104 protein-coding genes and 1 pseudogene are annotated in these 115,343 nt (G+C 57.6%); 47 read left to right on the forward strand and 58 right to left on the reverse strand.

Features of this window, described 5'->3' with window-relative positions; all coding sequences use genetic code 11:
- Positions 1-91: 91 nt before the first annotated feature.
- Complete coding sequence (uspA, locus tag UTO39_RS16795; RefSeq protein ID WP_003861223.1) at positions 92-529, reverse strand: universal stress protein UspA; 438 nt, start codon at positions 527-529, stop codon at positions 92-94.
- A 283-nt stretch (positions 530-812) separates the two neighbouring features.
- Between uspA and uspB the strand changes: the two genes are divergently transcribed.
- Positions 813-1,148 (forward strand): universal stress protein UspB, encoded by a 336-nt coding sequence (gene uspB / locus UTO39_RS16800; RefSeq protein ID WP_003861224.1) that lies wholly within the window; start codon positions 813-815, stop codon positions 1,146-1,148.
- Between the two features lie 43 nt (positions 1,149-1,191).
- On the opposite strand, the gene UTO39_RS16805 is transcribed toward uspB, so the two are convergent.
- The 3 genes from UTO39_RS16805 to pitA form a co-directional block, all read right to left on the reverse strand.
- Positions 1,192-1,599 carry a hypothetical protein gene (locus tag UTO39_RS16805; protein WP_151412416.1) on the reverse strand — a complete coding sequence of 136 codons (408 nt, stop codon included), beginning with the start codon at positions 1,597-1,599 and terminating at the stop codon, positions 1,192-1,194.
- Entirely contained in the window at positions 1,577-1,954 is a 378-nt protein-coding gene (locus UTO39_RS16810) for a polymorphic toxin type 44 domain-containing protein (protein ID WP_320727620.1), read from the reverse strand. Before UTO39_RS16810 ends, UTO39_RS16805 begins: the two co-directional genes overlap by 23 nt.
- A 174-nt stretch (positions 1,955-2,128) precedes the next feature.
- A complete protein-coding gene (gene pitA / locus UTO39_RS16815) occupies positions 2,129-3,628 on the reverse strand; it encodes an inorganic phosphate transporter PitA (protein ID WP_061096814.1) in 1,500 nt (499 codons plus the stop codon).
- 228 nt (positions 3,629-3,856) lie between these two features.
- On the opposite strand from pitA, the gene UTO39_RS16820 reads away from it, so the two are divergent.
- Positions 3,857-5,053 carry an NAD(P)/FAD-dependent oxidoreductase gene (locus tag UTO39_RS16820; RefSeq protein ID WP_320727621.1) on the forward strand — a complete coding sequence of 399 codons (1,197 nt, stop codon included), beginning with the start codon at positions 3,857-3,859 and terminating at the stop codon, positions 5,051-5,053.
- 54 nt (positions 5,054-5,107) lie between these two features.
- Here the strand turns inward: UTO39_RS16820 and UTO39_RS16825 are convergent, their stop codons facing one another.
- The 5 genes from UTO39_RS16825 to UTO39_RS16845 all read right to left on the reverse strand — a co-directional run bounded on the left by UTO39_RS16825 (position 5,108) and on the right by UTO39_RS16845 (position 11,922).
- The gene (locus tag UTO39_RS16825) at positions 5,108-6,928 is read right to left on the reverse strand and encodes an integrin alpha (protein ID WP_320727622.1); all 1,821 of its coding nucleotides are present in this window, start codon (positions 6,926-6,928) and stop codon (positions 5,108-5,110) included.
- A gap of 107 nt (positions 6,929-7,035) precedes the next feature.
- Positions 7,036-8,067, reverse strand: coding sequence for a fimbrial protein (locus tag UTO39_RS16830; protein WP_320727623.1), 1,032 nt, complete (start codon positions 8,065-8,067; stop codon positions 7,036-7,038).
- Positions 8,067-10,583 carry a fimbria/pilus outer membrane usher protein gene (locus UTO39_RS16835; RefSeq protein ID WP_320727624.1) on the reverse strand — a complete coding sequence of 839 codons (2,517 nt, stop codon included), beginning with the start codon at positions 10,581-10,583 and terminating at the stop codon, positions 8,067-8,069. Before UTO39_RS16835 ends, UTO39_RS16830 begins: the two co-directional genes overlap by 1 nt.
- A 36-nt stretch (positions 10,584-10,619) precedes the next feature.
- On the reverse strand, positions 10,620-11,303 hold the full coding sequence (locus UTO39_RS16840; RefSeq protein WP_320727625.1) for a molecular chaperone: 684 nt from the start codon (positions 11,301-11,303) through the stop codon (positions 10,620-10,622).
- Positions 11,304-11,358: 55 nt separating this feature from the next.
- Positions 11,359-11,922 carry a fimbrial protein gene (locus UTO39_RS16845; protein ID WP_320727626.1) on the reverse strand — a complete coding sequence of 188 codons (564 nt, stop codon included), beginning with the start codon at positions 11,920-11,922 and terminating at the stop codon, positions 11,359-11,361.
- A 616-nt stretch (positions 11,923-12,538) separates the two neighbouring features.
- On the opposite strand from UTO39_RS16845, the gene UTO39_RS16850 reads away from it, so the two are divergent.
- Positions 12,539-13,564, forward strand: a complete 1,026-nt coding sequence (locus UTO39_RS16850; RefSeq protein WP_266179768.1) for a TerC/Alx family metal homeostasis membrane protein — start codon at positions 12,539-12,541, stop codon at positions 13,562-13,564.
- Between the two features lie 475 nt (positions 13,565-14,039).
- Here the strand turns inward: UTO39_RS16850 and UTO39_RS16855 are convergent, their stop codons facing one another.
- Positions 14,040-14,702: an HAD family hydrolase gene (locus tag UTO39_RS16855; RefSeq protein ID WP_080441982.1), complete on the reverse strand. Its 663-nt coding sequence runs from the start codon at positions 14,700-14,702 to the stop codon at positions 14,040-14,042.
- A 240-nt stretch (positions 14,703-14,942) separates the two neighbouring features.
- On the opposite strand from UTO39_RS16855, the gene UTO39_RS16860 reads away from it, so the two are divergent.
- Positions 14,943-15,470 carry an NlpC/P60 family protein gene (locus UTO39_RS16860; protein ID WP_320727627.1) on the forward strand — a complete coding sequence of 176 codons (528 nt, stop codon included), beginning with the start codon at positions 14,943-14,945 and terminating at the stop codon, positions 15,468-15,470.
- 5 nt (positions 15,471-15,475) lie between these two features.
- On the opposite strand, the gene UTO39_RS16865 is transcribed toward UTO39_RS16860, so the two are convergent.
- Together UTO39_RS16865 and UTO39_RS16870 are read right to left on the reverse strand one after the other, a co-directional pair.
- A complete protein-coding gene (locus UTO39_RS16865) occupies positions 15,476-16,270 on the reverse strand; it encodes an SDR family NAD(P)-dependent oxidoreductase (RefSeq protein ID WP_253543519.1) in 795 nt (264 codons plus the stop codon).
- A gap of 32 nt (positions 16,271-16,302) precedes the next feature.
- Positions 16,303-17,184: a LysR family transcriptional regulator gene (locus UTO39_RS16870; protein WP_151412424.1), complete on the reverse strand. Its 882-nt coding sequence runs from the start codon at positions 17,182-17,184 to the stop codon at positions 16,303-16,305.
- Positions 17,185-17,283: 99 nt separating this feature from the next.
- Between UTO39_RS16870 and UTO39_RS16875 the strand changes: the two genes are divergently transcribed.
- The 8 genes from UTO39_RS16875 (at position 17,284) to arnF (ending at position 25,480) form a co-directional block, all read left to right on the forward strand.
- A complete protein-coding gene (locus tag UTO39_RS16875; protein ID WP_061096823.1) occupies positions 17,284-17,790 on the forward strand; it encodes a phenolic acid decarboxylase in 507 nt (168 codons plus the stop codon).
- A gap of 323 nt (positions 17,791-18,113) precedes the next feature.
- The gene (gene arnB / locus UTO39_RS16880; RefSeq protein WP_320727670.1) at positions 18,114-19,253 is read left to right on the forward strand and encodes a UDP-4-amino-4-deoxy-L-arabinose aminotransferase; all 1,140 of its coding nucleotides are present in this window, start codon (positions 18,114-18,116) and stop codon (positions 19,251-19,253) included.
- Between the two features lies 1 nt (position 19,254).
- The gene (arnC, locus tag UTO39_RS16885; protein WP_061096825.1) at positions 19,255-20,238 is read left to right on the forward strand and encodes an undecaprenyl-phosphate 4-deoxy-4-formamido-L-arabinose transferase; all 984 of its coding nucleotides are present in this window, start codon (positions 19,255-19,257) and stop codon (positions 20,236-20,238) included.
- Complete coding sequence (arnA, locus tag UTO39_RS16890) at positions 20,235-22,217, forward strand: bifunctional UDP-4-amino-4-deoxy-L-arabinose formyltransferase/UDP-glucuronic acid oxidase ArnA (RefSeq protein ID WP_320727628.1); 1,983 nt, start codon at positions 20,235-20,237, stop codon at positions 22,215-22,217. Before arnC ends, arnA begins: the two co-directional genes overlap by 4 nt.
- Positions 22,214-23,116: a 4-deoxy-4-formamido-L-arabinose-phosphoundecaprenol deformylase gene (gene arnD, locus UTO39_RS16895; protein WP_320727629.1), complete on the forward strand. Its 903-nt coding sequence runs from the start codon at positions 22,214-22,216 to the stop codon at positions 23,114-23,116. The genes arnA and arnD overlap by 4 nt, the downstream gene beginning before the upstream one ends.
- A complete protein-coding gene (gene arnT / locus UTO39_RS16900; RefSeq protein ID WP_320727630.1) occupies positions 23,113-24,768 on the forward strand; it encodes a lipid IV(A) 4-amino-4-deoxy-L-arabinosyltransferase in 1,656 nt (551 codons plus the stop codon). Before arnD ends, arnT begins: the two co-directional genes overlap by 4 nt.
- A complete protein-coding gene (arnE, locus tag UTO39_RS16905) occupies positions 24,768-25,103 on the forward strand; it encodes a 4-amino-4-deoxy-L-arabinose-phosphoundecaprenol flippase subunit ArnE (protein ID WP_320727671.1) in 336 nt (111 codons plus the stop codon). Before arnT ends, arnE begins: the two co-directional genes overlap by 1 nt.
- Positions 25,100-25,480, forward strand: a complete 381-nt coding sequence (arnF, locus tag UTO39_RS16910; protein ID WP_061096830.1) for a 4-amino-4-deoxy-L-arabinose-phosphoundecaprenol flippase subunit ArnF — start codon at positions 25,100-25,102, stop codon at positions 25,478-25,480. Before arnE ends, arnF begins: the two co-directional genes overlap by 4 nt.
- On the opposite strand, the gene acpT is transcribed toward arnF, so the two are convergent.
- The 20 genes from acpT to UTO39_RS17010 form a co-directional block, all read right to left on the reverse strand.
- Positions 25,437-26,045 carry a 4'-phosphopantetheinyl transferase AcpT gene (gene acpT, locus UTO39_RS16915; RefSeq protein WP_320727631.1) on the reverse strand — a complete coding sequence of 203 codons (609 nt, stop codon included), beginning with the start codon at positions 26,043-26,045 and terminating at the stop codon, positions 25,437-25,439. The two genes, arnF and acpT, sit on opposite strands and share 44 nt — an antisense overlap.
- Before the next feature lie 2 nt (positions 26,046-26,047).
- On the reverse strand, positions 26,048-27,277 hold the full coding sequence (locus UTO39_RS16920; RefSeq protein WP_320727632.1) for a beta-ketoacyl-ACP synthase: 1,230 nt from the start codon (positions 27,275-27,277) through the stop codon (positions 26,048-26,050).
- Positions 27,274-28,005: a 3-ketoacyl-ACP reductase FabG2 gene (locus tag UTO39_RS16925; RefSeq protein ID WP_028014712.1), complete on the reverse strand. Its 732-nt coding sequence runs from the start codon at positions 28,003-28,005 to the stop codon at positions 27,274-27,276. The genes UTO39_RS16920 and UTO39_RS16925 overlap by 4 nt, the downstream gene beginning before the upstream one ends.
- Positions 28,002-28,475, reverse strand: coding sequence for a 3-hydroxy-fatty acyl-ACP dehydratase (locus UTO39_RS16930; protein WP_266179761.1), 474 nt, complete (start codon positions 28,473-28,475; stop codon positions 28,002-28,004). The genes UTO39_RS16925 and UTO39_RS16930 overlap by 4 nt, the downstream gene beginning before the upstream one ends.
- Complete coding sequence (locus UTO39_RS16935; protein ID WP_320727633.1) at positions 28,472-29,641, reverse strand: beta-ketoacyl-[acyl-carrier-protein] synthase family protein; 1,170 nt, start codon at positions 29,639-29,641, stop codon at positions 28,472-28,474. The genes UTO39_RS16930 and UTO39_RS16935 overlap by 4 nt, the downstream gene beginning before the upstream one ends.
- A gap of 1 nt (position 29,642) precedes the next feature.
- Complete coding sequence (locus tag UTO39_RS16940; RefSeq protein ID WP_218727741.1) at positions 29,643-30,221, reverse strand: DUF3261 domain-containing protein; 579 nt, start codon at positions 30,219-30,221, stop codon at positions 29,643-29,645.
- Complete coding sequence (locus UTO39_RS16945; RefSeq protein WP_320727634.1) at positions 30,218-32,542, reverse strand: MMPL family transporter; 2,325 nt, start codon at positions 32,540-32,542, stop codon at positions 30,218-30,220. The genes UTO39_RS16940 and UTO39_RS16945 overlap by 4 nt, the downstream gene beginning before the upstream one ends.
- Positions 32,511-33,116 carry an outer membrane lipoprotein carrier protein LolA gene (locus UTO39_RS16950; protein WP_320727635.1) on the reverse strand — a complete coding sequence of 202 codons (606 nt, stop codon included), beginning with the start codon at positions 33,114-33,116 and terminating at the stop codon, positions 32,511-32,513. The genes UTO39_RS16945 and UTO39_RS16950 overlap by 32 nt, the downstream gene beginning before the upstream one ends.
- Complete coding sequence (locus tag UTO39_RS16955; protein WP_061096838.1) at positions 33,113-33,535, reverse strand: thioesterase family protein; 423 nt, start codon at positions 33,533-33,535, stop codon at positions 33,113-33,115. Before UTO39_RS16955 ends, UTO39_RS16950 begins: the two co-directional genes overlap by 4 nt.
- A 3-nt stretch (positions 33,536-33,538) precedes the next feature.
- Positions 33,539-35,230 (reverse strand): glycosyltransferase, encoded by a 1,692-nt coding sequence (locus tag UTO39_RS16960; protein ID WP_320727636.1) that lies wholly within the window; start codon positions 35,228-35,230, stop codon positions 33,539-33,541.
- A complete protein-coding gene (locus UTO39_RS16965) occupies positions 35,221-35,574 on the reverse strand; it encodes a hydroxymyristoyl-ACP dehydratase (protein WP_320727637.1) in 354 nt (117 codons plus the stop codon). The genes UTO39_RS16960 and UTO39_RS16965 overlap by 10 nt, the downstream gene beginning before the upstream one ends.
- A complete protein-coding gene (locus UTO39_RS16970) occupies positions 35,561-36,922 on the reverse strand; it encodes an AMP-dependent synthetase (RefSeq protein ID WP_320727638.1) in 1,362 nt (453 codons plus the stop codon). The genes UTO39_RS16965 and UTO39_RS16970 overlap by 14 nt, the downstream gene beginning before the upstream one ends.
- A complete protein-coding gene (locus UTO39_RS16975; RefSeq protein WP_407065109.1) occupies positions 36,915-37,454 on the reverse strand; it encodes a hypothetical protein in 540 nt (179 codons plus the stop codon). The genes UTO39_RS16970 and UTO39_RS16975 overlap by 8 nt, the downstream gene beginning before the upstream one ends.
- Positions 37,455-37,508: 54 nt before the next feature.
- Positions 37,509-37,760: an acyl carrier protein gene (locus UTO39_RS16980; RefSeq protein ID WP_024908875.1), complete on the reverse strand. Its 252-nt coding sequence runs from the start codon at positions 37,758-37,760 to the stop codon at positions 37,509-37,511.
- 10 nt (positions 37,761-37,770) lie between these two features.
- On the reverse strand, positions 37,771-38,028 hold the full coding sequence (locus UTO39_RS16985; protein ID WP_028014701.1) for a phosphopantetheine-binding protein: 258 nt from the start codon (positions 38,026-38,028) through the stop codon (positions 37,771-37,773).
- On the reverse strand, positions 38,009-38,824 hold the full coding sequence (locus tag UTO39_RS16990; protein ID WP_061099613.1) for a 1-acyl-sn-glycerol-3-phosphate acyltransferase: 816 nt from the start codon (positions 38,822-38,824) through the stop codon (positions 38,009-38,011). The genes UTO39_RS16985 and UTO39_RS16990 overlap by 20 nt, the downstream gene beginning before the upstream one ends.
- Entirely contained in the window at positions 38,821-39,543 is a 723-nt protein-coding gene (locus tag UTO39_RS16995; protein WP_320727640.1) for a beta-ketoacyl synthase chain length factor, read from the reverse strand. The genes UTO39_RS16990 and UTO39_RS16995 overlap by 4 nt, the downstream gene beginning before the upstream one ends.
- A gap of 65 nt (positions 39,544-39,608) precedes the next feature.
- The gene (locus tag UTO39_RS17000; RefSeq protein ID WP_126327239.1) at positions 39,609-40,673 is read right to left on the reverse strand and encodes a class I SAM-dependent methyltransferase; all 1,065 of its coding nucleotides are present in this window, start codon (positions 40,671-40,673) and stop codon (positions 39,609-39,611) included.
- Between the two features lie 68 nt (positions 40,674-40,741).
- The gene (locus UTO39_RS17005) at positions 40,742-41,131 is read right to left on the reverse strand and encodes a hypothetical protein (RefSeq protein ID WP_320727641.1); all 390 of its coding nucleotides are present in this window, start codon (positions 41,129-41,131) and stop codon (positions 40,742-40,744) included.
- Between the two features lie 321 nt (positions 41,132-41,452).
- Positions 41,453-42,502, reverse strand: a complete 1,050-nt coding sequence (locus UTO39_RS17010) for an AI-2E family transporter (RefSeq protein ID WP_041911893.1) — start codon at positions 42,500-42,502, stop codon at positions 41,453-41,455.
- A 109-nt stretch (positions 42,503-42,611) separates the two neighbouring features.
- Between UTO39_RS17010 and UTO39_RS17015 the strand changes: the two are divergent.
- Positions 42,612-43,864 (forward strand): annotated as a pseudogene (locus UTO39_RS17015) (MFS transporter).
- A gap of 4 nt (positions 43,865-43,868) precedes the next feature.
- On the opposite strand, the gene UTO39_RS17020 reads toward UTO39_RS17015, so the two are convergent.
- A complete protein-coding gene (locus UTO39_RS17020) occupies positions 43,869-44,426 on the reverse strand; it encodes a DcrB family lipoprotein (RefSeq protein ID WP_028014694.1) in 558 nt (185 codons plus the stop codon).
- Positions 44,427-44,498: 72 nt separating this feature from the next.
- On the reverse strand, positions 44,499-45,164 hold the full coding sequence (locus tag UTO39_RS17025; protein WP_028014693.1) for a 7-cyano-7-deazaguanine/7-aminomethyl-7-deazaguanine transporter: 666 nt from the start codon (positions 45,162-45,164) through the stop codon (positions 44,499-44,501).
- 167 nt (positions 45,165-45,331) lie between these two features.
- On the opposite strand from UTO39_RS17025, the gene tusA reads away from it, so the two are divergent.
- Positions 45,332-45,574, forward strand: a complete 243-nt coding sequence (gene tusA / locus UTO39_RS17030) for a sulfurtransferase TusA (protein ID WP_008503071.1) — start codon at positions 45,332-45,334, stop codon at positions 45,572-45,574.
- 104 nt (positions 45,575-45,678) lie between these two features.
- Here the strand turns inward: tusA and yhgN are convergent, their stop codons facing one another.
- A complete protein-coding gene (gene yhgN, locus UTO39_RS17035; protein WP_003861574.1) occupies positions 45,679-46,272 on the reverse strand; it encodes an NAAT family transporter YhgN in 594 nt (197 codons plus the stop codon).
- Between the two features lie 177 nt (positions 46,273-46,449).
- Between yhgN and asd the strand changes: the two genes are divergently transcribed.
- From asd to glgP, 6 genes are all read left to right on the forward strand, one after another.
- Positions 46,450-47,553: an aspartate-semialdehyde dehydrogenase gene (gene asd, locus UTO39_RS17040; RefSeq protein WP_061096847.1), complete on the forward strand. Its 1,104-nt coding sequence runs from the start codon at positions 46,450-46,452 to the stop codon at positions 47,551-47,553.
- A gap of 231 nt (positions 47,554-47,784) precedes the next feature.
- Positions 47,785-49,971 (forward strand): 1,4-alpha-glucan branching enzyme, encoded by a 2,187-nt coding sequence (gene glgB, locus UTO39_RS17045; protein ID WP_320727643.1) that lies wholly within the window; start codon positions 47,785-47,787, stop codon positions 49,969-49,971.
- Positions 49,968-51,941 (forward strand): glycogen debranching protein GlgX, encoded by a 1,974-nt coding sequence (gene glgX / locus UTO39_RS17050; protein ID WP_320727644.1) that lies wholly within the window; start codon positions 49,968-49,970, stop codon positions 51,939-51,941. Before glgB ends, glgX begins: the two co-directional genes overlap by 4 nt.
- Before the next feature lie 17 nt (positions 51,942-51,958).
- On the forward strand, positions 51,959-53,254 hold the full coding sequence (gene glgC, locus UTO39_RS17055; protein ID WP_028014690.1) for a glucose-1-phosphate adenylyltransferase: 1,296 nt from the start codon (positions 51,959-51,961) through the stop codon (positions 53,252-53,254).
- Positions 53,254-54,687 carry a glycogen synthase GlgA gene (glgA, locus tag UTO39_RS17060; RefSeq protein WP_061096850.1) on the forward strand — a complete coding sequence of 478 codons (1,434 nt, stop codon included), beginning with the start codon at positions 53,254-53,256 and terminating at the stop codon, positions 54,685-54,687. Before glgC ends, glgA begins: the two co-directional genes overlap by 1 nt.
- Before the next feature lie 18 nt (positions 54,688-54,705).
- A complete protein-coding gene (glgP, locus tag UTO39_RS17065; protein WP_061096851.1) occupies positions 54,706-57,153 on the forward strand; it encodes a glycogen phosphorylase in 2,448 nt (815 codons plus the stop codon).
- 110 nt (positions 57,154-57,263) lie between these two features.
- Here the strand turns inward: glgP and glpD are convergent, their stop codons facing one another.
- Positions 57,264-58,772 (reverse strand): glycerol-3-phosphate dehydrogenase, encoded by a 1,509-nt coding sequence (gene glpD, locus UTO39_RS17070; protein WP_048957380.1) that lies wholly within the window; start codon positions 58,770-58,772, stop codon positions 57,264-57,266.
- A gap of 188 nt (positions 58,773-58,960) precedes the next feature.
- On the opposite strand from glpD, the gene glpE reads away from it, so the two are divergent.
- From glpE to UTO39_RS17085, 3 genes are read left to right on the forward strand one after another with little or no spacing between them, the layout of a single operon-like run.
- On the forward strand, positions 58,961-59,293 hold the full coding sequence (gene glpE / locus UTO39_RS17075) for a thiosulfate sulfurtransferase GlpE (protein ID WP_028014686.1): 333 nt from the start codon (positions 58,961-58,963) through the stop codon (positions 59,291-59,293).
- 47 nt (positions 59,294-59,340) lie between these two features.
- The gene (gene glpG / locus UTO39_RS17080; protein ID WP_045259371.1) at positions 59,341-60,171 is read left to right on the forward strand and encodes a rhomboid family intramembrane serine protease GlpG; all 831 of its coding nucleotides are present in this window, start codon (positions 59,341-59,343) and stop codon (positions 60,169-60,171) included.
- A gap of 16 nt (positions 60,172-60,187) precedes the next feature.
- A complete protein-coding gene (locus UTO39_RS17085; protein ID WP_061096854.1) occupies positions 60,188-60,946 on the forward strand; it encodes a DeoR/GlpR family transcriptional regulator in 759 nt (252 codons plus the stop codon).
- 61 nt (positions 60,947-61,007) lie between these two features.
- Here UTO39_RS17085 and malT read toward each other — a convergent pair whose 3' ends face one another.
- Positions 61,008-63,713, reverse strand: coding sequence for an HTH-type transcriptional regulator MalT (malT, locus tag UTO39_RS17090; protein WP_061096855.1), 2,706 nt, complete (start codon positions 63,711-63,713; stop codon positions 61,008-61,010).
- Positions 63,714-64,298: 585 nt separating this feature from the next.
- On the opposite strand from malT, the gene malP reads away from it, so the two are divergent.
- Positions 64,299-66,692 (forward strand): maltodextrin phosphorylase, encoded by a 2,394-nt coding sequence (malP, locus tag UTO39_RS17095; protein WP_320727645.1) that lies wholly within the window; start codon positions 64,299-64,301, stop codon positions 66,690-66,692.
- Between the two features lie 9 nt (positions 66,693-66,701).
- Positions 66,702-68,783 (forward strand): 4-alpha-glucanotransferase, encoded by a 2,082-nt coding sequence (gene malQ / locus UTO39_RS17100; RefSeq protein ID WP_320727646.1) that lies wholly within the window; start codon positions 66,702-66,704, stop codon positions 68,781-68,783.
- Positions 68,784-68,848: 65 nt separating this feature from the next.
- Here malQ and gntT read toward each other — a convergent pair whose 3' ends face one another.
- The 3 genes from gntT to gntX all read right to left on the reverse strand — a co-directional run bounded on the left by gntT (position 68,849) and on the right by gntX (position 71,793).
- The gene (gene gntT / locus UTO39_RS17105) at positions 68,849-70,165 is read right to left on the reverse strand and encodes a gluconate transporter (RefSeq protein WP_151412432.1); all 1,317 of its coding nucleotides are present in this window, start codon (positions 70,163-70,165) and stop codon (positions 68,849-68,851) included.
- 307 nt (positions 70,166-70,472) lie between these two features.
- Positions 70,473-71,048, reverse strand: coding sequence for a Fe-S biogenesis protein NfuA (gene nfuA / locus UTO39_RS17110; RefSeq protein WP_003861601.1), 576 nt, complete (start codon positions 71,046-71,048; stop codon positions 70,473-70,475).
- A 61-nt stretch (positions 71,049-71,109) separates the two neighbouring features.
- A complete protein-coding gene (gene gntX / locus UTO39_RS17115) occupies positions 71,110-71,793 on the reverse strand; it encodes a DNA utilization protein GntX (RefSeq protein WP_320727647.1) in 684 nt (227 codons plus the stop codon).
- A gap of 36 nt (positions 71,794-71,829) precedes the next feature.
- Here gntX and bioH point away from each other — a divergent pair, with 36 nt between their 5' ends.
- Positions 71,830-72,603, forward strand: coding sequence for a pimeloyl-ACP methyl ester esterase BioH (bioH, locus tag UTO39_RS17120; protein WP_061096860.1), 774 nt, complete (start codon positions 71,830-71,832; stop codon positions 72,601-72,603).
- Between the two features lie 112 nt (positions 72,604-72,715).
- Complete coding sequence (locus UTO39_RS17125; RefSeq protein WP_061096861.1) at positions 72,716-72,985, forward strand: YdgH/BhsA/McbA-like domain containing protein; 270 nt, start codon at positions 72,716-72,718, stop codon at positions 72,983-72,985.
- A 33-nt stretch (positions 72,986-73,018) separates the two neighbouring features.
- Here UTO39_RS17125 and feoC read toward each other — a convergent pair whose 3' ends face one another.
- From feoC to greB, 5 genes are all read right to left on the reverse strand, one after another.
- Positions 73,019-73,255, reverse strand: a complete 237-nt coding sequence (gene feoC / locus UTO39_RS17130; protein ID WP_041911908.1) for a [Fe-S]-dependent transcriptional repressor FeoC — start codon at positions 73,253-73,255, stop codon at positions 73,019-73,021.
- A gap of 11 nt (positions 73,256-73,266) precedes the next feature.
- Positions 73,267-75,585, reverse strand: a complete 2,319-nt coding sequence (feoB, locus tag UTO39_RS17135) for a Fe(2+) transporter permease subunit FeoB (RefSeq protein WP_320727648.1) — start codon at positions 75,583-75,585, stop codon at positions 73,267-73,269.
- Between the two features lie 30 nt (positions 75,586-75,615).
- Positions 75,616-75,843, reverse strand: coding sequence for a ferrous iron transporter A (gene feoA / locus UTO39_RS17140; protein WP_006177893.1), 228 nt, complete (start codon positions 75,841-75,843; stop codon positions 75,616-75,618).
- A gap of 336 nt (positions 75,844-76,179) precedes the next feature.
- Positions 76,180-78,510 (reverse strand): Tex family protein, encoded by a 2,331-nt coding sequence (locus UTO39_RS17145; RefSeq protein ID WP_320727649.1) that lies wholly within the window; start codon positions 78,508-78,510, stop codon positions 76,180-76,182.
- A gap of 86 nt (positions 78,511-78,596) precedes the next feature.
- The gene (gene greB / locus UTO39_RS17150) at positions 78,597-79,070 is read right to left on the reverse strand and encodes a transcription elongation factor GreB (protein WP_014885539.1); all 474 of its coding nucleotides are present in this window, start codon (positions 79,068-79,070) and stop codon (positions 78,597-78,599) included.
- A 229-nt stretch (positions 79,071-79,299) separates the two neighbouring features.
- Here greB and ompR point away from each other — a divergent pair, with 229 nt between their 5' ends.
- Together ompR and envZ are read left to right on the forward strand one after the other, a co-directional pair.
- A complete protein-coding gene (gene ompR / locus UTO39_RS17155; protein WP_001157751.1) occupies positions 79,300-80,019 on the forward strand; it encodes a two-component system response regulator OmpR in 720 nt (239 codons plus the stop codon).
- Entirely contained in the window at positions 80,016-81,362 is a 1,347-nt protein-coding gene (gene envZ, locus UTO39_RS17160; RefSeq protein WP_045259360.1) for a two-component system sensor histidine kinase EnvZ, read from the forward strand. The genes ompR and envZ overlap by 4 nt, the downstream gene beginning before the upstream one ends.
- 95 nt (positions 81,363-81,457) lie before the next feature.
- Here envZ and pckA read toward each other — a convergent pair whose 3' ends face one another.
- The 5 genes from pckA to UTO39_RS17185 form a co-directional block, all read right to left on the reverse strand.
- On the reverse strand, positions 81,458-83,077 hold the full coding sequence (pckA, locus tag UTO39_RS17165; RefSeq protein WP_045259359.1) for a phosphoenolpyruvate carboxykinase (ATP): 1,620 nt from the start codon (positions 83,075-83,077) through the stop codon (positions 81,458-81,460).
- Between the two features lie 388 nt (positions 83,078-83,465).
- On the reverse strand, positions 83,466-84,350 hold the full coding sequence (gene hslO, locus UTO39_RS17170) for an Hsp33 family molecular chaperone HslO (protein WP_161495995.1): 885 nt from the start codon (positions 84,348-84,350) through the stop codon (positions 83,466-83,468).
- An 18-nt stretch (positions 84,351-84,368) separates the two neighbouring features.
- On the reverse strand, positions 84,369-84,770 hold the full coding sequence (hslR, locus tag UTO39_RS17175) for a ribosome-associated heat shock protein Hsp15 (RefSeq protein WP_320727650.1): 402 nt from the start codon (positions 84,768-84,770) through the stop codon (positions 84,369-84,371).
- Positions 84,767-85,450 (reverse strand): GMP/IMP nucleotidase, encoded by a 684-nt coding sequence (gene yrfG / locus UTO39_RS17180; protein ID WP_028014668.1) that lies wholly within the window; start codon positions 85,448-85,450, stop codon positions 84,767-84,769. Before yrfG ends, hslR begins: the two co-directional genes overlap by 4 nt.
- Positions 85,451-85,517: 67 nt before the next feature.
- A complete protein-coding gene (locus UTO39_RS17185) occupies positions 85,518-87,653 on the reverse strand; it encodes an intracellular growth attenuator family protein (RefSeq protein WP_266179741.1) in 2,136 nt (711 codons plus the stop codon).
- Positions 87,654-87,975: 322 nt separating this feature from the next.
- On the opposite strand from UTO39_RS17185, the gene nudE reads away from it, so the two are divergent.
- Entirely contained in the window at positions 87,976-88,536 is a 561-nt protein-coding gene (gene nudE, locus UTO39_RS17190) for an ADP compounds hydrolase NudE (RefSeq protein WP_061096866.1), read from the forward strand.
- Between the two features lie 79 nt (positions 88,537-88,615).
- Here nudE and mrcA read toward each other — a convergent pair whose 3' ends face one another.
- Positions 88,616-91,168, reverse strand: a complete 2,553-nt coding sequence (gene mrcA, locus UTO39_RS17195) for a peptidoglycan glycosyltransferase/peptidoglycan DD-transpeptidase MrcA (protein ID WP_061096867.1) — start codon at positions 91,166-91,168, stop codon at positions 88,616-88,618.
- A 120-nt stretch (positions 91,169-91,288) separates the two neighbouring features.
- Between mrcA and UTO39_RS17200 the strand changes: the two genes are divergently transcribed.
- The 12 genes from UTO39_RS17200 (at position 91,289) to trpS (ending at position 101,248) form a co-directional block, all read left to right on the forward strand.
- On the forward strand, positions 91,289-92,065 hold the full coding sequence (locus tag UTO39_RS17200) for a DNA utilization protein HofM (RefSeq protein ID WP_320727651.1): 777 nt from the start codon (positions 91,289-91,291) through the stop codon (positions 92,063-92,065).
- Positions 92,062-92,556, forward strand: coding sequence for a PilN domain-containing protein (locus UTO39_RS17205; RefSeq protein ID WP_320727652.1), 495 nt, complete (start codon positions 92,062-92,064; stop codon positions 92,554-92,556). The genes UTO39_RS17200 and UTO39_RS17205 overlap by 4 nt, the downstream gene beginning before the upstream one ends.
- A 3-nt stretch (positions 92,557-92,559) precedes the next feature.
- Complete coding sequence (locus tag UTO39_RS17210; protein WP_320727653.1) at positions 92,560-93,015, forward strand: HofO; 456 nt, start codon at positions 92,560-92,562, stop codon at positions 93,013-93,015.
- Positions 93,005-93,409 (forward strand): HofP DNA utilization family protein, encoded by a 405-nt coding sequence (locus UTO39_RS17215; RefSeq protein ID WP_253543383.1) that lies wholly within the window; start codon positions 93,005-93,007, stop codon positions 93,407-93,409. Before UTO39_RS17210 ends, UTO39_RS17215 begins: the two co-directional genes overlap by 11 nt.
- Positions 93,321-94,559, forward strand: coding sequence for a DNA uptake porin HofQ (hofQ, locus tag UTO39_RS17220; RefSeq protein WP_320727654.1), 1,239 nt, complete (start codon positions 93,321-93,323; stop codon positions 94,557-94,559). Before UTO39_RS17215 ends, hofQ begins: the two co-directional genes overlap by 89 nt.
- Before the next feature lie 286 nt (positions 94,560-94,845).
- Positions 94,846-95,367: a shikimate kinase AroK gene (gene aroK / locus UTO39_RS17225; protein WP_003861630.1), complete on the forward strand. Its 522-nt coding sequence runs from the start codon at positions 94,846-94,848 to the stop codon at positions 95,365-95,367.
- Positions 95,368-95,424: 57 nt separating this feature from the next.
- On the forward strand, positions 95,425-96,513 hold the full coding sequence (gene aroB / locus UTO39_RS17230) for a 3-dehydroquinate synthase (RefSeq protein ID WP_061096873.1): 1,089 nt from the start codon (positions 95,425-95,427) through the stop codon (positions 96,511-96,513).
- 92 nt (positions 96,514-96,605) lie between these two features.
- Positions 96,606-97,898 carry a cell division protein DamX gene (damX, locus tag UTO39_RS17235; protein WP_320727655.1) on the forward strand — a complete coding sequence of 431 codons (1,293 nt, stop codon included), beginning with the start codon at positions 96,606-96,608 and terminating at the stop codon, positions 97,896-97,898.
- Between the two features lie 67 nt (positions 97,899-97,965).
- Positions 97,966-98,778 (forward strand): adenine-specific DNA-methyltransferase, encoded by an 813-nt coding sequence (gene dam, locus UTO39_RS17240; RefSeq protein ID WP_061096875.1) that lies wholly within the window; start codon positions 97,966-97,968, stop codon positions 98,776-98,778.
- Positions 98,779-98,819: 41 nt separating this feature from the next.
- Complete coding sequence (rpe, locus tag UTO39_RS17245; RefSeq protein ID WP_023333698.1) at positions 98,820-99,497, forward strand: ribulose-phosphate 3-epimerase; 678 nt, start codon at positions 98,820-98,822, stop codon at positions 99,495-99,497.
- Complete coding sequence (gph, locus tag UTO39_RS17250; RefSeq protein ID WP_061096876.1) at positions 99,490-100,251, forward strand: phosphoglycolate phosphatase; 762 nt, start codon at positions 99,490-99,492, stop codon at positions 100,249-100,251. The genes rpe and gph overlap by 8 nt, the downstream gene beginning before the upstream one ends.
- On the forward strand, positions 100,244-101,248 hold the full coding sequence (gene trpS, locus UTO39_RS17255; RefSeq protein WP_266179733.1) for a tryptophan--tRNA ligase: 1,005 nt from the start codon (positions 100,244-100,246) through the stop codon (positions 101,246-101,248). Before gph ends, trpS begins: the two co-directional genes overlap by 8 nt.
- Before the next feature lie 143 nt (positions 101,249-101,391).
- On the opposite strand, the gene UTO39_RS17260 is transcribed toward trpS, so the two are convergent.
- The 4 genes from UTO39_RS17260 to nirB form a co-directional block, all read right to left on the reverse strand.
- A complete protein-coding gene (locus UTO39_RS17260; RefSeq protein ID WP_008503029.1) occupies positions 101,392-101,562 on the reverse strand; it encodes a YhfL family protein in 171 nt (56 codons plus the stop codon).
- 146 nt (positions 101,563-101,708) lie between these two features.
- Positions 101,709-103,082 (reverse strand): siroheme synthase CysG, encoded by a 1,374-nt coding sequence (cysG, locus tag UTO39_RS17265; RefSeq protein ID WP_320727656.1) that lies wholly within the window; start codon positions 103,080-103,082, stop codon positions 101,709-101,711.
- A 135-nt stretch (positions 103,083-103,217) separates the two neighbouring features.
- Positions 103,218-103,544, reverse strand: coding sequence for a nitrite reductase small subunit NirD (gene nirD / locus UTO39_RS17270; RefSeq protein ID WP_080329027.1), 327 nt, complete (start codon positions 103,542-103,544; stop codon positions 103,218-103,220).
- On the reverse strand, positions 103,541-106,084 hold the full coding sequence (nirB, locus tag UTO39_RS17275) for a nitrite reductase large subunit NirB (protein WP_320727657.1): 2,544 nt from the start codon (positions 106,082-106,084) through the stop codon (positions 103,541-103,543). Before nirB ends, nirD begins: the two co-directional genes overlap by 4 nt.
- Before the next feature lie 239 nt (positions 106,085-106,323).
- Between nirB and UTO39_RS17280 the strand changes: the two genes are divergently transcribed.
- Positions 106,324-107,640 (forward strand): cytosine deaminase, encoded by a 1,317-nt coding sequence (locus UTO39_RS17280; protein ID WP_320727658.1) that lies wholly within the window; start codon positions 106,324-106,326, stop codon positions 107,638-107,640.
- A 3-nt stretch (positions 107,641-107,643) separates the two neighbouring features.
- Here UTO39_RS17280 and tsgA read toward each other — a convergent pair whose 3' ends face one another.
- Positions 107,644-108,828 (reverse strand): MFS transporter TsgA, encoded by a 1,185-nt coding sequence (gene tsgA, locus UTO39_RS17285; RefSeq protein WP_061096882.1) that lies wholly within the window; start codon positions 108,826-108,828, stop codon positions 107,644-107,646.
- A 278-nt stretch (positions 108,829-109,106) separates the two neighbouring features.
- Between tsgA and ppiA the strand changes: the two genes are divergently transcribed.
- The 4 genes from ppiA (at position 109,107) to UTO39_RS17305 (ending at position 112,270) form a co-directional block, all read left to right on the forward strand.
- Positions 109,107-109,679: a peptidylprolyl isomerase A gene (gene ppiA, locus UTO39_RS17290; protein WP_320727659.1), complete on the forward strand. Its 573-nt coding sequence runs from the start codon at positions 109,107-109,109 to the stop codon at positions 109,677-109,679.
- Between the two features lie 105 nt (positions 109,680-109,784).
- Positions 109,785-110,369 (forward strand): putative adenosine monophosphate-protein transferase Fic, encoded by a 585-nt coding sequence (locus UTO39_RS17295; RefSeq protein WP_320727660.1) that lies wholly within the window; start codon positions 109,785-109,787, stop codon positions 110,367-110,369.
- Positions 110,370-110,399: 30 nt separating this feature from the next.
- Positions 110,400-110,963: an aminodeoxychorismate synthase component 2 gene (pabA, locus tag UTO39_RS17300; RefSeq protein WP_320727661.1), complete on the forward strand. Its 564-nt coding sequence runs from the start codon at positions 110,400-110,402 to the stop codon at positions 110,961-110,963.
- Between the two features lie 86 nt (positions 110,964-111,049).
- The gene (locus UTO39_RS17305; RefSeq protein WP_320727662.1) at positions 111,050-112,270 is read left to right on the forward strand and encodes an aspartate aminotransferase family protein; all 1,221 of its coding nucleotides are present in this window, start codon (positions 111,050-111,052) and stop codon (positions 112,268-112,270) included.
- Here the strand turns inward: UTO39_RS17305 and UTO39_RS17310 are convergent.
- Entirely contained in the window at positions 112,267-114,360 is a 2,094-nt protein-coding gene (locus UTO39_RS17310) for a YccS/YhfK family putative transporter (RefSeq protein WP_320727672.1), read from the reverse strand. The two genes, UTO39_RS17305 and UTO39_RS17310, sit on opposite strands and share 4 nt — an antisense overlap.
- Before the next feature lie 57 nt (positions 114,361-114,417).
- A complete protein-coding gene (gene crp / locus UTO39_RS17315) occupies positions 114,418-115,050 on the reverse strand; it encodes a cAMP-activated global transcriptional regulator CRP (protein WP_000242758.1) in 633 nt (210 codons plus the stop codon).
- Positions 115,051-115,343: the final 293 nt, after the last annotated feature.

Consider the following 115,343-nt stretch of genomic DNA (forward strand, 5'->3'; position numbering starts at 1 on the left):
CACCCCAACCCCTCTCCCCATAGGGGTGAGGGGCTCGATCGTTCCCTCTCCCCTTTGGGGAGAGGGCTAGGGTGAGGGGAATTTAATGCACTTACTCGTCTTCTTCGTCGCGCAGCGGAACAATCAGCATGTCCACGTGAACGGTGTTAATCAGCTGGCGCGCTGAAGACATCAGCTTGCTCCAGAAGTCCTGATGGTGACCGCATACCACCAGGTCCATATCGTATTTCTTAATCGCATCAACCAGCACCTGGCCCAGGTCGCCGCTGCCGCTCAGGGTTTCGGTGATCGGATAGCCCGCGTTGGTGGAGAGCTCGCTCAGCGCGTGATGCGTCTCTTCGGAGATGCGTTTCTGCATATCGCCCAGATTAACGTCGATCAGACCGGTGTAGAGGTCGGAGTAATTCACATCAACGTGAATCAGGGAGACTTTCGCGTTGTAGGGACGTGCCATGGATACCGCTTTATCAACCAGCACTTTGCTCTCCGGGGAGAGATCTACCGCGATGAGAATGTGTTTGTAAGCCATAGTGTTACTCCTTCCTTAAGTTATCGATGACTAAATGGGAAAGCCGTCGTCTGATGCTTTCATTACGGCCCAGTTAAACATATTTTTCAAGCTTTGGTGTTGATAACGATTAACCTTGTGGCAAAAAAATTAACGGATCTCCTACACTATTTAATGAGCCGTTCGGATATTAAAACGCGAACCGGATCGACTTTTGGTCATTCTTTCACTGAACTGTCTGTCAGGGCATTGGGGTGCGGTAGCTCAGGAGCCTTGCTTCGTGGGCGGACGCCGGGGAGGATGTATGATTAGCACCGTCGCATTGTTTTGGGCGTTATGCGTAGTTTGCATAGTGAATATGGCGCGCTACTTCTCATCGTTACGTGCGCTGTTAGTGGTACTTCGTGGTTGCGATCCGTTGCTGTATCAGTATGTGGACGGTGGAGGGTTCTTCACCTCGCATGGACAGCCCAGCAAGCAGATGCGTCTGGTGGGGTATATCTACTACCAGCGCTACCGCGATCATCACGATGAAGAATTTATCCGTCGCTGCGAGCGTCTGCGTCGTCAGTTCATTTTGACCAGCGCCCTGTGCGGGCTGGTCGTGGTCAGTATGATTGCATTGATGATTTGGCACTGAGCATGACAGCAGGCGGGGTAAGCCCCGCCTTGTTTCATCTGGCTCAGGGCTTAACTGAGAACTGGAGATTTGAAACAGTGTCCTCAATCGAGATGACCTTCCCGCTATAGGTAATTTTCACTTCTCCGTTTGCATCAATGCTGGCAGAGGTAATTGTGCCTGTACCTTCAATGACCGGATGCTTCATTGCGAGCTGTTGGATAATGTCAGTATCTTCCCCTGCTATCTCTTGCGAGAGATAGTAGCGGTAGATTGTTGGCACGGTTGCGCCGCCTTGGTTGTTCACGGTCATATAGAGCCAGACGCGGTCAGATAATTGATAAACGCGTTGAAGTTCATCACTCGCTTGCCGGTTGGGCTGGTGGTTGAGCCAAAAAAATCCAATGACAAGAGCTAAAAGCGATAATGTCACAAGGCGATGAATCCATTTAGTAGCCGTTTTGAATGGCATACTCTATTCCTTCTCTGATATTGCGTTGGTCCGTCGGGTCGTCCCCGTAAGGTGGTTTTTCGTGCCATTTTTTTGAGGTGCCAGCACGGCTTTGAGCCCAGCCTGCGCCCATAAGAAGGATATTTGCGGGGATGCCCGCAGCAGTTCCGGCGGCGCCGAAATTGAAGTTACCAAATGCTGCAAAGTATGGGTCGAATTTTTTATAATCCCAGGGACCACCATTGCGGACTTTTTGGTAGAACCAATAATACGTTGAGGGTGTGGCCATATTACGCGACATACCGTGAAGGCGTGCTTCACGCATGTTGTTCGCTATAACTATTGAACCTGGTCCTGCAATAGGGACAGAAGCCATACATTCTCCTTTGTCTGGTTTTTCTTCTGGGCGCCATGATAGATTTTTCTTTGATATAGGGTTGGACAAAAAATGTTCAGAAAATCCTTGCGTTATAAAACGTCCGACTACAAATAACAGCCATAAAAAAAGCGGGTCAGTTTCCTGACCCGCTTTTTTGTCGCCTTCAACCGATTAAATCAGCTTCAGCGAAATCCAGTACAGACCGCCAGACAGCAGGATGGACGCCGGAAGGGTGAACACCCAGGCCATCAGAATGTTGGTCACGGTTTTGCGCTGCAAACCGCCGCCGTCAACAATCATGGTACCTGCCACGGACGAGGAGAGTACGTGGGTGGTGGATACCGGCATACCGGTGTAGCTTGCCAGACCGATAGATACCGCAGCCGTCATCTGCGCGGACATACCCTGCGCATAGGTCATGCCTTTCTTACCGATCTTCTCGCCGATGGTGGTCGCCACACGACGCCAGCCAATCATTGTACCGATACCCAGTGCCAGCGCGACGGCCATGATGATCCAGATTGGCGCGTACTCGATGGTGTTGAGCATGTCGCTTTTCAGTTTCTTCAGCAGACGTTTGTCGTCTGAATTCACCTCTGGCAGCTTCGCGACTTTATCGGTCACGTCAGAAATGCAGAGCATGATACGACGCAGCTGACCACGCTGTTCAACGGCCAGTTTGTCGTAGCTTTCGATATTGCCCAGCATGCCTTTGGCACGTTCCAGCGCGTTAATCGCGTTAGCCGGATGGCAGTGGAATTCGCCCGGTGCCGTCGTTGCACCTGATTCCGGGGAAGGGATCAGCTGATCAACGCCGGTCGCTTTTTTCAGCAGCTCAGGGTGCTGCTGGAAATAGGTCTCAACGTTGTTGACCGCATCACGGGTACGGGTAATTTCGTAACCAGACGCGTTCATATTCACCACGAAGCCCGCCGGAGCGACGCCAATCAGAACCAGCATCACCAGACCAATGCCTTTCTGCCCGTCGTTCGCGCCATGAGAGAAGGCCACGCCGATAGCGGAAATGATCAGGGCGATACGCGTCCAGAACGGCGGCTTTTTCTTGCCGTCTTTCTTCTCACGCTCTGCTGGCGTGAGGTGGATTCGCGCGCGTTTCTTCGTGTTGCTCCAGTAGCGACGCAGGATGAAAATCAATCCACCCGCTACCACCAGACCCACGATAGGGGAGATGATCAGAGAGCCGAAAATGCCCAGTACTTTAGGCAGGTTCAGCGCATCAACAACCGATGTCCCGGTCATCAGGGCGTTAGTTAACCCGATACCGATAATCGCGCCGATGAGAGTGTGAGAGCTGGATGCAGGCAGGCCAAAATACCAGGTACCGAGGTTCCAGATAATGGCAGCAAGCAGCATTGAGAACACCATGGCAAGGCCATGACCGGAACTCACGTTAAGCAGCAGATCCGTTGGCAGCATATGCACGATCGCATACGCAACGCTCAGTCCGCCCAGGAGGACACCAAAAAAGTTAAATACCGCCGCCATAACAACCGCAAGCTGCGATCGCATTGCGCGAGTGTAGATAACCGTTGCTACTGCGTTTGCAGTGTCGTGGAAGCCGTTGATCGCTTCGTAAAACAGTACAAAAACCAGAGCAAGCAATAGTAAAAGCCCGGTATGTAAATCCAGGCCGGCAAACAAATGTAGCATAGGACGTTACGCCATTTTGAGGACATGAACGCGGCGCATTATCCAGGACAAATGCGCAACGGGCAAAGTGAAATATAGACTTTTTTTGACATACCACCTGATTTGAGAAAAGTGCCTGAAAGGATAATCGTTAAATTTCAATGGAATGGCTTTGTAATATCTTTTTACGCTGGTGTGACCACAGAGGAAACTTTACAATCCGCGGCAGTTAACGAAGAGGGTTTTGACGTGGAAAGGTTTGATGCCGTGGTAATTGGCGCCGGTGCGGCGGGTATGTTTTGTGCGGCGATGGCCGGACAGGCGGGTCGTCGCGTACTGTTGCTGGACAACGGAAAAAAGCCAGGCCGCAAGATCCTGATGTCGGGCGGCGGGCGCTGCAATTTCACCAATCTTTATGTCGAACCCGCGGCCTATTTGAGCCAGAACCGTCATTTTTGTAAATCTGCGCTGGCGCGTTACACCCAGTGGGACTTTATCGACCTGGTGGGTAAGCACGGCATCGCGTGGCATGAAAAGACCCTGGGACAGCTGTTCTGCGACGACTCCGCGCAGCAGATTGTCGATATGCTGGTAGCCGAGTGTGAGAAGGGCGGCGTGGTTATGCGCCTGCGCACGGAAGTGCTTGAGGTCGCCCGCGACGAGCAGGGCTACACGCTGCAGCTCAATGGTGACACCGTCAGCGCCGAAAATCTGGTCATCGCCAGCGGCGGCCTCTCGATGCCGGGACTGGGCGCCTCACCGTTCGGCTACAAAATCGCCGAGCAGTTTGGCCTGAAGGTGCTGCCAACCCGCGCCGGGCTGGTGCCGTTTACGCTGCATAAGCCGCTGCTGGAGCAGCTTCAGACGCTTTCCGGCGTCTCTGTTCCCTCCGTTATTACTGCCGAAGACGGGACGGTGTTCCGCGAAAATCTGCTCTTTACCCACCGCGGCCTCTCCGGTCCGGCGGTTTTGCAAATCTCCAGCTACTGGCAGCCGGGCGAATTTGTCACGGTCAATCTGGTGCCGGACTGCGATCTGGACGCGTTCATCAACGAGCAGCGCGCAGCACACCCGAATCAGAGCCTGAAAAATACCCTGGCGATGCAGCTGCCGAAGCGTCTGGTAGAGTGTTTGCAGGGGCTGGGGCAGATCCCGGATGTGTCGCTCAAGCAGCTTAACAGCCGCGAACAAGAGATGCTGGTTGAAACTCTGACGAACTGGCGCGTTCAGCCAAACGGCACCGAGGGGTATCGCACGGCGGAAGTGACGCTGGGCGGCGTTGATACGAATGAGCTTTCTTCACGCACGATGGAAGCGCGTAACGTACCGGGGCTCTACTTTATCGGCGAGGTGATGGACGTGACCGGCTGGCTCGGCGGGTACAACTTCCAGTGGGCATGGTCGAGCGCCTGGGCGTGCGCGCAGGCGCTGCAAAATGCGCAATAAATTGCCGGGGAGTCTCCTCCCCGGCGGTGTTGCCCCATTCAGATGACGTAAGAATTAATCCGGGATGATGTAATCCGCAATGCGGAAGGTGACTTTACCCGTCCAGCTGTTATCACGGTAAGAACCAATGGCGAGACTATCCTGGGTGAAGCCATTGAAGCTGCCGGCCGCAACGGAGGCACCGAATTTTTCATACTGATTTTTACCCCAGTAGACTTTCGCAACGCCTTCACTCACCAGCGTATTAATATTGATCATGCCCTCATCGTCAGCGTAATCATCCAGGCTTTTACCGCCGTTGATCACATACACGGCGCCCACCTGAGTGCCGCTGGAGTTCAGCGCATTCGGATCGCCAATCACCAGATCCTTCTTGCCGTCACCGTTCAGATCCACGTTTCCGAGAATGCTATTCCCGAACCCTGCCAGCTTGCTGCCAGGCCTGTCGGCGTAAATGGCATAGCCATCTCGTACGCTAAAGTTTTTGTTGAAGTTCAGCCGGGTGTGCGCCGCATCAAGGAACAGGGAGGATGGCAGCTTAGTGCCGTCGGTCTTACCTTTGATAATCCAGACCAGCCCGGAACGCTTTTTGTCGATGCCCATGTCGGCGGGGGCGCTGATCGCAAAAGCGTTATAGTGCGTACTCAGGAAGTTACCTAACGGCGTGATGGTGCCGTTATTGGGTTTATCCTGAGTATAGGCGCTATGATCGTTACTCCCTTCACCTCCCCCAGACTGACCGCCAAGGAAAGCCGCCCCCATACCGTGAAGACGGGTCGCTTGCGTCGCGTTTAGCGAGGCGATGTCGAGATTCCCCTGGTTGAAACTGCTGCCGTAGACAAGATACGCCGTGCCGCGTCCATCAGCGCCGCTGTTTTCTGATTTACGGCCTTCATTGACGGATTCCGGGTCGACGATCAGATAATCACTGAAGCCGTCGCCGTTAATATCTCCGACATCGCCGATCTGCTGCCCGAGGTTGTAGTTAAGCGGTTTCTCCGGACCGTTGGTGGCGGTCATCTGCGGACGAATATAGGCGCCGGTCGCGGCAGGGATCTCCCAGTCGCCCAGGCTGTTGCGCTTAATATCAATGTTCTGCCACTGGTCGCCAGGCTTCTGGGCGCCGTAGATAATGACCGCGCCGCCGCGTCCGCCAGTGCCTTCGATATCGCCGATAGCGAGATCGACCATCTTGTTGGCCACAGCAGAATTTTTATATTTAATTGGGCCTACCGCGGCGCCAAACCAGCCACCGGTATTAGCATTGCCTGAAGAATTCACCGTACGGATGCGAATACCCAGGCGAGCATCGCCGTTGTCGATATCATTGAGGTCTATCTGATTAGAAAGCCGCGCGCCTGTGCGGTGATGCGGCCCGCCCCAGATAATATAGACCTGATCATGCCAGTGGGAGGCGATGACTAAATCGTCATATCCATCGCCGTTAATATCACCAATTTTGCGTACCGCGACGCCCATCCATTTTGTCGTCACTGAGCCAGGCTTATTCGCTTTATTGCTGTGGAAGATTTTAAGCGCGTTTTGCGGATCGAATTCACCTACGTTGTTCACTTCCTGCATGGTTTTACCGCCGGAAGTACCGAAAATAACGTACGCGAGCCCTTTCGCGCTATCCCCCCAGGGGGCCGTAATCACAATATCTTCGCCCGCGATATGTGAGCCATTGTCCTTATCGGAAAACTTACCGATCGTGGCCATTGTCATACCGAAATAGTCTTTACTCTTTTCTCCCTTGATGGAGAAAGGCGCTGAGTAGGGCTCAATATCGCTGGCGATGGCCTGAGAGGCCGTCATGCCTGCACCTAATATGGCCGCAACGCAAAGTGCTACGCGCGTTTTACTTTTCAGTTTCATGTTATATATCCTTATACAAATCCATTTAAGTTACCCGGCAACTCATTTCTATAGTGCTATGAGTTGCAGTGAAATAAGATGTATCTTTAGTGGATTAAGTTTTTTCTTTATTTAAACTCGAAATCCAGCGTTGAGGTGGCTTCAAATTTTCCCGGTTCTGGAGATTTTTCTCCTTGTTGCACGGGCGTAGCTACAATAGTGACATTACCCCCCTGTGTCGGAATGGCCGAACTGCTGCCATCAATTTTATTACCGTTGTGTTCAAGTTTTATTCCTAAATCGTTGCGATCTCCTCCTTCTTTATTACGGGTTCTGATAAAACCAGCGTCATTAAAGTCGGAGGTGCGGAATTTAATCTCCGCCCTTCTGACATCCGCTTCGTCATCACAGGTTACGTTGAGCGGAATGCTTTTTTGCTTACTGTTGGCTTCAGGCGTAAATTCATTTGCTGTAATATCACCAAACGGGATGTTAATGGGTTCTCCGCCATTAATCGTACAATTTGGCGGAATAGTAATAATCATTTCAAAATTGAGTTTCACAAACGGTTTAGTGGGATCGAAATCACCTGATTTTTTTCGGGCGTAAACTGTAAGTAGCTCTTGTGCAGGGTATACATGTTGGCCTGTGATCTTCTTGGTTAACTCTACTGAAACCGTCCCGCTAGAACCCGTTTTAAACGGATGTTCTTCATTAACATCGTCACAATCTAAATTCGTTATGTTTTGATTATCTACCCCTGAACTATTTTGCAAATCAACAGTCGCTTGATTTTGGATAGTACCACCAATGTCTATCTTAAAGCCGATATTAATACCTTTCTCTTCATCGAATGGATAGTAAATAAACTCGCCATTACGTTTACCACTTCCCGATTTCAGCACGTCACTGGTAAATTTAAAGAAGACACTTTCTTTATCGGACGAGTTTATACAGAAGCATATGCCCGAAAAGTTTCGATTATTATCCCATCCCTCCTGTACAGACCCTGGTATATGTTCGGCAGTGAGATTTTTGCTAATCGGAAAAACGGTTGCTCCGCCAATTGGCCAGCAACTGCCCGGAATAGCAGCAAAGGCAGGCGATCCCATCAATCCGCCTGCTGCCAGGCACACGAGTAACGCTAATTTTTTCATCATCAATTCCTTAAATCATTAACGGTTTTTTTGCAGGTCTGCGTTAACTGCACAATTCCGCTAATCGTGGGTTCCTGGCCAGAAAGCTGATAGTTAACCTGGCAACGCTGATTGGGTTTCTTACCCCAGCTCACGTCTAACGTTCCTTTTTCTGCCATACCGGTAAGGAATACGCTGCCTTCATCACCCACAATGCTGCTGGTGGTGTTTTGAGAAACAACGGCGCCGAACGGAACGGGTTTACCCTGCGCATCTTTCAGCGTCATCATCAGGCGTTTACCCACCGCGGTGGTAAAACGTGCCCGAACGATGGCTCCCCGGGTGGGAACGACTTTATGGCTATTGCTTTCCAGCTCAACATCATCTGGCAGCGTGTCGGGTCTCAGCTGGATTGTGCTCTCCTGATAAGGGGCCAGGTACGGCACCACGGCATATCCCCGGGAGTCGGTACGCACGCCAGCGTGGTTACGGACGCTGACACCCGCTGCATCCGGCGCTTCAACCAGAGCGACCGTTTCACCCAGCGACTGCGCCAGCGTGACGCCATGCGGGTGAACCAGCACGCCGCCTCGCAGGTTATAATTCAGCCGCTGTGCGTCCCGGCTATAGCCATACCCGGCGCCAACCTGCGCATAGCGTCCGCTATAGCTAAGCGATACATCACTGCTGTTTGCCTGGCTGCCTGGGTTGATGTTCTGCTGTACGCTCCAGTTCAGGTTATTGTCCTCAAGGGCGCTGCCGCTCAGGGAAACGCTGTGGCCAGGCGAGCGGTTATCTGCTGCGGAAAATGAGTAACCGGCACGTGCAGAGCGGAGCCATTTGTCCAGAGGAACGCTTACGCTCAGGCTGAACAGATTGTCCTGGTTATAGCGACGCTGGTTATCCTCTTTTGTTACGTTCAGATAGTGGCTGTAGTTCAGGCTATAGCTAATACCGTTCCAGCTATTGCCATAGCCCAGCGTGGCGGAGGTCGTGCGTTTTTTGCTGGTGTGGTAATCCTCGCTGACCAGCATGGAGGAGAGGTAGCCGAGGTTGTCTCCCAGATTTTGGTTCAGCGTCAGTTCCGTACGGCTGCGACGTCGCTCCGGGATAGAGTGCTCCGAGTGGTAGCTGCTCAGCGTTTCGCCCAGCGTGTAGTAATCGGACGTTGAGTAGCGATAGCCCGCAATCGCAACGTTAGTGCCGGTAGAGAGCAGGTTTTTGTTATAGCGAAGGCGTAGCGACTGCCCCCGGTTTTTCTCTGCATGCTTGGTGGTTGCCCAGGCCTGGGTAATATCAAATGAGAGTGCGCCAAAATCCCCCATGTTTTTTCCCATGCCAAAGAGCAGGGACTGGTATTGACTGGCGGCCTGCATGCCACCGTATATCGAGGTTTCCCATGGAAGACCGTAAATCAGGCTCCCTTGCGAAAACGGCGCATTCTCAGCATCGCTGCTGCTGGAACGATAGGTGCCGCTAATGACTTCATATTTATATTGTCCTTCCCGCTGCATAACCGCTAACGACGCGTAGGGGACTAAAGAGACTTGCTCGCTGCCATCCGCCTCTTTCACAACCACTTTCAGCTCGCCGCTGCTGCCGAGGTAAAGATCGTTGATGACAAATTCGCCGGGCGGGACATAGCTTTGATAAATGCTGTAGCCATTCTGATAAATGGTGATCTGGGCATTAGTACGGGCGATACCGCGGATTACGGGGGCATAGCCCCGCATGCTTCCCGGAAGCATCTGTTCGTCGGAGTAGAGCTGCACGCCGCGAAATGGGGTGCTGTCAAAGACGTCAGAGGTAGAACTATTATCCCCGACAATCAGCTGGCTATTCAGGGCGCTGATATCGCGCTGTAAATAGGTATAGACCGATTCCCAGCGACCGGCTTGCCCCTGGCTATTGCTCCAGGTCGAAAAATTGCGTAAACGCCATGGGCCAACGTTCAGACCCGGACGCAGACTAAGGTACTGGCTATCGGTTCCCGTCCCGTTATTCGAGGTCCAGCTGGCGCCGCTGTAGTTGTAGCTGAGCGACAGGCCCGGAATTCCCTGCTCCCGACGCGCGGGATCGATGTAGCCGTGAGCCTGGCTGTCCAGCGCCGCCTGGGGAATGCTAAGTCTTAACGCCTGCTCGCTGAAGTCAAACTCGCTGCTCGCGTGTGGGATTGCCGCCAGTTTCGCGCAGCCCTGGGTATCATCCTGCAGCAGCGGGAAGGCCGCTGTTTTTACGCCAAACGACTGAAGCGTCTCCTTGCTAAGGCACGGAGCGAGAATATTTTTATGCTGTGCGTTCTCTTCGAGCCTAAACGTGATATCGCGCGTGTCGATCATTTTCTTGTTAAGAAAGAGGTCAACACGATAAACGCCGGGTGTCTGGCTATCTTTATTCTCAAAGAGAGAAAGATCGACTGCGGTACGCGGCGCGCCGCCTGTTTCCAGAAACGCCGGGTCGAAATAATCACTGGCGTATAGTGCGCTGGGTAATATCCAGGCAAAGCAAAGTGCTGGACGAATGCCCCAAAATATAGTCATGAAAAATATCCCTGAGAGGTTATTATTTTAAAGTCGTTATTCTATTTTTTGTGTGATTAACGGGCTGTTGCCGCCATAATCATTGATATATTTCCATTGTACGGTCGCGTTGTTTTTTAATTGCGCGTTATTCTCAGTAATTTTTTTACTGCTTTTAGGTGCCAGCATATCAATCTCTGACCATTTTTTGTTATTGATCTTCACCTCCGCAAATGAAATGTAATAAGACGATTTATTGCTTACGATGAGTTCATTGTTTTTAACAGACCACTGAACATTCTTGCCAATGTCCCTCGGTTCATCTGCCAGATTCGCCGGGCGATAAAATAATTTGATCCGGGTGTTTACCGCTATCTGCAGTTTGTTGACATCCTCTCTTGAAGAGGACGGGATCGATTTTACGTTGAGCCAGAAAAGCGACTCACGATCCAGAGGCAACGCGGCGCCGTTATAGATAATACGTAGTGCGTTGGCTTTACCTCCATCAAGACGAAATAGCGGTGGCGTCACAATAAACGGGGCTTTGGTACCCTGTGTATCATTGCCCTGTACCCAGCTTTGTACCAGGAAAGGGTTGGCAGTATTGTTTCTGACATTAATATTGCTCTCTTTCTTGTCGGCATTATATACCACTCGCGTATTGGATAAGGTCACACTGGCGTGTGACAAACAAGAGCCAAAGAGCAAGGCCAGCAGCGTCAGGTAGCGTTTCCTTAACATAAAACATCCTTGTGTTCCGGGCTATTATTCATTGCCCGGAACTGAGTCGAGTAATTTATTTATAGATAATGGTGTAATCCGCAACAGCGTCTGCTTTACCAGCGACCACACTATCAAGGGTTGATTTATAACGGGCTGAATACAGCAGGGTGGCTTTCCCCGTGGTGCCATCACCGGTAATAGGAATAAACTTATTTGGGTTATCACCCAGTCTCAGGGATGTTGCATCTTCATTAAGGAATTCAATCCCCAAACCCTTTGCGGTGTCGTCGCCGGTTTTAAGCGCGAGCAGATTGTTATCGATAGGATCATAAGCACCGCCAAATCGTGCTCCGGCTTCTTTAAGAACGTTGGTATCGCAGTTGGACAGGTCTATCTGGATGCGGTGAATACCTGCAACGTCACCTTTTGCTTTAAATGCAGAAGACGAGATGGTACCCATTTCAATCGTTGGGTTACCACCCTGACCGTTAATATCGACATCACAGGTGCTCTCGGTAATAGTGCCCGTGAAATTGATTTGCCCTGCACCCTTACCAGGAACTGCATCTGCCGCATGGCTGGAAGGGCTGGCAGCGGCAGCCAATAATAATCCCATGGCAATGACGGATTTATTCATCTTTAAACTATTCCTTAGTGTGTAAATGTTAGAACATTATTATTTCAGAGTTGTAACTCAACAGAGTTATTGCGTCCGCGACATGCGGATATTCCGTTAATGCGAAAAGTTAACGCGGGTATTCATCATTGCTTACCAGTACGTATGAACAATTTCCATCGCCAGAAGTCTGAATATATGTCGTAATCAGGTTAACAAGAGCTTAAAAAAAATAAAGTGAGAACGCTGTGATTTGTCTTTTGTTCATTTAAAATCAGTAAGTTACGATTTTCTTATCAGAGTTTAATCAGCATTTCTTTCTGAGAATTTTACGGCTTGTTTACTACTCGCTGAATATCGGGTGACGCTCTGCTGATAAAACTCTCAGAATAATGAAAGAATAATTGGCCTTTATGAGATGTATGAAAGGGATGCATGTTAATGCAGGACATTATGCCGTCGCGTTACGCGTTTTTAACCTCTTCTCCCTCAGGCAATTTTAACATCACATTTACATTTCCGGGCTGGCGCGAAGAAGTGTTATTATTATTCTCTTGCCCGGTGATACGGGCGTTTTCATCTTTTTGTTGCAAACGTTGTCTCTGCCAGCGCGCAGATGAATGTTAAGGATAGATTCATGGCTTCTGCTCATCTCGGTTTCCCGACTGAAACCGTTGTTGTCTTTGTGGTGATGGCCGTTGGGGCGATGTTTATCGACCTCTTCATGCACCGTCACGATAAACCTGTTTCGCTGAAAAGTGCGGCCATGTGGTCCGTTTTCTGGTTCTCGATGGCGATGGCCTTCGCCGGGTTTCTGTACATCCACCACGGCGCCGAGATGGCGAGCCTGTTCCTCACCGGTTACGCGCTGGAAGAGGTGCTCTCCATCGATAACCTGTTTGTGATGATGGCGATTTTCGCCTGGTTCGGCGTGCCGGATAAGTACCGTCACCGCGTGCTCTACTGGGGCGTGCTGGGGGCGATTGTTTTCCGCGGGATTTTCGTGGCGATCGGCACCAGCCTGCTGAGCCTGGGGCCGTACGTTGAGGTGATTTTCGCGCTGGTCGTCGGCTGGACGGCAGTGATGATGCTCAGACGCAATGAAGAGAGCGACGAAGTGGAAGATTACTCGGGTCACCTTGCCTATCGCCTGGTGAAACGCTTTTACCCCGTCTGGCCGAAAATCAGCAGCCACGCGTTTATCCTGACGCAGAAAGAGGTGGATGCGGAGCTTGAGAAGCCGGAAAACCAGGACGTAACGGTTGGCCGCGTGAAGAAGGCGAAACGCTATGCAACGCCGCTGCTGCTCTGCGTGGCGGTGGTGGAACTCTCTGACGTGATGTTCGCGTTTGACTCCGTACCGGCCATCATCGCGGTGAGCCGCGAGCCGCTGATTATCTACAGCGCCATGATGTTCGCCATTCTCGGCCTGCGTACGCTTTACTTCGTGCTGGAGGCGCTGAAGCAGTATCTGGTGCACCTGGAGAAAGCGGTGGTGCTGCTGCTGTTCTTCGTGGCGTTCAAGCTGGGTCTGAATGCGACCGATCACTTCTGGCACCACGGTTATAGCATTGGCGCGACGGCCAGCCTGTTTGTGGTCTTGGGCGTGCTGGCGCTGGGGATTATTGCGAGCGTGATGTTCCCGGGGAAACGTGAGGCCTGATGTACCGTTTTTCTCCCTCTCCCTGTGGATTGAGGAATCCCCAGTAATTTATAAGCAGAAGCAATAACGTTGTTTCAGAACGAGTTAAGACTTTCAGCGATGCCCTGGTCCGGCTGTAAATCGCCGAAGCGTTTCCGTAAGGCCGGGGCGAGGCGCACGGATGCGCCGAGAGGGCGTGGCCTGCAGGGATGCAGGCTCATGCCCGACCCGATAGCCTGAAGGAATAAGCTGAGGGTACCGCGAAGCGGCGATTTACCGCGGGGAGCCCGGGTCGCCAGGGCGGTGGCGATTGAGCCGCCCTGGCACGTTCACCGGTCATGTCCTTACAGAGTAGCAAGGAACGTGAAGTGAACGGAATGACCACCAGAGCTGTATGTTCCCCCTCACCCTAACCCTCTCCCCAAAGGGGCGAGGGGATTGTTCACTGCTCGCATTAATTTGTGGGGATCCCTCAGCCCTGTGGGAGGGGCCGCACTTAACCCTTAATCGGTGAATTCCGGCGCTTGCGCGGATGATGGAAGTGCCGCCAGTGCGGATCCTGCGCCGCGGCCAGCAGTTCGTGGTCGCCGCGGGTGTCTCCCCAGGCGCGCAGGTGATAGTCGTTCAGATCGCCATACACCTTCTCCAGCCTCGCCACTTTCTGGGCGCAGCGGCAGTTATTGCCCGTAATGCGTCCCGTCAGCTTGCCGTCCTTCACTTCCAGCTGCGTGCCAATCAGCTTAATGCCGAGCTTGTCCGCCCACGGCTGGAGCACCAGCGCCGGCGACGCAGAGCAGATAGTCACTTCCGCTCCGGAATTCACCTCAGCCGCCACCGCCAAAACCCCTTCGGGGCGCATCAGCTTGTTCCAGTATTTTTCGCAAAAGGCTTCCGCCTGCTGGCGTAGCCAGCGTTCGTCCACGCCCGTCAGGAACGTTTTAATCAGCACTTCCTTCAGCTCATCACGCGTCAGCTTGCGGCGCACGCAGTGGAGCGTGGGCAGCGCCATGCGCACCAGACGACCGGCAAAATAGCGTTTCCCAAAGGCAAAACGCAGGAAAGGGATAAAGCTGTCGTGGTGCGTGAGCGTCCCGTCAAAGTCAAAGACAGAGAGCACGCTGGATTTAGCCACCGTCTCGTCGGCAATCATATTGGTCATAAATACGTCTTAGCTGAATTACACATTCTGTCGATCAGTTTACCTGCTTTATCTGAACAGTCCTTACATCACCACCCTTTTTTTTCTCAATCTTGCGATCTGAAAGTGAGTCCAATTTTGGCCTCAATAAGGGTTGGTGAAAAAATGAGCTGTCTATATTATCGCCACATCGAAAGATATTTCGGGGGAACGTTGGCCCCCACAGGTAAGGAAAAATTCACTCTTAGCTCCTGTTTAGATATGACATTCAGATCGCTTATTTCAATCCTCACGTTAAGTTTTGCTTCGTTTTCCGCGCTGAGTTTTCAGCTGCCCGCCTCCATGATCTCGGTGAGGAGTGGCTTTGCGGAATCGCCGGTAAAGTCGGCCCTGCTTCACCAGGAGACGGGCCCACTCCGCTCCCGGATACTGGATCAATACCAGAAATGGAATGGGACTCACTATCAGTGGGGCGGCACCACGCACCGCGGAGTGGATTGCTCCGCGCTCATGCAGCATCTGTTCAGCGATGCGGCGCACCTTCACTTACCGCGCACGACGAGCGAGCAGATCCATCGCGGCGTTCGGGTGGCGCAATACCGTCTGAAGGCGGGAGATTTGGTCTTCTTCCAGACGGGCCCGAACCGCAAGCACGTCGGCGTTTATATTGGTAACAGCCAGTTTATTCACGCCTCCAGCAGCCAGGGCGTGACGGTCTCAACCCTGACTGATGACTACTGGCAGGATCGTTACATTACCGCCCGTCGTGTCGCGGGCAGCGCCGCCTGACGACGTTAAATAATGTCATCCACCACGCCACCATCGACGCGCAATGCCGCGCCCGAGGTGGCGGAGGCCTGCGCTGAACAGACATAAATCACCATATTAGCCACCTCTTCAACCGTGGCGGCGCGCTGGATAACCGAGCTGGGGCGGTTGGCCATGACAAATTCTTTCGCCAGCTGCTCCAGCGATTTACCGGTTCTCTCGATCTCATCTTTCATCATTTCAGCGAAACCGTCCGACATCGTCGGGCCCGGCAGCACGCTGTTCACCGTCACGCCGCTTCCCGCCACGAACTTCGCCAGCCCGCGCGCCAGCGAGAGCTGGGCCGTTTTGGTCACCCCGTAGTGGATCATGTCTGCCGGGATATTGCAGGCTGACTCGGAGGAGATAAACACCACGCGGCCCCAGCCTTTTTTCACCATGCCCGGCAGCAGGGCGCGGGAGAGGCGCACGCCGGACATCACGTTGGTCTGCCAGTAGCGCTCCCAGGTTTCATCGTCGGTGCCATAGAAATCCTGCGGGCCGTAAATCCCGGCGTTGTTCACCAGAATATCGACGTCGCTCGCGACCTTCAGCAGCGATTCAACCCCTTCCGCGGTGCTGAGATCGGCAATGGCGGCACGCACCTGCACGCCAGGCACAACCTGCTGCAGCTGCTGAATACCTTTGTTCACCGAGTCGGTGCTGCGGCCATTAACGATCACTTCCGCGCCGCTTTCTGCCAGGCCTCTGGCAATGGCGAACCCGATCCCGCCGGTTGAGGCGGTGACCAGGGCCACTTTCCCCGCAAAGTCGATTTTCATCATCAGCTCCTTATCGTTTTAACGTTCGGACCTTAAAGCGTAGCAGGTGATGATGACGGCTCCTGGCTAAAAAGGGCCAGCAGGGTTTCAACCTGCTCATCCAGCGGGGCGAGGGTGCGTTTCACGATCAGATGCAGCGGCGTGGCCCGACGCACGCCGTGGCTCAGCGGGAGGATTTTCAGTACGCCTTGCTCCAGCTGGGGCTGAATGCGTTCCTCCGGCAGCCAGCCGTAGCCGACCTGCGAGACGACCGCCTCTATGGCAGCGTCGATGGTCGAGAACGTCCACGACTCGCCGACCGCCCGCGCGGCGTTCTGGCTGTCCGCAATCTGGATAAGCGGCCACGGGCGCAGCATCTCATCATTCAGCGGCGCGTCGAGGCTAAAGAGGGGATGCTGGTGATGCGCCACGGCGACAAAGTCGATATTCATCAGCCATTCGCCGAGCCCGGTAATGTCCTGGCGGCGGGTTAAAACCATCACATCGGCCTCGTTGTTCATGGCATCGGCGCGGGTATTTTCCAGCACCTCCGTGAGGCGGACCTGAGTTTGCGGATACTGCTGCTGGAACTGACGCAGAATGGCGAACAGGCGGCGGCGCGGGAAAATCGAGTCCACCACCAGGTCCAGCCGCGTGCGCATCCCGTTACGTAGGGTCGCCGCGCGCGTCTCGACGTACGAAAATGCTTTCAGCAGCGGTTTCACCTGGCCGAGAAGCTGTTCTCCAGCCGGGGTCAATACCGCCCGTCGCCCCTCCGGCGCCAGCAGCGCCACGCCCAGCCGCTCCTGCAGCAGCGACAGGTTATAGCTCACCGAGGACTGGCTGCGGTGGGTTTCTTCCGCGGCTTTGGCAAAGCTGCCCGCGTCAACCACTTTTTCCAGTAAAGCCCACTGTTCCAGCGTCGTCTTGTGCATAATTTATCTAAAATTTGGATGAATTTGATTAAAACATAGCGTTATTCATTCATTTTTTGAAGGCTTAAGATCGTCTCATCAAAACGAAGGAGACATCTTATGAACACATTCGACAAACACGACCTAAGCGGCTTCGTTGGTAAACATCTGGTATATACCTACGATAACGGCTGGAATTACGAAATTTACATCAAAAATGAAAACACCATTGACTACCGTATTCATAGCGGCCTGGTGGGCAATCGCTGGGTGAAAGATCAGCGGGTGTATATCGTTCGCGTCGGTGAAAGCATCTATAAAATTTCCTGGACCGAGCCAACCGGCACCGACGTCAGCCTGATTGCGAACCTGGGTGACCGACTGTTCCACGGCACCATCTTCTTCCCACGTTGGGTCATGAATAACCCGGAAAAAACCGTCTGCTTCCAGAACGATCATATTCCGCTGATGAATAGCTATCGCGACGCTGGCCCGACCTATCCAACGGAAGTGATTGATGAATTCGCAACAATCACCTTTGTACGCGACTGTGGTGCCAACGATGAAAGCGTGATTGCCTGCGCGGCCAGCGAGTTACCGGAAAACTTTCCAGATAACTTAAAATAAGCGCGACAATTAACTAAAAAGAAAAGTTCCCGGTTATTTCTTCTTTTTCAGAAATAACCGGGATTTTTTTTTGTTTGTTTATGTTTGGTTTAAAATAATGACGAAGAAAATTGAATTAGATCACGAAATAAATAATTCATAATTAGTTAAGTATTTGTTTATAAATGAATTGATATTGATTTCGTTACATCTGGAATACGCATCTTAATTTTTCCCTAAGAAATGAACGATACCTTGATATGAGTTTATGGTTCGTTGAAATAAACGAACAGGCAATTGGTTAATATCAAGCGCGTGCCATTCTTATTGCAAGGAAATTAATGATGAGTGATTTTTTGCCTTTTTCCCGCCCGTCGATGGGTAATGAGGAATTAGCGGCGTTGCAGGAGGTTTTAACCTCCGGCTGGATCACCACCGGGCCTAAAAATCAGGAACTTGAAGCGGCATTTTGTCAGCTGACGGGGAACCAGCACGCGATTGCCGTCTGCTCGGCAACGGCGGGCATGCACGTCACGCTGATGGCGCTGGGTATTGGCCCGGGCGATGAGGTCATTACCCCCTCCCAGACCTGGGTCTCCACGCTGAATATGATCGTGCTGCTGGGCGCCACGCCGGTCATGATCGATGTGGACAAAGAGACATTGATGGTGACGCCGGAAGCGGTTGAAGCCGCCATTACCCCGCGTACTAAAGCGATTATTCCCGTGCATTACGCCGGCGCGCCGTGTGATATCGACGCCATTCATGCCGTCGGCGAGCGTCACGGTATTCCGGTGATTGAAGACGCGGCCCATGCCGCCGGAACGTACTACAAGAACCGTCACGTGGGCTGGAAAGGCACGGCGATTTTTTCCTTCCACGCCATTAAAAACATGACCTGCGCGGAAGGCGGTTTAGTCATCACGGATAACGCCCGGCTTGCTGCGCGGATCCGCAGCCTGAAGTTCCACGGCCTGGGCGTGGATGCCTATGACCGCCAGACGCACGGCCGTGCGCCGCAGGCCGAAGTGATCTCCCCGGGCTTTAAGTACAACCTGGCGGATATCAACGCCGCGCTGGCGCTCGTGCAGCTGGGCAAGCTGAAAGAGGCCAACACGCGCCGCCAGGAGATTGCGCAGCGCTACCTGCGCGAACTTGCCGATACGCCGTTCCAGCCGCTGAGCATTCCGGCATGGCCGCACGTTCACGCCTGGCACCTGTTTATTATTCGCGTTGATGAAGCTCGCTGCGGGATCTCACGAGACGGCCTGATGGCGGCGCTGAAGGAGCAAGGCATCGGTACCGGCCTGCATTTCCGCGCCGCACACACCCAAAAATACTACCGCGAGCGTTTTCCTGATGTATCGCTCCCGAATTCGGAATGGAATAGCGCGCGTATTTGTTCTCTCCCACTTTTCCCGGACATGACCCATGACGACACAACCCGCGTCATTACCGCGCTCCATCAGCTTGCAGGACATTGATATGTTCAGCGCACCGCCTGTACAAAAAGTTTCCGTGGTGATCCCTGTTTATAACGAGCAGGAGAGCCTGCCCGAGCTGATCCGCCGCACCACGGCCGCCTGCGACACGCTGGGCAAAGCCTATGAAATTCTGCTGGTGGACGACGGCAGCAGCGATGATTCCGCGCTGATGTTGACCGAAGCCGCCCAGGCCGAAGGCAGCCATATTGTCGCCGTGCTGCTCAACCGTAACTACGGCCAGCACTCCGCCATTATGGCCGGGTTCAGCCACGTGACGGGCGATCTGATTATCACCCTGGACGCGGATCTGCAAAACCCGCCTGAGGAGATCCCGCGCCTGGTCGCCAAAGCCGATGAAGGCTATGACGTGGTCGGCACCGTTCGCCAGAACCGTCAGGACAGCCTGTTCCGCAAGCTGGCCTCGCGCACCATCAACCGTCTTATTCAGCGCACCACCGGCAAAGCGATGGGCGATTACGGCTGCATGCTGCGCGCCTACCGCCGCCATATTGTCGACGCCATGCTGCACTGCCATGAGCGCAGCACCTTTATTCCTATCCTCGCCAACACCTTTGCCCGCAAGGCAACGGAAATTCCGGTCCTGCACGCCGAGCGCGAGCACGGGGAATCGAAGTACAGCTTTATGCGTCTCATCAACCTGATGTACGACCTCGTCACCTGCCTGACCACCACGCCGCTGCGCCTGCTGAGCGTGTTCGGCAGCGTCATCGCCCTGGCCGGTTTTACGCTGTCCGTCCTGCTGGTGGTGCTGCGGCTGGTCTTTGGCCCGCAGTGGGCGGCGGAAGGGGTCTTCATGCTGTTTGCCGTGCTGTTTATGTTCATCGGCGCCCAGTTCGTCGGAATGGGCCTGCTCGGTGAATACATTGGCCGTATCTATAACGATGTTCGCGCACGTCCGCGCTACTTTATTCAACGTGTTGTCCGTCAGGAACACAAAGCATCTCAAGAGGAAAACCACCCATGAAAGCCGTTGTATTTGCCTATCACGATATGGGGTGCGCGGGCACGCTGGCCCTGCTGGACGCGGGCTATGACATTGCTGCAATCTTTACCCATCCGGACGCGGCAGGAGAAAATCACTTCTTCGGCTCCGTGGCGCGTATCGCCGCCGAGCGCGGTATTCCGGTTTATGCCCCGGACGACGTCAACCACCCGCTGTGGGTGGATCGCATCCGCGCGCTGACGCCTGATGTCATCTTCTCGTTCTACTATCGCAACCTGATCTGCGACGAGATCTTAGGCCTGGCCGCCAAAGGAGCCTTTAACCTTCACGGCTCTCTGCTGCCCGCCTACCGTGGCCGCGCGCCGCTGAACTGGGTGCTGGTCAACGGCGAAACGGAAACGGGCGTGACGCTGCACCGCATGGTGCGCCGCGCGGATGCCGGAGCCATCGTCGCCCAGCAGCGCGTGGCAATCGACGCGGATGAAACCGCGCTTGAGCTGCATCATAAACTCTGCACCGCGGCGCAAAGCCTGCTGCGTGACGCGCTGCCAGCCATCCTCAACGGTACCTTCAGCGAGACCGAGCAGGACGAAAGCAAGGCCAGCTGCTTTGGCCGCCGCGCGCCGGAAGATGGTCGCCTGGACTGGAATAAACCCGCCCGCCAGCTGCACAACTTGGTGCGCGCCGTGACCGACCCGTGGCCGGGCGCTTACAGCTTTGCGGGCGTCAGCAAATTTATCGTCTGGAAATCCCGCGTGCGTGACGATATCCCGGCCGCTAAGCCGGGCACCGTCGTCTCCGTCTCCCCGCTGGTGGTGAGCTGCGGCGAGCAGGCGCTGGAGATCGTCACCGGGCAGACCGACAACGGCCTGTATGTTCAGGGCACGCAGCTGGCGCAGTCTCTGGGGCTGGTGGCCGGGGCGCTGATCACCAGCGCCCCGGTGGTGGCCATCAAGCGCCGCACCCGCGTGCTGATCCTCGGCGTGAACGGCTTTATCGGGAACCACCTGACCGAACGTCTGCTCAAAGACGATAACTACGAGATTTACGGTCTGGATATCGGCTCTGATGCCATCAGCCGTTTCCTCAACAACCCGCGCTTCCACTTTGTGGAAGGGGACATCAGCATTCACTCCGAGTGGATCGAATATCACATTAAAAAATGCGACGTGGTGCTGCCGCTGGTCGCCATCGCCACGCCAATCGAGTACACCCGTAACCCGCTGCGCGTGTTCGAGCTGGATTTCGAAGAGAACCTGAAGATCATCCGCGACTGCGTGAAATACGACAAGCGCATCATCTTCCCGTCCACCTCTGAAGTGTACGGCATGTGTACCGACAAAAACTTCGATGAAGATGCCTCCAGCCTGGTGGTCGGGCCGATCAACAAGCAGCGCTGGATCTACTCTGTCTCCAAGCAGCTGCTGGACCGCGTGATTTGGGCCTACGGCGAGAAGGAAGGTCTGCGCTTTACCCTGTTCCGTCCGTTCAACTGGATGGGCCCGCGTCTGGATAACCTGAACGCGGCGCGTATCGGCAGCTCCCGCGCGATCACCCAGCTGATCCTGAACCTGGTGGAAGGCTCGCCTATCAAGCTGATTGAAGGGGGAAGCCAGAAACGCTGCTTTACGGATATCAGCGACGGTATCGAGGCCCTGTTCCGCATCATCGAGAACAAAGATAACCGCTGCAACGGTGAGATCATCAACATCGGTAACCCGGAAAACGAGGCGAGCATTCGCGAGCTGGCAGAGATGCTGCTGGCAAGCTTTGAGCGCCACCCGCTGCGCGATCGCTTCCCGCCGTTCGCCGGTTTCCGCGAAGTGGAAAGCAGCAGCTACTATGGTAAGGGCTACCAGGACGTCGAGCACCGTAAGCCAAGCATCCGCAACGCGAAGCGCTGCCTGAACTGGACGCCGACGGTGAAGATGGAGCAGACCATTGATGAGACGCTCGACTTCTTCCTGCGCACCGTGGAGCTGTCGGAACAGGCCTCATGAAAAAAGTCGGTTTACGCATTGATGTCGACACCTTCAGGGGAACGCGTGACGGCGTGCCCAGGCTGCTGAAACTGCTGAGCAGGCACGGCGTGCGCGCCAGCATTTTCTTCAGCGTGGGGCCTGACAACATGGGGCGCCATTTGTGGCGTCTGGTTAAACCGGCATTTCTGTTCAAAATGCTGCGCTCGCGCGCGGCATCCCTCTACGGCTGGGATATTTTGCTGGCCGGCACCGCCTGGCCCGGCAGACGCATCGGCGCGGGTAATGAAGACATTATCCGCGCGGCGGCGCAGCATCATGAGATTGGCCTGCACGCCTGGGACCACCATGCCTGGCAGGCCTGGGCGGGCGTCTGGGATATCCCGCGCCTGTCCCGTGAGGTTGAACGTGGAATGCTGGAGCTTGAGGCCATCATCGGCCAGCCCGTGCGCTGCTCCGCCGTGGCGGGATGGCGTGCCGACCAGCGGGTGATCAAAGCCAAAGAGCATTTCGCGTTTCGCTACAACAGCGACTGTCGCGGAACCGGGCCGTTTTTGCCGCTGTTGGGCGAAAATCGCTACGGTACGGTGCAAATTCCGGTCACGCTTCCCACGTGGGATGAGGTGGTGGGGCGCGAGGTGAAGGCGGAAGCATTTAATCGCTACATTCTGGACCGCATCCATCGTGACGCCGGAACGCCGGTCTATACCATCCATGCAGAAGTGGAAGGGATTGCGTACCAGCATGATTTCGATGCGCTGCTGACGATGGCCGCTCAGGAGGGCATTGCGTTCTGCCCGTTGAGCGAGCTGTTGCCGGACGACCTCAGCACCCTGCCCGTGGGCAAAGTTGTCCGTAGTGAACTGGCTGGCCGGGAAGGCTGGCTTGGCTATCAACAAACCGTGAGTTCGGTCCCATGAAAACAGCCCGTTATGGCGTAGCGCTTTTCGCACTGTTTATCGTTTATTACTTCATTCCGGTCGATATCCGCCTGCTGTGGCAGCCTGATGAAACGCGCTATGCGGAAATCAGCCGCGAAATGCTGGCATCGGGGGACTGGGTTGTCCCGCATTTCCTGGGGCTGCGCTACTTTGAAAAGCCGATCGCCGGCTACTGGATCAACACTATCGGACAATGGCTGTTCGGGCACACGAACTTTGCCGTACGCGCCGGGTCGATCTTCTCCACCGGGCTGGCGGCGCTGCTGGTTATCTGGATGGCCTGGCGTCTCTGGCGGGATAAGCGTACGGCCATTTTCTCCGGCCTTATCTTCCTGACCCTGTTCCTGGTGTATGGCATCGGCACCTATGCGGTGCTGGATCCCATCGTCACCCTGTGGCTGGTGGCGGCGATGTGCAGCTTCTGGCTCGCCTCACAGGCGCACACCGTGGCCGGAAAAGCGGGCGGCTATGTGCTGCTTGGGCTGGCCTGCGGCATGGGGGTAATGACCAAAGGCTTTCTGGCGCTGGCGGTACCGGTGATTGGCGTGCTGCCGTGGGTCATCGCCCAGAAGCGCTGGAAAGAGGTGCTGATTTTTGGCTGGCTCGCGGTCCTGAGCTGCGTGCTGATTGTTCTGCCGTGGGGGCTGGCCATTGCGCACCGCGAGCCTGATTTCTGGCGCTATTTCTTCTGGGTTGAGCATATTCAGCGTTTTGCCCAGAGTGACGCGCAGCACAAGGCACCGTTCTGGTATTACCTGCCGTTCCTGCTCGCGGGCAGCCTGCCGTGGCTGGCGCTGCTGCCAGGCGCGCTGCGTCTCGGCTGGAATGACAGACAAAACGCGGGCGGCGGGTTCTACCTGCTGGGATGGGTGGTAATGCCGCTGCTGTTCTTCAGCATCGCCAAAGGCAAGCTGCCGACCTATATCCTGCCCTGTTTTGCCCCGCTGGCTATCCTGATGGCGCGCTATGCCTGCCTCGCGGCGGAAAAAGGGGCCAAAGCGTTGCGCATTAACGGCGGGATTAACCTGGCGTTTGGTGCTATCGGCGTGGTGGCGGCGCTGGCGGTCTCGCCGTGGGGGCTGGCTAAGCATCCGGTCTGGACGTCGGTTGAACTGTATAAAGTCTTCTGTGCGGTGGTGGCGTTCCTCATCTGGGGTGCGGTAGGCTGGTTTACGCTGCGGCAGAGCCAGCGGCGCTGGTGGCTGGCGGCGCTGTGTCCTGCGGGCCTGGCGTTGCTGATTGGTTTTGCCATTCCGAACCTGGTGGTGGATTCCAAACAGCCGCAGTCGCTGGTGGATACCGTGCGCGAGCCGCTTCAGGGCAGCCGCTTTGTGCTGACCAATAACGTTGGCGTGGCCGCGGGCCTGGCGTGGGAGCTGAAGCGCAGCGACATCACGCTGTTTGCTCAGAGCGGCGAGCTGCGCTACGGGCTGAATTATCCCGATGCGAAAGATCGCTTTGTCAGTGAAGACGACTTCGCGCAGTGGCTGGCAACGCATCGTAAGCAGGGAAGCGTGTCGCTGGTGATGCTGCTGTCTAAACGTGACGATATTTCAGAGGCGAATTTACCGCAGCCGGACAATCTCTATATCCAGGGGCGTCTGGCCCTGCTGGAGTATCTGCCGAAGTGATGGCCTGGACCTGGCTGATACTGGCAAGCCTGCTGAGCTGCGCGGGACAGCTGTGCCAGAAACAGGCTACCCGTCCGGCGAAAGCCGGGCGGCGTGGCGCGCACGTCATGCTGTGGCTTGGCCTGGCCATGCTGGCGCTGGGCTGCGGGATGCTGGTCTGGCTGGTGGTGCTGCAGCGCCTGCCCGTCGGCGTGGCTTACCCTATGCTGAGCCTCAATTTTGTCTGGGTGACGCTGGCGGCGAAGCTCTTCTGGCGCGAGCACGTTGCTGCGCACCACTGGCTGGGGGTCGGGTTCATCATCATGGGGATTATCGTGCTGGGAGGAAGCCTGTGAAAGGCGCGTTCTGGGCGTTATGCAGCGTGCTGTTAGTCAGCGCCGCGCAGCTGTTGCTGCGCGATGCCATGCAGGCCCTGCCGCCTGTCAGCGATCTTCTGACGTTTATCTCTGCGCTGTGGCACGTCTCGTCCGGTACGGGCGCGCTGCTGCTGGGGTTGACGGGATACGTGGCTTCCATGGGCTGCTGGTATCTGGCGCTGCACCGCATGGCGCTCAGCAAAGCGTACGCCTTGCTGAGCCTCAGCTATATCCTGGTGTGGGGCGCGGCAATCCTGCTGCCCGGCTGGGGGGAGCGCTTCTCCTGGCACGGGCTGGCGGGCGTCGGGTTGATTATGCTGGGTGTGCTGGTGATTTTTCTGCCCCGACGTGAATAATCGACTCGGTGGTCAGGGTATACGGTGTGGGTGTACAAACGGCCAGGCTCAGTGAACCGAGCTGTAGCTGGCTGACCGAGTGCGACTGCGCCGTGCTGTCGATGCTGACAATCTGCCAGGCGCTGCCGCCGCGCTGCTTCACAATTGCCTCTTTACGCGTCCAGATACGCCAGAAGGCGGAAAGCTGTTCCTCGGGCGCTTCACGCTCCAGCTCGTCATGCTCTGTCAGGCTGAAAACGGCGTTGGCCAGCGCCTGCCAGTTCTGACGGGGGCGAATCACTTCGATATCGCAGCCCACTTCGCCTTCATCGCTCATCAGCAGGGCAATATCATCACCGCTATGGCTCAGGTTGAACCACAGCGGATCCCCCTTCGCAAAGGCCGGTTTCCCCTGCTCGCCGTAAATGATGTCGGGGAGCGGAGTGGGGGATAACGTTCTGGCGAGCAGCGTCCGGCCAGCCAGCCAGGAGGCCTGTCGTGCACCCTGAGGTGCCTTATCTGCGAGCGTTGACGCCAGCGGGTCCGCGCAAAGGGTGGAAATTTTTCCCAGTACAAACCGGTACATAGTTACGCCCAGCGTTTAATGATAATCGAGGTATTGATGCCGCCAAACGCGAAGTTATTGCTCTGCAGATACTCGCAGTCAATCTGACGGGCTTCTCCCATAATATAATCTAAAGCCCCGCATTGCTCATCCGGCTGCGTTAAATTGAGCGTCGGGGCAAACCAGCCTTCGCGCATCATCTGCAGGCTCATCCACGCTTCCAGCGCGCCGCAGGCCCCCAGCGTGTGGCCAAAATAGCTCTTCAGCGAAGAAACCGGCACGCTGTCACCGTAGATGGCGGCCGTCGCCTGGCTTTCGGCGATATCGCCGCGGTCGGTGGCCGTACCGTGCGCGGAGATATACCCCATATCCCTTGCGCTTAACCCCGCCATCGCCAGCGACTGCTCCATGCAAATCTGCATTGTGTCACGCTGCGGCTGGGTGATATGGGCCGCGTCGCAGTTGGTGGCGAAGCCCACGATCTCACCGTAGATGGTGGCCCCGCGCGCTCTGGCGTGCTCCAGCTCCTCCAGAATCAGAGTGCCTGCGCCTTCCCCAATCACCAGACCATCGCGCTGCGTATCGAACGGCGAGGGGGTGGTTTTGGGTTCGTCGTTGCGCTGGCTGGTGGCAAACAGCGTGTCAAATACCGCCGCTTCAGACGGACAAAGCTCTTCCGCGCCCCCCGCGACCATAACGGTCTGATACCCGTGGCGAATCGCCTCCCAGGCGTAGCCGATCGCCTGGCTGCCGGAGGTGCAGGCGCTTGACGTCGGGATCACGCGGCCGCGCAACCCAAAGAACAGGCCGGTATTCACCGCGGTGGTGTGCGGCATCATCTGGACGTAGGTTGTTCCGGTGATGTTATTGGTGTGCTTTTCGGTGAGCATGGTCGCGAACTCGCTGACCGGGCCGGTGCTGCCTGTTGAAGAACCGTAGGCGATACCGGTTTGCCCGTTGGTAAGCACCGCTTCGCCAAACAGCCCAGCCTGCTCCAAAGCCAACTCGGTGGCACGGGTCGACATCAGCGACACGCGGCCCATGGCGCGGATGCGCTTGCGGGTATAGTGTTCCGGCAGCGCGAAATCGTCGATCGGCGCGCCCAGCAGGGTGTGCAGGCCATCGTACACCTGCCATTCCGGCATTTTACGCACGGCGTTTTCATACGCCAGCAGCCGGCTGGAAACGGAGTGCCAGTTCTCGCCAAAGGCGGTCACGCCGCCCATGCCCGTAATCACCACGCGACGCGTCATAGCATGCCTCCGTTAATCGAAATGACCTGGCGGGTCACGTAGCCCGCGATATCCGACATCAGATAGCTTGCCAGCCCGGCAACCTCCTCGGCCTGGCCCATACGTTTCATTGGGATGATGGACATCGCTTCTTTGAGCGCGGCCTCCTCCATCTCAATCATGCCGGTATCAATCAGCCCTGGCGCAATGCAGTTCACGGTGATTTTGCGTTTTGCCAGCTCGATCGCCAGCGCTTTGGTGGCGCCGATAATGCCCGCTTTGGCCGCGCTGTAGTTCACCTGGCCGCGGTTGCCCATCACGCCGGAGACGGAGGATAAGGTAATAATGCGCCCGCCTTGACGGGTGCCGATCATGGGCATAATGCAGGGGTGAATGACGTTATAAAAGCTGTCGAGATTGGTGTGGATCACGCTGTCCCAGTCGTCTTCACTCAGCGCCGGAAAGGCGCCGTCGCGGGTAATTCCGGCGTTGCTGACCACGCCATACCATGCGCCATGGGCATCAATTTCCTGCTCCAGCACCTCGCGGCACTGCTCGCGGTTGCCCACGTCAAACGAGAGTAAACGGCCGCTGCCGCCCGCCTGGGTGATGGCGTCCAGCGTCTCCTGCGCGCCTGCGGCATCACGATGGTAATGCACGCCGACGGTGAACCCGTCAGCGGCAAGCTGGCGGGCGATGGCGCGACCAATGCCTTTGCTGGCCCCTGTGACCAGTACGGAACGACTCATGCGTGGGATCCCTGATTAAAAAGCGATGTTAATTCTTCTGCACTCGGCTGGAAGGTGTTGACCCGGCCCGTGGCCAGCGTCTCTTCACCTGCACAAATCGTGCATTCAAAACTGCCGAAGCGTTCGTCCTGCATCAGCAGCTTAACGGTAATGTCCAGCGTTAAGCCGTTGGCGAAACGCCCGCTGGCGCAGACCAGCTCGCGCGCGCCGAGCACCATGCCCAGCGCGATATGTTCCTGCCCCTGCTGCTGACGATGCCAGCCCGACCAGACGCCAACGGTCTGCGCCATCAGCTCGAGCGCGTACCAGCCCGGCAGGTCGCCATCGGCATTGAGAAACGGCGCCAGCACGCTTTGCCTGTCAACCGCCACGCGGCAGACCGCCATGTCATCCGTTACATTCTCAACGGACCCCAGCAGCATCATGGGCGCCTCGTGCGGCAAATAGGCTTCGGGTGATAGATAGCTCATGACGCTCTCCCCAGCAGAATGCTGGCGTTGTTGCCGCCAAACGCGAACGAGTTAGATAAAATGACCGGCTTTTTCAGGGCGGTGCGCTGGTGCAGCAGGCCGCACGGCGCCTGCGTCTCGTCCGGAGCGTAGCGGGAAAAATCCTGCGGCGGCAAGGGCAGATCGCGCGTCAGGATAAGCCAGCTCAAAGCCGCTTCGGTAATGCCGGCAGCGCCCAGCGTGTGGCCGGTAAGGTGTTTGGTTGAACTGCACGGCACGCTTTCCCCGAAGAGATCGTGAACAACCTGTGATTCAATCTGATCGTTGAGCGGCGTGGCCGTGCCGTGCAGGTTGATATAGCCGATGTCGTCCGGCTGCATGCCCGCTTCGCTGAGCGCCTGAGTGATAGCTCTTATCGCCCCTTCGCCCTGAGGATGCGGGGCGGAAATATGGTACGCATCGCTGGATTCGCCCGTCCCGAGCAGCGCCACGTCCGCGGGTTCCCGGCTCAATACCATCAGCGCCGCCGCTTCACCGATGGTGATCCCCCGGCGGTCGCGCCCAAACGGCTCGCAGAGCGTGGGGGAGAAGGATTCAAGGCTGTTAAAGCCGTTGACGGGCATCCGGCTCAGGGTATCGGCCCCGCCGACAATGGCGATATCCACCAGCCCGGCTTCGATCAGACGTTTGCCGCCGATCATCGCCCGCGCGCTGGAGGAGCAGGCGGTGGAGATCGTATAGGCCGGGCCTTCAAGCTGCAGCCAGTTGGCGAGAAAGCGGGACGGATCGCCCAGCTCCTGCTGCGGATACTGCCAGCGCGTGCTGGTCTCGCCGTCCGTCATGCGCCTAACGTGCTCATCGCCTTCGTCCAGCCCGGAGGTGCTGGTTCCCATCACCACGGCCACGCGGTCGCGGCCAACGCGGGCGATGGCCTCGTCGACGGCGGGCTGAATCTGCGCCAGCGCGGCCAGCAGCAGCTGGTTGTTGCGGGTGCGGTGTGCAGAGAAGGTGTCCGGGATGAGCGGCAGCTCGCCTTCCACGCCGCCCAGTACCGCTTCGGGTATTCCCTGCAGCCAGCCGGTCCGGGCGTGCATGCCCGGCGCCACGCCCGCAGCCAGGTTGGCGACAATCTCATCTGGCGAGTTGCCCAGCGCGTTGACCATGCCAACAGCGGAAATATAGATCATCTCAGTCACCCAGATATTGAATGGTGATGTGGTATTTAAAGACGTGCTGCTCGATGCTTATCGGCTCGCGCTTGCCCTTGCGCTGGAGGTAGACAATCTCCGTCACCAGCTTGCCGCTGGCGTTGCGCAGCTCGCGCCGATCGCCATTGTCCTTCAGCGTCCAGCCCTTCGGCAACTGCGGCTGCCAGGCGCTAATCGGCCAGTGGCTGAGCATCACGTCGGCCAGCACCTGGCTGGCGGGCGGCAGCTGCGGCACGACGATGGACTGCTCGGTATGAATACCGCTCTCGTCGTACGTTGCCAGGAACAGACGGATCCCCACGGAGGAGAGCCCGGCCAGCGTGACCTTATGCGCATCCGCGTTGAGCATCACCAGCAGGGACTGCGTTTGCCCGTTAAAGCTGCCGGTCAGCAGCTGCTGGGAGCTTACCGCCGGGCTGATGCCGGGCGGCGGAAGCGTGACTTTGGTGCCCGGCTGGAGCCAGGCCTGAGGCCGCGTCTCTTTGGTATCGGTCGAATGGCTGCAGCCTGCCAGCAGCAGCGCCGCGGCCAGCGCGACGGCGCGATAAACAGCGTTCATTTACGTTTTCTCTCTTTCTTATCCGGCATCGCCAGCGGGGCCAGCAGGAAGGCGGTGAAAATACCGCTCACCAGCACAATACCAAAGCTGCTGATGGCCTGGGTGGCGCTGAAGACGAGCATGCCCAGCGTCAGCAGGGTCGTCATCATCGCCAGGGTAATCGCCAGCATCGAGGTCAGCGGCGTACCGCGCGGGTTGCTGAAGAACAGCGTGTAGTTAATGCCAATGCCGAGCACCAGCACCAGCGCCAGCAGTGAAAACAGGTTCACCGGGTGGCCCGTTGCGGCCAGGACTGCCAACCCGCAGCTCAGCGACAGCGCGGACGGCACCAGGCTTATCAGCCCTTTACGCCAGCCGAGGCGCAGCATCGCCCCGCAGGCAATCACCGCCAGTGCCGCAAACAGGAGCCCCGTCAGCAGCGTGCGGTAGAGGGCAAACAGGCTGTCAAAGCTGGCCTTGCGATCGACCCAGACGACGCCGTTATGGCGCGCGGCCAGCTCACCGAGCGCCGCGCTGTTTTTTGCGCCGTCCACCGGCACGAGCACGCCGCTTTCCCCGTCGGGCAGGGTCAGCCAGAGCAGACGCCAGCCTTCGCTGGCCGGGCTGTTAAGCCACGCGTCCACGCTGACCGGCATGGCCTCCAGATTTGGGGATACGGCGTTGAGCCCTGCGCTTTTCAGCACGTTCGTCACCGCAGGGGCGGCGTTCCGCAGCAGCGTAAGGTCGCTTTTCTGGCGGGCCAGCGAGTTCAGCGGCAGGGTGCGCCAGCGGGCAATCTCTCCCGCTTTTTGCGCCTCGGCCAGCGCCGGGGTAAAGGCTTCCAGCCGCTCCAGCGTTTGCTGGGGCGAAGCGCCATGCACCACAAACCATTTCTGATCGACGCTTTGGCCGGTCAGGGCGGTAATGGCTTTCTCCTGCGCCAGAATATCTTTCGGCAGCGCCTGCAGCTGGGCGATGTCGTCGTCCACCCTCAGGGTGCTCATTCCCACGGCGGAGAGCAGCGCCAGCGCGACGGGCAGGCCAACGGACAGTTTTTTACTGCGTCGCCAGGCGGCCAGCCAGCGCAGCATCAGGACCATAAAGGGAACCGGGCGCACAGGCAAACCCCGGCACAGCCACGGATGCCAGAAAATCACCGTCAGGCAGGAGGCGCTCAGCCCCACGGCGGCAAATATCGCCATCTGGCGGATCCCGGGGAAGGGAGCCAGCATCATAATCAGGTAGGCGGCGACGGTCGTCAGCAGCGCCAGCAGCAGCGCATTGCGCACTTTGGCCAGGCTTTGCCAGGGGGAGAGCTCCGCGCCGTGGACCATCCGTTCGGTCAGGTAGTAAAGCGTGTAGTCTGCCGAAATACCGATGATGCTCATGCTCATCACCAGCGTCATCAGGTGCAGTTCGCCAAAGAGCAGCAGCGTCACCGCCGTGCCCGCCAGCGCGCCGATGGCAATCGAGAGCACGCTCAGCAGCAGCGGGCGCAGAGAGCGGAACACCGCCACGATCAGCATGAACACGCCAAGCAGGGTGGCGATGCCCAGCGTCGAGACGTCGCGCTTGGCCTGCTGGCTGGCGTAATCGCTGTAGAACACGGTTCCGCGGGAAAGCAGCTGCGCCTGCGGATAGCGCGCTTTGAGCGTCTGTTGCAGCGCGTTAAGCGTCGTCACGAGCCGGTGGGTCTGCTGCATATCAAACGATGACCCCGCCAGCTCGCCGTGCAGCAGATACCAGTAGTTTCCCGCCCCATCCTGCGTGACCAGCCAGCCGTCCATCAGCCGCAGCTTCTGGCCGTTTTGCGCCAGGGCGAGCTGCGAGCCGCGCATCAGCATCAGGGGATCGTTTTGCAGCTCTTTGCCGCTGACGCCGGAGAAGGCGGAGTAGAGCTGGGATAGAATCCACTGCGCCTGCGCTTCTCCGCCGTTTTGCAGACGGGCGCGGGTGGCCGGGTCAATCAGCCCGTTGCGGTGCTGCCAGAAGAATTCTCCCCAGGCCTTTTGCCCGGCGGCGTCCATCGGGCCCTTAACCTCGCGGAGCGCGTCGCTGCCGTGCAGCAGTTCAAGCCACTGCTGCGCCACGCGCGGATCCGGCTCTTTGCCGGGGCTGACCAGCCAGACCAGCTGGCGGTCGAGACGCTGCATAAACCCGTCGTTGAGCGCCGGCGGGATCGCCCCCAGCGTCTGCTTCGGCAGCATGGCCAGCACGCTGCTGTTCAGCCGCGCGCCGGGCAGCAGCGACAGCAGGACGCCCAGCATAACCAGACATACCGTGGCCCACAGCAGCGCCGGGCGCAGGGATTTACGGTGCGGCAAAGCGTTGGCGTTCGTCATCGGTCAGGGTGGCGGGCGTCAGTTGGTGGTTTGAAAGGGCGATATCGGTACGGTCGCCCTGCTTATCGTTCAGGCAAATCGTCTCCAGATAGGTCGCGCCGCCCAGATCGAGGGTGGCGAAAATCTTGTCCAGCGGCGTCGTTTTTGGGGTAAGCACCAGCGACCAGCGGCCCGCGCCCAGGTCTTTAAAATCGATGCGGAAGTTCTCTTCCAGCACCTTGCGATCGGCCTGGAAAAGGGCCCGCAGCAGGTGGTTGAACTGGAACATCTGCGGATTATTGTCGGCGGTGATGGTCTGCGGCGGCTGGCCGTTGATCGCCTGAACCATCCGCTTGTCGTCCAGCAGCAGCGTCATCGGAAACGGCGCTTTTTGATCCCACAGCAGGCCGCTGTCGCGGGCGATCAGCATCTCGCCCTGCGAGCGCAGCGGCTGAGGCATATCTTTTATCGTGCGGACCTGTTCGAAGTGCGCGCGCACCACGGGCTGCTCGGTGAAGCGCTGCTGCAGCTCATCCAGCGTCACGGCGCTGACCAGCGGGCTGACGATCAGTCCCAGCAAAAGCAACCATTTCATGGCGTAACTCCCATTCGTTCAAACAGTATTGCCGGGCTGACAAAGCACATTTCGCGGGTGGCTTCTTCTACCGCCACCTGGATGGTGTACCCAGTGGTGGTGCGCTTGCCGGTCTGCGCATCGAAAATTTGATAGGCAATGCGCAGGCGGTTTTCATACTCTTCAATCTGCGCGCGGACGCGAATGCGCTGCTCAAAGGTCACCGCATCGCGGTATTTCACCCGGGTGTCGACAACGGGCCAGACGTAGCCGGAGGCCTTCATCTGGCGATAGCCATAGTCAAACTGATTGAGCAGCGCCTCGCGAGCGATCTCAAAGTAGCGGAAATAGTTGCCGTGCCAGACCACGCCCATCATATCGACGTCGTGGAACGGAACGGTGATCTCAACTTCAGTCGTAAAGCGGGGATCGGTCAGCACCCTTTACTCCTTCTCTCTGGACTCTGGCAGATGCCAGAAATCGAAAAAATTAAACCAGTCGAGCGGCGACATCAGGGCGTAATGCTCCAGCCGCTGCGCGTAGCGATCGACGGTAGCCTGCAGCGCCTGCTGGCGTTCCCCGCGCGGCAGGATCAGCGGGTCGGCAAACGGCTCGCTGTGCAGGACGAGCTTACCCTGCTGGCGCAGGGCGAAGATCAACACCACCGGACAGCGCAGGATGGAGGCCAGGATAAACGGCCCCTGAGGGAACGGCGCGGGCTGGCCCATGAACCGGCTCCAGATCACCCGCCACTCGCCGCCACGCTGCGGGTTGACCGCGATGCGGTCGCCCACGATCGCGACCCATTCTCCGCGCTCAAGCTTCTCTTTGATGGCAATCGCGGTGTCCGGGCCGATGTCGGTGACCGACATCAAATTCACGCCCGCCTGGGGCGCCATTTCGCTCATTATCTGCTTAAAGCGCCGGGCGTTTTCGCTGAAGACCAGGGCGTTGATGGTTTTGCTGCCGTCCAGCTGGGCCAGCGCCCGGCAGGCCTCTACGTCACCAAGATGCGAGGCCAGCAGCAGCTTGCCCTGCGGCGCCTCGATATTAAGCGTTTCGCTCGCGCCGGGGGCAAAGACCACGTCGCGCGTAAACTTCAGCTCGCCGCGCCAGCTGGCGACTTTGTCCAGCATCGCGTTGCCGAAGCGCATGAAGTGGAAAAAGCTGTTGAGCCGTGCTGGAACGGGCAGGTTCCGCTGCATCAGCACCTGCTTCACGCGTGCAATCCACTGCCGGGAAGCCTGCCGCGCCGGACGCGCGATAAGCCAGTAGACGCCGATCACCGGCCACAGCAGCACGGTAAACGCCCGCCTCCCCAGCAGCTGCCAGACGCGCAGCATCAGGCGCATGCCCCACAGGCCTTTAACCTCGTCCTGCTGCGCCCAGTGCTGGCCGCGTCGACGGAAGAGCAGGCCGGGAATGCGGGGCAGCATGCCGAAGAACAGCCGGGTATGCATCAGGGAGATCCGCACGTTATCTTTTAACGCGTCGAAGTGGGACAGCCCGTCCTGCGGATAGGTCACGCGGGTGGGCAGAAAGACGCTGGTGTTGCCCTGCCAGTAGAGACGAACCATCACTTCGGTATCAAAATCCATCCGTTTACCGAGCGTTTTACGCGCGGCGAGCCGCAGCGTGGGCGAGACCGGGTAGACCCGAAAGCCGCACATGCTGTCTTTCAGCTGCAGGGATAAGGTTTCAATCCATACCCAGACGTGGGTGACCCAGCGCCCGTAGAGCCGCGAACGCGGGATGGAATCATCGTAGATGGGCTGGCCGGAAATCAGCGCGTCCGGGTGGCGCTCCGCCAGCGCCAGCAGTTTGGGGATATCTTCGATGGCGTGCTGGCCGTCCGCGTCCACCTGCAGGGCGTGGGTATAGCCCGCGCGCGCGCACTCCTCCAGCCCCCTGATGACAGCCGCACCTTTTCCGGCGTTTTGCGCCAGACGGACCAGCGTCATCTGCGGCTGCTCCGCCGCCAGCCGCTCGAGCTCCTGGCGGGTGGCGGTTTCGCTGCCGTCATCCACCACCAGGCACGGCAGGCCGAACGGCGCGAGGCGCGACAGCACGCTGGCCATCGTGGCGCCGTGGTTGTAGCACGGGATCAGCACGCAGGGGCGGAAGGTTACTGACATAGACGAATTTTCCCGCTGCTGGCGGTATGGCGTTCAGCCCCGTCATGACGCAGGTAGCTGAAGGTCAGCATTTTGCGTTCGGCGTGCCACTCAAGCACCAGCGTCACCGTGGTTTCCGGCAGCAGAGGGGCCTGGAACTTCACGTTTTGAATGCTGTGAAAGCGGTAGCCCGGCGCCAGTAACGTCGTGGCGTAGTGCATCACCCAGTCAAGCTGCGTAACGCCGGGCAGCAGCGGCTGTACGGCAAAATGGCCCTGAAACCAGAACAGAGAGGCGTCGAGATGCAACACGATCTCCAGCTTCTCCGGCTGTGCCTGATGGCGCTCGATTTCATGAATTTTCATGAAATAACTCCTCTAACTGCGCATAGACACGCTTGTTCATACTGTTTACCGGCATCTCATCCACAACGCGCCAGTAGCGCGGAACCGCGACCGGCTCAAGCCACGGCAGCAGGGCGCGACGCCAGGCGAACTCCTGCGCTTTTTTATCCTGCATATACCCGCGCTGACGAACCACCTCATCCAGCACCAGCAGTGCGCCAATGCCCTGGCGGCCCCCGCGCGTAACCGGCAGCGCCGCCGCCTCGCAAACGCCGTCGAGCTCCAGCAGGCGACGTTCTATTTCGTTAAGCGAGATGCGTTTTTCTTCAATTTTAACCACCCGACCGCGGCGACCGGCGATGCTGAAAAGCCCCGCGCTGTCGAAGTGGAGGATATCGTCGAGCTGAAGTCCCTCTGGCTCGTGGATCAGCGGCGACGTGACGCGGCACGCTTCACCTTCCTGACAGAAGCTTACGCCGGGGAAGGGCAGCCACGGCAGGTTATCTTCCACGCGATGGCGCCAGGCGAGGATCCCGGTTTCGGTGCTGCCATAAATTTCGTCCGGCCAGACGTTAAGCCAGCCAACCGTGGTGGAGACGTCACGCCAGGGCAGCATTCCGCCCGCGGAAATCAGCACCCTGACGGGCGGCGCGGCCAGCTCGGTATCGAGGCGCTTCAGGAACGCCGGGCTGCTGATGAACAGGTAATGCCTGTCATGAGGAAGGACGGCCAGCTGCTCTGCGTAGTAGAGCATCGCGGCGTGCAGCGGCAGGCCCATCGCCATCGGCAATACGATGCGAAATGTCAGGCCATAGAGATGCTGCGGGACGACGGAGGCCACAACGCTACAGCCGGCCAGGCGCGCGCCGAAGCGGTCAGCCAGCAGGCGGGCTTCGCGATCCAGGCTGACGATGTGCTTAACCACCCGGCGCGGCGTTCCCGTGGAGCCGGAGGTGAACAGCTCTACGAAGCGGCTTTCGTCAATCTCCGGCAGGGGAGCCCAGCGGGCGATCGTCTGATGGCGGGAGGCCACCACAATCAGCTTCCCGTCAATATCGAGGTGCCGATCGCTCAGGACGCCGCTAAACAGATACTGCTGCTCCTCAAGCAGCGAAACGCGGCTATGGCCGGGAATGACCGGCGTTTTACCGGCATGCAGCGAGGCCAGCAGCGCAACGATAAACAGGTAGCTGTTCTCAAAGCACAGCGCCCAGCGTTCGCCTTCCTGCTGACGCAGGGTGTCGACCAGTAACGTCACGTCGTGGCGCAGCTGGCCCAGCGTCCAGGTACGATCGTCAAGCCAGGCGACGGGCGTGTCGTCTGGGCGGGGCGCGTTTAACCACTGGCCCAGCGGAAGGGGGTTAGTCATTCTGCATCTCTTTTTTTATCACCCGTTGACGCACCAGCCACTCCGTCGCCATCAGCGTCCCCATCAGGATGTAGGCCACCATGCCGTTCCACAGCGTCCACAGATGCATGTCGCCGTGCAGGACGGTAAACAGCGCCATCGCCCCGTTGCCAATGAAAAATCCGCACCAGACGAGGGTTACCCTGCGGGTATAGCGCACGCCCTCCGGGGGCAAATTAGGCTCACGCAGGCGCGCCAGGCGTTCGACCAGCGGCATCGCTGTCCACAGCGAACCGCCGAACACGGCCAGCATCACAAGATTAACGACCACAGGGTAGAACAGCAGCCACTGGTGGGTTTTCAGCAGGTAGCTTGCCGCGCAGAGCGCAATGCCCGCCAGCGCCACGCACTGCACCACATACCGCATCGGGCCGGTGTTACGCCGCGCCTGACGCAGCCGCAGCAGCAACAGCAGCGCTATCACGGGCAGCAGCCACGGCAGGCCGTTATGCGTCAGCCCAAATCCAATCAGGAAGGGCCACGCCAGCAGCATCAGCCCCGTCAGGAGTGGGATGACCGGGAACGTCCGTCCACCACGCACGGTGTCTTACTCTTCGCGCAGCAGCTGTTCGACGGCGTCTACCACATCCTGAACGGTACGAACCGATTTGAAGGTTTCCGGCTTGATTTTCTTACCGGTTTTCTTCTGCAGATGGACAATCATGTCCACCGCGTCAATGCTGTCCAGCTCCAGGTCTTCGTACAGACGGGCTTCGGGGGTAATGTCCTGCGGGTCGATTTCAAAGAGCTTGGTCAGAAGGCCGCAGACTTCCTGATAAATGGTTTCTTGTTCAGTCATAGTTCACATCTCAGGCGCGTTGGGCGTGGATAAAGGACGCCAGGGTGGCGACGGAAAAGAAGTGCTGGCGCATCTCTTCGCTTTCGGCAGAAAGCACCACGCCATACTGGTTTTTCACCGCCAGACCCAGCTCCAGCGCGTCGATAGAGTCGAGACCCAGCCCGTCGCCAAACAGCGCGGCATCGGTATCAATATCCTCTGCGGTAAGCTCGTCCAGATTCAGCGTGGTGATAATGAGATTCTTAATTTCAAGATAAAGCGCTTGCATCATTAATTCCTGACAAAGATTGAAGGCCTGATGTTAATCGATGCTGCAGGTGCCGGTTTAACTGCCTTGCCGCCAGTGCCGGTTCTTGTTGCCTTGCATCGTAAAATTCGTCGATGTTCACGCGATCGCGCACATCGACGGTAAAGACGGGTTTTGCGGGCGGTACATCATACCAGCGGCTTTTTTTATCCAGCAGGTGCTCGCTGCAGTGGATGAGTACGATCCGCAGATCGCTGCGGCAGCGTACGGCGATATTTGCCGCGCCGCGCTGGAGGGCGATAGCTTCGCCTGGCCGGGTACGCGTGCCTTCCGGGAAGATCAACAGCGTGTCGCCCTGGGCCAGACGCTGCTGGCTGGCGGCGAGCAGGGGCTCGGCTTCGCTGTTAATCAGATAATCCGCCGCGCGGATAACGCCGCTGACAAAGGGGTTGCGCAGCAGCGCGCTTTTCACCAGACAGTCGGTTTCGGGCATCACCGACGCCAGAATCACGTAGTCAATTAACGTGGGGTGGTTAGCCACCACCAGACAGCCCCGATCGCCGCGCAGGGCGTCAAGATTGTGAATGCGATAGTCCAGCACCCCGGTGCCGCGGGCAACGGTTAAGAAGAAGCGGAAGCTGGCCGCAATGCTGCGGCGCGCCAGGCGACGGCGTTTGGCGCGATCGCGCTGAACAATCAGCAGCAGGTTGAACCAGACCAGCGACAGCAGCAGGCCGCCCGCGCCAAACAGCACGAAGCAGAATCCGGTCATGACCAGACGCCATAACCAATTGATCCGGGCGGCCAGGCGGTTCATTGGCGCGCCCACTGCCACAGCAGGCGTTCGCCGGGCACTACAAACTGCCGCTCCTCGCTGAGATAGCGTTGCAGGAACATCAGGCTTTGCGGCAGGGCGGGTTCCTCACCAGTGCTGCCGCTGCGGGTTTCGCACTGCAATCCGTTGCCGGATTCAATCAGCAGCGCCACCGCGTACGGCCAGGTGGGCATCTGAGGCGGTAGCGCCGGATGGTAAAATTCCGGCAGCGCGCCGTCAAAATCCACCAGCAGGACGCGGGAGTAGCCCGCGTGCAGCAGGCTCAGCACTTCACACAGGGCCTGCTGGAAGGTATCCAGCCCGGCGGAAATGGACGACGAGACAGCAGGCTGGCGAGCGGCGATCGTGAGATTGCCCACCGCGGAATTGTGCACGGACATGGCAAAGTCGGTGGGCGAGACGGCCTGCCCGGTCGCCAGCGTGTGCAGAATACGGTAATTGCGCTCCAGCTCGCCGTGGCGGCTGGAATAGACGACGGCATCAACGGCGTGGCTTTGCAGCATGGCAAGACCAATATCTACCGCCAGCTTACTGCCTGAGTTAAGGCGGCGCGCGGTCATCATGGGTAACGCGGTCAGCCGGGGCAGAGGAGCCGTTGGGTCGATGGTCGACTGCAGGCGCGACCACGCCTGCCACTCTGCGGCATCGCTTAGTCCTGGCGCTCTTGCCTGCCAGTCAATAATGTTCAGTGAAAATTTCATCTACGCGCGTCCGCGGAATACCGTATTCAAAGGGCAGGCTGGGCCACCCGGGCAGCCAGGCTGCGCTATTGTTCACGTTTGGTGCAAATTAACAGGGTATGACCTACCCCAAGGTTATCCAGCCGCTGCTCTATGCTGAAGCCCGCCCTTTCCAGGTAGTGATAAAACTTCTCTACGCTGTAAAACCGGCTATTGCCATTCGCCATACAGGTGAAATAGAGCGAGGTGGCATTCAGGCTGAAAGCCGCCGCTTCATATTTCTGGGCATCCCAGAAAAGCTCCATAATGCACAACCGTGCGCCTGGCTTCATGACCTCTGCGACGCGCGTCAGCATGGCGACAATCTGATCCGGAGAGAAACAGTCCAGGAACTGGCTCATCCACCAGACGTCGGCATCTCCCGGCAATGCCGACGGACTAAGCATATCGACAGCATGGAATCCAATACGATGAGAAAAACCTGCTTTTTCGATGTTTTCCTGCGCCAGCGCTATCTGCTGCGGGAGATCGAGGATCGTCACGGCAACATTGTCGTCATAGCGGCAGCAGCGTAACGACCATTTACCCGTATTTCCGCCCACATCGTACAATTTTGTCGGCGAGCTTGCGAATATATATGGCAGCGCAGCGTCAAAAGCGGCGTCAGAATAGTAATGATCGAAGGCAAACCAGCTCTCTTTTGCCGGGGCAGGAAGCTGGGATAAGGCCGGATAGATGGTTGGCCAGTCGCCAAACACGGATAATCCAGCCGGTTTTTCTTTCTGCAGGGCGTCGGCCAGGTGAAATAACCCCTGGTAACAGACGTCCTGCGTAAAATCCATATTAACGCGGGTCATGGGATCGTGGAGTAAGAAATGGCCCACTTTCGCCAGGAAATAACGACCTTCTTTATAAGTAATTATCCGCCCGCTTAATCCCATGTCTAACAATACGCTGACGGCATAACTGCTCAGGGTACTGTTTTCGGTTATTTCGTCGAGGCTCGCCCCCTTATTACCCTGTTTATCGAGCCAGGCGAGAACGCCCGAGTTACGCAGACAAAGCGCGGTCTGAAATAACATCGGCGCAAAAGCGATGCGTTGCGCTTCGGTAATGGCATCCAGCGCGCTGAGCGTGTCCTTTTCGTACATTGTTGCGTAACCTTTCAGGGCAAGAAATGAGGTTATCGGGCCATGTCCGGCCCGACTTTAGAAAAATATTACAGCGCGGCGCCCGCAGAGAGGTTCAGCTGAATATCATGGTCGAGGTTGTTCACCCAGCGGTTATAATTTTTGTGAATTTTACCGTCTGCCGCTTTCAGGTTCAGGCTGCTTTCGTAATTAATTGAATAGCTTGTCGCAGAGTAGGGAATACGCACCTGGACCGAGTGATCGCGTGCCTGCAAACGGCCCTTAATAACGCCCGGGCCCGCTTCCGTCATGATCCAGTCACGCTTCTGGCCTGCTTTCAAAATGGCGGTTTTCACCTGATCGGCAGTATGACCCGCGCCCACGAAAGAGTGAACCTGAGCGATAGGGGCGGTACGCGCACAGCCAGCCAGTGCGCCAACGAATACGGCAGCAGCGCACCATTTAACGATCTTTTTCATCAACAACTCCATATCAATAATAACAATTAAAGGTAGTCTTTTTTACAAACAAGCATCACCAGGCTTATGGATTAAGTCAGGTGTGTGTTTAATCAATATTAATGTTTACATTACGTCGTCGCTAAGGCGGGGTATAATATCACGCAAAATAATTAATCATTCCGTTTTTTTTAATTTGCTTTAAGGGGCTTGTTGCATTTAAGCGAAATCTGGGCGAGTTGATAAAAAACGGAATGAATAAGCCTTAACGCAAATAAAAATACCGCGACGGTGAGCGTCGCGGTATTTGACGGTATAAACCAGCTCACAAAGAAGGATACGTTACCCCGGCAACCGGCTTTTCGGCCGCCCCGGCCCAAGCAGGATCGCCAGCTTGCTGCCCCCTTTGGTGGTTTCCATCCAGATTTTACATACGCTGGTCAGCGGGACCGAGAGCAGCATGCCGACCGGGCCCAGCAGCCATCCCCAAATCAGCAAGGATAAAAACACCACCAGCGTCGACATGCCCAGCCGGTGCCCCATCATGCGCGGTTCAAGAATGTTGCCCAGCACCATATGCACGACGAGGAACAGCGCCCCGACCAGCATGCATTCGTAGAAACCGTTAAACAGAAACGCCTGGATCATCGGCGGCACGGCGGAAAGCACCGCGCCGATATTCGGCACGTAGTTCAGCAGAAACGCCAGCACCCCCCACATCAGCGCGAACTGGACGTCCATCAGCATCAGCCCCAGCCAGACGATAATCCCGGTCCAGACGCTCAGCAGCGTTTTCAGCGCCAGATATTTAGAGACGCCCTTTAAGGCGCGGTGCAGGCCGGCAATGTGTATTTGCGGATTATTTAAAGCAAAGCGCAGCTTATATGGAACATGGCGCACTTCGAACAGCATAAACACCACCGTCATGACCAGCAGCAAAATGCTGGCCATCGCGCCGGAAAGACCGGTCATCAGCGTGGTGGCGTAGGTCATGACCTTCTCGGAATCCATCCTGCGCAGCATCCGTTCTGGCGAAATATGCAGGTTAAGAAAGGGCATCATCTCCTGCAGCGCGACGATCTTACGCGTCAGCTCTTTATTGTACTGCGGCAGCATGGTGGAGAATTCGCTCAGCGATGCCGCCAGTACGCCGAAGAGCGCCGTCAGGCCAATCAGCATCACAATAACCACGATGGTGATGGCCACCGGGCGGCTCACGCCCCGGCGTAAAAACCAGGTCACCAGCGGATTGAGGACAATGGCAAAAAAGAGCGCCAGCAGGAGCTGGACGATAATGTCAGCGGCAGCATGAATGCCCGCAAGGATAACCACCAGACAGGCGAGTTTTAATAAGATATGGAGCCCTGCTTTATCGGGCTGGGGAGCTAACATGCGCGTTCCTTAATATGATGACCCGTTAAGTGTAGTGCCTGGGGGCCGCTTCGTCTGGCACCGATAATCTGAAAGTCGGGGCTGATTTTCTTATTGCGCCGTGGTAATAGTGAAACACTGTTGCAAAAATTCAGGTAGAACCCCATGCCCGAACCTGCCGCCGAACCGGCGCTGAGCGGATTGCGCCTCAATCTGCGTATTGTTTCCGTCGTTATTTTCAACTTTGCCAGCTATCTGACGATCGGCCTGCCGCTGGCGGTGCTGCCGGGCTACGTCCATGACGTGATGGGTTTTAGCGCGTTCTGGGCTGGGCTGGTCATCAGCCTGCAGTATTTCGCCACGCTCCTCAGCCGCCCGCACGCCGGGCGCTACGCCGACCTGTTCGGCCCCAAAAGCATCGTGGTGGTGGGATTATGCGGCTGTTTCCTGAGCGGCCTGAGCTACCTGCTGGCCGCAGCTACCGGCGCCTGGCCGCTGGTCAGCCTGGCGCTGCTGTGCCTGGGCCGCGTCATTCTCGGGTTTGGGCAAAGCCTGGCGGGAACCGGCTCGACGCTATGGGGTGTGGGGGTTGTCGGTGCGCCGCACATTGGCCGGGTGATCTCCTGGAACGGGATTGTCACCTACGGGGCGATGGCGCTCGGCGCGCCGCTTGGCGTGGCCTGCTATGCCTTCGGCGGGCTGTATGGCCTGTCGCTCACCATTATGGCGGTCGCGCTTGTGGCGATACTGTTTGCGCTGCCGCGCCCGAAGGTGAAGGCCAGCAAGGGCAAGCCGCTGCCGTTTCGGGCCGTGCTGGGGCGCGTCTGGCCGTACGGCATGGCGCTGGCTCTGGCGACCACAGGCTTCGGCGTGATTGCGACCTTCATTACCCTGTTTTATGACGCCAAAGGCTGGGAGGGCGCGGCCTTTGCGTTAACCCTCTTTAGCGGAGCGTTCGTAGGCGCACGCCTGCTTTTCCCGAACGGTATTAACCGTCTGGGCGGGCTGAACGTGGCGATGATCTGCTTTGCGGTAGAGATTGTCGGGCTGCTATTAACCGGCATCGCCAGCGCGCCCTGGATGGCGAAAATTGGCGTCTTCCTCGCAGGGGCCGGTTTCTCGCTGGTCTTCCCGGCGCTGGGCGTGGTGGCGGTTAAAGCGGTGCCGCAGCAGAACCAGGGGGCGGCGCTGGCGACCTATACGGTATTTATGGATATGTCTTTAGGCATTACCGGGCCGCTGGCGGGGCTGGTGATGGCCTGGGCGGGGGTACCGGTGATCTATCTCGCCGCGGCGGGCCTGGTGATAATTGCCCTGCTGCTGACGTGGCGGCTAAAAAAATGGCCCCCGGTGCAGGCACCGGAGGCCACGTCATCGTCGTGAAGGGTTACTGGATCACGATGGTGTTAATGATGTTTTCAGCAGCCGTCTGCGCTTTCTGCTGATCTTCCGCTGGCAGGGTGATCTGCAGGGTCAGCAGTTTGTTATCAACCTTGCCCAGCACCACAGAAGACCAGGCGGTCTGGCCTTTTGCGGAGATGATGCTGTCCAGCTGCTGCAGCTTGTGGCCTTTCAGCTCGATGGATTTATTGGTTACCACCTGAAGCTGCGGATCGCGGCCGCGCTGCTGGTCTTCCAGACGTTTGGACAGGACGGCCAGGTCTTCGCTGGTGTCGTCGCCCACAATCACAATGACCGCTTTCTGGCCGGTTGCGTCGGAGTAAACGTGCATATTGTTCGCCTGGGTGCCCAGCTTGCCGCTCTGGTCAGTCATATCGGCTGGCAGAGAGAAACTGAGTTTGCCATCCATCAGATTCACCGGCTGACCGGTCGCGTTGCTCTCTGCGGATGCGCCCTGAGCAGGCGTTTTCGTGTCGCTGTTATCACAGGCTGCAAGACCCACAACCAGCAGGCCAATCCCGACATATTTAACCAGATTGCGCATTGACTTCTTCCTTTCGATAAACGGCCATAGCGGCTCATTCACCCATCTTATCACAACTGATAAAGCGAACCCTTAACCAGCCTGCAATGCGGTGATTTCAGATTTATCTGCCAGCCTTTTCAGCAGCATATTCAGCAGCACGCCGTACATAGGCAGGAAGAAGACAATGCTGATGAGCACCTTGAAGCAGTAGTCCACCAGCGCGATCTCCATCCAGTGCTCGGCCATAAAGGCATCCGGGCTGCGCCAGAAGGCGATGAAGAAGAAGGCCAGCGTATCGCTCACGTTGCCGAACAGCGTGGACGCGGTCGGCGCCATCCACCAGCGGTGATTCTGACGCAGGCGGTTAAACACGTGCACGTCGAGGATCTGCCCCAGCGCGTAGGCCATAAAGCTTGCCGCGGCGATACGGGCGACAAACAGGTTGAAGTGGGTTAGCGCCTCAAAGCCCTGCCAGCTTCCCATGTAAAACAGGGAGGAGATCACGTACGAGATGAACAGCGCCGGAAGCATGACCGCAAAGATAATGCGGCGCGCCAGCGGTGCGCCAAAGATACGCACGGTCAGATCGGTGGCGAGGAAAATAAACGGAAAGCTGAACGCGCCCCAGGTGGTATGAAAACCAAAAATGGAGATAGGGAGCTGTACCAGATAGTTGCTGGAGGTGATCACCAGCAAATGGAAAAGCGAAAGCCAGAACAACGCTTTTACGCGCTGTGATTCAGAGAACTGCGTCATATTGTGACCTTTTTATACGTTGGGGTGAGGGAACCCAATAAAAACCGCAGCATGATACTGCTTTGGCTGGACATTGCAATGGTTAGTTTTTGCGCAATCGTTAACCTGGTTTGCATTGCCCGCGCCGGGGCGTAAACTACAGCCGTTTTTACCTGACCGAGAAGATCATGACCGACCTGTTTTCCAGCCCAGACCACACCCTCGATGCCCAGGGCCTTCGCTGCCCGGAGCCGGTAATGATGGTACGTAAGACCGTGCGTAACATGCAGACCGGTGAAACGCTGCTGATTATTGCCGACGATCCGGCCACCACGCGCGATATTCCCGGTTTTTGTACCTTTATGGAGCATGAGCTGGTGGCGCAGCAGACCGAGGCGCTGCCGTATCGGTATTTGATTCGTAAGGGGTAGGTGGGCAGATTTCTGCGGCCTGATGCCCTCACCCCGGCCCTCTCCCACGGGGAGAGGGAGCAAACACTAAAAACGGCAATCTTAGATTGCCGTTTTGCGTTTACCTAGCCCTTCATCCACGCCCGGATCCCGTCCAGGAACATCTGCGTTGCCATCATCACCAGAATCAGCCCCATCAGACGCTCCAGCGCGTTCACCCCTTTCTCACCCAGCAGGCGCAGGAACAGCGACGACTGCAGCAGGATGATAAACGTCCCGCCCCAGGCGATCAGCAGGGCAATCACCAGATGGCTCATCTGGTTCGGATACTGATGCGACAGCAGCATCAGCGTCGCCAGAATCGTCGGCCCGGCGACGAGTGGGATCGCCAGCGGTACAATAAACGGCTCTTCACCTGCGGGCAGGCCGCTGCTGCTGCCTTCCGCGCTCGGGAAGATCATCTTAATGGCGATCAGGAACAGAATAATCCCGCCGGAAATCGAAACCGTTTCGGCGCGCAGGTTCAGGAAGGCGAGAATTTTTTCACCGGCAAACAGGAAGATAAACATCACCAGCAGGGCAATAAGCAGCTCGCGGATCATGATCGCCCGGCGACGCTTCGGCTCGGTGTGTTTCAACACCGACATGAAGATTGGCAGGTTGCCCAGTGGATCCATTATCAGGATCAATAAAACCGCTGCTGAAATGATTTCACTCATGTAAATTATCCCTGAAACTCTCTATGGTTATTATGATAATTAGCTGTATTTCTGATTGCCGGGCAATCATCGATTAATTTCGCTTGCGACTTTGGCAGCATTTTGTAATGTGAAGCATATCCCAGTTCAATACTGGCTTGCACAATCAGCACACACCCTCAGCAGGAAAAAAATGCTATGAAAAACGTTGGTTTTATCGGCTGGCGCGGTATGGTCGGCTCTGTACTCATGCAACGCATGGTTGAAGAGCGCGATTTCGACGCTATCCGCCCGGTCTTCTTCTCCACTTCCCAGCTCGGCCAGGCTGCTCCGTCCTTTGGTGGTACCACAGGCACGTTGCAGGATGCTTACGATCTGGAGGCGTTGAAGGCACTTGATATTATTGTGACCTGCCAGGGCGGCGATTATACCAACGAAATCTATCCAAAGCTGCGTGAAAGCGGCTGGCAGGGCTACTGGATTGACGCGGCTTCTTCGCTGCGCATGAAAGACGATGCCATCATTATTCTCGACCCGGTTAACCAGGGCGTCATCACCGACGGCCTGAACAACGGCGTGAAAACCTTTGTTGGCGGCAACTGCACCGTCAGCCTGATGCTGATGTCCCTCGGCGGCCTGTTCGCGCAGGATCTGGTGGAGTGGGTCTCCGTGGCGACCTACCAGGCCGCGTCCGGCGGCGGCGCGCGCCACATGCGCGAGCTGCTGACCCAGATGGGCCAGCTGCACCACAGCGTTGCGGCCGAGCTGGCAAACCCGGCGTCCGCTATTCTCGATATCGAGCGTAAAGTCACCGAGCTGACCCGCAGCGGCGAGCTGCCGGTGGACAACTTCGGCGTACCGCTGGCCGGTGGCCTGATCCCGTGGATCGACAAACAGCTGGACAACGGCCAGACCCGCGAAGAGTGGAAAGGCCAGGCTGAGACTAACAAAATTCTTAATACCGCGTCGGCGATCCCGGTTGACGGTCTGTGCGTGCGTATCGGCGCGCTGCGCTGCCACAGCCAGGCCTTCACGATTAAACTGAAAAAAGATGTGTCTATTCCGACCGTGGAAGAGCTGCTGGCCGCGCACAACCCGTGGGCGAAAGTGGTGCCAAACGATCGCGATATCACCATGCGTGAACTGACCCCGGCTGCCGTTACCGGCACGCTGACCACGCCGGTTGGCCGTCTGCGCAAGCTGAACATGGGGCCGGAGTACCTCTCCGCGTTCACCGTCGGCGACCAGCTCCTGTGGGGCGCCGCCGAACCGCTGCGCCGCATGCTGCGCCAGCTGGCGTAATAATTTGTTAACTACCGGGGGTGATTTTCACCCCCTTTTTTTTGCGTAATACATGGAGTAACGCGCGTATGTCTTATTTTTATCAGGAGTCATGTAGAGCGTTGGCTATGCTTTAAGGAAGAGTCATTTCTTACCTGAGGTTAGGACGGGACTAAGTGGATGCCCGTTCAGGTCACATTAAAGTCGTCCCAGGCGCTAAAAAAGGACGACATAAAAAACAGGATGAATACCATGTCCGATCGTGTGGATAGAGACGTGATTAATGCGCTTATTGCGGGTCACTTTGCCGACCCCTTTTCCGTGCTGGGGATGCACCATACAGAGGCCGGGCTGGAAGTCCGGGCGTTGTTACCGGATGCCACCGAAGTCTGGGTCATTGAGCCCAAAACCGGCCGCAAGGTGGGCAACCTGGAGTGCCTCGACTCGCGCGGCTTCTTCTCGGGCGTCATGCCCCGCCGTAAAAACCCCTTTCGCTATCAGCTCGCCGTTATCTGGCACGGCCAGCAAAACCTGATTGACGATCCCTACAGCTTTGGCCCTCTGCTGAAAGAGATGGATGCCTGGCTGCTCTCCGAAGGCACTCATCTTCGCCCTTATGAAACGCTGGGTGCCCATGCGGATACCATGGACGGAATTACCGGCACGCGCTTTGCCGTGTGGGCGCCTAACGCCCAGCGCGTCTCCGTTGTCGGGCAGTTCAACTACTGGGACGGTCGCCGCCACCCGATGCGCCTGCGCCGAGAGACGGGCATCTGGGAGCTGTTTATCCCCGGGGCGCATAACGGCCAGCTCTACAAATTCGAAATGATCGACGCGCACGGCAAGCTGCGCATTAAAGCCGACCCGTATGCCTTCGAGGCGCAGATGCGCCCGGATACCGCGTCGCTGATTTGCGGCCTGCCGGAGAAGGTCGTCCAGACGGAGGAGCGTAAGCAGGCCAACCGCTTTGATGCGCCGATCTCCGTTTACGAAGTGCATCTCGGCTCCTGGCGCCGCCACACCGATAACAACTTCTGGCTCAGCTACCGGGAGCTTGCCGACCAGCTGGTGCCGTACGCCAAATGGATGGGCTTTACCCACCTTGAGCTGCTGCCGGTTAACGAGCATCCGTTCGACGGCAGCTGGGGCTATCAGCCCACCGGGCTGTACGCCCCGACGCGCCGCTTCGGCACGCGGGATGACTTCCGCTATTTCATTGATGCCGCGCACGCCGCCGGGCTGAACGTGATCCTCGACTGGGTGCCGGGCCATTTCCCGTCGGATGATTTTGCGCTGGCAGAGTTCGACGGCACGAAGCTGTACGAGCACAGCGACCCGCGAGAAGGCTATCACCAGGACTGGAACACGCTGATCTACAACTACGGTCGCCGTGAAGTCGCCAACTACCTGGTCGGGAACGCGCTGTACTGGATAGAACGGTTTGGCATTGACGCCCTGCGCGTGGATGCGGTGGCGTCGATGATCTACCGCGACTACAGCCGCAAAGAGGGGGAGTGGATCCCGAACGAGTATGGCGGTCGTGAAAACCTGGAAGCGATTGAGTTCCTGCGCAATACCAACCGCATTATCGGCGAGCAGGTGGACGGCGCCGTGACCATGGCGGAAGAGTCGACGGACTTTGCGGGCGTCTCCCGCCCTCCGTCATCAGGCGGCCTGGGCTTCTGGTACAAGTGGAACCTGGGCTGGATGCACGACACGCTCGACTACATGAAGCTCGACCCGGTTTATCGTCAGTATCACCACGATAAGCTCACCTTCGGACTGCTCTACAACTACACCGAAAACTTCATGCTGCCGCTGTCGCACGATGAAGTGGTGCACGGCAAAAAATCCATTCTCGACCGCATGCCGGGCGACGCGTGGCAGAAGTTTGCCAACCTGCGCGCCTACTACGGCTGGATGTTTGCCTTCCCGGGCAAAAAGCTGCTGTTTATGGGCAATGAGTTCGCCCAGGGGCGCGAGTGGAACCACGACTCAAGCCTCGACTGGCATCTGCTGGAAGGCGGCGATAACTGGCACCACGGCGTGCAGCGCTTGGTGCGCGACCTGAACCTGACCTACCACCACCACAAAGCGCTGCACGAGCTGGACTTCGACCCGTACGGCTTTGAGTGGCTGGTGGTGGACGACCACGAGCGTTCGGTGTTTGTCTTTGTGCGTCGCGATAAAGCGGGCAACGAGATTATCGTCGCCAGCAACTTCACGCCGGTGCCGCGCGAACACTACCGCTTCGGCATCAACCAGCCGGGCAAATGGCGCGAGATCCTGAATACCGATTCCATGCACTACCACGGCAGCAACGCCGGTAACGGCGGGCTGGTGCAGAGCGATGCGATTGAAAGCCACGGGCGTCCAAACTCCCTGAGCCTGACGCTGCCGCCGCTTGGCACCATCTGGCTGATGCGGGAGGGCGAATGACGCAGCTTTCGGCAGGTAAACCCGAACCGCTCGGCGCGAGCTTTGACGGAAAGGGGGTGAACTTTACGCTCTTTTCTGCTCACGCGGAGCGGGTGGAGCTCTGCGTGTTTGACGGGGAAGGTAACGAGCACCGTTACGATTTACCGTCCCGCACGGGAGACATCTGGCACGGTTACCTGTCCGGCGGGCGTCCGGGAATGCACTACGGTTTTCGCGTCCACGGCCCGTGGGAGCCTTCTCAGGGGCACTGGTTTAACCCGGCAAAGCTGCTGATTGACCCGTGCGCGCACCGCGTGGACGGCGAGTTTAAAGACGACCCGCTTTTCCACGTCGGCTACGGCGAACCGGACCACCGCGACAGCGCGCCCGTCGCGCCCAAAAGCGCGGTGGTGCACGATCTCTACGACTGGGAAGACGATACCCCGCCGCGCACGCCGTGGGGCAACACCGTCATCTATGAAGCGCACGTCAAAGGGCTGACCTACCTGCACCCGTCGATCCCCAAAGAGATGCGCGGCACCTATCAGGCGCTTGGGCATCCGACCATGGTCGCTTACCTGAAGCATTTGGGCATCACGGCCCTGGAGCTGCTGCCCGTGGCGCATTTCGCCAGCGAGCCGCGCCTGCAGCGCCTGGGGCTGAGCAACTACTGGGGCTACAACCCGCTGGCGATGTTTGCCCTGGAGCCGCGCTATGCCGCGCATCCGGAGAAGGCGCGGGATGAGTTTCGCGACGCGGTGAAGGCGCTCCACGCCGCGGGAATTGAGGTCATTCTGGACGTGGTGCTGAACCACAGTGCGGAAAGCGATCTTGACGGTCCGACGCTCTCACAGCGCGGAATCGATAACCGTAGCTATTATTGGATCAGGGAATATGGCGATTACGAGAACTGGACCGGCTGCGGTAACACCCTCAACCTCAGTCATCCGGCGGTCACGCATTACGCGTACGAGTGCCTGAAATACTGGGTAGAGACGTTCCACGTGGACGGTTTTCGTTTCGACCTGGCGCCCGTGATGGGGCGCACGCCAGCGTTCAGCCAGCAGGCGCCGCTGTTTGAGGCGATCAAGAACTGCCCGGTGCTCTCGCAGGTGAAGCTCATCGCAGAGCCGTGGGACATCGGTGAGGGCGGTTATCAGGTGGGGAACTTCCCACCGCTGTTTGCCGAGTGGAACGACCACTACCGAGATGCCATCCGCCGCTTCTGGCTGGCGCGCGATCTGTCACTGGGCGAGTTCGCCGGACGTTTTGCTGGTTCAAGCGATCTCTTTAAGCGCAACGGCAAACGTCCGTCGGCCACCGTTAACCTGGTGACGGCGCACGATGGCTTCACGCTTCGCGACTGCGTTTGTTTCAATCAGAAACACAATGAGGCAAACGGTGAGGAGAATCGCGATGGGACTAACAATAACCATAGCTTTAACCATGGTATAGAAGGGTTAGGCGGAAGTCTGGATGTGATCGAGCGGCGACGCGCCAGCGTTCATGCGCTGCTGACGACGCTTTTGCTGTCGCAGGGCACGCCGATGCTGCTGGCGGGCGACGAGCACGGCCACAGCCAGCACGGTAACAACAACGCCTATTGCCAGGACAACACCTTAACCTGGCTCGACTGGGGAGAGGCGAACAGCGGATTGACCCATTTCACCGCGGCGCTGATCCACCTTCGCCAGCAGATCCCCGCCCTTACCGCCGACAGCTGGTGGGAAGAGGGCGACGGCAACGTTAGCTGGCTGAATAAAGACGCGCAGCCGTTAAGCGCGCAAGAGTGGCAACACGGCATCACCTGCCTGCAAATCCTGCTCTCGGATAAGTGGCTGGTGACGCTGAACGCGACGGATGACGTCGCAGAGATTGTTTTACCTGACGGGGAGTGGCGAGCTGTTCCCCCCTTTGCCGGAGCGGATAATCCGGTAGTAATGGCTGTCTGGCACGGGCCTGCGCACGGAGTGTGCGTATTCCAAAGATGATAAAAAAGGAGTTAGTCATGGTTAGATTAGAGAAGAACGATCCGTTAATGTTGGCACGCCAGCTACCATTAAAAACCGTTGCCCTGATACTCGCGGGCGGGCGTGGTACCCGTCTGAAAGATTTGACCATCAAGCGCGCCAAGCCGGCCGTTCACTTTGGTGGTAAGTTCCGCATTATCGACTTTGCGCTCTCAAACTGCCTGAACTCGGGCATTCGCCGCATTGGCGTCATTACGCAGTATCAGTCGCACACCCTGGTGCAGCATATCCAGCGCGGCTGGTCATTCTTCAGCGAAGAGATGAACGAGTTTGTCGATCTGCTCCCGGCGCAGCAGCGCGTTCACGGTGAGAACTGGTATCGCGGCACGGCGGATGCCGTGACCCAGAACCTCGACATCATTCGCCGCTACAGCGCGGAATACATCGTGATCCTCGCGGGTGACCACATCTACAAGCAGGATTACTCGCACATGCTGATCGACCACGTCGAAAAAGGGGCGCGCTGCACCGTGGCGTGTCTGCCGGTGCCCGTTGCCGAGGCGACGGCGTTTGGCGTGATGCACGTGGATGCGGACGACAAGATTATCGACTTCGTTGAAAAACCGGCGAACCCGCCAACCATGCCGGGGGATGACACCAAATCGCTCGCCAGCATGGGGATCTATGTCTTTGATGCAGATTATCTTTATGAGCTGCTGGAAGAAGACGACAAAGACGAAAGCTCCAGCCACGACTTCGGTAAAGACATCATCCCGAAAATTACCAAAGCTGGCATGGCCTATGCACATCCTTTCCCATTGTCCTGCGTGCAGTCCGACCCGAATGCGGAGCCTTACTGGCGCGATGTGGGAACCCTGGAAGCGTACTGGAAAGCCAACCTCGATCTGGCGTCCGTGACGCCTGAGCTGGATATGTACGACCAGAACTGGCCGATTCGTACCCACATGGAATCCCTGCCGCCGGCGAAGTTTGTTCAGGACCGCTCCGGCAGCCACGGCATGACGCTGAACTCGCTGGTCTCCGGCGGGTGCATCATCTCCGGTTCGGTGGTGGTGCAGTCCGTGCTGTTCCCACGCGTGCGTATAAACTCATTCTGTAATATCGATTCGGCGGTTCTGCTGCCGGATGTCTGGGTAGGGCGTTCGTGTCGTCTGCGTCGCTGCGTGATCGACCGCGCCTGCGTCATTCCTGAGGGAATGGTGATTGGTGAAAACGCGGAAGAAGACGCGCGTCGCTTCTACCGTTCTGAAGAGGGGATCGTGTTAGTCACACGGGAAATGTTGCGGAAGCTGCAGATCAAACAGGAGCGATGATGCAGGTTTTACACGTATGTTCTGAGATGTTCCCGTTGTTAAAAACGGGCGGCCTGGCGGATGTTCTTGGTGCATTACCCGCGGCGCAAATCGCTGGCGGGGTGGATACCCGAGTCCTGCTGCCCGCCTTCCCGGATATCCGGCGCGGCATACCTGACGCAAAGGTCGTGACCCGCCGTGAAACGTTTGCCGGACGCATCACCCTGCTGTTTGGGCATTACAACGGCGTAGGGATCTACCTGATCGACGCGCCGCACCTGTACGACCGTCCGGGCAGCCCGTATCACGATACGAACCTGTTCGCCTATACCGACAACGTGCTGCGCTTTGCGCTGCTCGGCTGGGTGGGGGCGGAGATGGCCGTCGGGCTGGATCCGTTCTGGCGTCCGGATGTGGTGCACGCGCACGACTGGCACGCCGGGCTGGCGCCTGCGTATCTGGCGGCAAAAGGGCATCCGGCAAAATCGGTGTTTACGGTCCACAACCTGGCGTATCAGGGCATGTACTACGCGCATCATATGAATGACATCGATCTGCCATGGTCGTTCTATAACATGCACGGGCTGGAGTTCAACGGGCAAATTTCGTTCCTGAAGGCCGGGCTGTACTACGCCGACCACATCACGGCGGTGAGCCCCACCTACGCGCGTGAAATCACCCAGCCGGAGTTTGGCTACGGTCTGGAAGGATTGCTGCAGCAGCGCCACCGTGAAGGCCGCCTGTCGGGCATTCTGAATGGCGTGGATGAGCAGATCTGGAGCCCGGAAACCGATCTCCTGCTGGCCGCGCGCTATGGCCGCGACTCCGTAGAAGACAAAGCGGAAAACAAACGCCAGCTGCAAATTGCGATGGGGCTGAAGGTCAACGACAAGGTGCCGCTGTTTGCGGTGGTCAGCCGCCTGACCAGCCAGAAGGGGCTGGATCTGGTGCTGGAGGCGCTGCCCGGTTTACTGGAGCAGGGCGGGCAGCTGGCGCTGCTCGGCGCGGGCGACCCGGTGCTGCAGGAAGGGTTCCTCGCCGCCGCCGCGGAACATCCGGGGCAGGTGGGCGTGCAGATTGGCTATCACGAAGCGTTCTCGCACCGCATTATGGGCGGCGCGGACGTGATTCTGGTGCCGAGCCGTTTCGAACCTTGCGGCCTGACGCAGCTCTACGGCCTGAAATACGGCACGCTGCCGCTGGTGCGCCGCACGGGCGGGCTGGCGGATACGGTGTCGGATAGCTCTCTGGAAAACCTGGCGGACGGCATCGCCAGCGGGTTTGTCTTTGAAGACAGTAATGCCTGGTCGCTGCTTCGGGCGATTCGGCGTGCTTTCGTCTTGTGGTCCCGTCCATCCCTGTGGCGTTACGTTCAGCGTCAGGCGATGTCCATGGACTTTAGCTGGCACGTTGCGGCGCAGTCGTACCGCGATCTCTATCAACGCTTGATGTAACGAGGCGAAGTTACTGATATGAACGCTCCATTTAGCTACTCTTCACCCACGCTCAGCGTTGAGGCGTTAAAGCACTCCATCGCCTACAAGCTGATGTTCACCATCGGGAAAGATCCGGTCATCGCCAACAAGCACGAGTGGCTGAACGCCACCCTGTTTGCGGTGCGTGACCGCATGGTCGAACGCTGGCTGCGCTCTAACCGCGCCCAGCTTTCGCAGGAGACGCGGCAGGTTTACTACCTGTCGATGGAATTTTTGATTGGCCGCACCCTCTCCAACGCGCTGCTGTCGCTCGGTATCTACGACGACGTTAAAACCGCGCTGGAAGAGATGGGGCTGGATTTAGAAGAGCTGATTGACGAAGAGAACGACCCGGGGCTGGGCAACGGGGGGCTGGGGCGTCTTGCCGCCTGCTTCCTCGACTCGCTGGCGACGCTGGCGCTGCCGGGCCGCGGGTACGGCATTCGCTACGACTACGGCATGTTCAAGCAGAACATCGTTGATGGCCGTCAGAAAGAGTCTCCGGACTACTGGCTGGAGTACGGCAACCCGTGGGAATTCAAGCGCCACAACACGCGCTACAAGGTGCGCTTTGGCGGGCGTATCCAGCAGGAAGGGAAAAAATCCCGCTGGGTGGAAACCGAAGAGATCCTCGCCGTGGCCTATGACCAGATCATCCCCGGCTACGACACCGATGCGACCAACACGCTGCGCCTGTGGAACGCCCAGGCGAGCAGCGAGATCAACCTCGGTAAATTTAACCAGGGCGACTACTTTGCGGCGGTGGAAGATAAAAACCACTCCGAGAACGTCTCCCGCGTGCTGTACCCGGATGATTCAACCTACTCCGGGCGCGAGTTGCGCCTGCGTCAGGAGTATTTCCTCGTCTCCGCGACGATTCAGGACATCCTCAGCCGCCACCATCAGCTGCACAAAACCTACGCCAACCTGGCGGAGAAAACCGCGATTCACCTCAACGACACCCACCCGGTGCTCTCCATCCCCGAGCTGATGCGCCTGCTGATCGACGAGCATAAGTTCAGCTGGGACGACGCGTTTGAGGTGACGTGCCAGGTGTTCTCCTACACCAACCACACCCTGATGAGCGAAGCGCTGGAGACCTGGCCGGTGGACATGCTCGGCAAAATTCTGCCGCGCCACCTGCAGATTATCTTCGAGATCAACGACTACTTCCTCAAGACGCTGCAGGAGCAGTACCCGAACGATACCGGCCTGCTGAGCCGTGCCTCGATCATTGATGAATCCAACGGTCGTCGCGTGCGCATGGCCTGGCTGGCGGTGGTGATCAGCCACAAGGTCAACGGGGTGTCCGAACTGCACTCGAACCTGATGGTGCAGTCCCTGTTCGCTGACTTCGCGAAGATCTTCCCGACGCGCTTCTGCAACGTCACTAACGGCGTCACGCCGCGCCGCTGGCTGGCGCTGGCCAACCAGCCGCTCTCCGACGTGCTGGATGAGAATATCGGCCGCACCTGGCGCACCGATTTGAGCCAGCTGAGCGAGCTTAAGCAGCATATTGATTTCCCGACGGTGAACAAGGCCGTGCGGGAAGCCAAGCTCCTCAACAAGAAGCGTCTGGCGGTCTGGCTGGCAATGCACCTCAACGTGGTCGCAAACCCGAAGGCGCTGTTTGATGTGCAAATCAAGCGCATCCACGAGTACAAGCGTCAGCTGATGAACGTGCTGCATGTGATCACCCACTACAACCGCATTAAGGCCGATCCGACCGCAGAGTGGGTGCCGCGCGTGAAGATCTTCGCCGGTAAGGCGGCTTCCGCCTACTACATGGCGAAGCACATCATTCATCTCATCAACGACGTGGCGAAGGTGGTGAACCAGGATCCGGAGATTGGCGACAAGCTGAAGGTGGTATTCATCCCGAACTACAGCGTCAGCCTGGCGCAGCTGATCATCCCGGCGGCAGATCTCTCCGAGCAGATCTCCACGGCGGGAACGGAAGCGTCCGGCACCAGTAACATGAAGTTTGCCCTTAACGGCGCGCTGACCATCGGCACCCTGGACGGGGCGAACGTCGAGATGCTGGAGCACGTAGGGGAAGAAAATATCTTTATCTTCGGTAATACCACTGAAGAAGTGGAGGCGCTGCGCAGGAAAGGCTACTCCCCGCGTGAGTTCTACGAAGGGGATGAGGAGCTACGTCAGGTCCTGACGCAGATTGCGACCGGCGTGTTCAGCCCCGAAGAGCCGGGCCGCTATCGCGATCTGGTGGATTCGCTGATTAACTTTGGCGACCACTACCAGGTGCTGGCGGATTATCGCAGCTACGTGGACTGCCAGGATAAAGTGGACGAGCTGTACCGCCAGCAGGAGAAGTGGACCAGCGCGGCGATGCATAACATCGCCAACATGGGGTATTTCTCGTCTGACAGGACCATCAAGGAGTATGCCGAGAATATCTGGCATATTGATCCGGTGCGGTTGTAAAAACAACCCCTCACCCCAGCCCTCTCCCCGAACGGGAGAGGGTGTTAAAGTCCCCTCTTCCCTTTGGGGAGAGGGTTAGGGTGAGGGGGCATCAGCCCGCACCGATCGTATTAAGACGCCAGCGAAAGCTCACGCTTTCCCGCATGCTGCTGCAGCCACTGCGCCACGCGAGACTGCTGCTCGGCGTTAAGCCACATCCCTTCTTTAGTACGACGCCAGATGGCATCTTCCAGGCGGCGAACCCACTCGTGCTCGACCAGGTAGCGCAGCTCGGCCTCGTACAGCTCGTGGCCGAAATGTTCACCCAGATCGGCAAGCGATTTCGCGTCGCCCAGGAACAGCTCGGTATTGCTGCCGTAGGTGCGGGCGTAGTGGCGCGCCATCCCTTCGGTAATGAACGGGAAGCGACGGCGCAGCTTCGCGGCGTAATCGTCGCGGTTTCCGCCGATATCTCCGCCGGGCAGTACCGCCTCTTTGGTCCACGCCGGGCCAATACCTTTATAGTACGGCGCCAGTTTTTCCAGCGCGTGCTCGGCCAGCTTGCGGTAGGTGGTCAGCTTGCCGCCAAACACCGACAGCAGCGGTGCCTGACCGTCTACGTCGTGTATATCGAGCGTGTAGTCGCGGGTGATGGCCTGCGGTGAGTCAGACTCGTCATCGCACAGCGGACGCACGCCGGAGTAGGTCCAGACCACGTCATCGCGTGACAGCTGTTTCTTAAAGTGCGCGTTATACACTTTCAACAGGTAGTTCACTTCGCTCTCGTCGATCTCAACGTTTTTCGGATCGCCTTTGTACTCCACGTCGGTAGTGCCGATGATCGAAAACTCGTCCATCCACGGGATTACAAACACGATGCGTTTATCTTCGTTTTGCAGAATGTAGGCCTGCTTCTGGGTATGCACGCGCGGCACCACAATGTGGCTGCCTTTGATCAGGCGGATGCCGTACGGGGAAGGCAGGTGCATGCCGTCGTCGAAGAACTGCTTCACCCACGGGCCGGTGGCGTTCACCAGGCCGCGCGCTTTCCAGCTGAATTTTTCGCCGGTATCAATGTCTTCCGCTTCGACAATCCACAGGCCGTTTTCACGACGGGCGGCGGTCGCGCGGGTACGGGTTTTCACCTCGCCGCCTTTCTTCTCTACCATCTGCGCATTCGCCAGCACCAGGCGCGCATCGTCAACCCAGCAGTCGGAATATTCGAAACCGCGCACGATTTCAGGCTTAAGAACCGATTCTGAGCCAAAACGCAAACCGTTCGAACCCGGCAGGCTGGTGCGTTTACCCAGGTGATCGTACATAAACAGGCCGATGCGGATCATCCACGCCGGACGCAGGTGCGGGCGGTGAGGCAGGCGGAAGCGCATCGGGATCGCCAGATGCGGAGCCATTTTCAGCAGCACTTCGCGTTCGGCCAGCGCTTCACTGACCAGGCGGAATTCGTAGTGTTCCAGGTAGCGCAGGCCACCGTGGATCAGCTTGGAGCTGGCGGACGACGTCGCGCAGGCGAGATCGTTAGCTTCCAGCATCAGCACGGATAAACCGCGTCCTGCGGCATCAACCGCAATACCGGCACCGTTGATGCCACCGCCTATCACAATCAGATCTTTGGTTTCCATAACACCCTCATGCACTTTCGTTAAAGCTCAAAAATGTTCGATATCGCTCATAATAGCAAAGGAACGCGCTTTTGGTAACATCAAAAAAACAATTTAGAGTGATATGGATAACATAATGGCGTTTACCCGCCGCCAGGACGTACACTACGGGGTAAAATCTTGTCGTTGACCACTGTAAAGAGAGCACCATGGATCAGTTTGAATGTATTAACGTAGAAGAAGCCCACCAGAAGATGCACCAGGGAAAAGCGGTGCTGGTGGACATCCGCGACCCGCAGAGTTTTGCGATGGGCCACACGCCGGGCGCGTTCCATCTCACCAACGACACGCTGGGCGCGTTTATGCGCGATAACGACTTCGAAACGCCGGTCATGGTCATGTGCTACCACGGCAACAGCAGCAAAGGCGCGGCGCAGTACCTGATTCAGCAAGGCTATGACGCGGTATACAGCGTCGACGGCGGCTTCGATGCCTGGCATCGTCATTTCCCGGCAGAAGTGGAATACGCGTTTGAGCGCTAATCCCGCTATACTGTCCCCTTTTGTGTGGAAATAAGCGACCGCTGCCCATGTTGATGATCACCTCTTTTACCAACCCGCGCGTCGCCCAGGCGTTTGTCGACTATATGGCGACGCAGGGCGTTATTCTGACCATTCAGCAACATACTCAGACCGACGTCTGGCTGGCCGACGAGAGCCAGGCTGGGCGGGTCAACGAGGAGCTGGCGCGTTTTCTTGAGAACCCTGGCGACCCGCGCTATCTGGCGGCCAGCTGGCAATCCGGCCAGACCGGCAGCGGGCTGCACTACAGCCGTTTTCCCTTCCTTGCCACGATTCGCGAGCGCGCGGGCCCGTTTACGCTACTGCTGATGGCGGCCTGCATTATCGTCTTCATTATTATGAACGTGGTGGGCGACCAGAGCGTGATGATCGCGCTGGCGTGGCCGTATGACCCGTCGCTGGATTTTGACGTCTGGCGCTACTTTACCCACGCGCTGATGCACTTTTCGGTGATGCACATCCTCTTTAACCTGCTGTGGTGGTGGTATCTCGGCGGTATTGTTGAGAAGCGGCTCGGCAGCGGCAAGCTGATTGTCATCACCGTGATTAGCGCCCTGCTGAGCGGCTATGTGCAGCATAAATTCAGCGGCCCGTGGTTCGGCGGGCTGTCGGGTGTCGTCTACGCTCTGATGGGCTACGTCTGGCTTCGCGGGGAGCGCGACCCGGAAAGCGGCATCTATTTACAACGCGGATTAATAGCCTTTGCGTTAATATGGCTAATTGCCGGATGGTTTGATCTGTTTGGTATGTCTATCGCCAATGGTGCACACGTCACCGGCCTCGCGGTCGGGCTGGCAATGGCGCTTGCCGACACGCTCCATGCGCGAAAACGAACATAATTCTCAGGGATAATTGATGAAACAAACACAACGTCATGACGCCATTATCGAACTGGTCAAAAAGCAGGGATACGTCAGCACCGAAGAGCTGGTCGAGCAGTTTGCCGTCAGCCCGCAAACCATCCGTCGTGACCTGAACGATCTGGCCGATCAGAACCGTATTTTGCGCCACCACGGCGGCGCGGCGCTGCCGTCCAGCTCGGTCAACACCTCCTGGCACGACCGTAAAGCCACGCAGACGGCAGAGAAAGAGCGTATTGCGCGTAAAGTGGCGAGCCAGATCCCGAACGGGGCAACGCTGTTTATTGACATCGGCACCACGCCGGAAGCGGTCGCCCATGCCCTGCTGGATCACGAGAACCTGCGCGTGGTGACCAACAACCTGAACGTCGCCAACACCCTGATGCAGAAAGACGATTTCCGCATCATCCTCGCGGGCGGCGAGCTGCGCAGCCGCGACGGTGGGATCATCGGCGAAGCGACGCTCGATTTTATCTCTCAGTTCCGTCTCGACTTCGGCATCCTGGGGATCAGCGGCATCGACACCGACGGCTCACTGCTGGAGTTTGACTACCACGAGGTGCGCACCAAGCGCGCGATTATTGAGAACTCACGTCACGTGATGCTGGTGGTGGACCATTCGAAGTTTGGACGTAACGCGATGGTGAACATGGGCAGCATCAGCATGGTGGATGCGGTCTACACCGACGTGATGCCGCCGGCGGGCGTGATGCAGGTGATTAAAGATAATAATGTGCAGTTAGAGTTGTGTTGAAAAGCCTTTCCCCCTCTCCCTGTGGGAGAGGGTCGGGGTGAGGGCATCAGGCCGCAGGGATCTACACCCCGTACCCCATCATCTTCAACAGCTGCTGCGCATGCTGCACCGCGTCCTGACGGTGCGCCACGCCCAGTTTCTGATACAGATTTCGGATGTGCGTTTTGATGGTGGTTGCCGCCACCGCCAGCTCTCCGGCAATCTGCTCGTTGCTGTAGCCTGAATAGATCAGCCCCAGCACCTGCCATTCGCGCTGGGTGAGCGGGCTGGTGCGGATAAGTTCCGGCACTTCCGGGTGGTTCAGCAGGCGTTCAACAAAGTTCTCGTCGAAATGCGCAAACTTGTGGCGATGATGCTGGTTAATCTCGCGCAGGATGCGCTGGGCGCGATGCTGATCCAGCTCCGGCAGCGTGTTGAGCTGAATCAGCTGGCGCAGCTGCTGCGCCATCACTTCACCTTCAATCACGAAGTGGCTAATAAACCCGGTGCGGTTCGCCAGCTGCAGGGCTTCCAGCAGCACGCGCTGGGCGTCGTTTTTGCGCCCCGCCTGCCAGTAAAGCTGGTTTAACAGCAGCAGGTTGCGGTTCAGATCGCTCATCAGACGCAGGCTGCGGGCGTTTTCGTTTAACTCTTCCAGCACAATTTCGGCAGGCTCAAAGTCACCCAGCAGGATCTGCACGCGGGCAATGTTGCGCCACTGGCTTTGCAGGAAGTGGTTATTGGCAAATTCTGGTTTAGGCGTCTGACGCAGCCAGTTGGCGGCGGATTTTTTGTCCCCCGTCATCTGCCAGTAAATCACCCGAACCTTGTCGGCGTTCGATACCCAGTCGCTGTGGTACTGACCGTTTCCGAGCAGGTTTTCCAGACGGTTAAGGTGATTGCGGGCGTTATCCAGATCGCCGCGCGCCAGCGAGCACTGCACCAGCAGGGCCAAACACTGCAACTGCTGCTGAGGCTGGAAGCCAGAGAGCACGTTCACACCCTGACGGGCGCAGCTTTCTGCTTCATCCAGACGCGACCATGCCCACAGCAGCTGAGCGCGAATACGCAACAGGAACTCGTGCATCGGCAGCTGTTCCAGGTGCTGTTCACGAATCAGCTGGAACGCTTTTTCCTGATTTTCCCAGGCGGCCTGCAGGAACCCCTGCGCGAATAAAATCTCGCTTTGCTGGATCAGGCTCCACAGGGCGTAGTGCCAGACATCATGGCGGCGCGCCATCTGCTCGGTTTGCTGCATCAGCGAAAGGGAGCGCGTCAGCTCGCCCTTGCAGTGCAGCACTTCGCCGTGTACCGAGGTGGCCACAATCCGGCTGTAGAAATTTGCCAGCGGCAGTTCATCCAGCGCGACCATCGCCAGCCGTTCCGCTTCATCCGCATCGCCGTCGTTAATCGCGACCTGCGCCCGCAGGGCGTTAAATTCGCCGTGCAGGGTGATATCCATTTCGCTTTCCATCTCCTGCTCAGCGCGCGCCAGCAGGGTATTCACTTCGCTGTAGCGGTGCTGGCTCTGCATCAGCCAGGCCTGGAGCAGCACCAGGCGCGGGTTCTCCAGCAGGCTCTCCCACGGCAGGGCTTTCAACGACTCTTCCAGCAGCGTCAGTTCGCTGTGGTTGAACAGCCCCCACGCGTGGTTAAGCAGGATATCGCGCAGCATGCTGGCGTCACCGGCGGCAAGCGCGTGGTGAATGGCTTCGCTCGGGAAGCCTTGCGCCATCCAGCTTTCGGCGGCGGCGCGGTGGATTTCCGGCAATTCCGTTGCCAGCTCCCACTGGCAGCGCTGGCGCAGGAAGCTGCCAAACAGCGGGTGGTAGCTGAACCACTCGCCGGGGTCGTCCATGCGCGTCAGGAACAGGCCCTGACGTTCAATCTCTTCCAGCTGCAGCTGACCGTTCTCACAGCCTGTTACGCGCACAATCAGCGCGTCGTTCATGGAGCGCAGCAGGGAGCTTTTCAGCAGGAAATTGCGGGTGGAGGGATCGACGCTGTTCAGCACCTCATCCACCAGGTAATCCGAAAGATGGCTGGCGTTGATGCCGGCCAGACGACGCGCAGACTGGTGCGTCGGGCTGTTGTTTTGCCGGGCAGAGAGGGCAATCAGCTGTAGCGCCGTGGCCCAGCCCGCGACGTCATCACACAGGCGGCTGCTTTCAGCGGCCTCAATCGGCGAGGTAAGGCGGCAGTCAAAGAACTGTTTTGCTTCCTGGTGGGTAAAGGCCAGCTGCTGGCTGCCCACTTCCAGAAGCTGATCGCGCACGCGCAGGTTGGCGATCCCCAGCTGCGGCAGGTTGCGTGACAGCACCACTAAGGTCAGGTTTTCCGGCTGATGGCGCAGGAAGAAGCGCATCGACTCGTGGATAACCGGGTTCGTGATCAGATGATAGTCATCAATCACCACGTACAGCGGGCGATGCCATTCGGCCAGTTCGATAAACAGCTGAGAGAAAAGTGAGGACAGGCTGGCGTACTGGCGCTTTTGCACCATTGCCTCGCTGGCGACGCAGTGTCCGTTGGTTGCCTGTTGAATAGCGGCAATCAGATAGCTGGCAAAACGCTCTTGCTGGTTATCGCCCTCATCAAGGGAGTACCAGCCAAGATCGCTCTTACCTGCGGCCCATTGCGAAATGAGCGTTGTTTTTCCATAACCTGCAGGGCTCGTAACCAGCGCCAGTCGGAAATTATGCGCGCCGGAAAGTTTAGCCAACAGACGCTCGCGGACCACTGTATGGTCAAGACGAACCGGGCGACTTAATTTAGACGGAATCAACATAGGTTTCACTTCACTGTGGGGAACGAGAGAATTTATTTTTTTTGCGCTTCGTAATTAATAGCTATAAGGTCGGTCAGAAAGAGAACTATTGCAAGTTATGTCTGGCTTTTGTGGCTCTGAATTTGCACTCTGTCACAAAACATTCCGGCCAGTACTGGAACTTTTTTGAAAAGGCTTTGATGCCGCGTCAATGCTGGCTTGTATGGCTGTCGCACGGCTGGGCTGAAACTGGTTTCAGAAAGGTATAATGACGTCGAATTTAATAAACTGCGGGTAAAGTTGAGCGGGATTAATAATCTCCTTAGGTGTGACACGATTGCTGAAATATTATTCTCCGTAAGCAATCATTTCCGCGCGGATTAATTTCATCCGAAACCGCATTTCATTTCTTTGACATTCTCCCCGGTTACTTTTTTATCTTCCGGGCACACTCCGGCTATGCTCTCAGAGTGGCCTCGATCACACTTTTACGCTCATCCCCGCTACTCCTCCCTGTCTAATCCCCCACGGGAGGAGGAAGAGGGGAAATGAGCCAGGCACACTAGCGCCAACTTGTGTTTTCTTTCTAAAGGATGCCGATCCCCTATGTCACAGCCTACCTTCAACAAAGCTCAATTCCAGGCTGCCCTGACGCGTCAGTGGCAGCGTTTTGGCCTTCATGCTGCAAACGAGATGACGCCTCACCAGTGGTGGCAGGCGGTGAGCGGGGCGCTCGCAGAGCAGCTGGATGCTCAGCCCGTGGCGAAGCCCGTCAAAGGCCAGCGTCACGTTAACTATATCTCGATGGAATTCCTGATTGGCCGTCTGACCGGCAACAACCTGCTGAACCTCGGCTGGTATCAGGAGGTGGGTGACGTGCTGAAAGAGCACGACATTAACCTGACCGACCTGCTGGAAGAAGAGATTGACCCGGCGCTGGGCAACGGCGGTCTGGGCCGTCTGGCGGCCTGTTTCCTTGACTCTATGGCAACGGTCGGCCAGTCGGCGATTGGCTATGGCCTGAACTACCAGTACGGCCTGTTCCGTCAGTCGTTTGCCGACGGCCATCAGATGGAAGCGCCGGACGACTGGCACCGCAATACCTACCCGTGGTTCCGCCACAACGCGCAGCTGGACGTGCAGGTCGGCATCGGCGGGAAAGTGACGAAGCAGGGGCTCTGGGAACCGGCGTTTACCATTACCGGTGAAGCCTGGGATCTACCGGTGCTCGGCTACCGTAACGGCGTGGCGCAGCCGCTGCGTCTGTGGCAGGCGAAGCACGCGCATCCGTTCAACCTGACCAAATTCAACGACGGCGATTTCCTGCGCGCCGAGCAGCAGGGCATCGACGCCGAGAAGCTGACCAAAGTTCTCTACCCGAACGACAACCATCTGGCGGGTAAAAAGCTGCGTCTGATGCAGCAGTACTTCCAGTGCGCCTGCTCCGTGGCGGACATTCTGCGCCGTCATCACCTGGCGGGCCGCAAGCTGGCACTGTTGCCGGACTTCGAAGTGATTCAGCTGAACGACACGCACCCGACCATTGCCATCCCGGAACTACTGCGCGTGCTGATCGACGAGCATCAGCTGAGCTGGGACGACGCCTGGGCCATCACCAGCCGCACCTTCGCCTACACCAACCACACCCTGATGCCGGAAGCGCTCGAGTGCTGGGATGAGAAGCTGGTGAAAACGCTGCTGCCGCGCCACATGCAGATCATCAACAAGATTAACGACCAGTTTAAGGCGCTGGTGGAGAAAACCTGGCCGGGCGACAAAGCCGTCTGGGCCAAGCTGGCGGTGGTGCACGACAAACAGGTGCGCATGGCGAACATGTGCGTGGTGAGCGGCTTTGCGGTGAACGGCGTGGCGGCGCTGCACTCCGATCTGGTGGTGAAAGACCTGTTCCCGGAATATCACCAGCTGTGGCCGACCAAATTCCACAACGTAACCAACGGCATCACGCCGCGCCGCTGGATCAAGCAGTGCAACCCGCTGCTGGCCGGCCTGCTGGACAAGACCCTGAAGAAAGAGTGGGCCAACGATCTGGACCAGCTGATTAACCTTGAAAAATACGCCGACGACGCGAAGTTCCGCGAGCAGTACCGTGCGATCAAGCTGGAGAACAAGGTTCGCCTGGCCGAGTTTGTGAAGATGCGTACCGGAATTGAGATCAACCCGAATGCCATTTTCGATATTCAGATCAAGCGCCTGCACGAGTACAAGCGTCAGCACCTGAACCTGCTGCACATTCTGGCGCTGTACAAAGAGATCCGCGAGAACCCGCAGGCAGACCGCGTGCCGCGCGTGTTCCTGTTCGGTGCGAAGGCGGCGCCGGGCTACTACCTGGCGAAAAACATTATCCTCGCCATCAATAAGGTAGCGGCGGCGATCAACAGCGATCCGAAAGTGGGCGACAAGCTGAAGGTGGTGTTCCTGCCGGACTACTGCGTCTCGGCGGCTGAAATGCTGATCCCGGCGGCGGATATCTCCGAGCAGATCTCGACCGCAGGGAAAGAGGCGTCCGGTACTGGCAACATGAAGCTGGCGCTGAACGGCGCGTTGACCGTCGGCACGCTGGACGGTGCGAACGTCGAAATCGCCGAGAAGGTCGGTGAAGAGAACATCTTTATCTTCGGCCATACTGTTGAAGAAGTGAAAGCCATCAAGGCCAAAGGCTACGACCCGGTGAAATGGCGTAAGAAAGACAAAGTGCTGGATGCGGTGCTGAAAGAGCTGGAGAGCGGCAAATACAGCGACGGCGACAAGCACGCGTTTGATCAGATGCTGCACAGCATGGACAAACACGGCGGCGACCCGTACCTGGTCATGGCGGACTTCACGGCCTACGTTGAAGCGCAGAAACAGGTCGACGTGCTGTACCGCGACCAGGAGGCGTGGACCCGGGCGTGCATTCTGAACACCGCGCGCTGCGGCATGTTCAGCTCTGACCGCTCAATCCGTGATTATCAGGTCCGTATCTGGCAGGCAAAACGCTAAGGAAGCGCGATGGAGAGTAAACGTCTGGACAGTGCCGCGCAGGCGGCGGGAATTAGCCTCAGTTACATCAACGCGCACGGCAAACCGCAGTCTATTGGTGCGGACACCAAAAGACGTTTGCTGGATGCCATGCACAAAACCGACGCGAAAGCGTCGGCTGCTCCGGTGCCAAACGTGAAGGTCTTTACCGCAGGCAAAAAGATGCCTCTGGCGGTGGAGGGGCGCGGCGAGTTTAGCTGGCTGCTCACCACCGAAGAGGGGCATCAGCACAAAGGCCACGCCACCGGCGGCAAAACGTTAAACCTTCCGGCGAAGCTGCCGGAGGGCTATCACAGCCTGACGCTCACCCAGAACGAACAGCGTTTTCACTGCCGGGTGATCGTCGCGCCAAAGCGCTGCTATGAGCCGCAGGCGCTGCTTGAGGGCAAAAAGCTTTGGGGCGCCTGCGTGCAGCTTTATACGCTGCGCTCCGACAGCAACTGGGGCATCGGCGACTTTGGCGATCTGAAAAAGATGCTTGCATCTGTTGGTGAGCGCGGCGGGGCGTTTATCGGCCTCAACCCGATCCACGCGCTCTATCCGGCCAACCCGGAAAGCGCCAGCCCGTACAGCCCGTCTTCCCGACGCTGGCTGAACGTGATTTACATCGACGTTAACGCGTTAGACGATTTCAAAAACAGCAAAGAGGCGCAGGCCTGGTGGAAGCTTGAGACCACCCAGCAGCTGCTGAAGCAGGCTCGCGATGCGGACTGGGTAGATTATGCCAGCGTGACCGCGCTGAAAATGGCGGCTCTGCGTCTGGCGTGGAAAGGCTTTGCGAAGCGCGACGACGAGCAGATGGCGGCCTTCCGCCAGTTCGTGATGCAGGAAGGTGAAAGCCTCTACTGGCAGGCGGCATTTGATGCGCTGCACGCGTATCAGGTAAAAGAGGACGAAATGCGCTGGGGCTGGCCGGTCTGGCCGGAAGCGTATCAGACCGTGGACACCCCTGAAGTCAAAGCCTTCTGTAAAAATCATGCCGACGAGGTGGACTTCTACCTGTGGCTGCAGTGGCTGGCCTACAGCCAGTTTGCCGCCTGCTGGCAGGTAAGCCAGGGCTATAAGATGCCGATCGGCCTGTATCGCGATCTGGCCGTGGGCGTGGCGGAAGGGGGCGCGGAAACCTGGTGTGACCGTGAGCTCTACTGTCTGAAAGCCTCCGTCGGCGCGCCGCCGGATATCCTCGGCCCGCTCGGTCAGAACTGGGGCCTGCCGCCGATGGATCCGCACGTCATGGCGGCGCGGGCCTACGAGCCGTTTATCGACCTTTTGCGCGCGAACATGCAGAACTGCGGGGCGCTGCGCATTGACCACGTGATGTCCGTGCTGCGCCTGTGGTGGATCCCGTACGGCGAAACGGCCGATCACGGGGCGTACGTGCAGTATCCGGTGGACGATCTGCTGTCGATCCTGGCGCTGGAGAGTAAGCGTCATCAGTGCATGGTGATCGGTGAAGATCTCGGTACCGTGCCGGTGGAAATTGTCAGCAAGCTCCGCGACAGCGGCGTCTACTCCTATAAAGTGCTCTATTTTGAAAACGACCATGAGAAAACCTTCCGCGCGCCGAAAGCGTACCCTGAACAGTCAATGGCAGTCGCGACGACGCACGATCTTCCTACGCTCAGGGGCTACTGGGAAAGCGGCGATCTGACCCTCGGCAAAACGCTGGGGCTGTATCCTGATGAAGAGGTTCTGCGCGGACTGTATCAGGACCGCGAGCTGGCGAAGCAGGGGCTGCTGGATGCGCTGCACAAGCATGGCTGTCTGCCGAAGCGTGCCGGGCATAAGGCGTCGCTGATGGCGATGACTCCAACGCTCAACCGTGGCCTGCAGCGCTATATTGCCGACAGCAACAGCGCGCTGCTTGGCCTGCAGCCGGAAGACTGGATTGATATGGCGGAGCCGGTGAACGTTCCGGGCACCAGCTATCAGTACAAGAACTGGCGCCGCAAGCTGTCCACAACCCTTGAGACGATGTTTGCCGATGACGGGGTGAACAGGCTGATTAAGGATTTGGACAAGCGCAGAAGGGCGGTGGGTAAGAAGCGTTAGTTCCACCCTCGCCCCTCACCCTGGCCCTCTCCCCAAAGGGGAGAGGGATCCGATCGAGCAGGGGGTCAGATTGCCATATTCAGCAGCAGACAACCTACCAGGCCGCAGACCGAAATAATGGTTTCCAGCATCGACCAGGACTTGATGGTTTCACCGATGGTCAGGTTGAAGTACTCCTTGAACAGCCAGAAGCCCGGATCGTTCACGTGAGAGAAAATCACGCTGCCGGAGCCTACCGCAATAACCATCAGCTCAGGGCTGACGCCCGTGGTGGCAATCAGCGGCGCAACGATACCGCCCGCAGTAATCGCCGCAACGGTTGCAGACCCCAGCGCGATACGCAGCACGGCAGCAATAGACCACGCCATCAGGATTGGAGAGATGTTGGTTTCGTGCATCATGGAAGCGATGTATTTGTCCACGCCGCTGTCGACCAGCACCTGCTTGAACGCACCGCCACCGCCGATAATCAGCAGCATCATGGCAATGATTTTGATGGACGAGGTCAGCGTGTCGTTGATCTGATCCATTGAGCGACCGCGGTTAAGACCAAAGGTGAACATCGCGATCAGCACCGCAATCAGCGTTGCCATCACCGGGTCGCCGAGGAATTCGGCAACGGCCAGGAACGCGTGGCCTTTCGGCAGGATCATCTCCGCCACGGCGCGCATCGCCATCAGGATCACCGGTACCAGTGAGGTCCAGACGCTGACGCCAAAGCCCGGCATCTCTTCTTCGGTGAAGGTTTTGGCGCTGTACAGACCTTCCGGGATAGGCTTATCAATACCTTTCAGGAAGCGAGCATACACCGGGCCTGCCAGAATCACGGTCGGGATCGCCAGAATCGTACCGAACAGCAGGGTTTTACCCATATCGGCGTGGAAGATGGTGGCGATAGCGGTTGGACCCGGGTGCGGCGGCAGGAAGCCGTGGGTCACGGACAGCGCCGCAGCCATTGGCACACCCACGAACAGCAGCGGGATGTTGGCCGCGGCGGCGATGGTGAACACCAGCGGCAGCATCAGCACGAAGCCCACTTCATAGAACAGCGCGAAACCGACGGTAAAACCGGTCAACACCACCGCCCACTGGATGTTCTTCTTACCAAATTTTTCGATAAGCGTGGTGGCAATACGCTGCGCGCCCCCGCAGTCCGCCAGCATTTTACCGAGCATGGCGCCGAAGCCCATGATCAGCGCCAGGCTGCCGAGCGTGCCGCCGACACCGGCTTTGATAGAGCTGATAACTTTAACCAGCGGCATCCCCTGCATCAGACCGACTGCAAGTGCCACCAGAACCAGAGCGATAAATCCGTTCATTTTGAAACGGATCATCAAGAGCAGTAATAACACAACACCGATAGCAACGATGACTAATGGCATGATTTACCTGGCCTTTGAATTGTTATGGGTAACGTCATTGTTTCAACGACAAATTCCGATTGTCCCAACTGGGAACAGAGTGGTTAACGGCACTCATACTGATGCCTGCGAAACAGTTAAGTTTAGTCGGCTGTTATAAGGGTGTTGAGTGCCCACGAGAATGATACGGGTAACATATCGTGGTTGAGAATCACCCAGCGAGGCAAAATTTGAATTATGAGACGCAGGTCAACATATCGAGATGGGAAGGCGAGGGAGTCAGGCCCGGTACGCGTAGCGCCACCGGGCAATACGGGCGGGGACTGAATTAGTAGTAGGAGTGCTCGCCGCGCTGGTGCTCTGTCAGATCGCGCACGCCTTTTAGTTCCGGGAATTCGTTCAGCAGCTGCTTCTCGATCCCTTCTTTCAGGGTCACGTCGACCATGGAGCAACCGTTACAGCCACCGCCGAACTGCAGGATCGCCAGGCCGTCTTCCGTGATTTCCATCAGGGAAACGCGACCGCCGTGGCCAGCCAGCTGTGGGTTGATCTGGGACTGCAGCAGATACTCAACGCGCTCCATCAGCGGGGCATCGTCAGAGACTTTACGCATTTTGGCGTTTGGCGCTTTCAGAGTCAGCTGAGAACCCAGCTGGTCGGTGACGAAGTCGATCTCCGCATCTTCAAGATACGGCGCGCTCAGTTCATCGACATAAGCGGTGAGCTGTTCAAATTTAAGGGCAGTGTCAGTTGCTTCCACAGCATCCGGAGGACAATAAGAGACACCACATTCTGCATTCGGAGTGCCTGGATTGATCACAAACACGCGGATCTGCGTCCCTTCTTCCTGATTTGCCAGCAGTTTGGCAAAGTGCGCTTGTGCAGAATCGGAAATACGGATCATAGCTTTGGCCTAATAGTTGACTAAATTACCTGGGTATAATCATACGCCCATTGAAGAAGGGCTACAAGGTACGGCACAGACACCATACCTGAACCGACGCGGCGCCGCTTTGCAAAAGCAGTCGGGAAAGTTCAGCAACGGTACTGCCTGTGGTGACGACGTCATCCACGATGGCGATATGGAGGCCGTGGACCGGCAATTCAAGGCGAAAGGCATTTTTCAGGTTTCTTTTGCGAAGCCGGGCGTTGAGCTGGTGCTGGATGGCGGTGGCATGCACGCGGGTAAGCGCGCTGGCATCGTAGCGACAGCCCAGCCACCGGGCGAGCGGGCGGCAGAGCAGGTCGCTTTGATTATAGCCGCGCCGCCAGTGTCGGCGTCGGTATAAGGGGACATTCACCACCATGTCGATTTTCGGCAGAGCGAGGGTTCGTCGCGCCTGTAAAACGGCCAGCAAAAGCAGGCGGGCAAGGGGCTGCGCCAGCGAACTCTGGCCGGAAAACTTCAGGGCGTGAATAAGCCCGCTCAGCGGCGGAACATAATCATCCACGGCCACCAGCGCGCTCCACGGCGGGGATTTTTTCAGGCAGCGGCCGCAGGGCAAATCGCGGTTCGCCGCCGGTAAACCACATTGCGGGCAGGTTGTGATACGCCTTTCCAGCGAGCGCGTGCAGACGGAACAGACGCCCCACGCGCTGAGGGCAAGCGGCATTTTGCATAGCCAGCACAAGCCAGGCACTGTTAGCATGTGCAACCTCCATGTGAAAAAAGAGAACAGTAACTGATGAAGACGCTGTGGTGGCAGACCGTAGGGACAGGAAATTGCCATCTTGTGCTGCTGCACGGATGGGGCCTGAATGCGGAAGTGTGGCATTGCATAAGCGAGGAACTTGCCTCGCAATTTACGTTACATCTGGTCGATCTGCCGGGCTACGGCCGCAGCCGCGGCTTTGGCGCGATGTCGCTTGATGAGATGGCACAGCAGGTTGTAGACGCCGCGCCGCAAAATGCCATCTGGCTGGGCTGGAGCCTGGGCGGGCTGGTGGCAAGCCAGATTGCGCTTTCCTGGCCCGAGCGCGTTAGGGCGCTGGTCACCGTGGCCTCGTCGCCATGCTTTAGCGCGCAAGAGGCGTGGCCCGGCATCAAACCTGACGTGCTGGCGGGCTTCCAGCAGCAGCTGAGCGACGATTTCCAGCGGACCGTTGAGCGATTCCTCGCCTTGCAGACGATGGGCACCGAAACCGCGCGTCAGGACGCCAGAGCGTTAAAGCAGGTGGTGCTCTCCCTGCCGATGCCGGACGTTGAGGTGCTTAACGGGGGGCTTGAGATCCTGAAAACGGTTGATCTGCGCGAACCGCTGGCCGGGCTGAGCATGCCGCACCTGCGTATCTATGGCTACCTCGACGGTCTGGTGCCGCGCAAGGTGGTTCCGCTTCTGGATTCCCTCTGGCCGGACAGCGAATCACAGGTGATTGCCAAAGCCGCGCATGCGCCGTTTATCTCTCATCCGACGGAATTTTGTTCAGCGCTGGTTGCGTTAAGTCAACGTTTAGACTGATTATTTTCTATCCTGCCTGGAAAAAGTTACACACCGCAACCATACTCCAGATGTCGTTGCGGTTGTTCTGCCTACGATAATCAAAAACAACAATCCTATGGAGAGTCAGGCTATGAAACTTGTTACAGGTATTGTCACTTCTCTGGTTATTGGGTCACTGTCATTTGGCGTTTTTGCGGCAAAAGAGCTGGAAAAAGATAAAGTTGCCGGCATGAATCTGACGAAAGTTGGTGAGATTTCTACGTCTGACACCACCGCGCCGATGGACGCAAAAAAAGAGCTGTCGAAGAAAGCGGATGAGCTGGGCGGCACCTACTACGTCATCACCAGCGCAGAAAAACAGACCAAAAACGTACGCGCTACCGCGGACGTCTATAAGTAATACGATAAAGCCGGGCAGCAATGCCCGGCTTTGTTAGCGCAGTGCCCACCACTCTCTGAGGCAGGCCTTTCCTTCCGGGCAGCTTTTACAACTGCCGGAGAGGCAACCCTCCGCTTCTTCCTGAATCCGCACGGCTTTACCCATCGCTTCCAGGCGCTCCAGCATGGCATCGATCATCGGCTGCGGCGTATGCAGGCTGAGGCTGAGCTGTTTTGCCTCCATCCGCCCCTGAAGTGCCAGCAGGTCACGAACCTGAATCAACGATGCCATCTGTTTTCCCCTTAGTGACAGTCGCCAGCCGGGCTGTTACAGCAGGTGGTTGGGGTTTTACGCGTCGCCAGCAGGTTGATATCAACGCGGCTCCGCGCCCGGCGCAGCAGGCCAATCACAATGACGTTAAACAGCACGACCGCCAGGATGCTGACCAGACTGTAGCGCGGGTGCTGGCTGAAGTTAACGGTCTGATAAAACAGCGTCGCCAGCGAGTAGGCGATATTCAGCCCCCACAGGATGGAGAAGCCCATCCAGCCGCGGCTGGACTCGCGGGCAATCGCCCCCATCACCGAGATGCACGGAATATAGAGCAGTACGAAGATGAGGTAGCTGTAGGCCGCAGACGCGCTGCCAAACTTCTCGCCCATCACGCCCATGGCACCGGTCGCCATTTCGCCGTCGCCTTTGCTGGCCTCAATCGGGTTTGCCAGCACGCTCAGGCTGAAGGTGTCTTTCAGGCTCTGCCAGGTTTCCTCAAGGGCACCCAGCAGTTCGTCACCGAGGTGAAACTCCGCCGGGTTAAATTCCTGCTCCTGAATGTTCTCTGCGGTGTAGAGCGTGTTCAGGGTCCCGACGACCACCTCTTTCGCCATCGCACCGGTGAACAAGCCCACGGTTGCCTGCCAGTTATCCTCCTGCACGCCAATCGGTTTGAAGACCGGCGTGATGACGCGGCTGACGGAGGCGAGGGCAGAGTCGTTGATATTATCTGCCGCCTGACCGGTGAGGGTGAAGCTGTTCAGCGCGCTCAGGAAAATACTGACAATAACAATCACCTTACCGGCGCGCAGCACGAAGCCTTTCAGGCGCTGCCAGGTCTGGATCGCCAGGCTTTTCAGATGCGGGACGTGATAGACCGGAAGCTCCATTACAAACGGTGACGCTTCACCGCGCATGATGGTGTGCTTGAGCATTAAGCCGGTCAGGATCGCCATCACGATGCCCAGCACGTACAGCGAGAAGACCGCCAGCGCGCCCTGCTGGCCAAAGAAGGCCGCCGCGAAGACGGCAAAGATTGCCAGACGCGCGCCGCAGGACATAAACGGCGCCATCATGATGGTCATCAGACGTTCACGCGGTGCATCCAGGGTGCGCGCGCCCATTACCGACGGCACGTTACAGCCGAAGCCGACGATCAGCGGGACGAAGGATTTACCCGGCAGGCCCAGCGCCTGCATCAGGCGGTCCATCACGAAGGCGGCGCGCGCCATGTAGCCGGAATCTTCCAGGAACGAGAGGAACAGATACATCATGCCGATCTGCGGCACCAGCGGCAGCACGGTGTTGATACCGCCGCCGATCCCCTGGGCGAGGAAGATGGTCAGCCATTCCGGGAAGTGCAGGGTGTAACCGACCCACTGAATACCGTGTACGAAGACCGCGACGGAACCCGCGTCAAAAATCGGCTGCAGCGCGCCGCCGATGTTAATCGCGAGAAGGAACATCACGTACATCACCAGCAGGAAGATGGGTAAACCGAGGAAGCGGTTGAGCACAATTTTATCCACCGCCGCCGTAAAGCGGCTAGGCTCTGCGGTAAGCGCGTTGCTGACCACATCGCAAATTGATGCAATGGCCTGATAACGCGCATCGGCGATGTGCAGCGCCGGGTCGTCGAGCTCGTCGCTGAGACGGGCGAGGGCCACGTCCAGCTTATCCGCCGCATGTCCGGCATAGGCGCGGCTGTAGATATCCCCTTCCAGCATCTGCAGGCCGAGCCAGAGACGCTGTTTCGCAGGCATATTTTTGTCCATCTCCTGCGCCAGCAGATCGGCTTCGCGCAGCAGCGGCTGGGCGTAGTGCACCAGCTCAACGTCGCGGTTTCCCGCGTGGCGGTCAATCGCCAGCTTTAGGGCGTCGATACCGCGAGCGCGGGTCGAGACCATCGGAACCACCGGGCACCCCAGGCGCGCGGAGAGGGCATCGACGTCAATGCGCAGCTTTTGTTTCTCTGCAATGTCGAGCATGTTGAGCGCCACGATGCAGGGGATCCCCAGCTCCAGCAGCTGCAGCGTCAGGTAAAGGTTTCGCTCGAGGTTAGAGGCGTCGACCACGTTGATCAGCAGATCCGCGTCGCCGCCAAGAATATAGTGGCAGGCAATTTGCTCATCGAGCGACGTCTGGGATGAAATCGTGGTTAAGGAATAGGTGCCGGGCAGGTCAACCAGGGTGACCTGATTGTCCGTTGTCGTGAACTGTCCTTCTTTACGTTCAACCGTTACGCCTGCCCAATTTCCCACGCGCTGGCGCGCGCCGGTTAACTGATTAAATAAGGTTGTCTTGCCGGAATTAGGATTGCCAATTAAGCCAATAGTTAATTTTTTCATTGTATTAGACCCACCGAAACCGCTGGCTTGTTAACGGGATAAAGATTCAACTTCAATTAATGCGAGGTCTTTTTTGCGCAGAACCAGATTCACGCGCCGGGTTTCGATATGAACAGGATCGCCCAGCGGCGCCACACGCACGACCTGGAATGATGAGCCGGGCAGCATGCCTAGTGACAGCAGCTTCTGCCGATAGGCCGGGCTAATTTCGCGGGTAAAACCGGTAATTTTCCATGCACTGTCTGGAGTGAATTGCATAATGCCTGATTCCACGAGAGGTTAAATAATCTACACTGCGATGATAATGAGAATAGTTTTTATCAGCAATAATAAAAATGTGACGGGATGTTGTTAATCGTATTAATTTGCGGTCTGATTGACCTTGCTCAATATTTGCAGAATTACCCGGGAAGGAATAAAAAACGTATTTGTTAATGGAGTGATAAATAGCGGTTTAAATATGGGTGTGCAATCGGTTTCATATATTTCGGGATGATTTTATTCCGCTCACCCCGGCCCTCTCCCCAAAGGGGCGAGGGTGTTCAAGTTCCCTCTCCCCTGTGGGGAGAGGGTTAGGGTGAGGGGGTTGTTGCCTTAGCGTTTCTTACCCATCGCCGCCGCCAGCGCGTCCATCATCGCGCTGTTGCCCGCAGGCTGGGCGTCACGCCCGCGCGGTTTTGCGGCTTTCGCGGCCGGACGCTGCTGCTCGCGGCCTCCGCCATTGCCGCCACGGCGCGCGTTGGTGTCGCCCGGCTGCTCGTCCAGACGCATGGTCAGTGCGATACGCTTGCGCTGCAGATCCACTTCCAGCACCTTCACCTTCACGATGTCGCCCGCTTTGACCACGGTGTGCGGGTCTTCAACGAACTTGTCGGCAAGGGAAGAGATATGCACCAGACCGTCCTGATGCACGCCGATATCCACAAACGCGCCGAAGTTGGTGACGTTGGTCACCGCGCCTTCCAGCACCATGCCCGGCAGGAGATCGTTCATGGTCTCGATGCCGTCAGCAAAGGTCGCCGTTTTGAACTCAGGACGCGGATCGCGGCCCGGTTTTTCCAGCTCTTTGATGATATCGGTGACGGTAGGCACGCCGAATTTGTCGTCGGTGAAGTCCACCGCTTTCAGGTTGCGCAGGGCGCTGCTGTCGCCCATCAGGTCTTTAAGCGCCTGCTGAGTAGCGGCCAGGATGCGCTCAACAACCGGGTACGCCTCCGGGTGAACGGTAGAGGCATCCAGCGGGTTATCGCCGTGGTTAATGCGCAGGAAGCCCGCGCACTGCTCAAAGGCTTTTGGCCCCAGGCGACTTACCTTCAGCAGCTGCTGACGGTTCTGGAACTGGCCGTTCTCATCGCGCCAGGCCACGATGTTCTGCGCCATCATGCGGGTTAAGCCCGCCACGCGGGTCAGCAGGGGAACGGAAGCGGTGTTCAGATCCACGCCGACGGCGTTTACGCAGTCTTCCACGACCGCGTCCAGCTTGCGCGCCAGCTGCGTCTGGCTCACGTCGTGCTGGTACTGGCCCACGCCGATGGATTTCGGGTCGATCTTCACGAGTTCGGCCAGCGGATCCTGCAGGCGACGGGCGATGGAGACCGCACCGCGCAGGGAAACGTCCAGGTCCGGGAATTCCTGTGCCGCCAGCTCAGAGGCAGAATAAACCGACGCGCCCGCTTCGCTGACAATCACTTTCTGCGCCGTCACTTTCGGGAACTGCTTCTGCACGTCGAGGAAGAAACGCTCGGTTTCGCGTGATGCGGTGCCATTACCAATGGCAACCAGCTCCACGTTGTACTTCTCGCACAGCGCCGCCACCACGACGGCGGCTTTCGCTGCCTGCCCGGTATGCGGGTAAATGGTGTCGGTGGCGACCAGCTTGCCGGTGCCGTCAACCACAGCGACCTTCACGCCGGTACGCAGGCCCGGATCGAGACCCATGGTGGCGCGCAGGCCCGCAGGGGCAGCCATCAGCAGGTCGTGCAGGTTACGGGCGAAGACGTTGATCGCTTCATCTTCTGCGCGCTCGCGCACGGTGCCCATCAGCTCGGTTTCCAGGTGCATCAGCACCTTGATGCGCCAGGTCCAGCTCACCACGCCTTTGCGCCAGCTGTCCGCCGGGGCGTTGTTCAGGCGCAGGCCGAGATGGTCGATGATAATCTGCTCGCAGTGGCTCTCTTTCGGCGGCTCGTCAAACTGCGGGTCGGCGTTCAGGGAGAGCTGGAGCACGCCTTCGTTGCGCCCGCGGAACATCGCCAGCGCGCGGTGAGAAGGGGTGGTTGAAATCGGTTCGTGGTGATCGAAGTAGTCGCGGAACTTCACGCCTTCTTCCTCTTTGCCCGCGACGACGGTAGAGACGATGTGGGCGTTCTTCCACAGATAATCACGCACTTTGGCCAGCAGGGCGGCGTCTTCCGCGAAGCGCTCCATCAGAATGTAGCGCGCGCCGTCCAGAGCGGCCTTGGTGTCCGCGACGCCTTTGTCGGCGTCGATAAATTTGGCCGCTTCGGTTTCCGGGTCGTGAGAAGGCTCGTTCCACAGCAGGTCTGCCAGCGGCTCAAGGCCCGCTTCAATCGCAATCTGCCCGCGGGTGCGGCGCTTCGGTTTGTACGGCAGATAGAGATCTTCGAGTTCGGTTTTGCTCAGGGTGCCGTTAATGGCGCTTTCCAGTTCGCCGGTCAGCTTGCCCTGTTCGCCGATGGATTTAAGGATCGCCTGACGACGTTCTTCCAGCTCGCGCAGATAGCCCAGACGGGTCTCCAGGTTACGCAGCTGCGTGTCATCCAGACCGCCTGTGACTTCCTTACGATAACGTGCAATAAACGGCACGGTGTTCCCTTCATCAAGCAGGCGAACGGCAGCTTCTACCTGTTCGGCTCTGGCCTGAAGTTCACCCGCAATAATGCGGCAGAGCGAATCTTTCATCATGGCTTTATCATCTTGTGGGTCAAAAATCAGGGGATAGTTATACGGGCTGACACGGCAAAATGCCAGCCGGGGAGGGCGCTCTCGGACTATTTTACGTAGACGATCTCATTAACGTACCAGCTGGCTTCACCCGCTGGGGTCTGAACGACGGCCAGGTCACCCACTTCCTTTTTCAGCAGCGCGCGGGCCATCGGGGAGTCGATGGAGATGTAATCTTTACGACCAAAAATTTCATCGTAGCCGACAATGCGAAAACGCAGGGTGTCACCGTCGTCGTTTTCAATCTCCACCCACGCGCCGAAGAACACTTTGCCCTCCTGCTGCGGGGAGTAATCGACAATTTTCAGATTCTCAAGACATTTGGTCAGGTAGCGTACTCGGCGGTCAATTTCGCGCAGGCGCTTTTTATTGTACTGGTAGTCCGCGTTCTCGCTGCGATCGCCCAGGCTGGCCGCCCAGGTCACCTTTTTGGTCACCTCAGGACGCTCTTCGCGCCACAGGTAATCCATCTCTTTTTTGAGCTTCTCGTACCCTTCGCGGGTGATCAGGGGCGTTTTCATGATGCAGCCTTTAATGCCGGTTAACTGTCTTTGCGCACAATACGTAGCGCACAGTGTAACAGACAAGATTAATAATGATTTATGTGATGAAATGAACAGATAAGCTGCTGTTAAATATGCTTTGTAACAATTTCGACTAGAATTTATACCAGAATTAACTGGTCGAATACGTGCACTTTTTTAGAATACGCTGTTACAAAGACTATCCGAACCTTTGGGAGTACACACAATGCAAGAGAACTACAAAATTCTGGTCGTGGATGACGACATGCGCCTGCGCGCGCTGCTTGAGCGTTATCTGACCGAGCAGGGCTTCCAGGTTCGTAGCGTCGCGAACGCTGAGCAGATGGACCGTCTGCTGACCCGCGAATCTTTCCACCTGATGGTTCTCGACCTGATGCTGCCGGGTGAAGACGGGCTTTCTATCTGCCGCCGTCTGCGCAGCCAAAGCAACCCGATGCCAATCATCATGGTGACGGCGAAGGGTGAAGAGGTTGACCGTATTGTGGGCCTCGAAATCGGCGCGGATGACTACATTCCAAAACCGTTCAACCCGCGCGAGCTGCTGGCGCGTATTCGCGCCGTGCTGCGCCGTCAGGCGAACGAGCTGCCGGGCGCGCCGTCTCAGGAAGAAGCGGTGATTGCCTTCGGCAAGTTCAAGCTGAACCTCGGCACGCGCGAAATGTTCCGTGAAGATGAGCCAATGCCGCTCACCAGCGGCGAGTTTGCCGTACTGAAAGCGCTGGTCAGCCACCCGCGCGAGCCGCTTTCCCGCGATAAGCTGATGAACCTGGCGCGCGGTCGCGAATACTCCGCAATGGAACGCTCTATCGACGTGCAGATATCCCGCCTGCGCCGCATGGTGGAAGAAGATCCGGCGCATCCTCGTTATATTCAGACCGTGTGGGGTCTGGGCTACGTATTTGTCCCGGACGGCTCTAAAGCATGAGGCGAATGCGCTTCTCGCCGCGAAGCTCATTTGCCCGCACCCTGCTGCTGATCGTCACCCTGCTGTTCGTCAGCCTGGTGACGACCTACCTGGTGGTGCTGAACTTTGCGATCCTGCCGAGCCTCCAGCAGTTTAATAAGGTCCTGGCCTACGAAGTGCGTATGCTGATGACCGATAAGCTGCAGCTGGAGGACGGTACGCAGCTGGTTGTTCCCCCGGCATTTCGCCGTGAAATCTACCGTGAACTGGGCATTTCGCTCTACTCGAATGAGGCGGCGGAAGACGCAGGCCTGCGCTGGGCGCAGCATTATGAATTCCTCAGCCAGCAGATGGCGCAGCAGCTGGGTGGCCCAACGGAAGTGCGCGTTGAGGTTAACAAAAGCTCGCCCGTCGTCTGGCTGAAAACCTGGCTGTCACCCAACATCTGGGTGCGCGTTCCGCTGACTGAAATCCATCAGGGCGATTTCTCACCGCTGTTCCGCTACACGCTGGCTATTATGCTGCTGGCGATAGGCGGCGCGTGGCTATTTATCCGTATCCAGAACCGACCGCTGGTCGACCTGGAGCACGCGGCGCTGCAGGTCGGTAAAGGCATTATTCCTCCTCCACTGCGCGAATATGGTGCCTCTGAAGTGCGTTCAGTAACGCGAGCGTTTAACCATATGGCGGCAGGCGTGAAGCAGCTGGCGGACGACCGTACGCTGCTGATGGCAGGCGTCAGTCATGACCTGCGCACCCCGCTAACGCGTATTCGTCTTGCGACGGAGATGATGGGTGAAGAGGACGGTTATCTCGCCGAGTCCATTAACAAGGACATCGAAGAGTGTAACGCCATCATCGAGCAGTTCATCGACTACCTGCGCACTGGCCAGGAGATGCCGATGGAAATGGCCGATCTGAACGCGGTGCTGGGCGAAGTGGTGGCCGCAGAAAGTGGTTATGAGCGTGAAATTGATACTGACCTTCAGGACGGTGAAATTCAGGTTCGTATGCACCCGCTCTCTATTAAGCGTGCGGTGGCCAATATGGTGGTCAACGCGGCGCGCTACGGTAACGGCTGGATTAAGGTCAGCAGCGGGTCTGAACTCAACCGCGCCTGGTTCCAGGTGGAAGACGACGGTCCGGGCATTAAGCCCGAGCAGCGTAAGCATCTGTTCCAGCCGTTTGTGCGCGGCGATAGCGCGCGCAGCACCAGCGGTACGGGCTTAGGCCTTGCGATTGTGCAGCGTATTGTGGATAACCATAACGGATTGCTGGAGATCGGTACCAGCGAGCGGGGTGGGTTGAGCATTCGCGCCTGGCTACCGGTGCCGGTGACGCGGGGGCAGGTGAAAGAGAGTTAAAAAGGTGCGGGCTGATGCCCTCACCCCGGCCCTCTCCCACGGGGAGAGGGAGAAAACATTAAAAAAGGCAACTTTCGTTGCCTTTTTGCTTTTCCCTACAGCTTCGGTCCCGCACTCACCAGCGCTTCACCTGCCGGGGTATCGGTATACTTCTCGAAGTTCTCAATGAACAGCTTCGCCAGCGATTCCGCCTTCTCGCGCCACTGCTCCGGCGATCCGTAGGTATTGCGCGGGTCGAGGATACGCGTGTCCACGCCCGGCAGTTCCGTCGGAATGGCCAGATCAAACATCGGCAGCGTGAAGGTTTCGGCGTTATCCAGTGAACCATCCAGAATGGCGTCGATAATGGCGCGGGTATCTTTGATAGAGATACGCTTGCCGGTGCCGTTCCAGCCGGTATTCACCAGGTAGGCCTGCGCGCCGGATGCCTGCATGCGTTTCACCAGCACTTCTGCGTACTGCGTCGGGTGCAGCGACAGGAATGCCGCGCCGAAGCAGGCGGAGAAGGTTGGAGTTGGCTCCGTGACGCCACGCTCGGTACCCGCCAGCTTGGCGGTAAAGCCTGAGAGGAAGTGGTACTGCGTCTGGCTGGCGGTCAGGCGGGAAACCGGAGGCAGCACGCCGAACGCATCCGCCGTCAGGAAAATCACCTTCGTGGCATGGCCCGCTTTTGACACCGGCTTCACGATATTGTCGATGTGGTAGATTGGGTAAGAGACGCGGGTGTTTTCGGTTTTTGACGCATCGTCGAAGTCGATAGAGCCGTCGGCACGTACGGTGACGTTTTCCAGCAGCGCGTCGCGGCGGATCGCGTGGAAGATATCCGGCTCGGCCTCTTCAGACAGGCGAATGGTCTTCGCGTAGCAGCCGCCTTCGAAGTTAAACACGCCGTCATCGTCCCAGCCGTGTTCGTCATCGCCAATCAGACGGCGTTTCGGATCGGTGGAGAGCGTGGTTTTCCCGGTGCCGGAAAGACCGAAGAACACCGCCACGTCGCCTTTCTCGCCGACGTTCGCCGAGCAGTGCATGGAGGCAATACCGCGCAGCGGCAGCAGGTAGTTCATGACCGAGAACATCCCTTTCTTCATTTCGCCGCCGTACCAGGTACCGCCGATCAGCTGAATACGCTCGGTCAGGTTGAAGGCGATGAAGTTTTCGGAGTTCAGACCCTGCTCTTTCCACTGTGGGTTAGTGCATTTCGCACCGTTCATCACGATGAAGTCAGGTGTGAAGTCCTGCAGCTCTTCGTCGGTCGGACGAATAAACATATTCTTAACGAAATGCGCCTGCCAGGCCACTTCGGTAATGAAACGCACGGAAAGGCGGGTGTCGGCGTTAGCGCCGCAGAAAGCGTCGACAATGAACAGACGCTTGCCGGAAAGTTGATGGGTGACGAGCCCTTTCAGATGCTGCCAGGTTTCCGGGGAGAGCGGTTTGTTGTCGTTCTTCCCTTTGCCCTTGTCAGCCCACCACAGCGTATCGCGGGTGGTTTCGTCTCGGACGATATACTTATCTTTCGGCGAACGACCGGTAAAGATACCGGTATCGACGGCGATAGCACCAAGGTTCGTCAACACACCGCGCTCGTATCCTTCCAGTGCTGGATTGAGCTCTTCCTGATACAGCGTATCGTAGTCGGGGTTGTAGACGACTTCCTGGACGTCGTGAATACCATAAGCCTTGAGATCTTGCGGGGTTAAACCAGTAACACGCATATCACTGCTCCTTAGCCAATATGTACTGCCTGAAATTGTAGGGTTTTTCTGGGGATGTTAACCGCGACGGGGCTCATAGATTTGTGCATCTGGATAAAACCCTTACTAACGGAAAACGCTGCGACTCCAGTCACAGTGCAGGCGGATTATCGCAGGAATCGCTTTTTGGTTGGGGAAAATGTTCCGAAAAGGTTAAGGGCTGGTGATTTTATCGGAGAGAATGTGAATGTAATCGCATACATGTAAGAAAACTACGTAAGGGTTACATTATGAAAACGATTCAGCTTTTGGGGCTGCCCCTCACCCCGGCCCTCTCCCCAAAGGGGAGAGGGGGGTTCACGTTCCCTCTCCCCTTTGGGGAGAGGGTTAGGGTGAGGGGGAAAGAGGTTTAATGAACCTGCGGATCCGCCGGGGAGGCGTTATTGCGGATCTCAGCGATATCCATTGAATTGAACACGTAGTGCGTACCGCAGTAATCACAGTGCATATCAATTTCGCCGTCTTCAGCCATGATGCTGTCGATCTCTTCATCCGGCAGGGTTTTCAGTGCGCCAGCGCAGCGCTCGCGCGAGCAGGTGCATTTGAACTCTACGGACTGCGGATCGTACACGGTCACTTCTTCTTCGTGGTACAGACGCCACAGCACGTCGGTCGCCGACAGGTTGAACAGCTCTTCCGCCTTGATGGTTTCGGTCAGCGTCGCCAGATGCTCAAAGTCATTGGTCTGCGCGTCCTGCGCTGGCAGAACCTGCAGCAGCATGCCGCCCGCAGCAGGCTGGCCGTCCACTTCACCGGTACGGATGAACAGACGCGTCGGCAGCTGTTCGGAGCGCATGAAGTAATCTTCCAGGCAGGCTGCCAGGGTATCGCCTTCCAGACCGACCACGCCCTGATAGCGTTCACCTTCCTCCGGGGAGATGGTGATCACCAGGTAGCCATTGCCCACCAGCGTTTTGAGATCTGCATTTTCAGGCACGTCGCCCTGAACGCGCGCCACGCCGCGCATCTGCTGCTGGTTATTGCCGTTGATCACCGCCAGCGTCATTGGGCCGTCACCCTGCAGCTGCACGGTGATATCACCGGCAAACTTCAGCGTTGCGGTCAGCAGGCTGGTGGCAACCAGCAGTTCGCCCAACAGGGTCTTCACCGGCAGCGGGTAGTTGTGGTTTTCCAGAATCTGTTTCCAGGTTTCGGATACGGTGACCAGCTCGCCGCGCACGGCGAATTGTTCAAACAGATAGCGGTGTAATTGGTCGTGTTGGGCCATTTTCATCTCTCGTGCGGGTGAGGGTTACTCGCTCTCACCGTGTTTAAATTTCATCAGATCGCGGCGCTCTTTTTTATCCGGTCGCCGGTCCGGGTGGGGCATGGTCAGCGCATTCATTTTGCGCGCCAGCGCGGTCTTCTCGCGCTTTTCAATGCTTCCAGCCGTCTCTTCATAAAGCAGTACGGCTTCCGATGCGGGCCGCCGCTGTTCGGTAATGGCTTTAATCACTACCGTACGTTCGTCGTTGCCCTGGCGCAGCGTTAAGGTGGCGTTCAGCTCAACCAGCTTGCTCGGCTTGCTGCGTTGGCCGTTGTAATGCACTTTACCGCCGTCAACCATTTCGCGGGCAAGGGCGCGCGTTTTATAAAAACGGGCTGCCCACAGCCATTTATCCAGTCTTACCCCGTCTGAGGGCTTTTCTTTCATGGCGTCTCCTTCACGGTCAGTGAGGGGATCATCTGGCGGTAGTCGTTCAGTCCCGGATGGCGCAGATAGCTTTTTTCAGCCAGGCCAGAGTCAGGATTAGTGACGCCCAGACAATAGCGAATGCCAAACGTTGCCGCAGAATCCAGAATGGGCTCGCTGTCGTCAATGAATAGCGTGCGCTCCGGCTGCAGGCCGGTCTCTTCCTTCACCGCATGCCACAACCGCTGATCCTCTTTCGGATAACCAAATGTGTGGGTGGAAAGTAATAAATCAAGGTGCGATGCCAGCCCCGTATGCTCCAGCTTCACGGCCAGGTTATGTGGATGCGCGTTGGTCAGCAAAATACGGCGCTTGCCGCTTGCTTTCAGCGCGTCCAGGAAGGGAACCGTATCTTCGCGCAGCACGGCGCGTGGTCCCTGGGCTGTGGTCATGGCACAAATATCCAAACCGAGGCGCTCGCTCCAGTAGTCCAGACAGTACCAGTTTAGCGTATGTTGCACCGCGCTATATTGCGAACGAATGAACGCCTGCGCTTCTGCCGGGGAGATACCCTGCTGTTCACCATAGGTTTCCGGCACCAGCTTTTGCCAGAAATAGTTGTCAAAGGCGAGATCGAGCAGCGTGCCGTCCATATCCAGCAGAACGGTGTCGACCTGCTGCCAGTCGATATCAAGATGCATAGGGGGGAACTCCAGCCAGAAGAAACGTGCGCGACAGGGTAGCACATCTTGTCGCGCAACGACGTTATCAGATCAGGCTCTCAGAGGAGGGGATCAGCTTAGGATTGAGGCAGTTCTCGTAGTATTGCTGGATCTCCGCCAGACGGGTGCGGGAGCGCTGATAGCGGCGCAGGGCCATAAAACCGTTCCAGAAAATGGCGATCAGCATGGCGATCATCAGCAGAGAGGTGCCAATGTAACGCCACAATCCTGCGCTGTCCGGCATTCGGTGCAGGCCGATATGGCGCGTGCCGTTGGCGTCGGTGTAGATGCTTGTGACAATCCCTTCGGCGCTGAACGGCGTTTGCATCAGCATCTGCGCCAGACGCTGGAACTGGCTCCACTGCTCCTGGGCCGGGTAGTCATAAAGCGCGACCTGCGGGTAAGGCTGATCGACCAGGTCGCTGCCTTCATCGCTGGCAATCACAAAGCCGCCCGGCGCCGGACTGTTGAGCGCCTGAGCCGCCCGGGTGGTTTCGCGCATCATAAACGGCGATGTCGAGGTGGCGACCAGGTTATCAAGCGATTCCGCGCTGACCGGACGCAGCAGCACGTTGACGCCATCCAGTCGTCCCGCTTCGGCGCGTTTCACCAGCGAGTCCCAGTCTTTACTGTTCCCGAGGTTAACCAGCGCGTTTTTGAGGCGTACGCATTCATCCTGCGAGGAGCATAGGTCCTGGGTTTTCAGGACAATGTCGCCAAAATCATCCAGCAGAATCATGCCTGATTTCTGAATGGCGGAACGCAGCGCGGGGCTGACGCGTGAATCATCGTCCGGTTTTGGGTGCAGCTGGCGGTTGACCGTCTGGGTCAGCGCCGTGGCTTTATTCACCACTTCGGATTCCGGCAGCGGCAGCGGCGGCGCGTCGTTCCAGATAATTTGCGAGCAGTCGAACGGCGTGAACGGTGAGTTCTGGCGCGTGTTCCACGCCCCCGGGGTATGGATATTACACATCCCGGTGCCTTTCAGGCGCAGCGTATCGCCCACCCGTACACCCGCTTCATCGAGCTGGTTGACGCTGGTCGCCTCGATGGTCTGCGCGCCTTTGATCCACGACAGGGTAAATTTGATGGGCATATCCAGCGGCACGAAAAGCAGCAGCATGATAAACACCAGCGCGGCGCCGCCGGCGATGACCGTGCTGCGGAGCCAGTGCTGAAGCGGGAAATTTTTCACTTCATCATGCAGAGACAGGAAGCGCCCCTGGCGCACAACGTGGCGGTCAAGGTAGATATCAATATCGGTTTTCTGCCCTAAATCCTGCGCAATCCACGGCTGCCAGTGGCGCGGGTAGATCAGGTCGATAATACCGAGTGAGATATTGTTGAGATGCTCCTGATCGTTCTCACCGAACAGGCCCCAGCGCTTTGGCGTGCCGCGCAGGCAGTGGATCTCCCGCAGCGAGGTTTTGGCCGGCGGGGCAAAGAGTCCCCACAGCCCGGCCGCAAGAAGCAACACCGCGCCACCCGCCAGCCACGGGACAAAGACGTCCGGCGTCAGCAGGCAGACAAAAAAGAGCAGGAAAGCGGCAACGATCAGGATGGCTTCACGAATACCGTCCGGACGGCTCAGGGCGTACTCCTCATGCGTCTCCTGACGAATATTCAGCAGCTCAATCTGCTCGGTCTCTTCACCACGAATAGAGGCCTGCGTTGAACTGGCGCGTTCCAGCGCAAAGCGCGGGGCTTCGTGAAGATAGTCATTCAGGGTATGGCCGTTGAGCGAAATCACCAGCGGCAGCGAATCGGTGTGAATCAGCTCAACGCTGTTCTCGTCGTTAATGTACTGCTCCCAGGACGGGGGCAGATGCACCTCAACGGAATCCAGGTAGTAGCGCCACTTGTTGGGGTCGTCAGTTGTAATGCCGTAGCGCGTGATGGAGCGCGTCACGCAGAGCACGGTGTCACTTTGCGCGTTCAGCTTAAGTGCAACAGGCGCAGCGGTGGCTCCCGTCGGCCCAGGCGTTAACTGAGAACGGTTAAGCGTTTCAAGATAGTTTTCAACTGCATCGCGCTCGTCTTGCGTGAGTTTACGGGTTGTCGCACCCGCGAAGGCATTTAAAAAGGGCAGCCGGTAACGGCGCTGTATGCGTCGCCTGTATAGCCACCCTGCAATCAATGCGCTGACCAGCATAGCAGCGAGAACAATCAAAATGGTGCTCATGCTTTCCCCATCTTACTTATCTTACAGGTGTAGTCAGTAGCACCTTTACATTGAATGAGAGTCTGTGGCTGGCTATCGGCAAGTATGGAGTCGAACTTGAGCATTCTAAAGCGCATCCCAGTGACCGGTGATGATAGCAAAGCCTGTCATGGCGCGATATCAGCAAATTCCTGGAAACATTTCAACCTCTTGACATTTGTTTTGAATTGAGGATTGATCCCTGTTACGTTGCATAAATGTAAATAAAGAACAATTGACATTGCCGAAACCGTGCGGCATATCGCACAATAATGCCAGTTCACACTGCTAAGACCCCATCAAGATGAGCAAACCACTACAAAAACCCACTATTCTGAACGTTGAAACTGTCGCCAAATCGCGCCTGTTTAATGTCGAGAGTGTGGATCTGGAGTTCAGCAACGGTGTGCGTCGTGTTTATGAGCGTATGCGCCCCTCTTCGCGCGAAGCGGTGATGATTGTTCCAATCGTCGACGATCATCTGATTTTGATCCGCGAATACGCCGTGGGGACGGAATCTTACGAGCTTGGGTTCTCGAAAGGGCTTATCGACCCGGGTGAAACGGTCTTTGAAGCAGCAAACCGCGAGCTGAAAGAAGAGGTGGGTTTTGGCGCGAACGAGCTGTCGTTCCTGAAAAAGCTGAGCATGGCGCCGTCCTATTTTTCCAGCAAAATGAACATTGTGGTGGCGGAAGATCTCTATCCTGAATCGCTGGAGGGAGATGAACCAGAGCCGCTGCCGCAGGTTCGCTGGCCGCTGGCGCATCTGATGGATCTGCTGGAAGACCCTGACTTTAACGAGGCTCGCAACGTGAGCGCGCTGTTCCTGGTTCGCGAGTGGCTGAAGGCACAAGGGCGGCTGTAGGCCATAAAAAAGCCGGGTGGCGGCTTCGCCTTACCCGGCCTGCAATTCTTTGCCCGGTTTTTACCGGGCATTTTTATGCTTAAAACAGCTCGTGCGTCTCGCCGTTATCAATAATCTCTGTACCCACCTCGTGCACCGCCTGTGTGGTTGGCTGTGTACCTTCGATGAAATACTCGGCACGGCTATTACCGCCGTTAGCGAGCTGGCCGGTGCTGCGGTCAATATTGACCGTCACCACGCCCGGTGGCGGCGTCAGCGGCTGCTCCGGCACGCCTTCAAGAACGGATTTCATGTAGGCATCCCAGGCCGGCTGTGCGCTTTTGGCACCGCCTTCGTAGCCGGAAATCTGATCTTTAATCGCGCCGGATGCCGTGGTACGGCCTAAATCACGGCGATGATCGTCGAAACCGATCCAGACTGACGTCACCACCCCCGGCCCATAGCCGGAAAACCATGCATCCTTCGAGCTGTTGGTTGTCCCGGTTTTACCGCCGATATCGTGGCGCTGCAGATCGCGCCCTGCTCGCCAGCCGGTACCCTGCCAGCCCGGTTCACCGAAGATGTTGGTGTTCAGCGCGCTCTTGATCAGGAACGCCAGCGGCGTGTTGATCACGTGCGGGGCGTACTCCTGCGCGCCGGTTTGCGCCACCAGCGACTGGTTAGCCTGCTCCAGCTGCGGCTGCGGCAAGACGATATTTGGCTGCTCCTGAGAAACGGCAGGGTCTTCCATGTCCTTGTTTTCGAGCACCTCGGATTTCGGCGTATTGCCGTAAATGACCGGAATATCACACTCTGGGCAGGCAATTTTCGGCTTCGCTTCAAACAGCACGCCGCCCTGGTCGTTCTCGATTTTACTGATGAAGTACGGGTCAACCAGGAAGCCGCCGTTAGCCATCACCGAGTACCCGCGCGCGACCTGAAGCGGCGTAAAGGAGGCTGAACCTAACGCCAGCGACTCGGTGCGAACGATGTTCTGCGCCGGGAAGCCGAAGCGCTGCAGGTACTCTGCCGCATAGTCGACGCCCATCGCGCGCATGGCACGCACCATCACCACGTTTTTCGACTGCCCAAGACCCTGACGAAGACGAATAGGACCGGCATACTCCGCAGGAGAGTTCTTCGGCTGCCAGTCGGAACCGGCACCGGCATCCCAGCGGGAGATCGGCACGTCGTTAAGGATGCTGGCAAGAGTCAGTCCCTTATCCATCGCTGCCGTGTAGAGGAACGGTTTGATGTTGGAACCGACCTGACGCAGCGCCTGCGTGGCGCGGTTGAATTTGCTCTGGTTGAAATCGAACCCGCCGACCAGCGCCATTACCGCCCCGTTCTGCGGGTTGATGGAGACCAGAGCCGAGTTCACATCCGGTACCTGCGCCAGCCACCAGGCATCGCCCACCTTGCGCACCCAAATTTGCTGCCCGGTCTGAACCACGTCGGTCACTTTGCGCGGCGTTGGCCCCTGCAGGGTGTCCGAACGGTATGGACGCGCCCAGCGAATACCGTCCATGTGCAGGGAGACGGACGTGCCGTCCGCCAGCGTCGCAACGGCTTCCTGAGGATTGGCCTGCGTCACCACGGCAGGAAGGAGTGGACCATAGGTTGGCAGCGCCTTCAGCGTGCTGGTGATTTTTTTGCTGTCCCACGCGCTTTCGCCCACTTTCCAGAGCACGTTCGACGGTCCGCGATAGCCGTGACGCATATCGTAGTCCATCACGTTATTGCGCACCGCGTCCTGAGCCGCCTGCTGCACTTTGCGGGTAACGGTGGTGTACACGCGATAGCCATCTTCATAGGCCTTGTCGCCATAACGGCTCACCATCTCCTGGCGCACCATTTCGGTCAGATAAGGGGCAGAGAAGGCAATCTCAGGGGCGTGATAATTGGCGTCAATGACGTCGTTACGCGCCTGGTCGTACTCGCTCTGGCTGATATAGCCTTCGCTCAGCATACGTGACAGGACGACGTTACGACGTGAAGTGGCGCGATCGAGCGAATAAAGCGGGTTAAACGTGGACGGCGCTTTTGGCAGACCGGCAATGGTTGCCATTTCGCTTAAGGTGAGCTGCTCAACAGGCTTACCGAAGTACACCTGCGCGGCTGCCCCCACGCCATAGGCACGGTAGCCCAGGTAAATTTTATTGAGGTACAGCTCAAGGATCTCGTCCTTGCTCAGCAGCTGCTCAATGCGGATCGCCAGGAACACCTCTTTGATCTTACGCGTCAGCGTCTTTTCAGGGCTGAGGAAGAAGTTACGCGCCAGCTGCTGCGTAATGGTGCTCGCCCCCTGGGAGGCGTGACCGGAGAACAGCGCAATGCTTGCGGCACGGAAAATCCCCACCGGATCGACACCGTGGTGCTCGTAGAAACGGCTGTCCTCCGTGGCGATAAAAGCTTTCACCATCACGGGGGGAATTTGGTTTAAGGTCAGCGGGATACGACGCTTCTCGCCATACTGCGCCATCAGCTCGCCATCGGCGCTATAGACCTGCATCGGGATCTGGAGACGCACATCGCGGAGCGTGGCGACATCAGGTAGCTGTGGCTCAATATATTTGTACAAACCGTAAATCGAGCCTGCTCCCAGCAGAATGCAACAGACTGCAAGGATGAATAAATACTTTACGAACTTCACCGGAGATTTCCCATTTGGTTTCACTTGGGCAGTTTCTAAACAATCGCGCGGTAGTATAAAGGCAAGCCTGATTCATTGATATAGCCGTCAAGGCGACGGGCGATAAGGAGATCGTGAAGCATGGCTTTCAAAACATGGCAAACGGGCGTTCATATTCAACAGGATAAGGTGCTGATTACGGCACTGGTCCGGGAGAGAGGCGGCTGGTGCTTACGCCGCTGGTGGGCCATTTCTCTGGCCGAAGGCATCATTCGTGACGGCAAAATTTGTCAGCCAGAAGCGCTGGCCGATGCCTTACGCGGCTGGCGAAAAGCGCTACCGCACTCCCACCGGGTATTCCTCTCCTTTCCTGCTGCACGGACTCTGCAAAAAACGTTGCCCCGCCCGGCACTTGCATTGCGCGACAGCGAGCAGCTCTCGTGGATGGGGGCCGCGCTTTCGCGCGAACTGGAGATGTCTGCAGAGTCCCTCTGTTTCGACTACACCCAGGACACCTTCAGCAATACATTTCACGTGACGGCCGCACAAAACAAAGAGGTTGAAACGCTTCTGGCCCTGGCGAAAACGCTACGCTTGCGGCTGGCGACCATCACCCCGGATGCCAGCGCGCTGGCGAACCTGCTGCCTGCGGTAGCGCCGACGCAGTGCGTCGCCTGGCGGGATGCGCATCAATGGCTGTGGGCCATGCGCCATCAGTGGGGGCGTCGTTATACCGCTGAAGCAGAAAACGTCACCGAGCTGGCGGCGCTGCTGGCCCTCAACCAGAACGACATCACGCTCTTTAATGACGAACGGACCCCATGGGAAACGCTGCAGCGCTGGCATGCGCCTCTTCCCGAATGCGGGGCCGACTATACCGTTGCGCTGGCGCTGGCCATGAGCGAGGTGCCTGAATGAACCTGACCAACTTCCTGCCCTGGCGTCAGCAGCGGCGCGCGCGATGCCTGCGTTTCTGGGGCGGCGCGTTTGTCGGCACATCGCTGCTCGTGCTGGTGGCCGTTTTTAGCATGAGGATGAACCATCTGATAACGCTGCGCGCGCTGCAAACGCAACTGGCGGGTACGCAGTCCGTACAGCGTGGCCTTGTGTCTCGCCAGCGACCCACCGCAGAGGCGCAGAACTCCGCGGGCACGCCGCCGCGCCGCGCATGGCAACCGGTGCTGGAGTCGCTTGCTGACGCGATGCCTGCGCAGGTCTGGCTGACAGAGCTGCGTTATCAGCCTCCGGCTCTGATGCTGATCGGATATGCCACCACCCTGCCGGCGCTCTCTGCCCTGCGCAAGGGGCTGGGGCACATAGACGGCTTTACGCCCGGGTCTGAGGGGGAACTCCGGCAGGATAGCCAGGGGCGCTGGATGTTCACTCTGCAGCTGAAAAGCGAGGGGTAATGCATGGAGACCTTGTTAGAACGCTGGTGTGAAAGTCGTCCCTGGTGTCGGCTGGTCTGCGGGGGGCTGGGTATTCTCCTGATGGGCCTGACAGCATGGGGTGTATTGCTCCGGCCAGTAGAGCAGCAGTGCGCGGAGCGGCAGCAGCAGTTGAGCCAGGCGGCGCGGACTAACGCGTCGCTGTGGCCCACCGCCAGCCAGGTGCCGTTTAGCCCGCAAACCCGGACGGCACTGGAGCTAAAGCCCTTTTCACCGTTCGATTTTCAGGGGGAGGGCACAAGGCTTCTTCACTGGAAACCGTTGCAAAACGGCGGTGAACTGGCGCTGGAGGCGCAGTGGCAGGCGATCCCGGCTCTGTTTTCCCGGCTGGCGCAGCGGGATGTGCGGGTCGCTGCTTTTACGCTTTCGCCACAAAGTACGGCGTTACGCCTGCGGCTGGAGCTGGAACATGCGAAATAGCGCGAAATACCTGCTGGTTTGCTCGGCGCTGCTGTTGACAGGCATGCGCGATCCGTTTCGCCCGCCGGACGACCCCTGCGCCACAGCCGAGCTGGCACAGTGGCACTACCGCGGAATGGTGGGAGGGCAGCAGCGCGTTGGCATTTTGCAGGATGGGCAACGGCGCTGGCACCGCCTGAAAGCGCAGGATCGTTTCCCGGCGGGCTGGCGAATAACGGCTATCAATGAAACGGAACTGGTTGTTGATGTGGGTGACGCATGCGATCCCGAAGAATGGGTGTGGCAACGAGAAGGAAAGGATAAAAATGAGGTTAAGGATAGTGCTGTTGCTGCTGGCGTTCAGCAGCCCGCTGTGGGCCGCCGCGCCAAAGCCGGTCACGCTGGTGGTGGATGACGTGCCGGTGGTTCAGGTGCTACAGGCGCTGGTTGCGCAGGAGAACCGTAATCTGGTGGTATCGCCGGATGTCAGCGGCACGCTCTCCCTTAACCTGACGCGCGTCCCCTGGCGGCAGGCGTTACAGACGGTGGTCACCAGCGCCGGGCTCGTTTTACGCGAGGAGGGCGGTATTTATTATGTTCATACCGCGGCCTGGCAGCGTGAACAGCGGGAACGTTTAGAGCAGGAGCGAGCGCGTCGACAGCTTGATGCTCCGCTGGTCTCGCACAGCATCCCATTTTCTTATGCGGATGCCGGAGAACTGCAAAAAGCGGCTGAAAAACTCCTGAGCCCAAAAGGGAGTTTATCTCTCGACAAACGCACTAATCGTCTGCTCATCAGGGATAGCCAGGCGGTGCTGGAGACGCTGCAGCAGTGGGCGGCTCAGATGGATATTCCCGTCGAGCAGGTTGAGCTGGCGGCGCACATTGTCACCATTAATGAAAAAAGCCTGCGTGAGCTGGGGGTGAAGTGGAATCTTGCCGAGGCCGCTGAGGCGGGCAAGGTTGGAGAGCTCACGACGCTTGGCAGCGATCTTTCCGTGGCCAGTGCTACCACGCATGTGGGGTTTAATATCGGGCGAATTAACGGCAGGCTGCTGGATCTGGAGCTATCTGCGCTGGAGCAAAAACAGCAGGTCGATATTATCGCCAGCCCGCGGCTGCTGGCCTCGCACATGCAACCGGCCAGCATTAAGCAGGGAAGCGAGATCCCGTATCAGGTTTCAAGCGGTGAAAGCGGGGCGACATCGGTGGAGTTCAAAGAGGCGGTACTCGGAATGGAGGTCACGCCGGTAGTATTGCCCGGTGGACGCGTGCGCCTGAAGCTTCACATCAGTGAAAACATGCCGGGACAGGTGCTGCAGCAGGCCGATGGCGAAACGCTTGCCATCGACAAGCAGGAGATTGAAACCCAGGTGGAGGTAAAAAGTGGAGAAACGCTGGCGCTGGGCGGAATTTTCTCGCAAAAGAATAAAACCGGCAGTGATAGCGTGCCCGGGCTTGGGAACATCCCCTGGCTTGGGCAGCTGTTTCGCCACGATGGAAAGGATAATGAACGGCGTGAGTTAGTGGTGTTTATTACGCCACGTCTGGTCGGTATTCACTGACGGGTAACGATCCCCGCAATGATTTTGCATTCAGTTTGTTGCAGATGTTTGACGTGGGGCATGAATTAGCATACAAGGAGTACCGATTTGAGTTGGACTTACGTCTTATTACCTTATGCGTCCGGCGCGGTGATTTAATCAGTTGCCAAACAAGCCGGAGTATTGAGATAATTTTTAGTCTGACTCTCGCTCTATTGCATATGAGGTTTCAGTTCATGTCCTGCTACGCCGGGTGTCTGCGAAGCGGGGATTACCATTAACGAATAGTCTTAGTAGTACCGATAAAATGGCAGAGAAACGCAATATCTTTCTGGTTGGGCCTATGGGTGCCGGCAAAAGCACTATTGGGCGTCAGTTAGCTCAACAACTCAATATGGAATTTTACGATTCTGATCAAGAGATTGAGAAACGAACCGGAGCTGATGTGGGCTGGGTTTTCGATGTAGAAGGCGAAGAAGGTTTCCGTGACCGAGAAGAAAAAGTGATCAACGAACTCACGGAAAAACAGGGCATCGTACTGGCAACAGGCGGCGGCTCTGTGAAATCTCGCGAAACCCGCAACCGTCTCTCCGCCCGTGGCGTAGTGGTCTATCTTGAGACGACCATTGAGAAACAGCTGGCACGTACGCAGCGCGATAAAAAGCGCCCGCTGCTGCAGGTTGAAACGCCACCACGCGAAGTTCTGGAAGCGTTGGCCGACGAACGCAATCCGCTGTATGAAGAGATTGCCGATGTGACCATTCGTACTGACGATCAGAGCGCTAAAGTGGTTGCAAACCAGATTATTCATATGCTGGAAAGCAACTGATTCTGGCTTTATATACACTCGCCTGCGGGTAAAAGCATTAAAGGTGGATGTCGCGTCATGGAGAGGATTACAGTTACTCTCGGGGATCGTAGTTACCCTATCACCATCGCGGCTGGTTTGTTTAACGACCCAGCTTCCTTTTTACCACTAAAAGCGGGTGATCAGGCGATGCTGGTCACCAATGAGACGCTGGCTCCGCTTTATCTCGACCGCGTGCGCCACCTGCTTGAGCAGGCGGGCGTAAAAGTCGACAGTGTGATTCTGCCCGATGGCGAGCAGTATAAAAGCCTGACGGTACTCGATACCGTCTTTACCGCATTGCTGCAAAAACCGCACGGTCGCGATACAACACTGCTTGCCCTGGGCGGCGGTGTTGTGGGCGATCTGACCGGCTTTGCGGCCGCAAGCTATCAGCGTGGCGTTCGTTTTATTCAAATCCCGACCACGTTGCTGTCTCAGGTCGACTCCTCTGTCGGCGGCAAAACGGCAGTCAACCATCCCCTCGGCAAAAACATGATTGGCGCGTTCTACCAGCCTGCGTCGGTGGTGGTGGATCTCGACTGTCTGAAAACCCTGCCGAAGCGCGAGCTGGCCTCTGGCCTGGCTGAAGTGATCAAATACGGCATTATTCTGGATGGCGAGTTCTTTAACTGGCTTGAAGAGAATATGGATGCGCTGCTGAGCCTGGATGAGGCGAAACTGGCATACTGCATTCGTCGCTGTTGTGAGCTGAAAGCAGAAGTTGTCGCGGCAGACGAGCGTGAAACGGGCTTACGTGCTTTACTGAATCTTGGGCATACGTTTGGCCACGCCATTGAAGCCGAAATGGGTTATGGCAACTGGCTGCACGGTGAAGCCGTCGCGGCTGGAATGGTCATGGCAGCCCGCACCTCTGAACGTCTTGGGCAGTTTAAACCGGAAGAGACGGCACGTATCATTGCGCTACTTGAACGTGCAGGTTTGCCGGTAACCGGGCCGCAGGAGATGTCGGCGCAGGCGTATTTACCCCACATGATGCGCGATAAAAAAGTATTGGCAGGTGAGATGCGTCTTGTACTCCCGCTTGCAATAGGGAAGAGTGAAGTGCGCGGCGGAGTGTCGCATGATGTGGTTCTTGGCGCTATTGCTGATTGCCAGCAGGCGTAACAACTAGAAAGGTCAGGCCACTGTTACCGGTGGTCGTTTAGCTTCAGGCGAAATGCAAAGACGTAGGCATAAGCCTTTGAGTGGGGTGTTAAATGGATGAATTCAAACCAGAAGACGAGCTGAAACCCGATCCCAGCGATCGTCGTACTGGTCGTTCTCGTCAATCTTCAGAACGTGATAACGAGCCGCAGATCAACTTTGACGATGTTGATCTGGATGCAGACGATCGTCGCCCTTCGCGCAGCCGCAACGCGCGTGATGAGCGAGAAGAAGAGGATTATGAGTCCGAAGAAGATTCAATGGACGAACAGCCTGTAGAGCGTCGCCCGCGTAAACGTAAAAAAGCTGCTGCGCAGAAACCGGCCTCCCGCCAGTACATCATGATGGGGCTTGGCGTTCTGGTGCTTGTGCTGCTGATTGTTGGCATTGGCTCCGCGCTGAAAGCACCGTCCACCAACTCAACCGAACAAACCGCCTCCGCAGAAAAGAGCATCAACCTCTCCGGTAATGATGCGACGGATCAGGCGAATGGTGCACAGCCAGCGCCGGGTACCACTTCCGCTGAGCAGACTGCCAGCAACACAACGACGCCGCAGGATGTTTCTCTGCCGCCCGTTTCGTCAACGCCTGCTCAGGGCCAGGCACCTGTCACGCCTGAAGGCCAGCAGCGTGTTGAAGTTCAGGGAGATCTGAACAATGCGCTGATGCAGCCGCAAAACCAGCAGCAGGTTGATAACGTCGTGGTTAACTCTACGCTGCCAACTGAGCCTGCAACCGTCGCGCCGATTCACGGTGCTACCGCGCAGCCGCAGACTGCAGCAACGGAAACCAAGCCGCGCCAGACGCAAACTGCGACGCGTCCTGAACGTAAGCAGGCGGTCATTGAGCCTAAGCGTGAAACTAAACCTCAGGCCGTAGTCAAAGCGCCTGAAGTGAAAGCACAGCCGAAACGCACTGAAACGGCTGCTGTGAGCGAGCCTGCCAAAGCGCCGGTCACGCAGACTGCGCCGAAAGCGACGGCAACCACAACGGCACCTGCTGCCACCGCTGCGCCTGCCGCAACGGCGACGGCTTCCAGTGCTGCCGCAGGTAAAACTGCTGGCAACGTCGGTTCGCTGAAATCTGCGCCGTCCAGCAACTACACGCTGCAGTTGAGCAGTTCGTCTAACTATGACAACCTCAATGGCTGGGCGAAGAAATCGAATCTGAAAAACTACGTGGTGTATCAGACGACCCGTAACGGTCAGCCGTGGTACGTGCTGGTGAGCGGTGTGTATGCTTCTAAAGATGAAGCGAAGCGCGCCGTGGCGACACTGCCAGCAGACGTTCAGGCGAAAAACCCGTGGGCGAAGCCGATTCATCAGGTGCAGGCCGATCTGAAGTAATGTTTAAAGCGCAGGATGCTGTCGGAGCTTTCTCCACAGCCGGAGAAGGTGTAATCAGTTAGTCAGCATGAAAAAAAATCGCGCTTTTCTGAAATGGGCAGGGGGGAAATACCCCCTGCTCGATGATATTAAAAAGCACCTGCCAAAAGGCGAGTGTCTTATCGAGCCCTTCGTGGGCGCGGGATCGGTGTTCCTGAACACCGATTTTTCTCGTTATATCCTGGCGGATATCAACAGCGACCTTATCAGCCTCTATAACATCGTTAAGCTGCGTACCGATGAGTATGTGGAAGAGGCGCGCAAGCTGTTTACGCCAGAGAACAACAGCCCTGACGTCTACTATCAGTTCCGCGCGGAGTTTAATCAGAGCCAGGATCCGTTCCGCCGCGCGCTGCTGTTCCTTTACCTCAACCGTCATGGTTACAACGGCCTGTGCCGGTATAATCTGCGCGGCGAATTTAACGTGCCGTTTGGTCGTTATAAGCGCCCGTACTTCCCGCAGGACGAGCTGTATCACTTTGCTGAAAAAGCGCAGAATGCAGAATTCCACTGTCTCTCCTATGAAGAGTGCATGGAGCTGGCAGGCGTAAACTCGGTGGTTTACTGCGATCCGCCTTACGCGCCGCTGTCTGCGACGGCGAACTTCACCGCCTACCACACCAACAGCTTCAGCCCGGCCGAACAGGCCCGTCTGGCGGAGATGGCGGAAAAGCTGGTCAGCAAAAGAATTCCGGTGTTAATTTCAAATCACGATACCCCTGATACGCGCGAATGGTACAAAGCCGCGAAGCATTTTCAGGTTAAGGTGCGGCGTAGCATTAGCAGCAACGGCGGCACACGTAAAAAGGTGGACGAACTCCTGGCTCTTTATCGCCCCTGAGCCGTTTTGCCCGCCGGTAAACACATTTCAAGGAGATGCGGATGAAACAGTTTTTGATTGCCCCCTCAATTCTGTCGGCCGATTTTGCCCGCCTGGGTGAAGACACGGCGGAAGCTCTCGCAGCTGGCGCAGATGTCGTCCATTTCGACGTTATGGATAACCACTACGTTCCCAATCTGACCATCGGTCCGATGGTGCTCAAGGCGCTGCGTAACTACGGTATTACCGCACCGATTGACGTTCACCTGATGGTGAAGCCTGTCGACCGCATCGTGCCAGACTTCGCCGCAGCGGGTGCCAGCATCATCACCTTCCATCCGGAAGCCTCCGAGCACGTTGACCGCACGCTGCAGCTGATCAAAGAGAACGGCTGTAAGGCGGGGCTGGTGTTTAACCCGGCTACGCCGCTGAGCTATCTCGATTACGTGATGGACAAGCTGGACGTGATTTTGCTGATGTCCGTTAACCCGGGCTTTGGCGGACAGTCGTTCATCCCTCACACGCTGGATAAGCTGCGCGAAGTGCGTCGTCGCATTGACGAGTCTGGCTACGATATTCGTCTGGAAGTGGACGGCGGTGTGAAAGTGAATAACATTGGCGAAATTGCGGCAGCGGGCGCGGATATGTTCGTTGCAGGTTCGGCAATTTTCGACCAACCGGATTACAAAAAAGTCATTGATGAAATGCGCCGAGAGCTGGCGAAGGTAAGTCATGGATAAATTGCAGGCAATTCGGGGGGTGGCATTCGACCTCGACGGCACGCTGGTAGACAGCGCGCCGGGCTTAACGAGCGCCGTCGATCAGGCGCTGTATGCACTGGAACTGCCCGTTGCGGGCGAAGATCGTGTTATTACGTGGATTGGCAACGGTGCCGATGTCCTGATGGAGCGCGCGTTAACGTGGGCTCGTCAGGAACGCGCGTCGCAGCGTTCCGCGCAGGGTAAACCGAGCGTCGATCACGCCGATATCCCCCAGGATGAGCAGCTGCGTATTCTGCGCAAGCTGTTCGATCGTTTCTACGAAGAGACCGTCGAGGAGGGGAGCTTCCTTTTCCCGGACGTCCAGGAAACCCTGAGCGCGCTGCACGCGAAAGGCATCCCGCTGGGGCTGGTGACCAACAAGCCGACGCCGTTTGTTGCGCCGCTGCTGGAGGCGCTGGATATCGCGAAATATTTCTCCGTGATTGTAGGCGGGGATGACGTGCAGAACAAAAAGCCGCATCCGGAGCCGCTGTTGCTGGTGGCAGGAAAATTATCCTTAACGCCTGCGGAGCTGCTCTTTGTCGGGGATTCGCGTAATGATATTCTGGCTGCCCGAGCGGCTGGGTGTCCTTCCGTCGGTTTAACCTATGGCTACAACTACGGTGAGGCCATTACGCTGAGTGAGCCGGATGTTGTGTTCGACCACTTCAAAGATTTGTTGCCCGCACTCGGGCTTTCGCACAGTGAACATCAGGAATTGAATAATGACTAAGCCCATCGTTTTTAGTGGCGCACAGCCTTCAGGTGAATTGACCATTGGTAACTACATGGGTGCGTTGCGTCAGTGGGTCAGCATGCAGGATGATTACCATTGCATTTACTGCATCGTAGATTTGCATGCTATCACCGCGCGTCAGGATCCTGAGAAGCTGCGCAAAGCCACCCTCGATACCCTGGCCCTGTACCTGGCCTGCGGTATCGATCCAGAGAAGAGCACCATTTTCGTTCAGTCCCACGTGCCGGAGCATGCGCAGCTGGGCTGGGCGCTGAACTGCTATACCTATTTCGGCGAGCTGAGCCGCATGACCCAGTTCAAGGATAAGTCCGCCCGCTACTCTGAAAACATCAACGCCGGCCTGTTTGACTATCCTGTGCTGATGGCGGCGGACATCCTGCTGTACCAGACCAACCAGGTGCCGGTGGGTGAAGACCAGAAGCAGCACCTGGAGCTGAGCCGCGATATCGCCCAGCGCTTTAACGCGCTTTACGGCGACGTATTTAAAGTGCCAGAGCCGTTTATTCCGAAATCCGGCGCGCGCGTCATGTCGCTGCTGGAGCCGACCAAGAAGATGTCCAAGTCTGACGATAACCGCAACAACGTTATCGGCCTGCTGGAAGATCCGAAATCGGTGGTGAAAAAGCTCAAGCGCGCGGTCACCGACTCCGACGAGCCGCCAGTGGTGCGCTACGACGTGCAGAATAAAGCGGGCGTCTCCAACCTGCTGGATATCCTCTCCGGCGTGACCGGCCAGAGCATTCCCGAGTTGGAAAAACACTTCGAAGGCAAGATGTACGGCCACCTGAAAGGTGAAGTGGCAGAGGCCGTTTCCGGCATGCTGACCGAGCTGCAGGAGCGCTACAACCGCTACCGTAACGACGAAGCCTTCCTGCAGAAGGTGATGAAAGACGGCGCGGAAAAAGCCAGCGCGCGTGCGTCCGAAACCCTGAAAGCGGTGTACGAAGCGATTGGGTTTGTGGGTAAACCGTAGGTAAAAGCAAAACGGTAACGACGTTACCGTTTTTAGGGTTTGTACCCTCTCCCCGTGGGAGAGGGCCAGGGTGAGGGCATCACGCCGCACTTTTCTAAACAAAAAACCGGGGAATCCCCGGTTTTTTTACGCCTGTAAAACGCTTACTGCTGCGCCGCCGGGCCGCAACCGCCGATGATCTTCGAAATGGAGATCGCCGGATGCAGCAGGTAATCGTAGCTGCAGTTATTTTTTGTGTTTTGAACGTGACCGGTGCAGGCGGTCAGAGTCGATAACAGGCCAACCAGAACGGCGGCTTTTGCCAGTTTGAACATACGCATTCCTTGTCTAAAAAAAACAAAAATTAGGTGTAACACGAGGGAATAAATGGAAAAGTTCCACTATGCGGGCGGTATGTTATCGATAGTAATAAGAGGGGAGTAGTCCGCTTAAGGACTACTCGAAGAAGGGAGAATATGCGTTAGTGATTCGAGAACCAGTTCAGCTTATCGCGCAGTTCAACCACGCGACCGACAATAATCAGCGCCGGGCTTTCAACCTGCTGCGCCAGCTCACCGAGCTGCGTCAGCGCGCCATTCACCACGCGCTGCTTGATTGACGTACCGTTTTCCACCAGCGCAACGGGCATATCCGCCTCCATGCCGTGCTCCAGCAGTTTCACCTGGATGGTGGCGGCCTGGTTCAGCCCCATGTAGAACACCAGCGTCTGCTTTTCAGCGGCCAGGTTATGCCAGTCCAGCTCGCTGCCGGTTTTCAGGTGGCCCGTGACCAGACGCACGCTCTGGGCGTAGTCGCGATGGGTCAACGGAATGCCAGAGTAGGCCGAACAGCCGGACGCCGCCGTAATGCCCGGCACCACGGAGAACGGAATGCCGGCATTGCACAGGGTTTCCAGCTCCTCGCCGCCGCGGCCAAAGATAAACGGATCGCCACCCTTAAGGCGCACCACGCGTTTTCCCTTTTGCGCTTCGCGCAGCAGGATCTGGTTAATCTCCTCCTGCGGCACGCAGTGGTAGCCCGCACGTTTGCCCACGAATACGCGGTCGGCGTCGCGGCGCACCAGGTTCATGATGTCATCGGAAACCAGACGGTCGTAAACCACGATATCCGCCTGCTGGATCTGCTGAAGCCCTTTCAGGGTCAGTAAACCCGCATCTCCCGGCCCGGCCCCGACCAGCACCACTTCACCACGGTGATCCAGCGGCTCGCTCAGCAGCTGCTCGGTCGTCTCTTCCACCGCTTTCGCGTCCTGATTCGCCAGCGACTGCGCCAGCCTGTCGTTAACGAAGAACTTCTCCCAGAAGCGACGACGCTCGCCCACGGTTGAGAAGGTTTGCTTCACGCGGGAGCGGAGCTGCCCGGCGTAATGCGCTATCTGACCAAGGTGCTGCGGCAAAATAGCTTCCAGTTTTTCCCGCAGCAGGCGGGCAAGTACGGGCGAGCGGCCGCCGGACGACACCGCAATCATCAGCGGTGAACGGTCGATAATCGACGGCATGATAAAGCTGGCCTCTTTCGGCGCATCCACCACGTTGCAGAAGATCCGGCGCGCTTCGCAGGCGTCGCTGACGCGCTGGTTCACTTCATCATCATCCGTCGCGGCAATCGTTAGCCAGCAGGTTTCCAGCAGTGACTCATCAAACGCCCCCTGCACCAGCGTGAGCATCCCTTCCTGAGCCCAGACGTCAAACTGCGGAGCGAAGGTGAGGGCGTTGACGGTCAGTCGGGCTCCGGCTTCCAGCAGCAGGCGCGCTTTGCGTTCAGCCACATCGCCGCCGCCCACAAGCAGGCAGTCGCGATGGCGTAATTGACAGAAAATCGGCAGGTGGTCCACGACGTTACCTCACAGCATTCAAGGAGGGGGTAAGAATTGACGTCAGGATAACAGCAGGAATCGTACAGAACATACGGTTTTTCCTGCCGTTACCCATAAGGGGTCATAAGCCTTTCCTATTGAAAAGGCGGGGGGTTACGCTTTGAGCTGCACCTTGCCGTCCTTCACGCGGACGTCGTAGTGCTTCACGGAGAAGCTTTCATCTTCCATGCAGTGCCCGTCGGTTAAACGGAAACGCTGTTTTTTCAGCGGGCTGGCGACCCACAGCTCACCCTGGTGCTCGGCAATCAGCCCGCGGGAGAGCACGCTGGCCTCGAAGAACGGGTCGATATTGCTGATGGCAAAGACCTGCTCATCGTGGCGAGGGCGGAAAATGGCGACCTGCTCGTTGCCCAGCAGCGCACACACGCCGGTGGCGGGCAGAATGTCGTTAATCTCGCAGATGTTTACCCACTGGCTCATGCGTTTTCCTCCACCAGCGTCACTGGAATGCGTTCATACGGTGTTGCCGGGCGATGCTGCTCGCGCTCTGGCACTACCTGCACGTTCGGGTCGCGCTGGGTGCTGTTGATAAAGTGTTTGAAGCGCGTCTGCGCCGCCGGGGTGTTGACGGTTTCGGTCCACTCGCAGATCACCGCCTCGCGCAGGCGAGCCATCTCGGCTTCCAGATGCTCGTTCAGACCCAGCTTGTCGTCGATGATCACCGCTTTCAGGTAGTCGATGCCGCCTTCGAGGTTATCGAGCCAGGAGGCGGTACGGGTCAGCTTATCGGCGGTACGGATGTAGAACATCATAAAGCGGTCAAGATACTGGATCAGCGTGTCGCGATCGAGATCCGCCGCCAGCAGGTCCGCGTGGCGTGGTTTCATCCCGCCGTTGCCGCACACGTACAGGTTCCAGCCTTTCTCGGTGGCAATGATCCCCACGTCTTTACCCTGCGCTTCTGCACATTCGCGGGTACAGCCGGAGACGCCGAACTTCATTTTGTGCGGGGTACGGATGCCCTTGTAGCGGTTTTCCAGCTCAACGCCGAAGCCCACGCTGTCGCCCACGCCGTAGCGGCACCAGGTGCTGCCCACGCAGGTTTTCGCCATGCGCAGCGCTTTGGCATACGCGTGGCCGGTTTCGAAGCCCGCTTCAATCAGCTGACGCCAGATTTCCGGCAGGTCATCCTTCTGCGCGCCAAACAGACCGATACGCTGGGAGCCGGTGATTTTGGTGTACAGGTTAAATTCACGGGCGATACGGCCCACGGCGACCAGCCCTTCCGGGGTGATTTCGCCCCCGGCGGAGCGTGGGATGACGGAGTATGTACCGTCTTTCTGGATGTTCGCCAGGAAGTTATCGTTGGTGTCCTGCAGCGGCGTGTGTTCTGGCTTGAGCACGTACTCGTTCCAGCAGGAGGCCAGCAGCGAGCCGACGGTCGGTTTACATACTTCGCAGCCGTAGCCCTGGCCGTGCTTCGCCAGCAGTTCGTCAAAAGACTTAATGCCTTCCACGCGGATCAGGTGGTACAGCTCCTGGCGAGAGTAGGCGAAGTGCTCGCACAGGTTGTTGTTCACTTCGATGCCCTGTTTTGCCAGCTCGGCGTTCAGCACCTGCGTCACCAGTGGAATACAGCCGCCGCAGCCGGTACCGGCTTTGGTTTCCGCTTTCAGCGCCGCAACGGTGTGGCAACCTTTGTTGATGGCGGAGATCAGCATGCCTTTGGTGACGTCGAAGCAGGAGCAAATCTGCGCGCTGTCCGGCAGTTTATCCACGCCGATAGACGGTTTGCCGCTGGAGGCGTGAGCCGGGAGGATCAGCGCGTCCGGGTTTTCCGGCAGCTCAATGGCGTTCAGCACCAGCTGGAGCAGGTTACCGAAGTCGCTGGTGTCGCCCACCAGCACCGCACCCAGCAGGGTTTTGTTGTCCTGACTGACGATGAGGCGTTTGTAGACCTCTTTGCTTTCGTCGAGGTAAACGTAGCTGCGGGAGTTCGGGGTGCGGCCGTGCGCATCGCCGATACCGCCCACGTCGACGCCCAGCAGCTTCAGCTTGGCGCTCATGTCTGCGCCGGTGAAGGCGTTTTCGCTGCCGAGGATATGGTCCACGGCGACCTGCGCCATTTTGTAACCCGGCGCGACCAGACCGTATACGCGGTTATTCCAGCTGGCGCATTCGCCGATGGCGTAGATATCCGGGTCGGAAGTCTGGCAGGCATCGTTAATCATGATCCCGCCGCGCTGCGCTACCGCCAGGCCGCACTGGGTTGCCAGCTTGTCGCGTGGACGAATGCCGGTGGAGAAGACGATGAAGTCCACTTCCAGCTCGCTGCCGTCGGCAAAGCGCATGGTTTTGCGCGCTTCGGTGCCTTCCTGCACGATCTCTTTAGTGTTCTTGCTGGTGTGAACCTTCACGCCCATGCTTTCGATTTTACGGCGCAACTGGTCGCCACCCATGTGGTCCAGCTGTTCGGCCATCAGCATTGGCGCAAATTCGATGACGTGGGTTTCAACCCCGAGGTTTTTGAGCGCGCCAGCCGCTTCCAGACCCAGCAGGCCGCCGCCGACCACCGCCCCGCGTTTGCTTCGGCGCGCGCAGGATTCGATGGCGTTGAGATCTTCAATCGTGCGATAAACGAAGCAATCCTGAGTTTCCGAGCCTTTAATGGGGGGGATCCACGGATATGAGCCCGTCGCCATGATCAGCTTGTCGTAAAAAACCGTACGCCCGGCGCTGGAGTGGATCACTTTTTCCTGACGGTTGATGGTGATAGCGCGTTCGCCCACCAGCACCTTTACGCCATGCTTCTCGTAGAAACCTTCACGCACCAGAGAGAGCTCTTCGGCGGTATGATGGGAGAAGTAGGAAGACAGGTGCACACGGTCGTACGCCTTGCGGGGTTCTTCACAGAACACGGTAATATCGAACTGCTCAGCGGCGGCCTTATCGAGAAGATCCTCAATAAAGCGGTGGCCGACCATGCCGTTACCGATGATAGCGAGTCTGACTTTGCTCATTATTGCCTCGATTTCTTTTCTATTACTGCCTACCTTAACGATTCAGCAGGGGCGCTTATTGATGTAAATCAAATACGTCTTCGCCTACTCCTTAGGGGGTATGAGGCTGATTTGTCAGGATTTTTATAAGTTGTGGAAATCGCAGGCTTTTCGGTGTCGTCGATTTTGTGTACAAACAAAGGCGTATTTTTAAACAAAAATACGCATAAACAACAGTTGCGTTTATCAGGGGAAATGAAATGTCTACAACACCGCTTTGGCTTGTTCAGAACGTTCGCTTACCGGGCCGGGAAGGACTGTGGCAAGTCGCCATTGAGAACGGGCGATTTGGTTATATCACCCCGATGAACGACATCCACACCGAGAGTTATGAAGTGTTAAACGCGCACGGCGGACTGGCTATTCCGCCGTTTATCGAGCCGCATATCCATCTTGATACCACCCAGACGGCGGGCGAGCCGAACTGGAACCAGTCCGGCACGCTGTTTGAGGGCATTGAGCGCTGGGCCGAGCGTAAAGCGTTGCTCAGCCATGAAGATGTGAAAGCGCGCGCCTGGAAAACGCTGAAGTGGCAAATTGCCAACGGCATTCAGTTTGTCCGCACCCACGTTGATGTCTCCGACCCGACGCTCACCGCCCTCAAGGCGATGCTGGAGGTGAAGCAGGAGGTTGCCCCGTGGGTGACGCTGCAAATCGTCGCGTTCCCGCAGGAGGGCATTCTCTCTTACCCGAACGGCGCGGCGCTGCTGGAAGAGGCGCTAAAACTGGGGGCTGACGTGGTGGGGGCGATCCCGCACTTCGAATTCACCCGCGAGTACGGCGTGCAGTCGCTGCACATCGCTTTCGATCTGGCGAAGAAGTATGACCGCCCGCTGGATATCCACTGCGATGAAATTGACGACGAGCAGTCGCGCTTTGTCGAGACGGTGGCAGCCCTGGCCTGTGAGGCCGGCATCGGCCCGCGCGTGACCGCCAGCCACACCACCGCCATGCACTCGTACAACGGCGCTTACACCTCGCGGCTCTTCCGCCTGCTGAAGATGTCCGGGATTAACTTCGTGGCTAACCCGCTGGTGAACATCCACCTGCAGGGGCGTTTTGATGACTATCCGAAGCGCCGCGGCATCACCCGCGTGAAAGAGCTGCAGGAGGCAGGCATTAACGTCTGCTTCGGCCATGACGACGTTTTCGACCCGTGGTACCCGCTCGGCACCGGCAACATGCTGCAGGTGCTGCACATGGGGCTGCACGTGTGCCAGATGATGGGCTATCCGCAGATCGACAGCGGCCTGAATCTGATCACCCATAACAGCGCCCGAACCTTTGGCCTGAGCGATTACGGTATTGAGACGGGAAATCCGGCGAATCTGATTATTCTGCCTGCGGAGAGCGGGTTTGAAGCGGTGCGCTGTCAGGTACCGGTGCGCTGGTCGATTCGTCAGGGGCGGGTGATTGCTACCACGCAGCTGGCGCAGACGTGGATCCAGACGGACGTTGGGGGAGAAGAGGTGAGCTTTGCCAGAAACAGCCCCTCTGCCGAGCGCAAAGGGGCGTAGGGATTAGTGAGACGCTGCTGCCGCGTTGTGCTGGCGGTGGCGGGTCACAAAGCCCAGGATGAAGCACATGATGAACACCACGGCATACAGACCGTTAGCGGTGTGCAGCGCCGCCAGCGGGCCGCTGTGGGCAACGATCGGGCCCGTCACCACGAAGGTGAGCATGGTGCCGATGGTGCCGCAGGTCAGCACGAAGTTAACCAGCTTCGGCGAAGCCACTTTGGTCTGCAGGGAGCCCAGGGTGATGATCGAGGTGTAAATCGCGCTGGAGAAGAAGCCCAGGGTCAGAATGAACCACGGCATATGCTCCGGTGAACCGTTGATGAACAGGTACATCAGCACGGTCGCCAGGCCTGCGAGCACGGTCAGAATACGCTGCAGGTCGAAGAAGCGCAGGATGAAGCTAAACGCCCACATGCCGAACATGTAAGACATCCAGAAATCGCTCACCAGCTTACCCGCGTCGTTCAGGCTCATGCCCAGACCTTTGGCGTATTCCGGAACCCAGGAGATAAAGCCCAGCTGGCCGAGGATGTAGCACAGGGCGGCAATGGAGAGGAACAGCACGCCGATGCCCCATTTCTCTTTCGCGACGGGCTCTGCGGTAGCCTGTGCTTTTTTGCCCAGCACCGGGAACTCACAGCCGAAGGTCAGGATAAAGATCGCCACGTAGACGAGGCCGATGCAGGCGTATACCCAGTACCACTCAATGCTGCGCGCCAGCAGAACGGCGGCGACCATCGGGAAAATCATCCCGGCCATGCTGAAGAAGGAGTCGGTAAACAGCAGGCGCGCGCCGCGCTGGCGGCCTTCATACATATGGGTAATCAGGAACGTACCGATCGACATCGTGATCCCGCTGACCAGACCAAGCACGAACATGGCGGCGGAGAATAGCGCGATGCTGTGGCTCAGCATCAGGCCTGCCACGGCGGCAACCATCAGCACAAAGCCAAAGCGCAGCTGGGTTTTCAGCGGGACGATTTCCATCAGCCAGGCATTCAGGAAGATAGAGATCAGGATCCCCGCGTTGAGGAAGGTGAAGGTATTGCTCATGCTGGAAACGGGCAGCTGGAAGTAGTCTGCGATATTTCCCATCACCATCCCGGTGACGATCACCAACGCGCCGGTCAGGGCGTAGGAGAAAAAGCTGATCCATGTGAGCTTGATGCGATTGCTGTTAGTCATGTCTGGCCTGTTCAGAAAAAGAAAAGCGCCGAGGGGGCGCTGAGAGCGGGCAGATTTTAGTCGCTAAAGTGATCTATTCCTATCTTTTAAGGGAAATGATTATGGTATTGCAGGTTTTAGTGTGATCTAAATCACATTAAATGATCGTATAACCAATCGTTTGCGCAGTAATAATTGTTTCAATTTCGTAAAATTAGGTAAAAGGCTGGTCTCGGTTCATACTGCTCTTTAGAATCAAGCCATTCGCTTTTTATACTGCGCTTTGTTAAGGAATTCTCATGCTCAAATCAACACTGGCGGCTGTCGCAGCTGTGTTTGCTCTTTATGCCGTTTCCCCTGCTGCGCTGGCAGCCAAAGGGGACCCTCACGTTCTGCTGACCACCTCTGCCGGAAACATTGAGCTGGAACTGAATAGCCAGAAAGCTCCGGTTTCTGTGAAAAACTTCCTCGACTATGTGAACAGTGGTTTCTATAACAACACCACCTTCCACCGCGTGATCCCAGGCTTCATGATTCAGGGCGGCGGCTTCAACGAGCAGATGCAGCAGAAACAGCCTAACCCGCCAATCAAAAACGAAGCGGACAACGGCCTGCTGAACAAGCGCGGCACCATCTCCATGGCGCGCACGGCGGATAAAGACAGCGCTACCAGCCAGTTCTTCCTCAACGTGGCGGATAACGCCTTCCTCGACCACGGCCAGCGCGACTTCGGCTATGCGGTCTTCGGTAAAATCGTGAAAGGGATGGACGTGGCGGACAAGATTTCCCAGGTACCGACTCACGACGTCGGCCCGTACCAGAATGTACCGTCTAAACCTGTCGTGATCCTCTCTGCGAAAGTTCTGCCATAAGCCTCTTTGACACGGGCGATCCTCGCCCGTGTTGTGACCCCTCCCTGCGAAAGCGCGTTTTGCTGCTTATACTTGTGGCAAACGGACTATTCAGGGAGGCGTTAAGTGAAAAAACTCACCGATAAGCAAAAATCCCGTCTCTGGGAGCAGCAGCGTAACGTCAATTTTCAGGCCAGTTGTCTCCTTGAAAAAGGTAATGGTCCTTCAGAGCCCGGCATTGAGATGCTGGAGCTTGGGCCTTCAGCACCCGGGCTGCCGCATCTGTGCCTCATTCACCGCCATCTGTATCACAGAGAGATGAAGCAGGCAGGCGAATTCCGTACCGACGATATTTTTAAGGGTGACATTCCCTTCTGCCATTTTGAGTACATCGAGACGATGGGTAACGAACTGATGGCGGCGCTGGAAAGCGATAAGTATCTTGTGGGACTGGAGAAGGCGGCGTTTGTTGAAAAAGTGAGCCATTACTACTGTGAAATCAACATGCTGCATCCCTTTATGCGCGGTAACGGCATTGCTCAGCGCGTCTTCTTTGAGCAGCTGGCCATTCACGCGAATTACGCGCTGGACTGGCGGGATATCGATCCCGAGCAGTGGGTGGCGGCGAACCGAAGCGGCGCCACGGGGGATTTGAGCGCGCTGAGCGCTATCTTTGCCAAAGTAGTGAGCGAAGCGCGGGAATCTGAGTAGAATAGGGCGGCATTTTTTTCGGGAGCCGCCATGATTCTGCTGATTGATAACTACGATTCCTTCACCTGGAACCTTTACCAGTACTTTTGTGAACTGGGTGCAGAGGTGGTTGTCCGCCGCAACGACGAACTCAGCCTGGCCGATATCGAGACGCTGGCTCCGCAGAAAATCGTCATTTCGCCGGGGCCGTGTACGCCGTCGGAATCGGGCATTTCTCTGGACGTTATCCGCCACTATGCCGGCAAGCTGCCGATCCTGGGCGTCTGCCTGGGCCATCAGGCCATTGCCCAGGCGTTTGGGGCCACCATTGTCCGCGCAGCGAAAGTGATGCACGGCAAAACCTCGCCGGTCACCCACACCGGCACCGGGGTATTTACGGGGCTTAATAATCCGTTAACCGTGACGCGTTACCATTCGCTGGTGATTGACCCGCCGACGCTGCCCGACTGCTTTGAGGTGACCGCCTGGAGCGATACGCAGGAGATCATGGGGATTCGCCACCGCGAGTGGGATCTCGAAGGGGTGCAGTTCCACCCTGAAAGTATCCTCAGCGAGCAGGGGCACGCCCTGCTGGCAAATTTCCTCAATCGCTGAATATCTGTTGCCTTGCTGTGATTTTTTATGCATATTTTGTGATTATATTTTCACAATCAATGTGACATAAAATGGATGGGCATGACATGGCAACTGAACAACCAGCAATTACCCGCGCGACATTCGATGAAGTAATTCTGCCGATTTATGCACCGGCTGAGTTTATCCCGGTGAAGGGGAAAGGCAGCCGCGTCTGGGATCAGCAGGGCAAGGAGTACGTGGATTTCGCGGGCGGTATTGCGGTCACGGCGCTGGGTCACTGCCATCCTGCGCTGGTGGACGCGCTGAAAACCCAGGGCGAAACCCTGTGGCACACCAGCAACGTATTCACCAACGAACCGGCGCTGCGCCTGGGCCGTAAGATCATTGATGCCACCTTTGCCGAGCGCGTGCTGTTTATGAACTCCGGCACCGAAGCGAACGAAACCGCCTTCAAGCTGGCGCGCTACTACGCCACCACGCGCCATAGCCCGTACAAAACTAAAATCATCGCCTTCCATAACGCCTTCCACGGACGCTCTTTCTTTACCGTCTCCGTTGGCGGCCAGCCGAAGTATTCCGACGGCTTCGGTCCGAAACCGGCGGACATTGTCCACGTGCCGTTTAACGATCTGCACGCGGTGAAAGCGGTGATGGACGACCACACCTGCGCGGTCGTGGTGGAGCCGATTCAGGGCGAAGGCGGCGTGACGGCGGCGACCCCGGAGTTCCTGAAAGGGCTGCGCGAACTGTGCGACGAGCATCAGGCGCTGCTGGTGTTTGATGAAGTGCAGTGCGGGATGGGGCGTACCGGAGAGCTGTTTGCCTACATGCACTACGGCGTGACGCCGGATATTCTGACCAGCGCCAAAGCGCTCGGCGGCGGTTTCCCGGTGAGTGCGGTACTGACGACGCAGGAGATTGCCTCCGCGTTCCACGTTGGGTCTCACGGCTCCACCTACGGCGGTAACCCGCTGGCGAGCGCCGTGGCAGGTGCTGCGTTCGACATTATCAACACCCCTGAGGTGCTAAACGGTGTAAGCGCGAAGCGCGAGCTGTTTGTGAAGCATCTCCAGCAGATTAACGATAAGTACGACGTCTTCAGCGAGATCCGCGGCATGGGGCTGCTGATTGGTGCCGAGCTGAAGCCGCAGTACAAAGGCCGCGCGCGCGATTTCCTGCACGCTGCCGCCCACGAAGGCGTCATGGTGCTCAACGCGGGGCCGGACGTGATGCGCTTCGCGCCGTCGCTGGTGGTGGAAGAGAAAGATATTGAAGACGGGTTAGCCCGCTTTGCCGCGGCGGTCGCGAAAATCGTTCAAGGCTAATACTCGGTTCGCTTTAACCGCCGCGTTAACCAAATGCCGTGATGCGGGCGCTGACGCCATGCCACCGACGAAATGGTGTGCATGGTGTTCAGATGCCCTAGCACGCGCTGCAAATGCTGCTCCAGGGTGCTCATCGGCCCGTGGGTCAGCGTCTCCGGTGCTTCCAGAATGTTCGAGTCGCCCGACTCGCCCGGCGCGTCATACTCCAGACGCTGCTGACACCTCTGCAGGGCAATTTCACAGGACTGTAAATAGCGCTGCGCCAGATCCGGCGTCAGCATCGTGTGCTCGCGCGCCAGCGTTGTCATGGCATTGATGTGCTCGACGATAAACTGGCTGTGCGTCACCCACAGCTTCATGTCCGCCAGATAATGTGAATTAAAGCCCGGCTCCTGCATCGCCTGATTCAGCGAGTTGAACAGGGCGTTATGCGCCTGGTTGACCTTCATACGTTCGTAAGCAAGCGGGGAAGGCTGCGGATCGTCGCTCAGGATCAGACGAATGGCCTGCTGATCGGCTTCCAGCGCGTCGTGGGCGTTCTGCCTCAGCAGCCCGCTCTGCCACTGCGGCCACAGCCAGACCATCCCGCCAAAGGCGATTAGGCAGCCAATCAGCGTGTCGATCAGGCGGGCAACGATGAACTGTTCGCCGTTGAGCGTAAGCAGCTGCAGGGTGTATACCGCCGTCACCGTAAAGCCCACCATTGCCCAGCCGTAGTTTTTGCGAATGATGAGATAGCTTACCAGGGTGATCGCCAGCATGCCCGCCAGGGTATAGCCCTCGGGCACGTGGAAGTGCAGCGTCACGCCCGCAATGATCAGCCCGGCCATCGTGCCGCCTGCCCGGTGCAGAATGCGCACTCGCGTGGCGCCATAGCCGTTCTGGGTAACAAACAGCACGGTCATTAAGATCCAGTAGGGTTTCGGCAGGTGGAGCGCCATGCCCATCAGGCTGGCGATACTGAGCATGACGCTAATCCTTGCGGCGTTGCGCAGGGCGGAAGATTTCAGAGACAGGTAGCTTCTCAGCGCCGGCAGCAGCGGCAGACGTTTTTGTTTATCCGCCATCAGGTCACGGGGATAAAGCGGGCGCTGGGTGCGCAGCACGCGGGCGATGCGGCTGAAGTGCCAGGCGGCGAACTGGCCGACCGGGTTATCCGGGTGCTGGCGGGCAATTTTCTCCAGCGCGCCGAGCTGTTTGTCCATGTTAAAGCGCGTGGGGTAACGGTGGTAGAGAATATCATCGGCCAGCACCCGCAGACGCGCAGAGACGGTCTGCGCGTTCCAGCGGATCACCGCTTCGGCATGGCTGCGCTCAACCAGCTTTTGCACCTCCTGCGGGTGGTGAAGGCTAACGGAGATATGCTCCTGAAGGTCCAGCCCCACCTGGAAGGTGCGCAGCAGCCGTTTATATTCGTGGTTCTTGTTGGCGGCGAGCATATGCAGCTGCTGATAGCACTGGCTTATCAGATCCACCACCTTTTGCTGGCGCGTCAGCAGCGGCGGTAAGGATTTTTCCGGATCGGTATGCTGGGTGAGCAGGGTGTATTTGGCTTCGCAGTAATCCGCAAGCTGCACGTAGAGCAGGCTCAGCGATTCGCGCAGCGGCTGCTCCCGCCACAGCCACAGCCAGAACCAGAACCAGTTAAACAGACCGTACCACAGCGTGCCGAGGGCGTAGATCAGCAGCGGCTCCCACACGGGCATATTCCCGGCGAGGCTCAGGGTGAAGATGGCCGCAATGAGTGACGCGGGAAGCAGACGGGCATGGAGCGAACTGATTTCGGCCGTGACGCCGAGGGTCATCGCCAGCACGGTCAGGATCAGCGGCAGGGGAATATCGCGAGCCAGCAGAAGCTGCACCGCGAGGCTACAGCCTGCAAACAGCGAACCGCCAATTATCAGACGTTTGAAAAAGCGTTTATGGGGCGTATCCAGACCGGCAATGTTGCAGCAGGCGGGGACGAGGGAAAACAGCAGGCCCTGCTGAAGATGTCCCAGGATCAGGCCCACGGCCACGGGAAGACACAACACCAGCGTTTGTCGCAGTGCGTAGTTAACTTCCGGGTGATAGATCAGCCTGCGCCACATGGGGAAAAGAGACAAAAACGGCGTGACACCTCGCGATGGCACGCCGTTTGAGCAGGATTAACGGGTTCCGTAAACCACGATGGTTTTACCGTGGGCGGAGATCAGGTTTTGATCTTCCAGCATTTTCAGGATACGGCCCACGGTTTCGCGGGAGCAACCGACGATCTGACCAATTTCCTGACGGGTAATTTTAATTTGCATGCCGTCCGGGTGGGTCATCGCGTCTGGCTGTTTCGCCAGGTTCAGCAGGGTCTGCGCGATGCGGCCGGTCACGTCCAGGAAGGCGAGGTTACCCACTTTCTCTGACGTCACCTGCAGACGGCGCGCCATCTGGGAAGAAAGACGCATCAGGATGTCAGGGTTTACCTGAATCAGCTGACGGAATTTCTTATAAGAAATTTCAGCCACTTCACATGCTGTCTTTGCACGAACCCAGGCGCTACGTTCCTGGCCTTCTTCAAACAGGCCCAGTTCACCGATAAAATCGCCCTGGTTCAGATAAGAAAGGATCATCTCTTTGCCTTCCTCATCTTTGATCAGCACTGCCACCGAGCCTTTGACGATGTAATACAACGTTTCCGCTTTTTCACCCTGGTGAATCAGCGTGCTCTTCGATGGGTACTTATGAATGTGGCAATGAGACAAGAACCATTCGAGAGTCGGGTCTGTTTGCGGTTTGCCAAGCACCATGCGCTGTTATCCTCTGTTATAAGCTGTCACCAGAGTCATCAGATGCATCCGGACTCTGGGGTTGCAATCGAATTCTTACCCATACCCTGGGAAGTCGGCTGTCGTAACGTTTCGCAGCCAGTAAAGTTTGATGTCCTCTGCATACATGTGTAACGTCAATGTATTACTGTAGCATCCTGAGTGTTTTAGCATAGCTTTCGCCGCGTGTCTCCTGGTGTCTCGCTTCAGCATGATGCAGGTCGCCTTCCATTGCGAGAAATGTAACGCACGCGTAATCTGTCACCAAAAATGCA

This window comes from Enterobacter sp. 118C5 (assembly GCF_034107645.1).
GTDB lineage: Bacteria > Pseudomonadota > Gammaproteobacteria > Enterobacterales > Enterobacteriaceae > Enterobacter > Enterobacter nematophilus.

Coding starts and splice junctions, on each gene's coding strand:
- pckA (WP_045259359.1), bottom strand. CDS start 83,077: ATGCGTGTTACTGGTTTAACCCCGCAAGATCTCAAGGCTTATGGTATT.
- UTO39_RS16860 (WP_320727627.1), top strand. CDS start 14,943: ATGACATTCAGATCGCTTATTTCAATCCTCACGTTAAGTTTTGCTTCG.
- arnC (WP_061096825.1), top strand. CDS start 19,255: ATGTTCAGCGCACCGCCTGTACAAAAAGTTTCCGTGGTGATCCCTGTT.
- arnE (WP_320727671.1), top strand. CDS start 24,768: ATGGCCTGGACCTGGCTGATACTGGCAAGCCTGCTGAGCTGCGCGGGA.
- UTO39_RS17260 (WP_008503029.1), bottom strand. CDS start 101,562: ATGTTCAAACTGGCAAAAGCCGCCGTTCTGGTTGGCCTGTTATCGACT.
- UTO39_RS16945 (WP_320727634.1), bottom strand. CDS start 32,542: ATGACGAACGCCAACGCTTTGCCGCACCGTAAATCCCTGCGCCCGGCG.
- UTO39_RS16980 (WP_024908875.1), bottom strand. CDS start 37,760: ATGACTGAACAAGAAACCATTTATCAGGAAGTCTGCGGCCTTCTGACC.
- UTO39_RS16845 (WP_320727626.1), bottom strand. CDS start 11,922: ATGAATAAATCCGTCATTGCCATGGGATTATTATTGGCTGCCGCTGCC.
- UTO39_RS16875 (WP_061096823.1), top strand. CDS start 17,284: ATGAACACATTCGACAAACACGACCTAAGCGGCTTCGTTGGTAAACAT.
- arnA (WP_320727628.1), top strand. CDS start 20,235: ATGAAAGCCGTTGTATTTGCCTATCACGATATGGGGTGCGCGGGCACG.
- arnT (WP_320727630.1), top strand. CDS start 23,113: ATGAAAACAGCCCGTTATGGCGTAGCGCTTTTCGCACTGTTTATCGTT.
- UTO39_RS17125 (WP_061096861.1), top strand. CDS start 72,716: ATGAAACTTGTTACAGGTATTGTCACTTCTCTGGTTATTGGGTCACTG.
- UTO39_RS16855 (WP_080441982.1), bottom strand. CDS start 14,702: ATGACCAATATGATTGCCGACGAGACGGTGGCTAAATCCAGCGTGCTC.
- uspB (WP_003861224.1), top strand. CDS start 813: ATGATTAGCACCGTCGCATTGTTTTGGGCGTTATGCGTAGTTTGCATA.
- UTO39_RS17000 (WP_126327239.1), bottom strand. CDS start 40,673: ATGTACGAAAAGGACACGCTCAGCGCGCTGGATGCCATTACCGAAGCG.
- yrfG (WP_028014668.1), bottom strand. CDS start 85,450: ATGCATCTTGATATCGACTGGCAGCAGGTCGACACCGTTCTGCTGGAT.
- aroK (WP_003861630.1), top strand. CDS start 94,846: ATGGCAGAGAAACGCAATATCTTTCTGGTTGGGCCTATGGGTGCCGGC.
- greB (WP_014885539.1), bottom strand. CDS start 79,070: ATGAAAACGCCCCTGATCACCCGCGAAGGGTACGAGAAGCTCAAAAAA.
- UTO39_RS16840 (WP_320727625.1), bottom strand. CDS start 11,303: ATGTTAAGGAAACGCTACCTGACGCTGCTGGCCTTGCTCTTTGGCTCT.
- aroB (WP_061096873.1), top strand. CDS start 95,425: ATGGAGAGGATTACAGTTACTCTCGGGGATCGTAGTTACCCTATCACC.
- feoA (WP_006177893.1), bottom strand. CDS start 75,843: ATGCAATTCACTCCAGACAGTGCATGGAAAATTACCGGTTTTACCCGC.
- damX (WP_320727655.1), top strand. CDS start 96,606: ATGGATGAATTCAAACCAGAAGACGAGCTGAAACCCGATCCCAGCGAT.
- UTO39_RS17280 (WP_320727658.1), top strand. CDS start 106,324: ATGTCTACAACACCGCTTTGGCTTGTTCAGAACGTTCGCTTACCGGGC.
- UTO39_RS16825 (WP_320727622.1), bottom strand. CDS start 6,928: ATGAAACTGAAAAGTAAAACGCGCGTAGCACTTTGCGTTGCGGCCATA.
- glgA (WP_061096850.1), top strand. CDS start 53,254: ATGCAGGTTTTACACGTATGTTCTGAGATGTTCCCGTTGTTAAAAACG.
- UTO39_RS17010 (WP_041911893.1), bottom strand. CDS start 42,502: ATGTTAGCTCCCCAGCCCGATAAAGCAGGGCTCCATATCTTATTAAAA.
- UTO39_RS16995 (WP_320727640.1), bottom strand. CDS start 39,543: ATGAAATTTTCACTGAACATTATTGACTGGCAGGCAAGAGCGCCAGGA.
- gntT (WP_151412432.1), bottom strand. CDS start 70,165: ATGCCATTAGTCATCGTTGCTATCGGTGTTGTGTTATTACTGCTCTTG.
- UTO39_RS16970 (WP_320727638.1), bottom strand. CDS start 36,922: ATGACTAACCCCCTTCCGCTGGGCCAGTGGTTAAACGCGCCCCGCCCA.
- UTO39_RS16990 (WP_061099613.1), bottom strand. CDS start 38,824: ATGAACCGCCTGGCCGCCCGGATCAATTGGTTATGGCGTCTGGTCATG.
- bioH (WP_061096860.1), top strand. CDS start 71,830: ATGAAGACGCTGTGGTGGCAGACCGTAGGGACAGGAAATTGCCATCTT.
- glgB (WP_320727643.1), top strand. CDS start 47,785: ATGTCCGATCGTGTGGATAGAGACGTGATTAATGCGCTTATTGCGGGT.
- uspA (WP_003861223.1), bottom strand. CDS start 529: ATGGCTTACAAACACATTCTCATCGCGGTAGATCTCTCCCCGGAGAGC.
- UTO39_RS16835 (WP_320727624.1), bottom strand. CDS start 10,583: ATGACTATATTTTGGGGCATTCGTCCAGCACTTTGCTTTGCCTGGATA.
- UTO39_RS16940 (WP_218727741.1), bottom strand. CDS start 30,221: ATGAACGCTGTTTATCGCGCCGTCGCGCTGGCCGCGGCGCTGCTGCTG.
- trpS (WP_266179733.1), top strand. CDS start 100,244: ATGACTAAGCCCATCGTTTTTAGTGGCGCACAGCCTTCAGGTGAATTG.
- gntX (WP_320727647.1), bottom strand. CDS start 71,793: ATGCTAACAGTGCCTGGCTTGTGCTGGCTATGCAAAATGCCGCTTGCC.
- UTO39_RS17305 (WP_320727662.1), top strand. CDS start 111,050: ATGGCAACTGAACAACCAGCAATTACCCGCGCGACATTCGATGAAGTA.
- arnD (WP_320727629.1), top strand. CDS start 22,214: ATGAAAAAAGTCGGTTTACGCATTGATGTCGACACCTTCAGGGGAACG.
- UTO39_RS16920 (WP_320727632.1), bottom strand. CDS start 27,277: ATGACGCGTCGCGTGGTGATTACGGGCATGGGCGGCGTGACCGCCTTT.
- asd (WP_061096847.1), top strand. CDS start 46,450: ATGAAAAACGTTGGTTTTATCGGCTGGCGCGGTATGGTCGGCTCTGTA.
- nirD (WP_080329027.1), bottom strand. CDS start 103,544: ATGAGCCAGTGGGTAAACATCTGCGAGATTAACGACATTCTGCCCGCC.
- hofQ (WP_320727654.1), top strand. CDS start 93,321: ATGAGGTTAAGGATAGTGCTGTTGCTGCTGGCGTTCAGCAGCCCGCTG.
- UTO39_RS16865 (WP_253543519.1), bottom strand. CDS start 16,270: ATGAAAATCGACTTTGCGGGGAAAGTGGCCCTGGTCACCGCCTCAACC.
- nfuA (WP_003861601.1), bottom strand. CDS start 71,048: ATGATCCGTATTTCCGATTCTGCACAAGCGCACTTTGCCAAACTGCTG.
- hslR (WP_320727650.1), bottom strand. CDS start 84,770: ATGAAAGAAAAGCCCTCAGACGGGGTAAGACTGGATAAATGGCTGTGG.
- UTO39_RS16930 (WP_266179761.1), bottom strand. CDS start 28,475: ATGAGCTATCTATCACCCGAAGCCTATTTGCCGCACGAGGCGCCCATG.
- glpE (WP_028014686.1), top strand. CDS start 58,961: ATGGATCAGTTTGAATGTATTAACGTAGAAGAAGCCCACCAGAAGATG.
- nirB (WP_320727657.1), bottom strand. CDS start 106,084: ATGAGCAAAGTCAGACTCGCTATCATCGGTAACGGCATGGTCGGCCAC.
- UTO39_RS17200 (WP_320727651.1), top strand. CDS start 91,289: ATGGCTTTCAAAACATGGCAAACGGGCGTTCATATTCAACAGGATAAG.
- malP (WP_320727645.1), top strand. CDS start 64,299: ATGTCACAGCCTACCTTCAACAAAGCTCAATTCCAGGCTGCCCTGACG.
- UTO39_RS17205 (WP_320727652.1), top strand. CDS start 92,062: ATGAACCTGACCAACTTCCTGCCCTGGCGTCAGCAGCGGCGCGCGCGA.
- glpG (WP_045259371.1), top strand. CDS start 59,341: ATGTTGATGATCACCTCTTTTACCAACCCGCGCGTCGCCCAGGCGTTT.
- UTO39_RS16935 (WP_320727633.1), bottom strand. CDS start 29,641: ATGATCTATATTTCCGCTGTTGGCATGGTCAACGCGCTGGGCAACTCG.
- feoB (WP_320727648.1), bottom strand. CDS start 75,585: ATGAAAAAATTAACTATTGGCTTAATTGGCAATCCTAATTCCGGCAAG.
- tsgA (WP_061096882.1), bottom strand. CDS start 108,828: ATGACTAACAGCAATCGCATCAAGCTCACATGGATCAGCTTTTTCTCC.
- crp (WP_000242758.1), bottom strand. CDS start 115,050: ATGGTGCTTGGCAAACCGCAAACAGACCCGACTCTCGAATGGTTCTTG.
- UTO39_RS16965 (WP_320727637.1), bottom strand. CDS start 35,574: ATGAAAATTCATGAAATCGAGCGCCATCAGGCACAGCCGGAGAAGCTG.
- UTO39_RS16870 (WP_151412424.1), bottom strand. CDS start 17,184: ATGCACAAGACGACGCTGGAACAGTGGGCTTTACTGGAAAAAGTGGTT.
- dam (WP_061096875.1), top strand. CDS start 97,966: ATGAAAAAAAATCGCGCTTTTCTGAAATGGGCAGGGGGGAAATACCCC.
- UTO39_RS16950 (WP_320727635.1), bottom strand. CDS start 33,116: ATGAAATGGTTGCTTTTGCTGGGACTGATCGTCAGCCCGCTGGTCAGC.
- gph (WP_061096876.1), top strand. CDS start 99,490: ATGGATAAATTGCAGGCAATTCGGGGGGTGGCATTCGACCTCGACGGC.
- malT (WP_061096855.1), bottom strand. CDS start 63,713: ATGTTGATTCCGTCTAAATTAAGTCGCCCGGTTCGTCTTGACCATACA.
- ompR (WP_001157751.1), top strand. CDS start 79,300: ATGCAAGAGAACTACAAAATTCTGGTCGTGGATGACGACATGCGCCTG.
- pitA (WP_061096814.1), bottom strand. CDS start 3,628: ATGCTACATTTGTTTGCCGGCCTGGATTTACATACCGGGCTTTTACTA.
- UTO39_RS17145 (WP_320727649.1), bottom strand. CDS start 78,510: ATGATGAAAGATTCGCTCTGCCGCATTATTGCGGGTGAACTTCAGGCC.
- UTO39_RS16985 (WP_028014701.1), bottom strand. CDS start 38,028: ATGCAAGCGCTTTATCTTGAAATTAAGAATCTCATTATCACCACGCTG.
- UTO39_RS16925 (WP_028014712.1), bottom strand. CDS start 28,005: ATGAGTCGTTCCGTACTGGTCACAGGGGCCAGCAAAGGCATTGGTCGC.
- UTO39_RS17025 (WP_028014693.1), bottom strand. CDS start 45,164: ATGACGCAGTTCTCTGAATCACAGCGCGTAAAAGCGTTGTTCTGGCTT.
- glgX (WP_320727644.1), top strand. CDS start 49,968: ATGACGCAGCTTTCGGCAGGTAAACCCGAACCGCTCGGCGCGAGCTTT.
- glgP (WP_061096851.1), top strand. CDS start 54,706: ATGAACGCTCCATTTAGCTACTCTTCACCCACGCTCAGCGTTGAGGCG.
- UTO39_RS17005 (WP_320727641.1), bottom strand. CDS start 41,131: ATGAAAAAGATCGTTAAATGGTGCGCTGCTGCCGTATTCGTTGGCGCA.
- rpe (WP_023333698.1), top strand. CDS start 98,820: ATGAAACAGTTTTTGATTGCCCCCTCAATTCTGTCGGCCGATTTTGCC.
- UTO39_RS17020 (WP_028014694.1), bottom strand. CDS start 44,426: ATGCGCAATCTGGTTAAATATGTCGGGATTGGCCTGCTGGTTGTGGGT.
- hslO (WP_161495995.1), bottom strand. CDS start 84,350: ATGAAAATGGCCCAACACGACCAATTACACCGCTATCTGTTTGAACAA.
- pabA (WP_320727661.1), top strand. CDS start 110,400: ATGATTCTGCTGATTGATAACTACGATTCCTTCACCTGGAACCTTTAC.
- UTO39_RS16975 (WP_407065109.1), bottom strand. CDS start 37,454: ATGCTGCTGGCGTGGCCCTTCCTGATTGGATTTGGGCTGACGCATAAC.
- nudE (WP_061096866.1), top strand. CDS start 87,976: ATGAGCAAACCACTACAAAAACCCACTATTCTGAACGTTGAAACTGTC.
- UTO39_RS17185 (WP_266179741.1), bottom strand. CDS start 87,653: ATGAGCACCATTTTGATTGTTCTCGCTGCTATGCTGGTCAGCGCATTG.
- envZ (WP_045259360.1), top strand. CDS start 80,016: ATGAGGCGAATGCGCTTCTCGCCGCGAAGCTCATTTGCCCGCACCCTG.
- UTO39_RS16830 (WP_320727623.1), bottom strand. CDS start 8,067: ATGATGAAAAAATTAGCGTTACTCGTGTGCCTGGCAGCAGGCGGATTG.
- tusA (WP_008503071.1), top strand. CDS start 45,332: ATGACCGACCTGTTTTCCAGCCCAGACCACACCCTCGATGCCCAGGGC.
- UTO39_RS17085 (WP_061096854.1), top strand. CDS start 60,188: ATGAAACAAACACAACGTCATGACGCCATTATCGAACTGGTCAAAAAG.
- UTO39_RS17310 (WP_320727672.1), bottom strand. CDS start 114,360: ATGTGGCGCAGGCTGATCTATCACCCGGAAGTTAACTACGCACTGCGA.
- acpT (WP_320727631.1), bottom strand. CDS start 26,045: ATGTACCGGTTTGTACTGGGAAAAATTTCCACCCTTTGCGCGGACCCG.
- UTO39_RS17215 (WP_253543383.1), top strand. CDS start 93,005: ATGCGAAATAGCGCGAAATACCTGCTGGTTTGCTCGGCGCTGCTGTTG.
- UTO39_RS16850 (WP_266179768.1), top strand. CDS start 12,539: ATGGCTTCTGCTCATCTCGGTTTCCCGACTGAAACCGTTGTTGTCTTT.
- UTO39_RS16805 (WP_151412416.1), bottom strand. CDS start 1,599: ATGCCATTCAAAACGGCTACTAAATGGATTCATCGCCTTGTGACATTA.
- UTO39_RS16960 (WP_320727636.1), bottom strand. CDS start 35,230: ATGTCAGTAACCTTCCGCCCCTGCGTGCTGATCCCGTGCTACAACCAC.
- feoC (WP_041911908.1), bottom strand. CDS start 73,255: ATGGCATCGTTGATTCAGGTTCGTGACCTGCTGGCACTTCAGGGGCGG.
- glpD (WP_048957380.1), bottom strand. CDS start 58,772: ATGGAAACCAAAGATCTGATTGTGATAGGCGGTGGCATCAACGGTGCC.
- UTO39_RS17210 (WP_320727653.1), top strand. CDS start 92,560: ATGGAGACCTTGTTAGAACGCTGGTGTGAAAGTCGTCCCTGGTGTCGG.
- ppiA (WP_320727659.1), top strand. CDS start 109,107: ATGCTCAAATCAACACTGGCGGCTGTCGCAGCTGTGTTTGCTCTTTAT.
- arnB (WP_320727670.1), top strand. CDS start 18,114: ATGAGTGATTTTTTGCCTTTTTCCCGCCCGTCGATGGGTAATGAGGAA.
- UTO39_RS16810 (WP_320727620.1), bottom strand. CDS start 1,954: ATGGCTTCTGTCCCTATTGCAGGACCAGGTTCAATAGTTATAGCGAAC.
- malQ (WP_320727646.1), top strand. CDS start 66,702: ATGGAGAGTAAACGTCTGGACAGTGCCGCGCAGGCGGCGGGAATTAGC.
- yhgN (WP_003861574.1), bottom strand. CDS start 46,272: ATGAGTGAAATCATTTCAGCAGCGGTTTTATTGATCCTGATAATGGAT.
- glgC (WP_028014690.1), top strand. CDS start 51,959: ATGGTTAGATTAGAGAAGAACGATCCGTTAATGTTGGCACGCCAGCTA.